This is a genomic window from Bacillus sp. LNXM65, assembly GCF_002998575.1.
Classification (GTDB): Bacteria; Bacillota; Bacilli; order Bacillales; family Bacillaceae; genus Bacillus.
Genome location: NZ_PVRB01000005.1, coordinates 227,482 through 342,824, shown reverse-complemented (window position 1 = coordinate 342,824; position 115,343 = coordinate 227,482). Strand labels below are relative to the sequence as shown.

At 42.5% G+C, this 115,343-nt stretch carries 115 protein-coding genes and 1 riboswitch (2 of these 116 only partly in view); of the genes, 81 read left to right on the top strand and 34 right to left on the bottom strand.

All coding sequences use genetic code 11. The features are described 5' to 3' along the window. Positions 1–18: the end of a class I SAM-dependent methyltransferase gene (locus C6Y03_RS12295; RefSeq protein WP_106039383.1), read on the top strand. Its footprint begins 726 nt before the window's first position; the window shows 18 of its 744 coding nt (coding positions 727–744); its start codon lies off the left edge, out of view; its stop codon occupies positions 16–18. Between the two features lie 140 nt (positions 19–158). Continuing rightward, a complete protein-coding gene (locus C6Y03_RS19190) occupies positions 159–605 on the top strand; it encodes a transposase (protein ID WP_189313031.1) in 447 nt (148 codons plus the stop codon). A 543-nt stretch (positions 606–1,148) separates the two neighbouring features. On the opposite strand, the gene C6Y03_RS12285 is transcribed toward C6Y03_RS19190, so the two are convergent. Further along, the gene (locus C6Y03_RS12285; RefSeq protein ID WP_106039382.1) at positions 1,149–1,349 is read right to left on the bottom strand and encodes a DUF255 domain-containing protein; all 201 of its coding nucleotides are present in this window, start codon (positions 1,347–1,349) and stop codon (positions 1,149–1,151) included. A gap of 453 nt (positions 1,350–1,802) precedes the next feature. Between C6Y03_RS12285 and C6Y03_RS19355 the strand changes: the two genes are divergently transcribed. Continuing rightward, positions 1,803–2,012, top strand: coding sequence for a hypothetical protein (locus C6Y03_RS19355; RefSeq protein WP_106039381.1), 210 nt, complete (start codon positions 1,803–1,805; stop codon positions 2,010–2,012). A gap of 47 nt (positions 2,013–2,059) precedes the next feature. On the opposite strand, the gene C6Y03_RS12270 is transcribed toward C6Y03_RS19355, so the two are convergent. Then, positions 2,060–2,566: a hypothetical protein gene (locus C6Y03_RS12270; protein ID WP_106039380.1), complete on the bottom strand. Its 507-nt coding sequence runs from the start codon at positions 2,564–2,566 to the stop codon at positions 2,060–2,062. Positions 2,567–2,759: 193 nt separating this feature from the next. Between C6Y03_RS12270 and C6Y03_RS12265 the strand changes: the two genes are divergently transcribed. From C6Y03_RS12265 to C6Y03_RS12235, 7 genes are all read left to right on the top strand, one after another. Then, entirely contained in the window at positions 2,760–3,020 is a 261-nt protein-coding gene (locus C6Y03_RS12265; protein WP_003217059.1) for a metal-sensitive transcriptional regulator, read from the top strand. Positions 3,021–3,143: 123 nt separating this feature from the next. Beyond that, complete coding sequence (locus C6Y03_RS12260) at positions 3,144–3,626, top strand: DsrE/DsrF/DrsH-like family protein (protein ID WP_034664372.1); 483 nt, start codon at positions 3,144–3,146, stop codon at positions 3,624–3,626. Positions 3,627–3,640: 14 nt separating this feature from the next. Beyond that, complete coding sequence (locus tag C6Y03_RS12255) at positions 3,641–3,994, top strand: rhodanese-like domain-containing protein (RefSeq protein WP_106039379.1); 354 nt, start codon at positions 3,641–3,643, stop codon at positions 3,992–3,994. 47 nt (positions 3,995–4,041) lie between these two features. Further along, positions 4,042–4,602, top strand: a complete 561-nt coding sequence (locus tag C6Y03_RS12250; RefSeq protein WP_106037035.1) for a sulfurtransferase TusA family protein — start codon at positions 4,042–4,044, stop codon at positions 4,600–4,602. A 14-nt stretch (positions 4,603–4,616) separates the two neighbouring features. Beyond that, on the top strand, positions 4,617–5,744 hold the full coding sequence (locus tag C6Y03_RS12245; protein ID WP_106039378.1) for an MBL fold metallo-hydrolase: 1,128 nt from the start codon (positions 4,617–4,619) through the stop codon (positions 5,742–5,744). Positions 5,745–5,777: 33 nt separating this feature from the next. Continuing rightward, the gene (locus C6Y03_RS12240) at positions 5,778–6,008 is read left to right on the top strand and encodes a sulfurtransferase TusA family protein (protein WP_034664361.1); all 231 of its coding nucleotides are present in this window, start codon (positions 5,778–5,780) and stop codon (positions 6,006–6,008) included. A gap of 59 nt (positions 6,009–6,067) precedes the next feature. Further along, entirely contained in the window at positions 6,068–6,844 is a 777-nt protein-coding gene (locus C6Y03_RS12235) for a sulfite exporter TauE/SafE family protein (protein ID WP_106037038.1), read from the top strand. 35 nt (positions 6,845–6,879) lie between these two features. Here C6Y03_RS12235 and C6Y03_RS19185 read toward each other — a convergent pair whose 3' ends face one another. Both C6Y03_RS19185 and proS read right to left on the bottom strand, forming a co-directional pair. Continuing rightward, on the bottom strand, positions 6,880–7,056 hold the full coding sequence (locus C6Y03_RS19185) for a hypothetical protein (RefSeq protein ID WP_003216908.1): 177 nt from the start codon (positions 7,054–7,056) through the stop codon (positions 6,880–6,882). A gap of 143 nt (positions 7,057–7,199) precedes the next feature. After that, entirely contained in the window at positions 7,200–8,633 is a 1,434-nt protein-coding gene (gene proS / locus C6Y03_RS12230; RefSeq protein WP_066031392.1) for a proline--tRNA ligase, read from the bottom strand. A 396-nt stretch (positions 8,634–9,029) separates the two neighbouring features. After that, positions 9,030–9,129, top strand: a riboswitch (purine riboswitch). Between the two features lie 77 nt (positions 9,130–9,206). Here proS and C6Y03_RS12225 point away from each other — a divergent pair. The 6 genes from C6Y03_RS12225 (at position 9,207) to C6Y03_RS12200 (ending at position 13,257) form a co-directional block, all read left to right on the top strand. Beyond that, complete coding sequence (locus tag C6Y03_RS12225; RefSeq protein ID WP_106039377.1) at positions 9,207–10,379, top strand: MFS transporter; 1,173 nt, start codon at positions 9,207–9,209, stop codon at positions 10,377–10,379. Positions 10,380–10,628: 249 nt separating this feature from the next. Further along, complete coding sequence (locus tag C6Y03_RS12220) at positions 10,629–11,087, top strand: MarR family transcriptional regulator (RefSeq protein WP_034664352.1); 459 nt, start codon at positions 10,629–10,631, stop codon at positions 11,085–11,087. A gap of 111 nt (positions 11,088–11,198) precedes the next feature. Beyond that, a complete protein-coding gene (locus C6Y03_RS12215) occupies positions 11,199–11,444 on the top strand; it encodes a hypothetical protein (RefSeq protein ID WP_106039376.1) in 246 nt (81 codons plus the stop codon). Further along, complete coding sequence (locus C6Y03_RS12210) at positions 11,441–11,902, top strand: 2-thiouracil desulfurase family protein (protein WP_034664351.1); 462 nt, start codon at positions 11,441–11,443, stop codon at positions 11,900–11,902. The genes C6Y03_RS12215 and C6Y03_RS12210 overlap by 4 nt, the downstream gene beginning before the upstream one ends. Positions 11,903–11,931: 29 nt before the next feature. Then, entirely contained in the window at positions 11,932–12,348 is a 417-nt protein-coding gene (locus C6Y03_RS12205) for a hypothetical protein (RefSeq protein ID WP_106039375.1), read from the top strand. An 81-nt stretch (positions 12,349–12,429) separates the two neighbouring features. Further along, positions 12,430–13,257: an aldo/keto reductase gene (locus tag C6Y03_RS12200; protein WP_106039374.1), complete on the top strand. Its 828-nt coding sequence runs from the start codon at positions 12,430–12,432 to the stop codon at positions 13,255–13,257. A 41-nt stretch (positions 13,258–13,298) separates the two neighbouring features. Here the strand turns inward: C6Y03_RS12200 and C6Y03_RS12195 are convergent, their stop codons facing one another. Further along, entirely contained in the window at positions 13,299–14,381 is a 1,083-nt protein-coding gene (locus C6Y03_RS12195) for an iron-containing alcohol dehydrogenase family protein (RefSeq protein ID WP_060595537.1), read from the bottom strand. A 199-nt stretch (positions 14,382–14,580) separates the two neighbouring features. On the opposite strand from C6Y03_RS12195, the gene trhO reads away from it, so the two are divergent. Together trhO and aimA are read left to right on the top strand one after the other, a co-directional pair. After that, entirely contained in the window at positions 14,581–15,549 is a 969-nt protein-coding gene (gene trhO, locus C6Y03_RS12190; RefSeq protein ID WP_060595437.1) for an oxygen-dependent tRNA uridine(34) hydroxylase TrhO, read from the top strand. Positions 15,550–15,891: 342 nt separating this feature from the next. Further along, complete coding sequence (aimA, locus tag C6Y03_RS12185) at positions 15,892–17,511, top strand: glutamate/serine transporter AimA (protein ID WP_060595438.1); 1,620 nt, start codon at positions 15,892–15,894, stop codon at positions 17,509–17,511. 34 nt (positions 17,512–17,545) lie between these two features. Here the strand turns inward: aimA and C6Y03_RS12180 are convergent, their stop codons facing one another. Further along, a complete protein-coding gene (locus tag C6Y03_RS12180; protein ID WP_060595439.1) occupies positions 17,546–17,746 on the bottom strand; it encodes a hypothetical protein in 201 nt (66 codons plus the stop codon). A gap of 185 nt (positions 17,747–17,931) precedes the next feature. On the opposite strand from C6Y03_RS12180, the gene licT reads away from it, so the two are divergent. From licT to arr, 4 genes are all read left to right on the top strand, one after another. Beyond that, positions 17,932–18,768 carry a BglG family transcription antiterminator LicT gene (gene licT / locus C6Y03_RS12175; protein ID WP_066031389.1) on the top strand — a complete coding sequence of 279 codons (837 nt, stop codon included), beginning with the start codon at positions 17,932–17,934 and terminating at the stop codon, positions 18,766–18,768. A gap of 235 nt (positions 18,769–19,003) precedes the next feature. Further along, positions 19,004–20,863, top strand: a complete 1,860-nt coding sequence (locus tag C6Y03_RS12170) for a beta-glucoside-specific PTS transporter subunit IIABC (protein WP_060595441.1) — start codon at positions 19,004–19,006, stop codon at positions 20,861–20,863. A gap of 19 nt (positions 20,864–20,882) precedes the next feature. Continuing rightward, entirely contained in the window at positions 20,883–22,304 is a 1,422-nt protein-coding gene (locus C6Y03_RS12165) for a glycoside hydrolase family 1 protein (protein WP_060595442.1), read from the top strand. 470 nt (positions 22,305–22,774) lie between these two features. Beyond that, entirely contained in the window at positions 22,775–23,191 is a 417-nt protein-coding gene (gene arr / locus C6Y03_RS12155) for an NAD(+)--rifampin ADP-ribosyltransferase (protein WP_034664337.1), read from the top strand. A gap of 63 nt (positions 23,192–23,254) precedes the next feature. Here the strand turns inward: arr and C6Y03_RS12150 are convergent, their stop codons facing one another. The 6 genes from C6Y03_RS12150 to C6Y03_RS12125 are packed head-to-tail and all read right to left on the bottom strand — an operon-like array spanning position 23,255 to position 30,807. Further along, positions 23,255–25,174, bottom strand: a complete 1,920-nt coding sequence (locus C6Y03_RS12150) for a BglG family transcription antiterminator (protein ID WP_106039373.1) — start codon at positions 25,172–25,174, stop codon at positions 23,255–23,257. Then, positions 25,171–26,055 (bottom strand): ROK family protein, encoded by an 885-nt coding sequence (locus C6Y03_RS12145; protein ID WP_060595445.1) that lies wholly within the window; start codon positions 26,053–26,055, stop codon positions 25,171–25,173. The genes C6Y03_RS12150 and C6Y03_RS12145 overlap by 4 nt, the downstream gene beginning before the upstream one ends. A gap of 57 nt (positions 26,056–26,112) precedes the next feature. Next, positions 26,113–28,776, bottom strand: a complete 2,664-nt coding sequence (gene mngB, locus C6Y03_RS12140) for a mannosylglycerate hydrolase (protein ID WP_106039372.1) — start codon at positions 28,774–28,776, stop codon at positions 26,113–26,115. 28 nt (positions 28,777–28,804) lie between these two features. Then, positions 28,805–29,923: a PTS fructose transporter subunit IIC gene (locus tag C6Y03_RS12135; protein ID WP_034664325.1), complete on the bottom strand. Its 1,119-nt coding sequence runs from the start codon at positions 29,921–29,923 to the stop codon at positions 28,805–28,807. Between the two features lie 36 nt (positions 29,924–29,959). Beyond that, entirely contained in the window at positions 29,960–30,289 is a 330-nt protein-coding gene (locus tag C6Y03_RS12130) for a PTS fructose transporter subunit IIB (RefSeq protein ID WP_007498438.1), read from the bottom strand. After that, a complete protein-coding gene (locus C6Y03_RS12125; protein WP_223250468.1) occupies positions 30,286–30,807 on the bottom strand; it encodes a PTS sugar transporter subunit IIA in 522 nt (173 codons plus the stop codon). Before C6Y03_RS12125 ends, C6Y03_RS12130 begins: the two co-directional genes overlap by 4 nt. 179 nt (positions 30,808–30,986) lie before the next feature. Here C6Y03_RS12125 and C6Y03_RS12120 point away from each other — a divergent pair, with 179 nt between their 5' ends. Together C6Y03_RS12120 and C6Y03_RS12115 are read left to right on the top strand one after the other, a co-directional pair. After that, positions 30,987–33,656 carry a S8 family peptidase gene (locus C6Y03_RS12120; RefSeq protein WP_106039371.1) on the top strand — a complete coding sequence of 890 codons (2,670 nt, stop codon included), beginning with the start codon at positions 30,987–30,989 and terminating at the stop codon, positions 33,654–33,656. Positions 33,657–33,762: 106 nt separating this feature from the next. Beyond that, positions 33,763–34,245 carry an Ig-like domain-containing protein gene (locus tag C6Y03_RS12115; protein ID WP_060595449.1) on the top strand — a complete coding sequence of 161 codons (483 nt, stop codon included), beginning with the start codon at positions 33,763–33,765 and terminating at the stop codon, positions 34,243–34,245. Between the two features lie 344 nt (positions 34,246–34,589). Here C6Y03_RS12115 and C6Y03_RS12110 read toward each other — a convergent pair whose 3' ends face one another. The 3 genes from C6Y03_RS12110 to mmuM all read right to left on the bottom strand — a co-directional run bounded on the left by C6Y03_RS12110 (position 34,590) and on the right by mmuM (position 37,721). Continuing rightward, entirely contained in the window at positions 34,590–35,210 is a 621-nt protein-coding gene (locus C6Y03_RS12110) for a hypothetical protein (RefSeq protein ID WP_034664315.1), read from the bottom strand. Positions 35,211–35,332: 122 nt separating this feature from the next. Next, positions 35,333–36,736 (bottom strand): S-methylmethionine permease, encoded by a 1,404-nt coding sequence (mmuP, locus tag C6Y03_RS12105; protein WP_106039370.1) that lies wholly within the window; start codon positions 36,734–36,736, stop codon positions 35,333–35,335. Positions 36,737–36,782: 46 nt separating this feature from the next. Then, complete coding sequence (mmuM, locus tag C6Y03_RS12100; protein WP_060595451.1) at positions 36,783–37,721, bottom strand: homocysteine S-methyltransferase; 939 nt, start codon at positions 37,719–37,721, stop codon at positions 36,783–36,785. Between the two features lie 335 nt (positions 37,722–38,056). Between mmuM and C6Y03_RS12095 the strand changes: the two genes are divergently transcribed. From C6Y03_RS12095 to C6Y03_RS19180, 4 genes are all read left to right on the top strand, one after another. After that, the gene (locus tag C6Y03_RS12095; protein ID WP_066031792.1) at positions 38,057–38,887 is read left to right on the top strand and encodes a YitT family protein; all 831 of its coding nucleotides are present in this window, start codon (positions 38,057–38,059) and stop codon (positions 38,885–38,887) included. A 97-nt stretch (positions 38,888–38,984) separates the two neighbouring features. Continuing rightward, the gene (locus C6Y03_RS12090; RefSeq protein ID WP_034664309.1) at positions 38,985–39,302 is read left to right on the top strand and encodes a PadR family transcriptional regulator; all 318 of its coding nucleotides are present in this window, start codon (positions 38,985–38,987) and stop codon (positions 39,300–39,302) included. Next, positions 39,295–39,882 (top strand): DUF1700 domain-containing protein, encoded by a 588-nt coding sequence (locus C6Y03_RS12085; RefSeq protein WP_106037051.1) that lies wholly within the window; start codon positions 39,295–39,297, stop codon positions 39,880–39,882. The genes C6Y03_RS12090 and C6Y03_RS12085 overlap by 8 nt, the downstream gene beginning before the upstream one ends. Then, complete coding sequence (locus C6Y03_RS19180) at positions 39,879–40,049, top strand: hypothetical protein (RefSeq protein ID WP_181185465.1); 171 nt, start codon at positions 39,879–39,881, stop codon at positions 40,047–40,049. The genes C6Y03_RS12085 and C6Y03_RS19180 overlap by 4 nt, the downstream gene beginning before the upstream one ends. Positions 40,050–40,062: 13 nt before the next feature. On the opposite strand, the gene C6Y03_RS12080 is transcribed toward C6Y03_RS19180, so the two are convergent. Next, the gene (locus tag C6Y03_RS12080; RefSeq protein WP_106039369.1) at positions 40,063–41,280 is read right to left on the bottom strand and encodes a multidrug effflux MFS transporter; all 1,218 of its coding nucleotides are present in this window, start codon (positions 41,278–41,280) and stop codon (positions 40,063–40,065) included. A 214-nt stretch (positions 41,281–41,494) separates the two neighbouring features. Between C6Y03_RS12080 and C6Y03_RS12075 the strand changes: the two genes are divergently transcribed. Next, positions 41,495–42,043 carry a GNAT family N-acetyltransferase gene (locus tag C6Y03_RS12075; protein ID WP_106039368.1) on the top strand — a complete coding sequence of 183 codons (549 nt, stop codon included), beginning with the start codon at positions 41,495–41,497 and terminating at the stop codon, positions 42,041–42,043. A 46-nt stretch (positions 42,044–42,089) separates the two neighbouring features. On the opposite strand, the gene C6Y03_RS12070 is transcribed toward C6Y03_RS12075, so the two are convergent. Further along, the gene (locus tag C6Y03_RS12070) at positions 42,090–42,293 is read right to left on the bottom strand and encodes a hypothetical protein (RefSeq protein WP_060595455.1); all 204 of its coding nucleotides are present in this window, start codon (positions 42,291–42,293) and stop codon (positions 42,090–42,092) included. Between the two features lie 113 nt (positions 42,294–42,406). On the opposite strand from C6Y03_RS12070, the gene C6Y03_RS12065 reads away from it, so the two are divergent. Continuing rightward, positions 42,407–42,946, top strand: a complete 540-nt coding sequence (locus C6Y03_RS12065; RefSeq protein WP_106039367.1) for a ribonuclease FAU-1 family protein — start codon at positions 42,407–42,409, stop codon at positions 42,944–42,946. A 40-nt stretch (positions 42,947–42,986) separates the two neighbouring features. On the opposite strand, the gene C6Y03_RS12060 is transcribed toward C6Y03_RS12065, so the two are convergent. After that, entirely contained in the window at positions 42,987–44,618 is a 1,632-nt protein-coding gene (locus C6Y03_RS12060) for a S8 family peptidase (RefSeq protein WP_106039366.1), read from the bottom strand. 168 nt (positions 44,619–44,786) lie between these two features. Here C6Y03_RS12060 and C6Y03_RS12055 point away from each other — a divergent pair, with 168 nt between their 5' ends. From C6Y03_RS12055 to C6Y03_RS12040, 4 genes are all read left to right on the top strand, one after another. Further along, the gene (locus C6Y03_RS12055; protein ID WP_189318323.1) at positions 44,787–46,268 is read left to right on the top strand and encodes an amidase; all 1,482 of its coding nucleotides are present in this window, start codon (positions 44,787–44,789) and stop codon (positions 46,266–46,268) included. 37 nt (positions 46,269–46,305) lie between these two features. Beyond that, positions 46,306–46,869, top strand: a complete 564-nt coding sequence (locus C6Y03_RS12050) for a TetR/AcrR family transcriptional regulator (RefSeq protein ID WP_034664477.1) — start codon at positions 46,306–46,308, stop codon at positions 46,867–46,869. Between the two features lie 88 nt (positions 46,870–46,957). Beyond that, positions 46,958–47,980, top strand: coding sequence for a quercetin 2,3-dioxygenase (locus tag C6Y03_RS12045; protein WP_060595457.1), 1,023 nt, complete (start codon positions 46,958–46,960; stop codon positions 47,978–47,980). 150 nt (positions 47,981–48,130) lie between these two features. Then, positions 48,131–49,264, top strand: a complete 1,134-nt coding sequence (locus C6Y03_RS12040; RefSeq protein WP_106039364.1) for a zinc-dependent alcohol dehydrogenase — start codon at positions 48,131–48,133, stop codon at positions 49,262–49,264. A gap of 20 nt (positions 49,265–49,284) precedes the next feature. Here C6Y03_RS12040 and C6Y03_RS12035 read toward each other — a convergent pair whose 3' ends face one another. Next, the gene (locus C6Y03_RS12035) at positions 49,285–49,722 is read right to left on the bottom strand and encodes a MarR family winged helix-turn-helix transcriptional regulator (RefSeq protein ID WP_060595459.1); all 438 of its coding nucleotides are present in this window, start codon (positions 49,720–49,722) and stop codon (positions 49,285–49,287) included. Positions 49,723–49,984: 262 nt separating this feature from the next. Between C6Y03_RS12035 and C6Y03_RS12030 the strand changes: the two genes are divergently transcribed. The 5 genes from C6Y03_RS12030 to C6Y03_RS12010 all read left to right on the top strand — a co-directional run bounded on the left by C6Y03_RS12030 (position 49,985) and on the right by C6Y03_RS12010 (position 54,950). Then, entirely contained in the window at positions 49,985–51,493 is a 1,509-nt protein-coding gene (locus C6Y03_RS12030; protein ID WP_060595460.1) for a class I adenylate-forming enzyme family protein, read from the top strand. Between the two features lie 66 nt (positions 51,494–51,559). Then, a complete protein-coding gene (locus C6Y03_RS12025) occupies positions 51,560–52,942 on the top strand; it encodes an amino acid permease (RefSeq protein ID WP_060595461.1) in 1,383 nt (460 codons plus the stop codon). A 99-nt stretch (positions 52,943–53,041) separates the two neighbouring features. Next, a complete protein-coding gene (locus C6Y03_RS12020) occupies positions 53,042–53,407 on the top strand; it encodes a VOC family protein (RefSeq protein WP_058015219.1) in 366 nt (121 codons plus the stop codon). Positions 53,408–53,537: 130 nt separating this feature from the next. Then, positions 53,538–53,876, top strand: a complete 339-nt coding sequence (locus C6Y03_RS12015; protein ID WP_034664284.1) for a DUF4288 domain-containing protein — start codon at positions 53,538–53,540, stop codon at positions 53,874–53,876. 213 nt (positions 53,877–54,089) lie between these two features. Beyond that, a complete protein-coding gene (locus C6Y03_RS12010) occupies positions 54,090–54,950 on the top strand; it encodes an alpha/beta fold hydrolase (RefSeq protein WP_106039363.1) in 861 nt (286 codons plus the stop codon). Between the two features lie 39 nt (positions 54,951–54,989). Here the strand turns inward: C6Y03_RS12010 and C6Y03_RS12005 are convergent, their stop codons facing one another. Together C6Y03_RS12005 and C6Y03_RS12000 are read right to left on the bottom strand one after the other, a co-directional pair. Then, entirely contained in the window at positions 54,990–56,417 is a 1,428-nt protein-coding gene (locus tag C6Y03_RS12005; RefSeq protein WP_034664280.1) for an alanine/glycine:cation symporter family protein, read from the bottom strand. 33 nt (positions 56,418–56,450) lie between these two features. Continuing rightward, positions 56,451–57,431, bottom strand: coding sequence for a glutaminase (locus tag C6Y03_RS12000; protein WP_008342152.1), 981 nt, complete (start codon positions 57,429–57,431; stop codon positions 56,451–56,453). A 519-nt stretch (positions 57,432–57,950) separates the two neighbouring features. Here C6Y03_RS12000 and C6Y03_RS11995 point away from each other — a divergent pair. The 3 genes from C6Y03_RS11995 to C6Y03_RS11985 all read left to right on the top strand — a co-directional run bounded on the left by C6Y03_RS11995 (position 57,951) and on the right by C6Y03_RS11985 (position 61,460). Further along, positions 57,951–59,237: an ATP-binding protein gene (locus tag C6Y03_RS11995; RefSeq protein WP_106039362.1), complete on the top strand. Its 1,287-nt coding sequence runs from the start codon at positions 57,951–57,953 to the stop codon at positions 59,235–59,237. Positions 59,238–59,241: 4 nt separating this feature from the next. After that, positions 59,242–60,183, top strand: coding sequence for a response regulator (locus C6Y03_RS11990; RefSeq protein ID WP_066031376.1), 942 nt, complete (start codon positions 59,242–59,244; stop codon positions 60,181–60,183). 191 nt (positions 60,184–60,374) lie between these two features. After that, positions 60,375–61,460, top strand: coding sequence for an SEC-C metal-binding domain-containing protein (locus tag C6Y03_RS11985; protein WP_066031375.1), 1,086 nt, complete (start codon positions 60,375–60,377; stop codon positions 61,458–61,460). A 53-nt stretch (positions 61,461–61,513) separates the two neighbouring features. Here the strand turns inward: C6Y03_RS11985 and C6Y03_RS11980 are convergent, their stop codons facing one another. After that, complete coding sequence (locus C6Y03_RS11980) at positions 61,514–62,554, bottom strand: DUF4352 domain-containing protein (RefSeq protein WP_066031374.1); 1,041 nt, start codon at positions 62,552–62,554, stop codon at positions 61,514–61,516. Positions 62,555–63,009: 455 nt separating this feature from the next. Here C6Y03_RS11980 and C6Y03_RS11975 point away from each other — a divergent pair, with 455 nt between their 5' ends. Then, complete coding sequence (locus tag C6Y03_RS11975) at positions 63,010–63,939, top strand: aldo/keto reductase (protein WP_106039361.1); 930 nt, start codon at positions 63,010–63,012, stop codon at positions 63,937–63,939. Positions 63,940–63,970: 31 nt separating this feature from the next. Here C6Y03_RS11975 and C6Y03_RS11970 read toward each other — a convergent pair whose 3' ends face one another. After that, positions 63,971–64,936, bottom strand: a complete 966-nt coding sequence (locus C6Y03_RS11970) for a sensor histidine kinase (RefSeq protein WP_106039360.1) — start codon at positions 64,934–64,936, stop codon at positions 63,971–63,973. 11 nt (positions 64,937–64,947) lie between these two features. Next, on the bottom strand, positions 64,948–65,649 hold the full coding sequence (locus tag C6Y03_RS11965; protein WP_060595470.1) for a LytR/AlgR family response regulator transcription factor: 702 nt from the start codon (positions 65,647–65,649) through the stop codon (positions 64,948–64,950). Positions 65,650–65,810: 161 nt separating this feature from the next. Here C6Y03_RS11965 and C6Y03_RS11960 point away from each other — a divergent pair, with 161 nt between their 5' ends. Both C6Y03_RS11960 and C6Y03_RS11955 read left to right on the top strand, forming a co-directional pair. Beyond that, entirely contained in the window at positions 65,811–66,551 is a 741-nt protein-coding gene (locus tag C6Y03_RS11960; RefSeq protein ID WP_024427223.1) for an ATP-binding cassette domain-containing protein, read from the top strand. After that, positions 66,551–67,726 (top strand): ABC transporter permease, encoded by a 1,176-nt coding sequence (locus C6Y03_RS11955; RefSeq protein WP_060595471.1) that lies wholly within the window; start codon positions 66,551–66,553, stop codon positions 67,724–67,726. Before C6Y03_RS11960 ends, C6Y03_RS11955 begins: the two co-directional genes overlap by 1 nt. Positions 67,727–67,782: 56 nt before the next feature. Here C6Y03_RS11955 and C6Y03_RS11950 read toward each other — a convergent pair whose 3' ends face one another. Then, complete coding sequence (locus C6Y03_RS11950; RefSeq protein ID WP_106037061.1) at positions 67,783–68,334, bottom strand: hypothetical protein; 552 nt, start codon at positions 68,332–68,334, stop codon at positions 67,783–67,785. 375 nt (positions 68,335–68,709) lie between these two features. Here C6Y03_RS11950 and C6Y03_RS11945 point away from each other — a divergent pair, with 375 nt between their 5' ends. After that, on the top strand, positions 68,710–69,045 hold the full coding sequence (locus C6Y03_RS11945; RefSeq protein WP_060595472.1) for a hypothetical protein: 336 nt from the start codon (positions 68,710–68,712) through the stop codon (positions 69,043–69,045). Positions 69,046–69,129: 84 nt separating this feature from the next. On the opposite strand, the gene C6Y03_RS11940 is transcribed toward C6Y03_RS11945, so the two are convergent. Then, entirely contained in the window at positions 69,130–70,188 is a 1,059-nt protein-coding gene (locus tag C6Y03_RS11940; protein WP_106039359.1) for a DUF4352 domain-containing protein, read from the bottom strand. A 539-nt stretch (positions 70,189–70,727) separates the two neighbouring features. Between C6Y03_RS11940 and C6Y03_RS11935 the strand changes: the two genes are divergently transcribed. Further along, positions 70,728–71,156 (top strand): cell wall hydrolase, encoded by a 429-nt coding sequence (locus C6Y03_RS11935; protein ID WP_034664257.1) that lies wholly within the window; start codon positions 70,728–70,730, stop codon positions 71,154–71,156. A 119-nt stretch (positions 71,157–71,275) separates the two neighbouring features. Then, positions 71,276–72,055: a glucose 1-dehydrogenase gene (locus tag C6Y03_RS11930; RefSeq protein WP_106031550.1), complete on the top strand. Its 780-nt coding sequence runs from the start codon at positions 71,276–71,278 to the stop codon at positions 72,053–72,055. Positions 72,056–72,075: 20 nt separating this feature from the next. On the opposite strand, the gene C6Y03_RS11925 is transcribed toward C6Y03_RS11930, so the two are convergent. Continuing rightward, positions 72,076–73,116, bottom strand: coding sequence for an acyltransferase family protein (locus C6Y03_RS11925; protein ID WP_060595475.1), 1,041 nt, complete (start codon positions 73,114–73,116; stop codon positions 72,076–72,078). 210 nt (positions 73,117–73,326) lie between these two features. Then, positions 73,327–74,319: an LLM class flavin-dependent oxidoreductase gene (locus C6Y03_RS11920; protein WP_106039358.1), complete on the bottom strand. Its 993-nt coding sequence runs from the start codon at positions 74,317–74,319 to the stop codon at positions 73,327–73,329. A gap of 435 nt (positions 74,320–74,754) precedes the next feature. On the opposite strand from C6Y03_RS11920, the gene C6Y03_RS11915 reads away from it, so the two are divergent. The 15 genes from C6Y03_RS11915 to C6Y03_RS11845 all read left to right on the top strand — a co-directional run bounded on the left by C6Y03_RS11915 (position 74,755) and on the right by C6Y03_RS11845 (position 89,924). Then, on the top strand, positions 74,755–75,357 hold the full coding sequence (locus C6Y03_RS11915) for a TerD family protein (RefSeq protein ID WP_034664249.1): 603 nt from the start codon (positions 74,755–74,757) through the stop codon (positions 75,355–75,357). 20 nt (positions 75,358–75,377) lie between these two features. Continuing rightward, complete coding sequence (locus C6Y03_RS11910; protein WP_034664247.1) at positions 75,378–75,959, top strand: TerD family protein; 582 nt, start codon at positions 75,378–75,380, stop codon at positions 75,957–75,959. A gap of 40 nt (positions 75,960–75,999) precedes the next feature. Further along, positions 76,000–76,578, top strand: a complete 579-nt coding sequence (locus tag C6Y03_RS11905; RefSeq protein WP_034664245.1) for a TerD family protein — start codon at positions 76,000–76,002, stop codon at positions 76,576–76,578. 137 nt (positions 76,579–76,715) lie between these two features. After that, on the top strand, positions 76,716–77,495 hold the full coding sequence (locus C6Y03_RS11900; protein WP_034664243.1) for a TerC family protein: 780 nt from the start codon (positions 76,716–76,718) through the stop codon (positions 77,493–77,495). Positions 77,496–77,589: 94 nt separating this feature from the next. Further along, positions 77,590–78,780, top strand: a complete 1,191-nt coding sequence (locus C6Y03_RS11895; RefSeq protein ID WP_106039357.1) for an HpcH/HpaI aldolase/citrate lyase family protein — start codon at positions 77,590–77,592, stop codon at positions 78,778–78,780. Beyond that, positions 78,770–80,101 (top strand): phosphoribosyltransferase family protein, encoded by a 1,332-nt coding sequence (locus tag C6Y03_RS11890; protein ID WP_106039356.1) that lies wholly within the window; start codon positions 78,770–78,772, stop codon positions 80,099–80,101. The genes C6Y03_RS11895 and C6Y03_RS11890 overlap by 11 nt, the downstream gene beginning before the upstream one ends. Further along, a complete protein-coding gene (locus C6Y03_RS11885) occupies positions 80,094–81,203 on the top strand; it encodes a cysteine protease StiP family protein (RefSeq protein WP_106039355.1) in 1,110 nt (369 codons plus the stop codon). Before C6Y03_RS11890 ends, C6Y03_RS11885 begins: the two co-directional genes overlap by 8 nt. After that, a complete protein-coding gene (locus C6Y03_RS11880) occupies positions 81,200–82,015 on the top strand; it encodes an HAD family hydrolase (protein WP_106039354.1) in 816 nt (271 codons plus the stop codon). Before C6Y03_RS11885 ends, C6Y03_RS11880 begins: the two co-directional genes overlap by 4 nt. Before the next feature lie 70 nt (positions 82,016–82,085). Next, positions 82,086–83,702: a YceG family protein gene (locus C6Y03_RS11875; RefSeq protein WP_106039353.1), complete on the top strand. Its 1,617-nt coding sequence runs from the start codon at positions 82,086–82,088 to the stop codon at positions 83,700–83,702. Between the two features lie 14 nt (positions 83,703–83,716). Then, complete coding sequence (locus C6Y03_RS11870; protein WP_003217200.1) at positions 83,717–84,811, top strand: toxic anion resistance protein; 1,095 nt, start codon at positions 83,717–83,719, stop codon at positions 84,809–84,811. Positions 84,812–85,210: 399 nt separating this feature from the next. After that, positions 85,211–86,479: a glycine/proline betaine ABC transporter ATP-binding protein OpuAA gene (gene opuAA, locus C6Y03_RS11865; protein WP_034664221.1), complete on the top strand. Its 1,269-nt coding sequence runs from the start codon at positions 85,211–85,213 to the stop codon at positions 86,477–86,479. A gap of 10 nt (positions 86,480–86,489) precedes the next feature. After that, complete coding sequence (gene opuAB / locus C6Y03_RS11860; protein ID WP_034664471.1) at positions 86,490–87,335, top strand: glycine/proline betaine ABC transporter permease subunit OpuAB; 846 nt, start codon at positions 86,490–86,492, stop codon at positions 87,333–87,335. Then, positions 87,335–88,216 carry a glycine betaine ABC transporter substrate-binding protein gene (locus tag C6Y03_RS11855; RefSeq protein WP_034664219.1) on the top strand — a complete coding sequence of 294 codons (882 nt, stop codon included), beginning with the start codon at positions 87,335–87,337 and terminating at the stop codon, positions 88,214–88,216. Before opuAB ends, C6Y03_RS11855 begins: the two co-directional genes overlap by 1 nt. Before the next feature lie 106 nt (positions 88,217–88,322). After that, a complete protein-coding gene (locus C6Y03_RS11850; protein WP_223256585.1) occupies positions 88,323–89,078 on the top strand; it encodes an alpha/beta fold hydrolase in 756 nt (251 codons plus the stop codon). A gap of 123 nt (positions 89,079–89,201) precedes the next feature. Beyond that, positions 89,202–89,924 (top strand): SDR family oxidoreductase, encoded by a 723-nt coding sequence (locus C6Y03_RS11845; RefSeq protein ID WP_106039352.1) that lies wholly within the window; start codon positions 89,202–89,204, stop codon positions 89,922–89,924. Between the two features lie 48 nt (positions 89,925–89,972). On the opposite strand, the gene C6Y03_RS11840 is transcribed toward C6Y03_RS11845, so the two are convergent. After that, positions 89,973–91,100: a M20 peptidase aminoacylase family protein gene (locus C6Y03_RS11840; RefSeq protein WP_106039351.1), complete on the bottom strand. Its 1,128-nt coding sequence runs from the start codon at positions 91,098–91,100 to the stop codon at positions 89,973–89,975. Positions 91,101–91,253: 153 nt separating this feature from the next. On the opposite strand from C6Y03_RS11840, the gene C6Y03_RS11835 reads away from it, so the two are divergent. From C6Y03_RS11835 to C6Y03_RS11825, 3 genes are all read left to right on the top strand, one after another. Beyond that, entirely contained in the window at positions 91,254–92,684 is a 1,431-nt protein-coding gene (locus tag C6Y03_RS11835) for a YfcC family protein (protein WP_060595483.1), read from the top strand. Between the two features lie 217 nt (positions 92,685–92,901). Continuing rightward, on the top strand, positions 92,902–93,849 hold the full coding sequence (locus tag C6Y03_RS11830; protein ID WP_060595484.1) for an L-lactate dehydrogenase: 948 nt from the start codon (positions 92,902–92,904) through the stop codon (positions 93,847–93,849). A gap of 39 nt (positions 93,850–93,888) precedes the next feature. Continuing rightward, positions 93,889–95,511, top strand: a complete 1,623-nt coding sequence (locus tag C6Y03_RS11825; protein WP_066031359.1) for an L-lactate permease — start codon at positions 93,889–93,891, stop codon at positions 95,509–95,511. A 206-nt stretch (positions 95,512–95,717) separates the two neighbouring features. Here C6Y03_RS11825 and C6Y03_RS11820 read toward each other — a convergent pair whose 3' ends face one another. Next, positions 95,718–96,707: a LacI family DNA-binding transcriptional regulator gene (locus tag C6Y03_RS11820; RefSeq protein ID WP_060595486.1), complete on the bottom strand. Its 990-nt coding sequence runs from the start codon at positions 96,705–96,707 to the stop codon at positions 95,718–95,720. Between the two features lie 109 nt (positions 96,708–96,816). Here C6Y03_RS11820 and C6Y03_RS11815 point away from each other — a divergent pair, with 109 nt between their 5' ends. The 6 genes from C6Y03_RS11815 (at position 96,817) to C6Y03_RS11785 (ending at position 103,215) form a co-directional block, all read left to right on the top strand. Then, complete coding sequence (locus tag C6Y03_RS11815; RefSeq protein ID WP_106031560.1) at positions 96,817–98,142, top strand: DegT/DnrJ/EryC1/StrS family aminotransferase; 1,326 nt, start codon at positions 96,817–96,819, stop codon at positions 98,140–98,142. Continuing rightward, positions 98,117–98,983 carry an HAD-IIB family hydrolase gene (locus C6Y03_RS11810; protein ID WP_106031561.1) on the top strand — a complete coding sequence of 289 codons (867 nt, stop codon included), beginning with the start codon at positions 98,117–98,119 and terminating at the stop codon, positions 98,981–98,983. The genes C6Y03_RS11815 and C6Y03_RS11810 overlap by 26 nt, the downstream gene beginning before the upstream one ends. After that, positions 98,980–100,026 carry a Gfo/Idh/MocA family protein gene (locus tag C6Y03_RS11805; protein ID WP_060595489.1) on the top strand — a complete coding sequence of 349 codons (1,047 nt, stop codon included), beginning with the start codon at positions 98,980–98,982 and terminating at the stop codon, positions 100,024–100,026. The genes C6Y03_RS11810 and C6Y03_RS11805 overlap by 4 nt, the downstream gene beginning before the upstream one ends. A gap of 54 nt (positions 100,027–100,080) precedes the next feature. Next, positions 100,081–101,274, top strand: a complete 1,194-nt coding sequence (locus tag C6Y03_RS11800) for an MFS transporter (protein ID WP_106039350.1) — start codon at positions 100,081–100,083, stop codon at positions 101,272–101,274. Between the two features lie 112 nt (positions 101,275–101,386). Beyond that, positions 101,387–102,016 carry a LysE family translocator gene (locus C6Y03_RS11795; protein ID WP_034664197.1) on the top strand — a complete coding sequence of 210 codons (630 nt, stop codon included), beginning with the start codon at positions 101,387–101,389 and terminating at the stop codon, positions 102,014–102,016. Between the two features lie 440 nt (positions 102,017–102,456). Then, positions 102,457–103,215 carry a YqcI/YcgG family protein gene (locus tag C6Y03_RS11785; RefSeq protein ID WP_106039349.1) on the top strand — a complete coding sequence of 253 codons (759 nt, stop codon included), beginning with the start codon at positions 102,457–102,459 and terminating at the stop codon, positions 103,213–103,215. Here C6Y03_RS11785 and C6Y03_RS11780 read toward each other — a convergent pair. After that, positions 103,210–104,562, bottom strand: coding sequence for an amino acid permease (locus C6Y03_RS11780; RefSeq protein WP_106031564.1), 1,353 nt, complete (start codon positions 104,560–104,562; stop codon positions 103,210–103,212). The two genes, C6Y03_RS11785 and C6Y03_RS11780, sit on opposite strands and share 6 nt — an antisense overlap. 79 nt (positions 104,563–104,641) lie before the next feature. Between C6Y03_RS11780 and C6Y03_RS11775 the strand changes: the two genes are divergently transcribed. The 6 genes from C6Y03_RS11775 to C6Y03_RS11750 all read left to right on the top strand — a co-directional run bounded on the left by C6Y03_RS11775 (position 104,642) and on the right by C6Y03_RS11750 (position 110,839). Beyond that, entirely contained in the window at positions 104,642–105,238 is a 597-nt protein-coding gene (locus C6Y03_RS11775; protein WP_106031565.1) for a DUF1989 domain-containing protein, read from the top strand. A 198-nt stretch (positions 105,239–105,436) separates the two neighbouring features. Next, complete coding sequence (gene nadE / locus C6Y03_RS11770; protein WP_034664190.1) at positions 105,437–106,258, top strand: ammonia-dependent NAD(+) synthetase; 822 nt, start codon at positions 105,437–105,439, stop codon at positions 106,256–106,258. A gap of 329 nt (positions 106,259–106,587) precedes the next feature. Further along, positions 106,588–107,535, top strand: coding sequence for a dihydrodipicolinate synthase family protein (locus C6Y03_RS11765; RefSeq protein WP_060595495.1), 948 nt, complete (start codon positions 106,588–106,590; stop codon positions 107,533–107,535). Between the two features lie 77 nt (positions 107,536–107,612). Beyond that, on the top strand, positions 107,613–108,620 hold the full coding sequence (locus tag C6Y03_RS11760; protein WP_066031354.1) for a LacI family DNA-binding transcriptional regulator: 1,008 nt from the start codon (positions 107,613–107,615) through the stop codon (positions 108,618–108,620). Positions 108,621–108,740: 120 nt separating this feature from the next. Continuing rightward, the gene (locus tag C6Y03_RS11755) at positions 108,741–110,117 is read left to right on the top strand and encodes an MFS transporter (protein WP_066031353.1); all 1,377 of its coding nucleotides are present in this window, start codon (positions 108,741–108,743) and stop codon (positions 110,115–110,117) included. Positions 110,118–110,281: 164 nt separating this feature from the next. After that, positions 110,282–110,839: a shikimate kinase gene (locus tag C6Y03_RS11750; RefSeq protein WP_106039348.1), complete on the top strand. Its 558-nt coding sequence runs from the start codon at positions 110,282–110,284 to the stop codon at positions 110,837–110,839. Between the two features lie 36 nt (positions 110,840–110,875). Here C6Y03_RS11750 and C6Y03_RS11745 read toward each other — a convergent pair whose 3' ends face one another. Beyond that, on the bottom strand, positions 110,876–111,649 hold the full coding sequence (locus tag C6Y03_RS11745) for a class I SAM-dependent methyltransferase (RefSeq protein WP_106039347.1): 774 nt from the start codon (positions 111,647–111,649) through the stop codon (positions 110,876–110,878). A 116-nt stretch (positions 111,650–111,765) separates the two neighbouring features. On the opposite strand from C6Y03_RS11745, the gene C6Y03_RS11740 reads away from it, so the two are divergent. Continuing rightward, entirely contained in the window at positions 111,766–112,665 is a 900-nt protein-coding gene (locus C6Y03_RS11740) for a LysR family transcriptional regulator (protein ID WP_106039346.1), read from the top strand. A 45-nt stretch (positions 112,666–112,710) separates the two neighbouring features. Here the strand turns inward: C6Y03_RS11740 and C6Y03_RS11735 are convergent, their stop codons facing one another. Next, positions 112,711–113,496, bottom strand: a complete 786-nt coding sequence (locus C6Y03_RS11735) for a carbon-nitrogen family hydrolase (protein ID WP_106039345.1) — start codon at positions 113,494–113,496, stop codon at positions 112,711–112,713. A gap of 234 nt (positions 113,497–113,730) precedes the next feature. Between C6Y03_RS11735 and C6Y03_RS11730 the strand changes: the two genes are divergently transcribed. Next, complete coding sequence (locus C6Y03_RS11730) at positions 113,731–114,687, top strand: acetylxylan esterase (protein ID WP_106031570.1); 957 nt, start codon at positions 113,731–113,733, stop codon at positions 114,685–114,687. Positions 114,688–114,720: 33 nt separating this feature from the next. Here the strand turns inward: C6Y03_RS11730 and C6Y03_RS11725 are convergent, their stop codons facing one another. Continuing rightward, positions 114,721–115,035 carry a hypothetical protein gene (locus C6Y03_RS11725; protein ID WP_012008865.1) on the bottom strand — a complete coding sequence of 105 codons (315 nt, stop codon included), beginning with the start codon at positions 115,033–115,035 and terminating at the stop codon, positions 114,721–114,723. A 90-nt stretch (positions 115,036–115,125) separates the two neighbouring features. Between C6Y03_RS11725 and C6Y03_RS11720 the strand changes: the two genes are divergently transcribed. Continuing rightward, positions 115,126–115,343, top strand: partial view of a nucleotidyltransferase domain-containing protein gene (locus C6Y03_RS11720; protein ID WP_095285952.1) — the 5' end (the start) only. The gene runs 553 nt beyond the window's last position; the window shows 218 of its 771 coding nt (coding positions 1–218); the start codon lies at positions 115,126–115,128; the stop codon falls past the right edge of the window.

The following is a 115,343-nucleotide window of genomic DNA, read 5'->3' as shown; positions in this document are numbered from 1 at the left end:
TTTGCAAGTAAAGAATAATTAGGTTATTTCTTTTTAAGAAAGCTTCGCCAAAAACTACAAATTCATTTCTCTCTTACCTGTCACTCTGTTTATCATTTTTGGATTTTTTTACAGGTACTAACTTAGAAAAGATATTTAGTGTTCCGAGGAGGAGTCGAATGATTCAATACCAAAAGATCCTACAAATGTACTTCAACGGTGACTCTCAACGAACCATCGCAGCCGCCACCGGTCATTCATGGCGGACGGTAAAAGATGTGATTTACCGAGCAGAAAATAAAAATATCATTGAGCTGAAGCCGGAGATGGATAATCTCTGGCTATTTGGCTTCCTATACCCCGAAAGGCAGACATTTGAGCGGGGTTATTACCCTGTTAATTGGGAGTATATCCATAAAGAGCTGATGAAAAAGAACGTGACGCTCCAACTTCTTCATCGTGAATACAAAGAGAAAGCTCGAAACTCAAAGAAATATCCTTATTCCTATACCAGCTTTACAAGGGGTTATCGTCTATTTGTGATAACGCAAATACATTTGTATAATTCACATTTATGTAAATTAGTGAATAAAAAAAGCATATCCTTTAAGATATGCTGTAATTAAACACGTATGTAACTCATGGCTAATCCATTTTCATTTTTTTGAATTACTTTAAACCCGTTGTTTTCATAAAAAGATGATAACTGTTCATTTTCTTCATATTCAACAGATACTATTCTAATTGCAACTAATTTATTAATTAGCTTACAATTTTGAAACAAGAATTTTGGAACTTTCCAAGATTCATTAGGAAAGCACCTAATATACAAACTTTTTGTTTGATGTCTTTACAGAAATTATAAATCAAAATAGTCGCATCCTCAAGTGTTTTGTTGCAGATATCATTATTATCCTCCCCAATTATTAGTTATTTTATGCAGTTTCAAGCATATTAAATGACAAAAAATATGCTTCATTTATAGGTGGCAACAATATGACAAAAAAAGAGCATATCTAGTTAGAAGTTTGTTCTTTTTCTCTGTGCATCTTATAAAATCCATATCATATATTATTAAATTGAGGGGTTCGAATCTTTGTAACACTCGAGGCATTTGCAAGCTAATCAAACATTACTAGTTGATCTTTTGATTTTGCGTTATTCTGTTTTTATATCAGAGTAGCTAAACAAACAGGACACCAGTGACAAGTGGCGTAGCCGATGCTGACAAGCACTGGTTTATTTTCACGCTTGGCTTTGTCGAAGGCTTCTTGCCCCCACGGGTACCAGTGAACTGGGTTGTGGGCGTGCTGAAGGAGGTACGGTGATTTTTCGTTGATGAGTTGGTTGGGTGTTTGGTTGTTTGGCATGGGTCACCTGCTTTTACATCATTAGTTTAATTTCATCTTAAATTTCTTAAGGAGTAGAGACTAAGTCATTATTTGAGTGTATCATTTTGTTAAAATATAGGTTTTTCTTGATATTTGGAAACTGAATAAACACCCTACAATTTTAAAATTCGAAGGAGTTCTAATGTCTAAAAAAATAATGAGACGGTTATCACTGCTATGCTTTGTAATAGGTGTTCTACTATGGAGCCCTAATTTGATATTTGGATATGGAAGCGGATTATGGTTATTGAATTATCTATTAGGTCCAGTTGGTATTATATTAAGTATTTATAGTAGAAATTATCTTTATACGTTTTTAAACTTACTCACCACATTTAGCTTTTTTATCTTCATGTTTCTTGGGTATCACTGATTTACAACGTGACGTCAATTCACCTATCTAATACTAAATAATAAGAATGGAGAGATAAAATGGACTATGTTTATCAGAAAAATGAAAAGAAAAACGGTAATTGTGTCATATCCGTTCGAGATAGATGGGAGAATTCAATTATTGAATTTGAAAAAAAGCTACATCACATTGATATAGTGGTTAATTACCGTAATGATAAAACAACGAAGTATTCAATGCCAATAGAGATTTTTGAAAAAGTTTACGATGATCTACACAGAGATAATTGAGGCCTAAACTTTTCAACGCCTCATTGATGTTCCATTTCAATTCTCCTCTACTTCTTCACCAGCACATATTGTAAGTGTTCTAATTCAAACATATCAATCAGTTCACCGATCTCTTTAAAATCGATATGTTTCCCAAATCGTTTTTTGCTTAAGTCAATTTCTACATCTAATTGATCGTCTTTTTCTTTCGTTTCCAGGCCGTCTACACAAGAGTAGATTTCAATGGTTTCTCCTTTGGGCAGCTCTGTTTCAATGAAAAGGAAAAGAGGACGGAGAGAATGAATGATGCCTAAATCATAAACAAAAGGATGCGTGAATTTGTCTCTTACGGCTTCATAGACCGGATCTACATAAGCAATGTGAATGCCAGCAAAGTCCTCTTCTGTTTCGTATACTTCTATCAAGGGCTCTTCTTTTTGATAGGTTTTGGGCTTTTTTCGTTTTCTATCAACCGTTTTGATATTGAGTTCAGAGAGTGGTTTATAGATAGGCTTTTGACCAAAGGTACCAAGCGGCAGCTCTTTATTAGCACCAATATAGTGATGTAAAGTCATATGTGTGTCCTCTTTTCGCCAACTAATTTCTCGTGCATTGATTAACTTCTTTTTATCAATAAATGGTGGAATGTGCAATTCTTTTCACATACGATCTATCCTTTCTCTATAAAAAGGAGGGCAAGTCGTTTGACTAAATACCTCTTAGGGTATACTATCTGTTCATAGAAAGAATAGAAAGGAGTGCTGGTACATGGAATATAATCAGCAGATGAAGAACCGTCTTCGCCGGATTGAAGGGCAGATTAAAGGGGTTCTTGCGATGATGGAGCAAGGCAAGGATTGCCGCGAGGTGGTGACGCAGCTGTCTGCATCACGTAATGCCATTGATCGGGCAATGGGTGTGATTGTGAGTACAAATCTTGAGCAATGTGTTCGTGAAAGTCTTGAACAAGGCAAGGATACGGAAGGTCTTGTGAAAGAGGCAGTTGAGCTATTGGTGAAAAGCCGGTAAGAAATTCCTCAGCCTTTGGTGGTTGACGGATTTTTTTACTTGATGTAATATACCCTTACCGGTATATGTATATATTTTTATTTTCTATATACCCCTATAGGTAATTATTGAAGGAGGAGCAGAATGGAAGAACAGAAAAAACGTACGACGATTGTGTTATTCAGTGGAGATTATGATAAAGCGATGGCAGCTTACATTATTGCCAATGGTGCAGCAACCTATGATCATGAGGTAACCATTTTCCATACGTTTTGGGGGCTGAATGCCTTGCGTAAGGATGAGATGGTGCCAATGAAAAAAGGATTTTTAGAAAAAATGTTTGGGAAGATGATGCCGCGCGGGGCTGATCGAATGGGGCTGTCAAAGATGAATTTTACAGGGATGGGGCCGAAAATGATCAAGCATGTGATCAAAAAGCACAATGCCATGACCTTGCCGCAGCTCATTGATATGGCAAAGGAACAGGATATCAATCTCGTGGCATGTACAATGACGATGGATCTTTTAGGATTACAGGAGAAAGAATTATTAGATGATATTCAATATGCTGGTGTAGCGGCATATTTAGCAGAAGCTGAAATCGGATGTGTGAATTTATTTATCTAGTGAGGTGATACAGGATGGTGCAGACGATTTTACTCATCATCGTGATTGGATTACTCGTGAGCCGCTTTCTGCCGGTACGAGGTGTGAAGCAAATGGATGCAGCTCATATGAAAAAGAAGCTGAAAAGCAAAGGTCAACAGCTCATTGATGTGCGATCTCCTAGTGAATTTCAAACAAATCATATCAAAGGCTTTCAAAACATCCCGTTGTCTCATTTGAAGAAACGAGCTTCTCAGCTTGAGAAAAATAAAGAGGTCTATGTGATATGTCAAAGCGGAATGAGAAGTATGCAAGCGGCGAAAATATTGAAGAAGCAGGGATTTACTCAGATTACAAACATCAAGGGTGGCATGAATGCTTGGCATTAAATGCGCAATAAAATATACCCCCACCCCTATATAAAGGAGGATAAGACATGCAGCAACCAACTGTCATTTTAGATGCAAAAGGATTGGCATGCCCGATGCCGATTGTGAAAACAAAAAAACAAATGAATGAGCTTTTGCCCGGAGATGTACTTGAAGTGCAAGCCACCGATAAAGGGTCAGCAGCGGATCTAGCGGCTTGGTCAAAAAGTGCCGGCCACGAATTTTTAGGAACAAAAGTAGAAGGTCAGGTGCTTCATCATTTGATTCGTAAGGGCGGAGAACAAGAGAAAGAAGGGAAGTCCATGATTTCGGAAATGTCTTTGGAGACTTTTCAACAGAAAGTAAAAGAAGATCCATCTTTGTTTATTTTAGATGTGCGAGAGCTGGATGAATACGAGGCGGGGCATATTCCGGGAGCTGTTCATATTCCCCTTGGTGAGGTTGAACAACGTGCGGAGGAATTGAGCCGAGAGACGGACATTTACCTTATCTGTCATTCAGGCAGAAGAAGTGAATTAGCTGCGCAAAAGTTAAAAGAAAAAGGATTTCATCAATTGGTGAACATCGTGCCAGGCATGAATAGCTGGACAGGAGCGATTGAAAAATAGGAGCTGAATGAAACATGACGGTAAAAGCGATGACTGCAGAACAGTTAACAAAAAAGATCGTGAACAAGGAACCGATTTTTTTGCTAGATGTGCGAAATCAAGCGGATGTTCAGGATTGGAAGATCGAAGGGGAAGCAATCGTTCATATGAATGTGCCTTATTTTGATCTCCTTGAAGGAGTAGAGGGCATTTTATCTCACATTCCTTATGACCGTGAAGTGTTGGTGGTTTGTGCCAAGGAAGGCTCCTCTATCATGGTGGCGGAGATGCTGTCAGAGGCGGGCAGAACGGTCCATTATTTAGAAGGCGGTATGAAGGCGTGGAGCGAGCATCTAGAGCCAGTGAAGATCGGGGATTTAACCGGCGGTGGAGAGTTGTATCAATTTGTGCGGATGGGCAAGGGATGCCTGTCTTATATGATCATGTCGAATGGAGAAGCCGCAATTGTAGATGCAGCTAGAATGACGGATATCTATACCCGTTTTGCTAAAAAACATCATGTCTCTATCACGCAAGTGTTGGATACTCATCTTCATGCGGATCATATTTCTGGTGGGAAAAGACTGGCTGAACAGACTGGTGCCAGCTACTGGCTGCCGCCAAAAGATGCAGAAGAGGTGATCTTTGAATATCACCGTCTTGAAGAAGGACAGCGGATGACGATTGGAGCGGCTTCCATTGATATTCACCCCCTTTACTCGCCGGGGCATACGATTGGTTCAACATCTTTTATCGTGGATCATCAATATCTTCTTTCAGGTGATATTTTGTTCGTTGATTCGATTGGAAGACCTGATCTCGCTGGAATGGCGGAGGACTGGGTAGGTGATTTGAGAGAAACGCTTTATGACCGATATAGAGCACTTTCGAAAGAATTCATTGTATTGCCAGCGCATTTCATGATCATGGATGAAGTCAATGAAGACGGAAGCGTTTGGAAGGAGCTAGGCGTTCTATTTGAAGAAAATCATGGACTGAATATTGAAGATGAAGACGTATTTAGACAAATGGTCACGAAGAATCTGCCTGCACAGCCAAACGCCTATCAAGACATTCGTCAAGCCAATATGGGGAAGCTGAGCCCAGATGATGAAGCGCAGCGTGAAATGGAAATTGGTCCAAACCGTTGTGCGATTCGGTAATGTCCAATAAAATAAGAAGAGAGGAATAATCAAATGACATCAGATCAAATTTTAGACGTAACAGGGCTTGCATGCCCAATGCCGATTATTCGGACAAAGAAAAAAATGAATGACTTGACGGAAGGTCAAGTTTTAGAAATACATGCAACAGATAAAGGGGCTAAAGCTGACTTGGCAGCATGGGCGAAGTCAAGCGGACATGAATTGATCACGCAGACGGATGAAGGACATGTGCTGAAGTTCTGGGTGAGAAAAGGGTCCTAAAGGATGTTAGGGGTATCTGCTGAAGATCCCCTTTTCCTTTTGCAAAGGAGGAGACCAGCGTGGATTTTGCGTTTTTGATTACACTTTTTATCATCGGATGTATTGGTTCCTTCTTATCAGGAATGGTGGGGATCGGGGGATCTGTGATCAACTATCCTATGCTGCTTTATATCCCGCCACTGGTCGGTGTGATGGCACTATCGGCTCACGAGGTATCAGGAATTGGCGCTATTCAAGTGCTTTTTTCGACGCTCGGTGGGGTATTGGCCTACCGAAAAAGCGGGTATTTACATCGGTCGTTGATTTTATATATGGGGAGCAGTATATTGGCGGGCAGCTTATTAGGCAGTTATGTATCTCACTTTATGCCAGAGAATGGGATGAATCTCGTCTATGGATTGCTCGCGGTAGTGGCTGTGATCCTCATGCTGATTCCAAAAAAGGGACAGCGTGCAGACTCAGAGGGAGAAGTCACTTTTCATAAAGGGCTTGCGGCAGGTATTGCCTTTGTGATTGGCAGTGTTTCCGGGGTGCTAGGCGCGGGTGGAGCATTTATATTGGTACCGGTGATGCTGTCTATTTTAAAAATTCCTGTCCGGATGACGATTGCGTCCTCACTTGCGATTACGTTTCTATCTGCGATCGGTGCATCGACTGGAAAGGTATTGACGGGTCAAGTCATGCTTCTTCCTGCGGTTGTGCTGATGCTGGCAAGTTTAATAGCCGCTCCGATTGGTGCTAAGGTCGGTCAGAAAATCAATGCCGTCTACTTACAATGGGCACTAGCTGTGATGATTACGGCGACAGCGGTCAAAATTTGGCTTGATTTATTATAAAGAAAAGACCAACAAAGCAAACGTGTTGGTCTTTTTTATTTGACGTCATCGTGCTCGATATATGTTTCAAGGGCTGGGTGAAACTCTTTTTGATAATGAAGGTTGGGGCACGTTTTCACGACTTTGCCTTGCAGGGCATTGGACTTAGAGACTTCTAATGCTGTTTTACATTTAGGGCAGCGTTCGGCAAACAGTGAGGGCCAGCGCTTCATATATCACCACTCCAGTTAAAGTCTTAAAAACCGATTATATTAATATGAATTATAGGGGATCGTGCAGGTGAGGTCAATGGGTGTTTGGGTCTTTTTAACAAAAAAAAAGCATCGTAAAGGATGCTTCTCTTTCGTTTCGATTCTCAATAAGCTTTTGCCCAAAAGACCATATCAGATGCAGGCTTTCCGCAGCAGACACATGTGTCTGAAACAGATTCCTGTTCAAATGGGATACAGCGTGAGGTCGCCCCTGTTCTCTCTTTGATGTCGTTTTCGCAATCTTCATCACCGCACCACATTGCTTTGATCAATCTGTTTTCTTCGGCAAGAAGCTGCTCGATGTCTTCGATTGTGTGGGCGTTTGATGTTTTTTCATGTAATCGTTCTTTTGCTTTTTCGTACATCGTCTGCTGAATGTCTTCAAGCGTGGAAGTGATGGTTTGTTCAAGTGCATCTAACTTGACGGCTTGCTTTTCACCTGTGTCTCGTCTTGCGAGCATCACTTGTCCTTTTTCGATGTCCTTTGGTCCTACTTCGACACGTAGAGGGATGCCCTGCATTTCACATTCGTTGAACTTCCAGCCTGGCTGTTTATCACTTGCATCGATGTCAGTACGTGCGATGCGGGTGAGTCGATCTTTCAACTCGTAGGCATGATCGAGCACACCTTCTTTATGAGAGGCGATTGGCACGATTCGCACTTGGGTTGGCGCAATGTTTGGCGGAAGGACCAGTCCTCTGTCATCACCGTGCACCATGATCATGGCACCGATGATTCTTGTCGTAAAGCCCCAAGAGGTTTGCTGGACATGCTCTAGTTTTCCTTCGCGGTTTAAGAATTCGATGCCAAATGCTTTGGCAAATCCGTTTCCGAAGAAGTGAGAAGTGGCCGTTTGCAGGGCTTTTCCGTCATGCATCAGACTTTCGACTGTATAGGTGAAGCGGGCGCCAGCGAATTTTTCTTTCTCTGTTTTCCTGCCTTTAATGACAGGGATCGCTAGAAGCTCTTCACAAATAGACGCATAGATATGGAGCATTCTTTCTGTTTCTTCAATCGCTTCTTGTTCAGTCTCGTGACAAGTGTGCCCTTCCTGCCAGAGGAATTCAAGGGTTCTAAGGAATGGACGTGTTGTCTTTTCCCAGCGGACGACATTGGCCCATTGGTTATATAGCTTCGGTAAATCACGATAGGAGTGAATGATGTTTTTATAATGCTCGGCGAACAGCACTTCAGAGGTTGGTCTGACGCAGAGTCTTTCTTGTAATTCCGAATCACCGCCATGTGTCACCCACGCCACTTCAGGAGCAAAGCCTTCGATATGATCCTTTTCTTGCTGGAGCAGACTTTCTGGGATAAAGAGCGGCATATACACATTCTCATGCCCTGTTTCTTTGATTTGGCGGTCAAGTTCGTCGCGAATATTCTCCCAAATTTTGAAGCCGTATGGCTGAATGATCATACTGCCTCTGACGCTTGAATAATCGACGAGTCGTGCCTTTGTGACAACATCTGTATACCACTGGGCAAAGTCGTCTTCCATGCTTGTGATTTTTTCAACAAATTGTTTCTTTGACATTGCATGTTCCTCCTTTTAAAAAACAAAAAAGCTGTGCTTTAAGTTAGGGACCATTCCTGGTGGTACCACCCTAATTTAAAGCACAGCTTTACACTCGATCATGATAACGGTATGAACCGCTGTATGAAACAGAACTAAATCGGCAGGTTCACTTGAAGATGTCAGTAGGAACTTCTCAGCACCGTTCCCTCTCTGTTAAAGGTCAATTCAAGCTACTATTCCAGATCTACGTTGATCAATGTTCATTGATTTTTCATCAGTTTACCTGTAAATGCAGGAGAAAGCAAGTTGTACTGGGGTTTCTTTTCATGCTGTTCTGAGTGCTTTGTTTGATCGTGAATTTGCAGTCATTTCCTATTTTTACAGCTTGCCAGTTATGTAAGCATATGCTACTATATTTGAAGAAAAAAATAGACTTGTATAACCTCAATAATATGGTTTGAGGGTTTCTACCAGGATCCGATAAATCCTGATTACAAAAGCGTGCTTTCCTTTTTTGTAATCAGGGTTTTTTTGTTTGTCTGCGCCCTGTATCAAAAGTGAAAGCGATGATATATAGAAGGGATGTTAGACATGAACTGGAGAGTATATTTATTAGCCGTTTCTACTTTTGCGGTTGGATTAGTTGAGCTTGTGGTCGGGGGCATTTTGCCAAGCCTTGCAGAGGATTTGAATGTATCTCTTGCAACAGCTGGGCAGCTTATCACCGTATTTGCCATTGTGTATGCCATTTCAGCACCCGTGCTGCTGACCGCCACAGCCAAAATCGAACGAAAGCGTCTTTATTTAATAGCGTTATTGGTGTTTACATTAGGAAATGTGTTCACTTATTTTAGTTCGACCTTTGCCCTTGTCATGATCTCTAGGGTATTGATCGCAATGAGTACAGCGCTTGTGGTGGTGTTGTCACTGACGATCACTGCTAAATTGGTGGAACCAGCGCATCGTGCGAAGGCATTAGGGCTGATTTTTATTGGGATTAGTTCTTCACTTGTTCTCGGTGTACCGATCGGTATTTTTATTACAGAGAGCTTTGGCTGGAGAGTGATGTTTTTAGGAATCAGTATTTTATCAGCGATATCGATGGTGCTGATCTATTTTCTATTGGAGAAAATGCCTGTTGAAAAAGTGACACCTCTTAGAGAGCAAATACGTTCTTTAGGGCATCCGAAAATTTTTAGTGCACACTTGATTAGTTTGTTTATGCTGGCAGGTCATTATATGCTTTATTCTTATTTCACTCCGTTTTTAATGGAAGTTCTGCATATGACCCCGTTCTGGATTAGTATTTGTTATTTGGTCTTTGGGCTTGCATCTATTGGCGGGAATGGGTTTGGCGGCTGGCTTAGTGACAAGCTGGGTTCAGGGAAAGCCATTTTGCTGGTGACAATCGCGTTTGCAGTTGTGATGTTTATCATTCCTTATACAGCGGGTGTGTTTGTCCTCTTTATGATCATGGTTGTCCTATGGGGAGCGCTTAGCTGGGCATTAACGCCTGCCTTGCAGAGTTATTTGATTCAAACAGATCCTGTGACGTCTGATATTCAGCAAAGCTTAAATACATCGGCCTTGCAAATTGGTATCTCAATTGGATCAGCGGTTGGCGGTTTCCTGTTTACGATGACCGGTTCATCTGTTGATCTGGCGAAGTTCGGTGCAGTTTTTGTGCTGATTGCCTTTAGCTGTGCGGTGATTTCGTTGAAGAGACCACCACTTTATATGGATCGTCAGCATCGTGCTGAATAGCTGCCTCATGATAGGTAGCTTTTTTTCTGTTCTATATTATTTCAACATCTCACGAAAAGAGCCTTTCTTTCCATGAATTATAGCAAATAAAAGAAAGAGGAGCTGTGACATGATGGGTCAACTAGTAGAAAAGTGCATACACCATTTTCAGGTCTGATGGCCTGTTCTTTTTCTCACACTGACATTTCTTTTGACTCCTCTTTTAATTATTAGTACCATTTTATTAACCAGTTAAGAGTGGAGGTTCAGATGGAAACTAAAGAGCAGATTGTATTAAAAGCGATTCAAGATCTGATTATGCATAGGGAAAAGAGACGGAATGATCCAACAGATCCACTGATTACCACGACTGATACACTCAAGCAAGATTGGACACTCACACAGCTTCACATTTTATCGATGATTCAAGCCAATCCAAACGAATCAAATAATACATTTCTTTCTCAACAACTAAAACTATCAAAGCCTGCCATTACAAAGGCTGTGAAAAAACTAATTGATAAAGGCATGGTGGACTATTGCCACCGGCAAGGGGATAAGAAATCTGTCTACTATTCATTGACAGAGAAAGGCACGCAATTGGCAGCGCTGCATGATGAACTACATGAAAAAGCCGTCGCGTCCTACTTAGAATTTCTCCAGCAGTTTCATGAAGATGAATTACAAGTAATTGAGCGCTTTTTGAAGGCATGGAAAGAAAAAATATAGATTAAAAAAACCGAAACCATCGTAGAAAATGAGATGATTTCGGTTTTTTATATGGTAAAATTAACATATATTGACGTTATTCCTGATCATGTTAAAAGGGAGGGAGCTTCTTTGGGGAAAGAAATGATGGAAAATTTTAAAAAGTCAGCAACCATCATGCCGTTCGTAGGACTGTTTGTCAGCTTGCTATTATTTGTTTACTATTTTGGCATTACAGGAGTTGAAGAACCTGTTTGGGCGGCCGCTTTGTATTGTGCCCTGCCCTTTTTAGGGTACACGATCTTCTATCTGCCTGTATGTATTTATTTTAAATTCAGTAAAAAACGCTCAATCCATAAAAATGAGGAACAGACGTGATTGTGGTCAGCGCTTGTCTTGCTGGGTTGAAGGTCCGGTATAATGGCAGCCATCGATTAGATCAGCGAATTGAAGAGCTTGTGCAGGAAGGAAAGGCTGTGACAGTTTGTCCTGAACTGCTTGGCGGCTTCTCTACGCCTAGACCACCGGCAGAAATCATTGGCGGAGATGGATATGATGTTTTACGGGGGCAGGCTGCTGTTGTCGATGTTCATGGAACTGACGTCACAGAGATGTATGTAAAAGGTGCAAAAGCCACGCTGGAACAGGTTCAGTCTCTGAAAGCAACAGCGGTTGTGTTAAAAGAGTACAGCCCTTCTTGCGGGAGCCGGCTGATTTACCAGGGAGAGTTTAACGGTAAGACAAAAGCTGGTGATGGTGTGACGTCCGCCTTGCTGAAACAGCACGGGATTCAAGTGTTCTCTGAGGAGGATGATTGGACTTCGTTGTTTCAATAGGTGTGGCGTGGATAGAAGGAGGAGCTAGGTTGAAAAAGTGGATCATTGGTGTAGGTGTAGTGGTTTTAATAGGAATAGGTATTTATTTTATGATCAATACCAAAACATACTCTTTTGATGATGTGACCTCACTGGATAAGAACAAGGTGACTTCGATTCAAATTGAGCATGATAATGAGCAAGTTGTGGTAGATAAGAAAGAAGATATTCAAAAGCTGCTGAATGAATTTTCAGGTATGAAATTAAAGAAGGCGAATGGCGCTAAAAAAGAAACAAAAGAGTCTTATTGGATTAGGGTGTTAGAGGAAGGCAATGTTACATACGGAATCGTCTTTTATGATCAAGCTTATTTAGAGACATATGATGGTTCTAAAACGAAAAATAAGATCAGCGAATACCAAATCGTTGACGCCAATCAAGTCGATATAGGACAATATATCAAATAACACCAGCGAAATTTCTTGCATGATCAATAGAAAATTCGGGAATAGTGCATGGTAAGTAAAAATGAAGCGGAGGTTTGTTTGATGAGTGGATTAACAGATACAGTCACATTAGCAAACGGAGTAAAAATGCCGAAGCTAGGCTTTGGTGTATGGCAGGTAAAAGATGGGGAAGAGGCTGTAAATGCAGTCAAAGACGCTCTTGAAGCGGGCTATCGCAGCATCGATACAGCAGCGGCCTATCAAAATGAAGAAGGGGTAGGCAAAGCCATTCAGCAATCAGGCATCTCTCGCGATGATCTGTTTATTACGACAAAGGTCTGGAATCGTGATCAAGGCTATGAAGCAACACTTGAAGCCTTTGAAACAAGTATGAACAAGCTTGGGCTAGATGTATTAGACCTTTATTTAATTCATTGGCCAGTTGAAGGTAAATATAAAGATACTTGGAAAGCACTAGAGAAGCTGTATAAGGATGGACGCGTTCGAGCCATCGGTGTGTGTAACTTCCATCAGCACCACCTAGATGATTTATTAGAAGAGGCAGAAGTTGTGCCAATGGTCAACCAAATCGAGCTACATCCAAAGCTGACGCAGGAGCCTTTACGAGACTACTGCAAGGAGAAAGGGGTTCATGTAGAAGCGTGGTCACCATTAGGCAGTGGGAAGCTTCTGAACCATCCTGTTCTTCAGGATATTGCGAAAAAACATGACAAATCCGTGGCACAAGTCATTCTTCGCTGGGACTTGCAGCATGGCATTATCACCATTCCAAAATCTGTGACGAAGAGCCGAATCATCGAAAACACACAAGTCTTCGATTTCGAGCTGTCCGCACATGAGATGGGTGTCATCGATCAGCTCAATGAAGATGAGCGCACAGGTCCAGATCCAGATAACTTTGATTTTTAATCGAAAGAAAAGCACAGGTGGATGCCTGTGCTTTTTTTTATTTAACGGTTTTTCGAGGCTGATACGTTTTCAATGACTTGAATGGCGTCGGCAATTTGCTCTTTGGAATAGTCTCCAATCAAGCAAAAGGTTTCGTCTGCACGTGCAGCATGGCTTGCCACTGTTTTTGCGGCTTCTTCCAGCTGAGCTGTGATGCCAAGCTCTCGCATATTTCTAGGTAATCCGAGTGTTTCATAAAGCTCAAGTAATTCTTCTACTTCGCTCATTCGATTTTCTGCGGCAAGCTGAACAAGAATGCCATAGGCCACTTTTTGACCATGTAATACGTGATGCGTTTCTTCAATAAATGTCAATCCGTTATGGATGGCGTGAGCTCCTGCCATTCTGCCGTAGCGTCCCCCGTACCCGCCGACCGTGCCGGCTAATGTAATAATGGTATCCGTTACATCCGCAAATGCTTGCGAGTGCTGCCCTGTTGTCAAGCTGTGGACGGCTTCTTCGCTATGGGAAAGAAGAATGTCTCTGACGTATACCGCCTGCTTTAGTGCAGCATGCACCATGAGCGGTAAGGAGTCTTTTGCATTTCGAATAATGGCTTCTGCTTCATACCATTTGGCCAGCGTATCTCCAATCCCACTTTGAAGGTAGGAAAGAGGAGAAGAAAGCAAAAATGTATGATCAATGAGCGTGAGGTAGCTGGACCGTTTATGATAATCGACTCTCATGAAATTCCCCTTGTCATCATAAATGACGCTAAGCGGTGTAGATGCAGCACATGTCCCTGGGATGGTTGGAACCATGATCACTTCAATTTGAAGAGCTTCTGCTACTGACTTGGCGGTGTCTAAAATCGTGCCGCCTCCAATCCCAATCATCACATCTGCCCCTTTCAGTTCTTCAGCAATTCGTGTGATCGCATTTGGTGAACTGTATCCTTTGTGCTGAACAACAGGCCAATGAGGTGGAAGCTTTGTGTACGCTGAAAAAGCATGAAATGAATCGTGTCCCGTCAGTACAGCGGGCGACTGGAAGGATGGAGAAACAAGTGAATCGAGTTCATGATAAATCCCTTTTTGAGAAATAAATTGGTTTGGGCCGCTTCTGACGATATCTTCTGGCTGGATCATTGAGTTCTGCTCCTTTACAACATCATATTTCATAAATCATCTCATTTTACAGAAAGTTCTGTCAAATAATCGATAATATGAGGAGAAAGACCCTTCCGTTTTATGGAATTGAGCCGCTGACATTGCCTTTAGGTATGTATTTCCTGTATGATAAAGAACGGTATGTTTTGATTAAATTTAAGAGGTGTTTATATATATGGAAAAACAATATCGTGTCTTACTTTACTATCAATATGTCCCCATTGAGGACCCAGAGACGTTTACAGCAGAGCATCTAGCATTTTGTAAGGAGCTTGGTTTGTTAGGCCGTATCCTTGTGTCAGCAGAAGGCTTGAACGGAACTGTTTCTGGTACCATTGAGCAAACGGACAAGTACATGCAAGCGTTAAAAGAAGATCCGCGCTTTGCGTCTATGCCGATCAAAATTGACGAAGCAGACGGTCATGCGTTTAAAAAAATGCACGTCCGCCATCGAAATGAACTAGTGAATCTGAGCCTTGAAGATGACGTGAACCCGTTAGAATTAACAGGTAAACATCTCAGCCCGGTTGAATTTTACGAGCAAATGCAATCACCTGATACCGTTGTGATTGATGCACGTAATGATTACGAGTTTGATGTCGGCCACTTTAGAGGGGCAGTACGTCCTGATATCGAGACATTCCGCGAATTACCTGAGTGGATTCGTGACAATAAAGAGATTCTTGAAGGGAAAAAAATCCTGACGTATTGCACAGGCGGCGTACGCTGTGAGAAATTCTCAGGCTGGTTAAAGCGTGAAGGCTTTGAAGATGTCTCTCAGCTTGACGGCGGAATTGTCACGTACGGAAAAGACCCAGAAGTTCAAGGAAAGCTATGGGATGGTCAATGCTATGTGTTTGATACCCGCTTAACAGTGCCAGTGAATCAAACAGAGCATGTAGTTGTCGGAAAAGATTTCTTCACTGGTGAGCCTTGCGAGCGTTATGTGAACTGTGCAAACCCTGCATGCAACCGCAAAATGATTGCAACAGAAGAGAGCGAGCATAAGTATATGCGCAGCTGCAGCCATGAATGCCGTACAAGTGAACGTAACCTTTATGTGAAACAGCACAATCTGTCTGAAGAAGAAGTGCAAGAAAGACTAGCTGTGATTGAAAAAGAACAAGCAATCTCACAAGGATAGAGGGACCCCCTTTATCCTTTTTTTCTATACACGAGAGGGTTCAGAAGAAAGAGGGATTCATTTCCTCTTTCTTTTTTTGTTTTGTTTTTTTCAAAATAAGGGTAAAGGTAGTTATTCAGTCTAATAGATTGAATCGTTGAAAAAGCGCTTTCTTTAGAAATAAGCATGTTCGACTATTTCAGAAAATAGAGAATTGAGAGATAATAAAACAGGCGAAAAAATGAACAAGGGTAAAGATTTAGTTGAAGAAATATTTGTCAATTGATTGAAAAGTGAGCTGCAAGTAAGAAAGACGCTTACTTGGGCACATGCTTTGTAATTTAATCGAAAGGTGTTATGAACATGAATCATTTGCATCGTAGAATGGGAACTTTCGCTTTAATGATGGTAGGTCTTGGCTCAATCATTGGTTCAGGATGGCTTTTCGGTGCTTGGCGTGCCGCTCAAATTGCCGGCCCTGCTGCTATTTTGTCCTGGTTGATTGGGATGGTCGTGATTTTATTTATCGCTTTGTCTTATAGTGAACTCGGATCGATGTTTCCAGAGGCAGGCGGAATGGTGAAATATACGCAATATTCACACGGCTCTTTTATCGGGTTTATTGCTGCTTGGGCAAACTGGATCGCTATTGTCTCCGTCATTCCTGTTGAGGCGGTGGCTTCTGTCCAGTATATGAGCTCATGGCCTTGGGAGTGGGCAAAGTGGACAAGCCATTTGGTCACAAAAGGGGTTTTGACGACAGAAGGGCTCATGGTCGCCAGTGTACTTCTTGTGATTTACTTTCTGCTCAATTATTGGACAGTTGGGTTATTTTCAAAAGCGAATACATTCATTACTGTGTTTAAAATTGTCATTCCAGGATTAACAATTGGTGCGCTCTTATTCGTAGGTTTTCATAGTGAGAATTTTACTTCTGGAACAAGTATTGCCCCTAACGGCTGGGCGAGTGTGCTGACAGCTGTTGCGACATCAGGGATTGTGTTTGCCTTCAATGGCTTCCAAAGCCCGATTAATATGGCAGGTGAGGCGAAAAATCCAGGCCGATCGATTCCGATCGCCATTGTTGGATCCATTTTGATTGCGACTGTAATTTATGTGCTTTTACAAATCGCCTTTATCGGTGCTGTCAATCCGTCCATGATTGTGAATGGATGGGGCCATTTGAATTTTAACTCGCCATTTGCTGACCTTGCCATTGCGCTTGGGATTAACTGGCTGGTTCTGATTTTATATGCAGATGCTTTTGTATCACCTTCTGGTACAGGGATTACGTATACGGCGACGACATCTCGTATGATTTATGGAATGGAAAAAAACAAATACATGCCAAGCGTGCTTGGCCGTCTGCACCCTATTTACGGTGTGCCTCGTCCAGCGATGTTTTTTAACTTAGCCGTATCGTTTATCTTTCTGTTTTTATTTAGAGGCTGGGGTGTACTTGCAGAAATCATTTCAGTTGCGACGCTCATTTCTTATTTGACAGGTCCAGTGACCGTTATGACACTGAGAAAGACAGGGACAGATTTATATCGTCCGCTTCGAATAAAAGGACTCAGCATCATTGCTCCTCTCGGCTTTGTCTTTGCCTCATTGACGCTGTATTGGGCGAGGTGGCCGTTAACAGGTCAGGTGCTGTTCATTATCCTCATCGGTCTTCCGATCTATTTTTACTATCAAGCAAAAGCGAAGTGGAAAGGCTTCGGCCGCAACTTGAAGGCGGGTGCTTGGATGGTCGTGTACTTGCTTGTGATGATGACGATTTCCTGCCTTGGCAGTGACAAATTCGGCGGCTATAACGTCATTCATTATGGCTGGGACATGGCACTTATTACAGTGGTTGCCTTGCTATTTTATATGTGGGCACTCAAAAGTGGATTTGAAACAGAATTTCTAAAGGATGCGAAAAAAATTAATGATGAGCTGCGTACTTCTCAGCAAGAAGCCGCATCATCCAAAGAATAAAGGAACGGCTGCCTGAATATCGCGGGCAGCCGTTTTATTTTGATAAATGATGCATCACGTGCTGCCTCAGCCAAGTGGTGACGCCACGCAAAACGGCTGCTGTGACAAATGAGATGAGCACATATCTCCAAAGCTGATCCATGCCTTGTCCACTAAGCCAAAACACGATTCCTAGAAAAACGAGTGTGAATAGAAGCATGAATAAAAATGATGCAGACCAGAAAAAAGCCTTCACTGAAGGTCACCTCCTCGGAGTATTGTATGCAGGCAATTGAATGATCAGACCAGCTATGAAGGGGTAGAATCATGATGAAATCTATTTCAAAAGTCAGATAAAATCACCAAGTGATTTGACAGTTGTGTTAAGATGAGAGCATATTTTGAGTGAAGATTGTGGGTCATAGACGGAGGTGTTTGGGGATGCAGATACAAAAAGTTCTAAACAATAATGTCATTAGTGTGATAGATGAACAAGGAAAAGAAATCGTCGTCATGGGCAGAGGTATCGCGTTTCAACGACGGCCTGGAGACCCGGTAGACGAATCGTTAATCGATAAAGTCTTCCGCCTGGAGGATCACTCCGTTCATGAGCGGATGAAAATGCTGCTTCTGGAAGTTCCGTATGATGTGGTCAAGGTAACCGAAGAAATGATTCAATATGCACATACAAAGCTGAACCGAAGATTAAATGAAAGTCTGCATGTATCACTCGCAGACCATATTCATTACGCCATCGAACGATTGAAGAAAAATCACCTCATTGAGAATTCGCTTATTTGGGAGATTAAACGCTTATACAAAGATGAATTTCTTGTGGCAAAGGACTGTCTTGAGATGATTGAAGAGCGTCTTCATATTGAACTGCCTGAGGATGAAGCAGGCTTTATTGCGATGCATATCATTAATGCAGAGCTCAATGAGGACATGAATACAACGGTCAATATCACAAAAGAAGTAAACGCCATTCTCACCATTGTGAAATATCATCTCAACATGGATTTTGATGAAGACTCACTCAACTATTACCGTTTTCTCACGCATTTGCGCTTTTTCGTCCAGCGTCTGATCAACGAAACACTGCTTGTCAGCGAAGATCAGGACTTGTATCAGCTGATCAAGGTGAAATATCCGAAGGCTTACGAATGTGCAAAGAAAATCGCAGAATATGTCTATCAAACCTATCACCGAGATCTCACATCAGAGGAGATGCTGTATCTATCCATTCATTTGAATCGATTGATCAAACGAGAAAAATAAAGGTAGATTTTAAAAGAAAGCGTTGACATGAGAAAAGCTGAGTGGTACTATTTGCTCATAAACATAAAAGAATACGGTTTCACAATGATCGTCTTAGAGGATTGTGACTGTTCGGCAGGCAAAACCTAAACGTTCACTGAAAAAGCGCAATGGCAAGTTGCGACTATTTTTGGTGCCCGTTTAGGTTTTTATTTTGCCCAAAAACGTATTTTTTTGAAAAAAAGGGGGTTTTTGTATGAGTTATCGTCAATTAGCAGAAGACATTATCAAACACATTGGCACAGAGAAAAACGTTCATTCACTGGTCCATTGTGCCACAAGACTTCGCTTCACATTACATGACCGATCAAAAGCAGACAAAGCAGCCATTGAAAAATTAAATGGTGTTGTAACCGTCATGGAAAGCGGCGGCCAATTTCAAGTAGTCATTGGCAATACCGTACCAGAGGTTTATCGAGAAATTGGGGAGTTTACGAATCTATTAGAGGATTCCACTTCTTCATCTGCAAAATCAGGTGGAGAGAGCACAAGCCTTTTCGGAAAATTCGTCGACATTGTCTCTGGTATTTTCACACCACTTCTCGGTGTCATGGCGGGTGCTGGTATTTTAAAAGGTCTATTAGGCATCTGTATCAATGCGAAATGGTTATCACCTGAAGATACGTCGTACCAAATTTTATTTGCTGCGTCTGACAGCTTGTTCTACTTCCTGCCATTACTGCTCGCATTCACTTCGGCGAGGAAGTTTAGAGCGAATCCATTTGTCGCTGTGACGATTGCTGGTGCACTCATTTACCCAACCATTCAAGAGTTGTCAAAAGGCGGCGGAGATGTGACCTTCTTCGGTATTCCGGTCGTCTTAATGTCGTATACATCAACGGTTATTCCAATCATTTTGGCAGTGTTTGTCATGGGATATATCGAACGTTTCTTTAACAAAGTCATTCATGAAAGTGTCAAAAACTTTATTACACCACTGATTTTACTTGTCACGGTTGTTCCGCTGACACTCATTGTATTCGGCCCATTTGGTGTGTATGCAGGGAACGGCATTGCAGCTGTCTTGCTGAAAATATTCTCCTTTAGTCCTACACTTGCAGGTGCTTTAATTGCGATGGCATGGCAGGTTCTCGTGATCTTCGGTATCCACTGGGGTCTAGTGCCAGTGATTTTAAATAATATCGCCGTCCATGGAAAAGATCATATCAAGCCGGCTACTGCGCCAGCTGTATTCTCACAAGCCGGTGCCTCAATCGGTGTTATGCTGAAAACAAAGAATAAAAAACTGAAATCATTGGCTGGATCGACAGCGGTTTCTGCCGTGTTTGGGATTACAGAGCCAGCTGTATACGGGGTCACGCTTCGTTTGAAAAAACCATTTATTGCAGCCGTTCTCTCTGCCGGTGTCGGCGGTGCGATCATCGGTTATTCACAAAGTATTGCGATTGCGTCAGGGCTTCCAAGTTTACTGACACTTCCGATTTTCTATGGACAAGGGTTTACAGGGTTCATCATCGGAATCTCGGTCTCGTTTGTTCTATCCATCGTCTTGACTTATTTGATTGGATTTAAGGATCCAGTAGATGAAGATGACACGCCAGCACCGATTTCCGCACCAACAATGGAAAACGAACATGGGGTCAAAGCAGCTCATGTGAAGAGTCCTTTAAAAGGCGAGGTGATCAAGCTGGAGGAAGTACAGGATAAGGCATTCTCATCTGGTGCACTAGGAAAGGGTGCAGCCATCATTCCATCAGAAGGCAAGTTGTTTGCACCAGTATCAGGAGTTGTGACAACGGTGTTCCCAACAGGCCATGCGTACGGTCTCACTTCTGAAAGCGGAGCAGAAGTGCTCATTCACATTGGACTGGATACCGTACAATTAGGCGGTCAGCATTTTACCCCGAAGGTCGTACAGGGGCAAACCATCACAGAAGGTGAACTGCTTGCAGAATTTGATATTGAAGCCATCCAAGCTTCCGGCCTTTCCGTCACAACACCAGTGATTATTACCAATTCCGGTGAGTTTAGCGATATTATTGAAACAGAAGTAAAACAAATTACACCAGGACAATCATTTTTACATCTCGTTTAATCAAGAGGAGGAAGAAATTATGAGATATTCAACACTAGCACCATTTCCAAAGGACTTTTTCTGGGGCGGATCTACTTCCGCCTATCAAGTAGAAGGTGCGTGGAACGAGGATGGCAAGGGGCCTTCTGTCATTGATATGAGAGCAAGTTACCCTGAAGGGACAACGGATTTTAAAGTCGCAAGCGATCACTATCACCGCTATAAAGAGGATGTGAAGATGTTTGCAGAAATGGGTTTAAAGGCTTATCGCTTCTCTATTGCATGGACACGGATCATTCCAGATGGAGATGGGGAGATCAATCAAAAGGGGATTGAATTCTATCATTCTCTCATCGATGAATTGCGCCGCTATGACATTGAACCAATCGTGACAATGTATCATTTTGATCTGCCTCATGCGCTTCAAGTAAAAGGCGGTTGGTCAAATCGTGCGACAGTAGATGCGTTTGAACGTTATGCAGAGGTTCTCTTTAAGGAATATGGCCAGAAGGTAAACTATTGGCTGACCATTAATGAACAAAACATGATGATCTTACATGGATCGGCGCTCGGTACACTTGATCCAAATTTAGAAAATCCAAAAAAAGAACTGTATCAGCAGAACCACCATATGCTCGTAGCTCAGGCGAAAGCCATGACGCTTTGTCATCGTTTGCTGCCTGAAGCGAAAATTGGACCAGCACCAAATATTGCGCTCATTTATCCGGCATCTCCAAAGCCTGAGGATGTGCTTGCTGCGGCGAATTACAATGCGATCCGCAACTGGCTGTATCTTGATATGGCAGTCTTCGGCCGTTATAACAACCTTGCTTGGGCATACATGAAAGAAAAAGACATTCTTCCTGTTATTGAAGAGGGAGATATGGATATTTTGAAAAGTGCGAAGCCAGACTTCATTGCCTTTAACTACTACACATCTCAAACGGTTGAAGCGAGTAAAGGAGATGGCAACGATGAATTTGCACGCGGCGGAGATCAGCATTTAAAATCTGGTGAAGATGGCGTATACAAAGGCGGCAACAACCCGTTCTTAAGTAAAAATGCGTTTGGCTGGGAGATTGATCCTGTCGGCTTCCGTTCAACGATGCGCGAGATTTATGACCGTTATCAGCTGCCCCTTATTATCACGGAAAACGGATTGGGTGCTTTCGACAAATTAGAAGAAGATGGATCGATTCAAGATGATTATCGAATTGACTATTTAGAAAAGCATATCGAACAAATCAAATGGGCGATCACAGACGGAGTCGATGTCTTCGGATACTGCCCGTGGTCTGCAATCGATCTAATCAGCACACACCAAGGATGCTCCAAGCGCTACGGATTCATCTACGTCAACCGCGACGAATTTGACCTAAAAGACCTCAAACGAATTCGTAAAAAGAGCTCTTATTGGTACGAAACCTTGATTCAGCAAAATGGAGAGAACATCGGGGAGTAACAGATAAAAAAGCCAATCACCTTATGCGGGTGGCTGGCTTTTTTTCTTCATTCACTCTATTAGCAAGATCATATTGTTCGAGTTGTTCTAAAATGATAGTCTAATTATATATTGTAAAATTTGGTTTAATATCCATTATAAGAGAGGGTCTGTTTATATGATGACGATTCTTTTTCTGTTTTTCTTATTGTTTTTCATTTTTTATGCTTTGAATTATATAGGTCAGAAATTAATTGCGAAGGAATACCCAATGAACCATGGTGTGATTGTGACTCTATCAGCTGTGGAAGGTATTCTTGTTTTTGTACTTGTTGGTGTTAATGAGAAGTTTCCATTTTTTTAGATCCAATCACATCTTGCTCTCTACTATTATTATACCGCGAATACAATCTCATTTACAGACTGTTTTCCGCCCAGATCAGGCCGTATACTGTTATACGCAAGTCAAAAACGATAAGGGGTGCGGCTGTATGAATGACAATGAGCAGGTTTTAGATCCTGGCCCATTTTTTCATGGGACGAAAGCAGAATTGAAGATTGGAGATCTGCTTGAACCGCTGTATTTATCCAATTTTCAGGATAAAAAATCAAACCATATCTATTTCACTGGAACATTAAATGCGGCCAAATGGGGTGCTGAGTTAGCAAGGTCTGATGCGAAAGAGAGAATATATCTTGTAGAACCGTTAGGCGAGTTTGAAAATGATCCGAATTTGACTGACAAAAAATTTCCCGGCAATCCAACACGTTCTTATCGATCGAAATCCCCTTTGAAAATTGTCGCAGAATTAGGTTCATGGGAAAGACATTCTGATGAAGAAATTGAACATATGCTGAGCTCTTTGAAGAAATTAAGCGAAGAAGGGAAAAATGTCATATACGATTGATGATCCATATTCTAAATAACACGAAGGCCGCCTCATCAACAACTGGGCGGCCTTTGTTCTATTTTATTGAAACAATGCATCCATCAACTCATCAAATGTTTTTGCTTGCTTCAGGAAGTGAATGCGGTCTGGATTGTCCAGTAAATCGACGGCCTGTTCAAAGAATTGATTCATACAGACTGCGTCATCCTTATGAATGGCTAATAAAAAGACAAGTGATACTTGGTCTCCCTGCCAGTCAATTGGCTGTTTTAAGTGTGCGATGGCTACGCAGGATGTGCCTTCATTTGTGATGAGCGGGTGAGGCATAGCCATTCCTCTGCCAAGATAGGTAGACGACATTTGCTCCCGCTCAAGCACCGAGGACCGAAAAGAAGGCGATACTAGCTGATGCTTCTCTAAACGGCTGCATAGTGTCTCTAATACCTCCTCCTTGCTGGATAGGTCAGCATTCAATAAGGTCAATCGTTCTTGAAAAAATGCCATCAGCTCTTTAGAGGGAGTCCCATGTCCATTTAATAAATGAATGATCTCATTTACCCGCTGTACATCATGATGTTCAAAAAAAGCGCTGACCTGAATCACGGGTTTTCCCTTTGATGCGAGTGGGACGGTTGTAATGATGACATCACAGGGCAGGGTGGTGCTCATTAGATAATCCTGATAGGAATACAGCTCGACGATTTCCAGTTCGTGCTGAAAGGCTGCCTTCAATTTAATTTCAAGCAGTCTTGCCGTCCCTAGTCCAGACCCGCACACGATAATGGCTTTCTTTTTTTGCGAGGTATCGAGCTGACTTCTTTCAAATGAAGCAGCGATATGCAGAGCAACATATGCCGCCTCGTCTTCATTTGGCGTCCGTACCAGCTGTAAGGCATTCAGTCCGCTGACAGCCAAATCAAACGGGTAAGGATAGGACGCTTTGATCTCATGCAAAAGCGGATTTTGTAAGGATACGCCATATTGGATTCGATTTAATAATGGCTTCATATGAAGCATCAAGTCTTGCTGCAGGATGTTGTCATCTGCAAAGCGGTGGCCGCTTGTTTTCTCAATGTGCTGTAGAAAGACCGCAACCGCCTGCTGAACTTCCACTGTCGTCTGATGCTGGGCGGCTTCTTTCCACGTTTGATTCGCCAATAGATGCATCACTAAGTAATCTGTTTCATCCTCTGATAAGATGACGTGAAAGGTGTCACTTACCTGCTGTATGATCTTTTGGGCAATTCTCATTAAGACTTGCGATCTTTGTGTACGAGTGGTACTGGCGGATATCCGCTGGTTTTTTCGTGTCTGCTGAATCGCAATCGCTAAGTGAATGACTAAGTTTTTTAAGGCAATGTCTTTAATGAGCAATGACTCTTGATGCAGGTTCGTCAGGACAATAGATCGAATGGTTTCAAGAGAAATATCAGGAAAATGGAGCTGCTCCCGCTCGGTGATATGAGAAAGTGCAGGCTCTTCCTCAAGGAGTAAGTCTGCATAGCATGTTCTTTTTTGCAACTCGTCTCCCTCAATCTTTAAGCCAAAACCAGGCTTTGACACAAGGGTCATGCCGTAACGGGCTAACAGCTCTCGTCCTTTTTTTAAATCACTGCTGACCGTCATGCGGCTGATAAACAGTTCTTCAGCCAGCTGGTCAATTTTTAAGTAATCCGGTTGAAGCAATAGCTTTCTCATCATAAATCGTACACGCTCTTCTGGCATGACGGGGACGAGAGAGCGGGCAGGAAGCTTCTGTTGATGAAGCCAAAGCAGGAAGGCGTCTTGGTCACTTGTTAATAGGGTGTATCCCTTTCCGCGGATCGTTTTAATCTTGGCTCCAGCTTCCTTTAATTGCTCATTTGCTTCTTTGATTAAATTGCGGATGGAGCGGTCAGATAACCGAAAAGAGGCAGTGAGCTCCTCCAGCTTCACGAACCCCTTCGTTTCAAATAGCCGCTGAATCAGCTGATAGGTTCGAGGATCTGCCGTCATCATCATTGCGCGGCTCCTTGCGCCTGTAAGGCATCAGTACCAAGAGCGATTGCGCCCATTAAACCCGATAATCCATCAAAGGATGGCTTGGTGATAATTTCATTTAAAGGCTTTGGCAGCTGCAAATACCCGTGAAGCCGCTTTTCTGTTTCATCAAGAATGAGCGGCAGCATAGCGGGCTGTTTCATCACACCTCCGCCGAGAATGATGCGCTCTGGTGAAAGAGTGAGTAATAAATTGGCGGTCATCTGCCCGAGATAGTAGGCATGAAGTGACCAGGCAGGATGCTCCTCTGGCAGCATTTGCGCCAGTGTATGATAGCGTCCTTCTATGGCAGGTCCAGATGCCAGTCCCTCTAAACAGTCGTGATGTATTGGGCAGCAGCCTCCGTAGGAATCATGAGGATGCCGCTGAACGGTGATATGACCCATTTCTGGATGCAACAATCCGTGAATGAGGCGGTGTTCAATATAGGCACCGCCGCCTATTCCTGTTCCAACTGTGATGTAAACCAAAGAAGCAGGCTTTTGTGCTTCGACCGAAAAGCGGGCTTCTCCGAGTGCAGCACAGTTCACATCGGTATCAAGCTTCATCGGGAGCCCAAGGGCTTGTTTTAAGGTTAAGAGGAAAGGGAATTGGCGCCAGGCTGTTTTTGGTGTATCTAAAATCGTCCCATAGCTTGGGCTTTGTTCTTTTACATCGACAGGCCCGAATGCCCCAATGCCAATGGCATCGACAGGATGCTTTGTAAAGTAATCGATCACTTGCCGGCATGTTTCAATTGGGTTTCCTGTTGCAAAGGAAGTCATGTGTTCAATCGTTCCGTCTGTTGTTCCGTAGCCGCAGACAAATTTTGTTCCGCCTGCTTCAATGCCTCCAATTCGCATGATCAATGCCCTCCATTAAAGAGGGGCGGAATCCAAATGGACCCCGCCCCTACATGTTCATTTTTTCTTTACAATGTAGGTTTGTACCTGACAAGGTGTGAGCGGTTCAATGTGTAATGATCCATGTTGTGCTTTGAGTATATGTCCTTCAGGTGTTTCGCCTAAATTCGCTGTTTCTCCGTGTTGTAGAGATGAACTATTGATTGAAGCGGCTGTTTGACGCGTTAAATATGGATTGAAGAGACGGATGACAATGCCTGTTCCATGCTCTTCTTTTTTTAGAGCGCTTAGAATGGCTCCGTCTGTCTCAATGTCAAGCAGGCTATAAGTAGATTGTAAGTCTTCTTTTTCATCTCGGAAAGAGAAAATTAAACGACCGTTTAAAAAGTCTGCCCGTTCGTAGCATTGAACTGGGGTGGTATACCGCTTAGCAAGCTGCGCTAAGTGCCCCTCGCTGACAGCGTCCTTGCTATAGTGCATGCCAAATGAGAACGACAGTGCACCTTGCAGCTGAGCGTCAGGTGTCTCAACAATTTTTTCCCCAGATGCGCGGCCTGGACGGTAAAGAAGATTTTCTTTCCCCATTTTTCCGAAACAGCGGAAGAGCGTATACGCAATCGTTGTGTAGCCTTCTCCTGTGATCTGGTATTCTCTCACACAGTCGGTCAATAGAGCGACACCATATGCTTCATCACGAAGTGCAGTAAAGGATTGCATCGGTTCAATGGTGATCGGTTTTTCTTCCCAATGCTCATTGCTCCACCATTCAAGCTCTTGCGTGAGCTCTGTTGGGCGTTCGATGGTTCCAAACTGCTGATCGCTCAGTGATACCTTTGATGCGATGCCTGTATCAAAGAGGACACGCAGACGATGGTCTAACGCATGATTGTCGACATCGACATGAAAACGGATGACAGGCTCATCTTTGTTTAATGCCACCTTCGCTGTGATCGGGAGTGAAGTCGTGACCGATTGCTGAGAGCGCTCTTCTAAGTCATATGGGACAGTGAGAGTAAGCTGGATGGTGAGCTCTTCCTGCAGTCCGCTTTTAGACACTGTGAGGTCTGCTGAAGAAAGATCCTTGGATGACACATACAGATCTTCGCGCGGCGGGGAATAGTTGTAAGAATCTCCATCGTCTCCATTGTCTTCAAAGGTCATTTGCTCAGAGAATGTCCGGCCTGTTTGTTTATCTGTGATATCCAGCGATCCGTTGTCATTTGCCGCTATGCGGTAATACGTATTTTCAATCGCGCGTCCTTCTGTTTGTTCCCATGCAGATTCGCTTGATTCATCGAAAACCATGCTGACTTGTGTATAACCAACGGACGGTAAGCTGGCGGCTTCAATCAGCAGAATGGCTTTCCATACTTGTTTTGGCATGTACACATCTTTACTTGGGTTAAGAGAAATTTGCTGTGCCAGCACATAATCTGTGACATCGGTTTTGCTTTTCACTGTGTAGTGAAGCGTTCTTCCGTTTGCATCCTTTAGTGTAAATGGACGTTCCGTGATAAAGGTTTCGACCTCAATGACTTCAGAACGCTTTGAAGGCAGTGTATTAAATAACGTGAATGTGATTTCTTGCTCAGTTTGCAGTCGAATAGCAATGAGACGCATGTGTAAGTCCACAAGATTCTCGGCGATTTCCTTTGCCTGCTTGTAGCGGAATAAGACATCTTGATTCGTCGTGTCGCTATTGCAGCCGCCAATGCTGTCATGCGCTGCATTTTCAAACATGAGGTACCAAATATCACGAACCGTATCATGCGGATAGTCGTGTCCGAGTGAATAGCTGATCGTTAGGATAGGCTCCATCACATTGACGAGATAGTTTTCAATTTGATTGTTTAAGATTTTTAAATCAGCTCGTGTTGAAAAAATAGATTTGTGAATCCGCATATGCTTCGCATGAATGAGCTCTCCTTCTAATGTTTCAAAAGACGTCCGCTCTTTTTTCACTGCTGCAATGTAATCTTCTAAACTGCTGATTTGATAGTGGTGCTCGTTAAGTTCATTGGCTTTTTCCAATAAGTCAGGCAGGTTTTTGCGGATCGGTGCCTGGTCAAAGCCATTTGGGAAATAGACATTCTTTGTGGTTGCTTTTGCTTGCAGCGCACCAATTTTTTCAGATAAAAAGGCTTGTAAGTCCTCATCCTTTTCAGGAATATTTCCACCGTAGTAGTAGCCAAATGGCAGGTTCACAGCAAAGACTTCACTGCCGTCAGCACCTTGCCAATTGAATTCAGTGTGATTCGTCATATGGTCTGAAACACCGCGCCAAAAAGCTGTATCCACAATGCCGAATCCACGGTAAATTTGAGGCATTTGCGCGGATTGACCGAAGGAATCAGGGACATAGCCGACTTTCATCACATGACCGAACTGCTGACAGCGTTCAATCCCATATTGCAGGTTCCGTACAATCGATTCACCTGAAATGACGAGCTGGTCGGTTTGGGTATACCATGGGCCGATGATGAGACGTTTGGCTGTGACGAGCTTTTTGATTCTATTCTCATCCTCAGGGCGCCATTTCAAGTAATCATCCAATAAGGATGCCTGTGCATCGAGCATGAAGTAATGGAACCTTTCATCTGTTTCAAGGGTGTCTAAAATGTCCATTACGCTTTTCATTAAGTAGATACGGGATCGGGAGGTGGTGAAATACCATTCCCGGTCCCAGTGAGTATGTGGAATCACATGTACATTGACAGTCATTGATCAACGACACCTTTCTATGTTCAAATTATCCTTCTAGCACAAGGTCAAAATCGTCTTCTTCTTTCTGCTTCTGGTCATGTTCTGGCGTTTTTGGCTCTTTTTTCTCAGAGAAATTCACAAGCAGGTTGGCGCCAATACCGATGACGAGTGCGCCAGTGAGGGCTCCGATTAAATAGGCCCACCAGTTTCCGACTGAGAAGAAGCCGTATAGCCCGCCAATTGGCGGCATGATGTCATGAACACCTAATAATGCAGCGACCCCGCTTCCAGCAGCACACGCGACAACATTGAGCGGAATTAATTTCAAAGGATTGACAAGGGTAAAAGGAATCGCCCCTTCCGTAATACCGATAATGCCCATCACAAGCCCGCCTCGTCCGGCTTCTCTAAAGGTTGGAGAGAAGTTGCGTTTTCGAATCAATGTCGCAAGCCCGTATCCAAGCGGCGGAATGACAATCGCAATATTGACGAGGATGGCAGGGAGGTAGACGCCTGATAGGAAGAGTGCATTACCTGCCATCCAAGCGGATTTATTCACCGGTCCGCCAAGGTCGAAGCCAATCATCGCACCTAGAATCAGAGCGAGTGCAAGTGTGCTTGTGCCGTCAGCGACCATACCTTTGATCCATTCAATTAATGCCGTGTTCAAAGCGCCTAATGGTCCGCCCAGCAGAACGGACATGAGAAGCCCGGTTAAGCCAACGGTTATAAGCGGTAAGATGAGCAGAGGAACGAGTCCGGCTGCGGAGCCTTGAATTTGAATTTTTCGTTTCACAAAAAGAGCAACATATCCTGCGAAGAAGCCTGCAATGACGGCACCGATAAATCCAGCATTCGTTGAGCTGGCAAGGGCACCACCGATGAAGCCGGCCGCAAGACCTGATTTATCCGCAATCGAATAGGCGATAAATCCAGCGAGCAGGACGTTCATTAAGCCAATGCCTGTCCAGCCAACCTGCTCCATTAAATAGGCGCCGTGTAAAATGCCGCCAGCATCCTTATAGGCGTTTAAATCTGAAACACCAAATCCTAATCCGACTAGTTTTGCTAAACCAACGATAAGGGAGGCGCCGATGATCACAGGAAGAATATAAGAAATACCGGTCATGAGATGGCCTTCAATGACTTTTAATTTTGCTTTCATTTTGCTTTGCTCCTTTCTATATGGCATTGCTCACGTTTATTGAGATTCAGATTTTTTCTTTTCAACAAGTGCTACGGCTTTTGTGATGATTTGCTCGGCATTTTTTAAGGCGCGTCCGATCTCGACACGTACTGTGGGAATGCCTGAGAAACGTTCCGCATCGTTGATATGCTGATTTGAGGCAATGATACAAAGGTCTGCCTGTTTTGCTTCCTCTGCTGTAATGCCATTTACCTGTCCCATAATCCCTTGCTGCTCGATTTTGATCTCGTGACCGAGCTGTTTACCCGCATTTTCTAACGCCTTTGCTGCCATTGGTGTATGAGCTAACCCTGCTGGACATGAAGTGACACCGACAATTTTCATTGTGTAATCCCCTCTTTCAATTGTTGTTCAATGACTTCGTAATAATAGTCAGCGGTTTGACCTGGTTGTATCTTTTCGATGAAAGCCGGTTCCATGAGGCTTGTCGCAATCCCTGACAGTAATTTCAAGTGTGTGACATTTGCTTCTTCTAATGGAACGAGCAGTGTAAATAAATAGCTTGTGGGCAAATCGTCGAAGCTTCCCCATTCAATCGGTTGTTCTAACTCTAAAAATAGAAGTGAAGCCGTTTGTACAGCGGAGCTTTTTGTATGAGGAATGGCGAAGCCTTGCTGAAGTCCTGTTGAGACTTCGTCTTCGCGTGTCAACAAATCGGATAATAACCCCGCCTGATCGTTTGTAATCTGAAGGTCTTCAGCTTTCTCGGCAATGTATTGTAAAATCTCATTCTTTGATCGTCCGTTTACTTGTGTGAAAACATGATCTTTTTGGAACAAGCTGATCCCTTCTCTCTTGTTTGTTAAGCGCTTACAAGTTGATTGTAATGTACTTTTCGGCATGGTTAAATAGCATCATTTTCCGTTTGAAATGGCAAAAAGTTTATGAAGCTATCTGTCATACTTTCTGGATATCTCAAATCCTAGCTTAAAACGAGTTTAATTATGTAAAAAACAGATTCTACTAAATGCATTTCTGTGATATTCTTCCAAGGTATTACAAAAGATAAGGGGGTCTTTTCATGTTCAAAAAGCAGGTCAAATCCTGTGTGATCGTACTCATGGCCATCATTCTCTGTATGGCGGCATTACCTGGATATGAGGCAGCAGCTGCCAGTAAAGGAACAACTGTCAATGAAGCCATTGGGTTAAAAAATGGTGAAGTGATTTCAGGTACATTACAGAATGAAAAGGAAGAGTCATGGTACCAAATCACGCCATCTGCACAAGAGGTGGCAAAACATACGCATATGAAAATTTCTGTAAAAAGTAAACAAGTGTTGTCCGTATCGGTCTATCCAAGCAAGGACAGAGCGATGAAGGATGACACTTATTCCAGATATCGTGTGGACACTGCAAGTGGAGAGACAGAGATCGACTTCCCGCATGCATGGTCAGGTCCTTATTTTGTCAAAGTGCTCTATTTAGGGTCGGAGGAAGACAGCCGTGATGAGGAAGAGGATGCGGCCTATACAATTGGGTATAAAGGAGCTAACCTTCCGCCTTCTGAACCCGTTTTCCCTGAAGACGATGAGCCTGACATCATTATTATTGAGAAAAAGTACGGGCGCGAAATTCTCCAATCGATGCGTACAATTGAAGATAAACGTTTTAATGAAACACCAAATGGTCAGAAGCTGAGTCGCCTGCTCCAAAAGACAAAGCCATTTCTCAAATTGAAGCTCATCAAACAAAAAAATGAGCAGCAAAAGGTATACAATCATCTGCTGACATTAAAGTCACTGCTAAATGACGTAGAGAAAAATGGTGCATTTAGCGGTCATATCGTGACAGAGAAAGAACAACAGGCGATCCGTTCCCTTTTTGATATGCTCAAAGGAGCAAGTCCTGCCTATTTAAAGAAGGAATTAGAAGCAGTGAGTCAAAATATTGGAATCGATCAGCTTGAAGGAAAATCGATCGGTTATGTATTAGAGAAGCAAAAGCTTGTAAAAGAAGAGAAAGTGAAGACGAATAAGATCATTTTTAAATTAAAGGATGGCCAAACGCTTCAATCTGCGAAAAAGAAGATGAAAAGCTATGGAATCCAAGAAAACCGCGTGACATCGCAGTCAGTAAGTCCTTTGTTTAAAGGAATGTATGTCTATGATGTACCAGCAGGGCAAGAATCAGCTGGGAAGACACTAAAAGCAGGCAAAGCTGTGATCAAAAGCACTGCAAGAAAGCTGTCCAGTATGCCGAATGTTGAATTTGCGGAGCCTGTTCAAACTTATCGTGCACTGAGCAATGACGTGCAGTATGGTTACCAGTGGCCACTGAAAAACAGTGCGCAAAACAGCGGGAAAAAAGGCGCTGATGTGAAGTTTGAACAAATGAATACACTGATTGGCACAAGCAAGATGAAGCAAACATTGATTGCAGTTGTGGATACAGGTGTAGACAGTCGTTTGTCTGATCTAAGCGGGACTGTTCGTACGGACTTAGGTGCGAATCTCATTGGACGAAACAAAGATGCGATTGATGACAATGGACACGGTACGCATGTGGCCGGCATCATTGCCGCAAAAGCCGATAATCATTACTCGATGGCAGGTCTCAACCAACATACGGGCATCATTCCAGTGAAGGTGCTGGATGCCTATGGTTTTGGAGATACAGAGCATATTGCACTTGGAATCAAGCATGCAGTGGATAAAGGCGCAAAGGTCATCAACATGAGCCTTGGCGGCTACTACAGCCGGGTGATTGAATATGCAATGAACTACGCGGCTCAAAGAAATGTACTAGTGGTCGTGGCGAGTGGAAATGATGGCGTTCCAGAAATGGGCTATCCTGCGACATCAAAGTACGCAATGGCCATTGGCGCAAGCAACCGTATGGATATTGCCGCTGAATTCTCAAGCTACGGTAAAGGACTGAGCATGTCTGCACCAGGATCTGATATTCCAAGCTTAATGCCAGATGGGAATGTCTCATATCTGAGCGGGACATCAATGGCGACACCATATGTGGCAGCGGCAGCAGGATTACTGCTTTCTAAAAATCCATCCTTGAAGCCAAATCAAGTAAGGAATATCTTGCAAAGCACAGCAGATAAGATCTCCTTTACATCTGTTGATGGAAAAGATGACGTTTTCTATGATGAAAACGATGAGCCAATTGTCGATCCGAAAATTCCAGGTATTGATTGGATGACAGGTCATGGCAGACTGAATGCATTTGCTGCTTTAAGTGCTGTCGAACTGAATGCATCTGTGAGCAAAGTGGAGGATCAGCATCAAAAGGTGACAGGTAAAGCAAAGGCCGGCGCTGCTATTTCTGTGTATAGAGGCAAAACCCTGCTTGGAAAAGGCACAGCAGGCAAAAATGGAACTTTTAGTGTGAAGATCAAGCATCAGAACAAAAACAAAGTCCTTCACATTAAGATTTCAAAAGGAAAGGCCGCTACAACGCTCAAAACAGTCGTCAAAAAAGGCAAAGCACCAGCTAAGCCGAAAGTGGGCAAAGTAACGGTCAAAAGTAAAACGGTCAAAGGGACTGCGGGTGCAGGATTGACCATTAAAGTGAAAAACAAATCAAAGAAAGTCATCAAAACGGTGAAAACGAATAACAAGGGCGCATTTACTGCCCAAATAAAACCGCAAAAAGCCAAAACAGTCTTGTATGTGACCGCTTCTGATGTGAGAAAAAGAGAAAGCAAAGCGGTGAAGGTTGTTGTTGTGAAAAAGTAAGAGAAGAACTTCCCTTTCTAAAAAAGGGAAGTTCTTTTGTTTGTTACTGGAAAAATACCAATTAATGTCGATAGTAATATAGTAGGAAAAAAAGGAGGATTTATCGATGAAAAAAATGATGTTTGCTTTCTTTCTATCATTGCTTCTCGTATTCCCAACCTTTGCACATGCAGAGGAAACAGGAGCAGTACCAGCATCTGTACAAGTAACAAGTGTTACAGCAGCCGATAGTGGATTGGTGAATTACGGCTATGGCAGTAAATATCGCGTGGGTTCTTATTATCCAGCTACGTTTAAAGGAACACTAAAAGATGCAAGTGGAAATCTCATGCCCAATCAGCCGATCCAGCTTTATTTTGAAGCAGCAATCAAATCATATGCTCAAACAGCGACAGGCACAACAGACGTAAATGGACAATTTTCACTGACGTTTCAAGTTCCTGCAGGTGCAGGCTACCAAACATACAATAATGCAGGCTGGTCTACACATTACTACGATATCGTTCCAGTGACGTTCACTTCAAACGACATCAAGCTATCTTCAAATGTCACAAGTGTATACCATTTGGCATATACATCACGTTACTAATCTGCTGGAAGAGGCGACTTGGCGAAAGCCCTGTCGTTTTTTTCATAGAAAAAAGGATGTCATCATTTGACATCCTTTTCTTTTTGTTAGCAAACCTGCTGGGCGGCAACCGAAAGAGTCGATAAACAAACACTCATGAGCCGTGACTCCCAGATTTGATCGAGCGTTTACCTTTTAATTCTGAGCTTTGATGGATAAGAACTTTCACACTTGAACGTTGATCCTTGAACCTTCAGCTTTGAGCTTTTATCAAGGATCATCCAGAGATGATCAGATGAGGAGGGAATGACCTTTCCCTCGGAGGTGTTTAGTTCTATCGATTTTCGGCTCACTAACAAAATCAATTAATCGATCTGTATTTTCGTCAGTGTATTGCTTTCAGACAAGGAAAAATCAACTTCCATTTGAAAATCCTCAATTTCGTTCGAAAGCTTTTCAATCTTCACTCGAAGACGAAGCGGATCGATGATCGTTGCCTCATTTTCAGCTAGGAACGACTTGACGATCTCTTGGTTGGCAGCCGCTTGTGTTTTTCCGTCTTTTCCAAACAAGGTTTCTAAATGCTGGTCGAGTCTCTTTTTCACATCTTCATTGGTTTGTTCTGCTTTGTCTACTAGTTCTGTGTACACCTTTTTTAATTTCCGTAAATAACGAATATCGTATTCAATGGACGTCTTCCGTTCAATCGCTTCTGCCACCGTCATGCTGACACCCGCTACATCAATTGTTGTGGTCGCATTCGACACAACAATGGCTGATTTGATGGCATTCCGGCGTTTGATTAATGCTTGAATCGATTGGTCATCAGCCTTCGCCTTTTTTTCGATTTCTTCTTGATTTTGAAACCCGTGCTGTATATGTTTCCCGATCATCAATCCACCAAGTACGGCTTCATCAACGGTTCGGTTGATTCTCTTATCTAACATTTTCAGTTCACTTAATGCTCTTGTAATGGTCATTTCCATATTAGTGACAACTCCCTTGGTTCATCCTGAAAATCATAGATTCCTATCATATACCAATGTGTGTTTCTTTTGCTAGCGATATCCTTTTTTGTCAAGTTGTTTATACTTTAAAAAACCTGGTGCTATACACCAGGTTCTTCTCGTTTTTTCTGAATCCAAGCTGTCACATAATAGGCAGCATAGCAGAGCGCGATGAAAGGAATGCCGCAGATGAGGGCAATCCGCTGATTTGGATCAAAGGCAATACCGATGACAGATGCAAAACACAGGAGGAAGGCAGCAATTGGAACCACTGGATAGAGCGGGGTTCGAAAGGAAAGATCATGGAGCTGTCCGCCTTCCTGTAAAAAACGTTTCCGAAACATCAACTGTGAGGCAGCAATCCCCATCCACACGATTACAACGGCCAGTCCAGAGATCGAAACAAGGACAAGGTATACCGTTTCGGGTGCGATGACACTTGATAACAAAGAAAGAATACCGCCGATCATACTTAAAATCAGTGCATTCAAAGGAATTCCTTTTGATGTCAGCTTTGCAAGTTTCTTAGGCAGTGTCCGTTCCTCAGAAAGTGACCAGAGCATACGGGATGACGCGTATAGTCCAGAGTTTGCAGCAGATAAGATCGCTGTCAAAATGACAAAATTCATGAAATCTGCGGCATACGGAATCCCGATTCGATCAAACACCACAACAAATGGACTTTTGATCACCCCGGCTTCTTCCACTGGGATCAAGCCGGCTAAGACCACGATCGTTCCAACGAAAAACAGGACAAGACGCAGTACGGTTGTGCGAATCGCTCTTGGAATGGTCTCGTCAGGATTGACGCTTTCACCCGCAGCAATTCCAATTAACTCCGTACCTGAAAAAGCGAAATTGACGGCCAGCATCGTCATTAAAATTGGTAAAAAGCCGTTTGGGAAAAGTCCGCCATCTCCAGTGAAGTTAGAAAAGAATGGAGCGGCCTCACCGCCCTTTAATGGAATCAAGCCAAACATCGCAGCTCCGCCAAGGATAATAAAGAGAATAATAGCCATTACTTTAATGCTGGAAAACCAAAATTCCGATTCTGCAAAGAACTTAACTGTAAAAGCATTGAGTAAAAAGATGAGAAGAGCAAAAACGCCACTCCACATCCAAACCGATGTGTCTGGGAACCAGCGCTGCATTAAAAGGCCTGCCGCTGTAAATTCCGAACCGAGTGCCACTGTCCATGTCAGCCAGTAGAGCCAAGCGACTGTATAGCCTGTGCCGGGTCCAATGTATTTTGTTGCATACGTATGAAAGGCCCCTGTAACCGGCATTGCGACAGATAGCTCGCCTAAACAGAGCATCACGAGGTACACAATTAATGCCCCGACAAGATAGGCAAGAATCGTTCCTGCGGGTCCTGCCTGATTGATGGTATACCCAGAGCTTAAAAAGAGCCCTGTTCCAATAACGCCGCCTAGAGAAAGCATGAACAGGTGGCGGCTCGTCATTTTTCGTTGATATTGTTGTGACTGATCTTTTGCTTGTTCCATGTCTTCCCGCCCTTTTGCTTAGAAGTATGTGTGATGATTCGTGGTGCTATGATGTGGTTTGTTTTAAGATGTCCGTGATATCTTCTGGGGTCGTCCGGCAGCAGCCGCCGATGATATGCGCGCCGTCTTTGTACCATTGATGCGCACATTCACCAAATGTATGCTGAGATGTATCCCCGCTCCATACCTTTTCTTCAGGATCATATAATTCTCCTGAGTTTGGATACACGACAATCGGCTTGCTCGTCCCCTTTTTCATCTCTTGAATGAGAGAAGAGATAAATTGCGGCGGCGTACAGTTTACACCAACAGCAGCGATCTGTTCATATGGTTCCAGTGCTTGTACACATTCTCTGAGCAAATCACCTTCACTAATATGAAGGTCATCCTTCGCGCTGAAAGTAATCCAAGCACATACACCACTGAATTCATCTTGCAGCAGCTTTGCGATAGCCGTTGCTTCAATCAGACAAGGGATCGTTTCACATGCAAGAATGTCTGCACCAGCTTCTACTAATGCCTGAATTCTTGGTCTGTGAAAATCAATGAGTGCCTGCTCCGTGAGTCCGTAATTTCCCTTATATTCTGAACCATCAGACAAATAAGCGCCGAATGGCCCCACAGATCCTGCGACAAATGGTTTTGTCCGCCCTTTACGACGCGCTTCATCCTGCCAAAAAAGATCGCGTGCCTCTTTTGCTAAAGTGACAGATCGTTTCATTAGTTCAATGGCTTCTTCTTTTGTATAGCCTTTTTCAGCGAAGCCATCAATCGTTGTTTGGTAGCTCGCTGTTGTGGCACAGTCAGCTCCGGCTTGGAAGTAATCCAAGTGTACTTGCTGAATCAATTCTGGCTGTTCAATGAGTATTTTGGCTGACCATAAACGATCGTTTAAATCGCAGCCCTTTCGTTCAAGCTCCGTTGCAAGTGCACCGTCTAAAACCAAAGGTGCGTGAGGCTGTAAACGGCTTTGAATAGGATTCATCGGAAACGAACACCCTCCTTTTTAGTTGGAAATGATGGATATGATATGAGGCAGTAGTTTAAATGACTAAAGTGTTTTTGTCAAGGAGAGGAAAAAGCATGATATCGCGGAAAAACCTTGAAAACATGCGGGTTTCGGTGCATAAACATGCAGTCAAAATAATAGAAAACCAAGTCATTGACAGCCTCTAAAAAGAGATATATATTATGGAAAGGTTCATTTCAGAAAGCTTCATCAAAAGGCGCTGTCTTTTGATTTTTATTTTGTCCAACGACTGTCTTCTTTCGTGCAGAAAGAGGGTTTTTTATATGCTTAGAAAAGGAGGAAAGAAGAAATTGAAAAAATGTGTAAAAGATTTGGCTATGATTCTGATTGGTTCTTTTTTATTTGCTGCAGCAGTGAACATGTTTGTCATTCCACTTGAATTTGGTGAAGGCGGTGTAACGGGGCTGTCCATCATTTTCTATTATTTGTTTGAAATTGCACCATGGCTGACGAACCTGGTGTTTAATTCCATCCTGCTGCTTGTGGGGTATAAATATTTGGACAAGAAGACGACGATTTATACTGTGGTTGCCGTCGCAAGTAACTCCCTATTTTTACACCTGACCACAACATGGGTCGTGAATGTACATGAATTGATCATTGGAGCGATTTTCGCAGGAATTATCATCGGTATTGGAATTGGTCTTGTGCTAAGAGCAGGCGGTACAACGGCGGGTTCTGCCATACTCGGAAGAATTGCCAACAAGTATTTAGACTGGAACGTGAGCTATGCCATCTTGTTCTTTGATCTGATCGTCGTATTTGCTTCCTACTTTATTATTGGTGCGGAAAAATTAATGTTCACCATTGTGATGCTGTACGTGGCAACAAAGGTGATGGACTTCGTGATAGAAGGGCTTAACACGAAAAAGGCAGTAACGATTATTTCTTCATGCAAAGATGATATTGCTGAAGAAATCAATCACACTTTGGATCGAGGCGTGACGATTTTAAACGGACGCGGTCATTATTCAAAGGAATCGAAGGAGATTCTCTACGCAGTCATTCAAAAGCAAGAGCTCATGCGCCTAAAGAAAATCATCAAGAAAATTGATCGAGACGCATTCGTTGTTGTCCATGACGTGCGTGATGTGTTCGGAGAAGGATTTGTGAATATATAAACCTGAAAAGACCTTAACCGGGTCTTTTTTTATGCTCTATACCTCTTGTCACATTATACTATGTATTGTATAGTATAAATGGTTAGGAGTTGTAATCATGAATGCACAATTAAAAAAAGGTTTGCTGGAATTCTGTGTACTGGCGGTATTAAAGAAAGGCGATTCCTATGGTTATCAAATTATTAAAGATATGTCCCATTGTATTGAGATTTCAGAATCGACATTATATCCGATATTAAAGCGGTTAGAGCAAAACAACTATGTGGAGACCTATTCCCAGGAACATAACAGTCGATTAAGAAAGTACTACCGAATGACAAATAGCGGCCGTGAGCATATGGCGCAGTTTTTAGCGGAATGGGATCAAGTAATGGCGATTTACGACTTTATTTCTGGAGGACAGGGCAATGAATAAAAAAGAATTTTTAGCCAGCTTAGAGAAGCACCTGCATCGTCTAGGCGAAAAAGAAAGTGATCGGTTCATCGAATATTACGATGAAATGATCGAGGATTATCAGGAAGATGGCTACAGCGAACAGGAAGCTGTTCATCAAGTGGGTCAGCCTTCAATCATCGCTGAGGGGATTATGAAGGAACAAGGAATCAAAACTGCTCAGGTGCCGACGTTCGGAGAAAAAGCTACAAGGCTTTCCATTCTCATTTTGGGCTTTCCGTTATGGGGAAGTATTTTAGCAACGGTCTTTCTGCTGATTCTTTCTGTCTATATGGTGGTTTGGTGCGTTCCGCTCGTCACAGGTGCATTGACGCTCACTGGTCTGCTCGGAGGTTTTTGGAGCATCATTGGTTCTCCATTTATTTTTCAGGACGGTTTGCATGTGGTGGTGACGCAGGTTGGAGTGGGTATTCTTCTATTAGGTGTCGGATTATTATGCGGCATAGCCACGGTGTATTTGACAAAGCTATTTGTTCAAATGACTGTTCAAACCACTAAGGCATTCATGGGAATGTTTAAAAAGAAGGTCGTGAGAATATGAATGTGAATGATTTAAAAAAGCAATGCATCAAATGGGGGATCATCTTCACCGTTGTCGGAGGAATGATCATGGCAATTGGTTTTGGACTATCAGGCTTTGACCTAGATGCATATCACAACAATGACCAGAACAATGTGTTCCGCACTATCAATTGGAACAAGCCATAAATGAAAGACCCGCTTATGCGGGTCTTTTTTTCGCTCGAACCACAAAGAAGAAATAACAGCAAAGTGCACCTAGTTCACAAAGCATAATGATCAGGCCCATTGGAAAGGCTGTTTGGCTTCCCGCTAGTCCGACAAGAGGTGTCATGCATGCGCCTAGCAGCATTTGTGCCACCCCGATGAGGGCAGCTGCACTTCCTGCATGCGCTCCATGATGCTGCATCGCAAGAGACGGCGCGGACGTACCGACAATTCCGACGCTTGAGACAACAAAAAACAATGGAATGAGAATGCCATACAATCCTGCATCAATGGAGATCATCAAAAATAAGGTGACGCCGCCTAAGGCAGCTGTCAGCAATCCAATGCGAAGAACTTTCTCTTCGCCGATTTTTACAGCGACACGGGCAAATACTTGTCCAGCCATGATGATGCCAAGACTGTTCACTGCAAAGGCAGCACTAAATCCTTGTGGAGAAAGGTGGAAAAGATCCTGGAGCACAAACGGTGAGCCAGAAATATAGGCAAACATCGCTGCGAATACAAGACCCTGCGAGAGGGCATACCCAACAAAGAGACGATCACTCGCTAAAATTTTCATGGCACCAACAATCTGTTGAAAGCCCCCAGTCTGTCTGCGCTCCACAGGTAAACTTTCTTGTAGTGAAAAAATGGATCTCAGCAGCATCAAGGCCCCGAGAATTCCTAGTAGAACAAATACACCCTGCCATGTTGTAAAGCGTAAAATCTGTCCGCCCACAATAGGTGCCGCTGCCGGAGCAACCCCGTTGACCAACATCAGCAGTGCAAAGAATTTCGTCATTTCTGATCCTTCATAATGATCTCGCACAATGGCTCGTGCAATGACAATGCCAGCTGAACCAGCGAGCCCTTGAATCAATCTTAAGAGGATGAACATCCAAATCGATGTGACTACCGTACATAAAAGTGATGAGGCTATAAAAATGATTAAGCCGATCATCAGCGGTTTTCTTCTGCCGATCGTATCACTAATAGGACCTGCAATCAGCTGTCCAAGCGCCAGTCCAATAAGACAAGCCATAAGACTTAATTGGGACAAAGCCGTGCTTGCTTCAAAATCACGCGCAATATTAGGCAAAGCAGGTAAATACATATCCATTGCAAGCGGTGCAAGGGCTGTTAAAGACCCAAGCAATGCAGCAAGGAGAAATCGATTTTTTTCCGATTCTTGGGGATAAGATAAAGAACTCATATGATCACTACACTCCTCGTATACTTCCTCAAAACAGCATAATGAATCAAGCGTTCCTTTTCAATAGAAATTTTCAAAGATGGATTCCGTGCAAAATGATTGATCTTTCGAATGAGACTCTTTACATTGAATGAGTAGAGAAAAGAACAAGGTCATCGACATGCAGTATTTGCATGATACGTATATCTAGCAATAAACAACAGGAGGTGCTGACATGAAGCAGCAAGAGCTGATCATTCGTCAAGCAGTCAAAGAAGATCATGAAGCGATCAGGCATGTACTAATCAAATCCTATTCACAGTATGAGCCTCAATTTACAGAGGAAGGCTGGCAAAATTATTCTGCTGCGCTTGCAGCAGCTGTAGATAATCCGAACATGGAGCTGATGCTTGTGGCGGAGCTTGAAGGCAAGGTCGTGGGGACGCTTCAAATGTTTCGGTCATCAGAGCAAGCGTATGACAAACCCGAAATGGGCATTACATCAGCCATCGTCCGGTTTTTAGGAGTAGATCCCGATGTTAGGGGAAAAGGAATTGCAGAGTCATTGTTACGTAAAAGTATTGAACTTACGCAATCATGGGGCGAAAATGTCCTGTATCTTCATACATCTGATAAAATGCAGGCTGCCATTCGTCTATATGAAAGAATGGGCTTTGAGCGTGCACTAGATAAAGAATTTGTGAATCAAAATGGGACGCATGTCAAGAGCTATCAATATGTTATCCAAAAAGAACAGCCGGCTGGTTCATCACATCACGCGTAATAAAAGGAAGAGCACGTCCTCAATGGACAGCTCTTCCTTTTTCAATTTATGCCCACAATACAAGCGCCCAATATGATACCAACCACGAGATTAAACCGAACATAACAAAGAATTTTAACATGCGCTCATAAGGAGAAAGCTTTCGTTCTCTCTTCGTTTTCACCAGCCGCCAATAAAGGGCATAGCCGCAAAAAATGAGGATGATTTGTCCAAGCTGTGTAAGGTTTTCAAGAATCGTGATTCCGTTCATTTATTTCACCTCATCATAGGTCTTCCATATGTGAATGCAGCAACCCTTTATTTTTTCATAAAAAAACGGTGTATACTGGAAAGAGAGAAACTAGAAGCAGAGGGAGTTGTGACATGTTGTTTTCGCTACATGCGGATCGTTGGGATGAAGTAATCGAGAGGAAAATCAAATACGATCAGAAGGTCGTGGAATATACTTGTCAGCTGTTAGACGCACAGGAGCAGCAGGCTGTGCTGTTTCACAAGATCGAAGACACGTTTATGATGAGGGCAGGTGATGGTGCTCTGACCATTCCAAAAGGGAGCTATACGACCGCTTATTATTGGAAGGATCGACCTTACAATATTTACTTCTGGAGGGATGATCAAGGGAAGGAACTTGGGTCTTATTTTAATATTGTGGGGAATACATGGTTCAACGGCCAGCTGGTCATATTTGAAGACCTCATTATTGATCTTCTCGTTCTGCCGAATGGTCATTTCTTTGTGTTGGATGAAGATGAATTGCCGGAGAGTTTAGCGGCTTTTGAACAAGGTTCAGTGCGCCAGGCATTAGAGGGTGTGATGGCTTCGTTAGAAAGCATACTCGATCAAGTGAGGGCAGATGCCGAAGGAAAATATCATCACAGCTTGTTTGAGCCGATGTTGAAATAGAAAAAACGATTCCTTTCAGGCGAGGAATCGTTTTTTTCTGTCAAACCTTGATACGGTTTAATCGTTTCTGTAAGTTGGTTTTCGTTTTGGAAGCTTTTAGCTGTTTGACAGCGGTTTGAGCCGCTGCTTTTGTTTTCTTTGTTCGTTTGGCTTCTGCTTTTTTGACCTTTTGTTTGGCGTCTGTCACTTTCTTTTGATAGGCGACCTGTTTTTTGACTTTGTCGAGCCGGTTTTGGAGGCTTGTTTTTTCTTTACCTTTGTTTAGCTTTTTGATAGCCGTTTGGGCGCTTTTAATGGCCCCTTGTGTTTTGCTTTTTTCGGCTGTTTGAACCTTTGCACGTGCGGAACGGATATCAATGGTTCCTTGTACCTTTTTCACCCGTTCGGTGAGTGCTGTTTTTTGTTTACTTGCAGTGAGTCGGCCAATTCTCGTTTTGGCTTGATTGACATCTGCCTGCTTTTTAGATGTTTCGGCTGTTTTGACAGCGCTGGTCGCAGCCTTCAAAAAGCTTGATTGTGGTATATATTGCATGCGGCCATAGCCGAATTGTGGATCCCTTCCTTTTGCGCCAAGATCCACTGTATAGCTGCGCAATAAGGTGCGAAGCTGTACATTTGTTTTTTTCGGATGAAGCTGTTTCAACAGTGCCAGCATGCCTGTGACATGCGGTGCAGCTTGTGATGTACCTGTTGCATACCAATATTCATTCTTTAAATAAGTGCTAATGACGTTCTGGCCAGGGGCAGAAAATTCAATGCCTTTCCCTGTATTTGAGAGAGACGCGAGTTTGTCTTTGTCCGTCGTTGCAGAAACGGCAATGACGCTATTGTACGCGGCAGGGTAGCTAATATAATTCTTCTTCCCATCATTCCCGCTTGCAGCGACCACAAGCAGTCCTTTTTTGTATGCCGCATCCACTGCTGAATGCAAGATGGGGATATTGTCTTCAAAACTTAGGCTTAAATTCATAATATCCATCTTGTTGTTAATGGCCCAATCGATTCCTCGAAGCAGGCTGTACAAGTCGCCTTCTCCCTTTTTATCTAACACTTTTACAGCATACAGCTTCGCACCAGAAGCGACGCCGACTGTGCCATAATCGTTATTGAGCGCACCAATCGTGCCTGCGACATGTGTGCCATGCCCTTGATCATCTTTATAGGAAGTTGTGTACTTCACAAATGATTTCCCGCCGGATATCTTTAAATCCTCATGTGGAGAAATACCAGTATCTAAAACAGCTACCTTCACATTTTTCCCCGTGACGCCTTCTTTTATCGCTTGCTTTACATTCAGCTTTTGCAAGTTGTAAGATTGTTGAACCAAAAAATTCTGACCCGTAGCGGCAGCGGTTTTTTTCATAGTAGAAGAAGCGAGTTTAACCTTTATGTTTTTTGAGACATAAGCGATGTTTGGATCTTTTTTGAGTGAGGTGACCGCTTGTTCATCTGCTGTCACAGCGACAGCGGGAAGATGTATGTACTGAGCGTTCACTTTTTCACTTTCTTCAATAGCCGTTTGCTTTCCTTTTTGGTTTTTATAGACGATGATGACATCTGTTTCTTTTGGCGGTGCAGCTGCCTGCGAATGGTAAGGCAAGGCAGTTGTCAACGCAAGAAGAAACGCGATGACTACGACGATTTTCTTTTTCAAGGCGATAGCCCCTTGCATACGATGACCTCCGTCTTTTTTTCTCTATTATATCGGAGAAATGAGAAGGATGGTTAGAAGAATCATATTGTTTGTCAGAAAGTTTTTTTACAAGTAACCTGAAATTGAAATTCATACAAATCTAGTAGACAATAGAGAGATCATAATAAGAGAAAGTAGGACATGCTGATGAACGTAAAAGAGTATATGACGTATGATGCGACTGGCTTGGCAGCACTTGTACGGAATAAGCAGGTAACGCCAGACGAGCTTGTACAGGCTGCATTTGCTAGATTGAATGAGGTCAATCCTGAACTAAATGCGGTGATTCAGACAAGAGAAGATCAAGTATTAAAAGAAATCAAGACATTACATACGAATCAGCCGTTTGCGGGCGTTCCATTTGTACTGAAAAATATATCGCAAGGGATGGAAAATGAACCGCTGACAGCAGGTGCTGCATTGTTAAAGGATGTAAAGGCAAAAACGGATTCCCACTTTGTCCATCGATTGAAGCAGGCTGGATTTCTCATGATGGGGCATACAAACACACCAGAATTCGGTTTAAGGAATGTAACAGAACCTTCTTTACATGGTCCAACGAGGAACCCTTGGCATCCTGACTATTCCCCTGGCGGTTCAAGCGGCGGGACGGCAGCAGCTGTTGCAAGCGGCATCGTACCGGCTGGTGGAGCAAGTGATGGCGGTGGGTCCATTCGGATTCCAGCATCCTTTACAGGTTTGTTCGGTCTCAAGCCAACGAGAGGAAGAACGCCGGTAGGACCAGGCGCAGGAAGGCAGTGGCAAGGGGCTTCCATTGATTTTACACTCACAAAAACAGTGCGGGACAGTGCAGCCCTTCTTGATCTGCTTCAAGTCATTCAGCCTGAAGCGGCTTTCCAAACGCCGTTATACGACGGCAGCTATCAAGAAGATCTAGTGAAACGTACATCTTCTATGCGAATTGCTTACAGTATAGAATCTCCAGTAGGTACGAAGGTTAGTGAGGAAGCGAAGCAGGCGGTTCAGCAAACAGTGAAATGGCTGAGTGACCAAGGGCACCAAGTAGAAGAAGCGAAGCCGGCAATTGACGGGATCCATCTGATGCAGCAATACTACGTCATGAATAGCGGAGAAATGTCTGCATTATTCACGTCCTTGGCTCGTTCATTAGGACGTCCAGTCAATCCGGAGGAAACGGACATCGTCGCATGGGTGCTGGCGGAGGCTGGCAAGAATGTGACCGCTGCTGCTTATACAGAAAGTCTTGATGCGTGGGATATGGCGGCTGCACAAATGGCATCATTTCATCAAACGTACGATCTTTTTGTGACACCAGCTACTGCCTATTCAGCTCCAAAGATTGGTGAGCTGATGCATTCGAAAGAGGAAATCACTGAACTTTTACGTGTGTCATCCCTCTCAATGCAAGCGCAGCAGGATCTCATTTATGACATGTTCTTAAAGAGTCTGACCTACACACCATTTACACAGCTTGCCAACTTAACGGGTCAGCCTTCTATGAGTGTTCCTGTTCATCTCACTGAAGCGGGCATGCCTTTAGGGGTACAGGTGACAGCACCAAAGGGAAAAGAGGACTGGCTGCTTCGGCTTGCAGCAGAAATGGAGACATCCTCGATTTGGAAAGGAACAAATCAAATCATACGTTGAAACGACATTTGTCTATGGAGGGAAAGGAGTGTCACACGTGAGTACGAAGGACAGAATCATTCAAACGGCTGCACTTCTTTTACGAAAACAGGGGTATCATGCGACAGGATTGAATCAAATTATTAGAGAGAGCGGCACGCCTAAAGGATCTCTTTATTATTACTTTCCAAACGGAAAAGAAGAGCTAGCCATAGCAGCCGTTGAATATATTAGTCAAAAGGTCATCGATCGAATTGAAGAAAGTTTTGCCTATTCGGATGACCCTTATATCGCCATCGACCGTTTTATGACAAACATCATTCGGGGATTTATGGAGCAAGAAAGTGAAAGAGGGATTCCGATTGTCTTGCTGGCGGCAGAATCCAAGCCAGAACATACGCAGCTTCATGCTGCATGCAAACAAGAAATGATCCGCTGGCAAGAGCTTGTGAAAGAAAAGCTAATGAACAGCGGATATGAAGAAAACAAAGCTGATGAGCTGGCTTCTCTCCTTCATTCAATGGTGATTGGGGGTCTATCGATGACCACAGCACTCAAACAAACGACCCCGTTAGAACACGTAAAGTGTTACCTTAGACACTTATTTATGCGAGAAGAGTAAAATCTCTCGCATATTGTCTATCTATTATATCAATTGGTCTATATAATAAAGATAGTCAATTAGTCAATTAGTCATGAGGAGTGATGGGATGTCGGAGCAACCGCAATCGATTAAGCAATCCGAGGATACCTATTTTTATACCGTGTCTGGATCAGGGAAGCTGTATGGGCTGGAAAATCAGCTTGTTCATGTACTGGCAGAAGCAAATCAAACGAATCAGCTGTTTGAGCTTGTCTTAATCACAGGTGGGAAAGGAGCTTATTTTCCACTTCATTGTCATGAGCACTTATTTGAAACCATTTTCATGCTGGAAGGAAAGCTTGAAGTGATACTGGACGGTAAAAAATATATGGTCACAGCCTTCGATTATATTCATATCCCGCCTAAAACGATTCATGGCTACAGAATGCATAGTCACAAAACAAGGTTTATTTCATATACGTTGGGCGGACAAATGACAGATGTCTATCAGCAAATTGGGAAGAGGCTTCAGCAGAACGAATGGCTGATGACTGATCATGCTTTCGATGCAGCCAGCTTTGAACAAGCTGAAAAAGAAAGCGATCTCATATTGATGCATGGTATCCGGCAGCTATCAAATACAACCAAGCCCTCCGTTTTATTTCATAGTCAGCTCCCTCAGGCGGTGCAGCCCTATGTTTTAGAGGCTGGTGAAGGGAAGCAATATATCGTGGATGGTCAGCTTCATGAGCTGATCGCAACAACAGAAACAACTGGAGGCGGGTTCAGTCATTTTGTGATTGAAGGCGCGAAGGGAAAGTATTTTCCTCCGCATTATCATCAAGTACATACAGAAGCACTCTATTGCGTTGAAGGAAAAATGAACCTTCAATTGAACGGAGAGGATATTTGCCTGATGCCGGGTGATTTTGCCTATATACCGCCGGATACGATTCATTCTTATGAATTCGTTTCCCATTCTAATAAATTTTTGCTTTTACTGCTCCCTGGAAAGATTGAGCAGTTGTATGAGCAGTTTGAAGAATCACAAAGCCCGAGTATATGTCCTTATTTTATTCAAGAAGGGAACTTGATGATCGATCGAGAGACTTCCTCTCAATATGATTTGGTTTTTGTCGAAAAAGGATAAATATGTAACGCGTTACACATGATTGAATAAGCGCCTGTCGAACCCATCGACGGGCTTTTTTGTTTTTCAAATATTCCTGATCTGATGCATGAACCATCCATTCCAGGTGAAGCTATGTACAGATGATTTTCGCTAAAGGAGGAAATGCATGTGAGAGCTGTTACTTATCAAGGAAAAAATAGCATTGCAGTGAAGAAAGTAGATGCGCCATCTATTCAAGATCGGGAAGATGTGATCATACGAATTACATCAACAGCAATTTGTGGATCTGATTTACATTTGTATCAGGGGAACTTCCCGCTTCCAATCGGCTATGTGATTGGGCATGAGCCAATGGGGATTGTGGAGGAAGTTGGACCGGATGTCACGGTAGTAAAAAAGGGAGATCGTGTCGTTATTCCATTTACCGTTGCATGTGGTCAATGCCAATATTGTCATCATCATTTAGAAAGTCAATGCGACAACTCAAACCCGCACTACGATTCGGGTGGACTTTTTGGATATAGTGAGAAATATGGGAACTATCCTGGAGGACAGGCAGAATATTTACGCGTGCCTTTTGGAAATTACACCCCGTTTAAGATCCCAGATGATTGTGAGCTGGAGGATGAACAATTGCTGTTCTTATCGGCTGTTCTTCCAACTGCCTATTGGAGCGTGGAGCACGCAGGTGTGAAAAAAGGTGATACGGTCATTGTGTTAGGCTGTGGACCTGTTGGGTTAATGGCGCAGCAATTTGCATGGCAAAAAGGGGCAGAACGTGTGATTGCGGTCGATTATATTGATTACCGTCTGCGTCATGCAAAACGGATGAGCGGCGTAGAAGTATTTGATTTTACAGAAGATCCCGACATGGGAGAAACGTTAAAGGAGCTCACCAAGGGTGGAGCCGATGTTGTGATCGATTGTGTGGGAATGGACGGGAAGAAGTCACCGCTTGAAAAAATTGAGCAGAAACTCAAGCTGCAAGGTGGAACGATCGGACCGATTCAAATTGCTACAAAAGCCGTCCGTAAATGTGGAACGGTGCAGATGACGGGTGTGTACGGCGGCCTATACAATATGTTCCCATTAGGTGCCTTTTTCGCAAGAAACGTCACCCTGAAAATGGGACAGGCTCCGGCGAGAGGCTACATGTCAAAGCTCTATCAAAAAGTGACAACCGGTGAAATTGATCCTAGAGCGATCATCACACATCAATTGCCATTAGATGATGCCGCTCATGCGTATCACATATTTAACGAAAAAAAGGATGATTGTATAAAGGTCATCTTAAAGCCATAAAAAAAGGCTTAGGAGGTTTCCTAAGCCTTTAATGTGTGCTCGTCCATCATTTTTTCGATTAATTCAAAAAATGTTTTTTTATCTTCTTCTGAAAGATGGTTGAACAGCTGATTGACAAGCAGCTGGCGGTTGTCGATCATTTGTTTTGCGATTTGTTCACCTGATTCAGAGAGTGTAATCCATACAGTACGGCGGTCATTATTATTTCGAGAGCGGATAATCAGCCCTTCATCTTCTAAGTGATTGAGAGCGGTTGTTGTTGCAGAGGGAGATAATGAAACTTCCTGCAGAATATTTTTCACAGTACATGATTGATGGCGATAAATGATGCGTAAAATAAACCCTTTCACATTCGTGACGTTTTTCGGGATGTTCTCTTCATCTATTTGCTTCGTCGCCTTTAAATACTTTGTCAGCGCATGGTCTAATAAACTTGCCTCTAGCTCGAAATGTTGCATTCTCCATACCTCTTTTCCTATTGCGTTCGCATTTTCCGATCAATTACTAGGTCTATCTTATCATAATAGTTATCATCATTTAAACCAAAATGGAAGACGGCTATAAAATTACCTATATTATCAATTAATATAAAGAACAATTCCAAAATGAAATGATTTTACTTTCAGCTGGTTTTATTTTAGAATGTGAATGAGATAAAATCTGCCAACCCCATTCACTGGAAATTGGCTATTGTAAATCAAACGTTTGGAGATGAAGATATTGAATACTTTACAGGCATTACTTAACGACAGAATGGAACGCTCTTCACAAATTGAAGCGGTAACTGGCGGGGGTGTGTCTTATACATTTGAAGAATATGCAAAACGCATTGACCAGCTCGCTCATTACTTATATCAAAAGGGGATTCGAAAAGGAGACCGCGTTTGCTTTATTTGTCAAAACCATCATCACTTTTCAACGATTATGCTGGCAGCCATCAAAGCAGGTGCAGTCGCAGTTCCGCTTAGCTGGCAGCTTACTTCTTTTGAGCTGGAAGGTATTTTGAAAAAAGCAGAGCCAAAGGCTTTATTTTTTGACCGTGAATTCCGTGACATCATTGCGGCAGTGAATGTGTCTTTAGAAGATTGTCTGATGGTGGAATCCGGTGCCAATGCGAAAACAACCCAGCTGTTTGAAGACATTTTGGCTTCAAATGATGGAAGTCATCTTGCTGATGAGGTATCAGAAGAGGATTTAGCGATGATTTTATTCACTTCTGGAACAACGGGCAATCCAAAGGGCTGTATGGTCGGGCATGGACGAATTTATCAATTTTTAACAAGACATGGGAATCGAGGATTTGATCTGAAAGGAAAACGGTACTTGGCGAGTCATCCGCTGTATCATATGAGTTCAATTAATCATCTGATCGCAGCTGCGATTGAAGGGTATACGCTTGTCTTCTTACATGATGCAACACCGAAACGCATTTTAGAAACGATTGAGAAAGAAAGAATTACGTTCATGATGGCTTTCCCATCAGCTTACACGTACATGCTAGAAGAAATGAAACGCGGTTCGTACGATCTCTCATCTTTTGAAATTGCGATTTCTGGCGGTACGAAGGTGCCGGTACGCTTAATTAAAGATTACAAAGAAGCAGGCATTCAGATGATGCATGGCTATGGAAGTACGGAAGCATGGATTGTCAGTGCGTGGCATCCAGCGATGGGTGAGGATAAAATGGGCTCTGCCGGTAAAGTGGATGCGGATGTAGATGTGAAAATCGTGCATCCTGAGACAGAGGAGACATTGCCAGCAGGAGAAATTGGCGAAGTCGTCATGAGAAGTCCATTTTATTTCCTAGGCTACTATCATCAGCCTGACGCTACTGAGAAGGTGCTGAAAGATGGCTGGTTCCATATGGGGGATGCAGGCTATCTAGATAAAGACGGTTTTCTTTTCATCACAGGCAGATACAAAGATGTGATTCTGTACGGCGGGGATAATATCTATCCTGACCAAGTAGAAGAGATTATTGAACAAATTCCAGGTGTGATTGAGTCAGCTGTCATCGGGGTACCGGACGAATTATATGGGGAAGTGCCAAGTGCGTATATCGTAAAAGACGAATCCTCCGATTTCTCCGAAGAAGATGTGGTGAACTATTGCCAGGAACGTTTGGCAGATTACAAAGTGCCCTCCATTCATTTCACACAGGAGCTGCCAAAAAACAAGCTTGGTAAAATCATGAAGAAAGATTTACGTGAATTGGTTGTGAATGCGTAGTACCTATTCTGCTATAATGAAATTTGAATGATTTTTTGTTTTTCTAACGTTTTGGAGGGAAAGGGTTTGCGACATATTCTTCGTAAGAAACACATTCACGATTTGTTAGAACAGAGCAGGCAGCAAAAGGTAAAGAGAACGCTGGGCGGGCTCGATCTCACGCTCCTCGGTATAGGGGCAGTGATCGGCACGGGGGTCATGGTGTTAACCGGAATTACAGCGGCTAAGGATGCAGGACCGGCTGTCATTTTCTCCTTTGCCATTGCAGCGATTGTGTGCAGTTTGGCAGCACTTTGCTATGCAGAAATGGCTTCAGCGCTGCCTGTATTCGGCAGTGCATACATTTATTCATATACAACGATGGGTGAGCTTGTCGGGCATCTAATGGGATGGACTTTATTGTCCGTTTATATGCTGACTGCTTCAGCTGTCGCCAGTGGCTGGTCGAGTTATTTCAACAGCTTGCTTGAGGGGTTTGGCATTTCGATTCCCCATCAATTTTTAGCGGGGCCAGAACAAGGCGGATATATGAATCTGCCAGCCATTATCATTGCCTTACTGATTGCGTGGATCTTATCTAGAGGAACGAAGGAAAGTAAAAAATTCAATAATATCATGGTGTTTGTGAAACTCGGTATTATTGTTCTTTTCATTGTAGTAGGCGGGTTTTATGTACAGCCATCCAATTGGCAGCCGTTCATGCCATTTGGTGCAGAAGGCGTCATTGCCGGTGCTGCTGCTGTATTTTTTGCCTTTTTAGGATTTGATGCGATTTCTGCTTCTGCGGAAGAGGTGAAAAATCCGCAGCGGAATCTGCCAATTGGCATTATTGGCTCATTACTCATTTGCACGATCATTTACATTGTCGTTTGTTTGATCATGACAGGTATGGTGCACTATACAAAACTGAATGTCACAGAGGCTATGTCCTATGTGTTGCAAAGTGTACATCAAAATAGCGTAGCCGGTATTATTTCTGTCGGTGCGGTCATTGGATTGATGGCTGTGATTTTCGCCAATAATTATGCAGCAACTCGAATTGCTTATGCGATGGGACGAGATGGACTTTTGCCTAAAGTGTTTTCGAAAACAAACAAAAGCGATACGCCTGTTGCAAGCATATGGATGATTGGCGGCATGACAGCTGTTATTTCAGGGTTTATTGATTTAAAGGACTTGTCCAATTTAGCGAATATCGGTGCTTTATTGACGTTTGCGATGGTGAGTTTATCTGTGCTCATTTTGAGAAAGACACATCAGCAGCTTGAGAGGGGATTCCGGGTTCCATTTGTGCCGGTCTTGCCGATTATCTCAATGGGCTGCTGCTTGTTCCTTATGCTCAACTTACCAGGCCGGACGTGGCTTTACTTTGGTGTTTGGCTGTTAATCGGTGTCGTCATGTACGCAGCGTATTCAAACAAACATAGTGAATTAGCGAAAGCTTCATGAGAAAAAGGTGCAAATCCGTTGACGATTTGTGCCTTTTTTCATACGATTTGGGATAAGCTATAAAAGAGAAGATGGACGGACAAGAGGAGGATGAAGGGTATGATTAGCGTTAGTCCTTATATTGTGGTAGACGATGTGAAGGAATCTCTTCAATATTATCAAGGAATTTTTGGCGGAGATATTCATATTTTAAATGAACATCAAGACCGTGTGCTGCATGCGGAACTTCACCTTGGAGAATCATTGCTTCACTTTTCAGATACGTTTGGCCGCACACCAAAGCCCGAACATCTCAGATTGATTATGCAGTTTGACAATGAAGAAGAACTAAAGGCTGTATATGAAGCGCTAGAAGCTGACGGAGATGTACTGGTCGAATTACAGGATACGTTCTTTGGTGCACTTCACGGACAAGTACAGGACCGCAAAAATGGGTTGATCTGGGTGCTGAATTATATGAAATAGATGAAGACAAAGAGCTAAATAAAGATCATGCAATGATATAAAAATAAAAAATGATTGTGGACACAGCAACCTCAAAAAACAATTCCCTTATATTTACCTTAAATCTATTGAATATCCAGGTGATAAATCTATGTATGATCTCTTTTCAGCAAAATTATTGTTTGAATCCATACCGTCTCCCAAAGTTAGACCTGATAAGATATTTGAAGAAAGAATCGTATTAATCAAAGCAAAAGATCAAGATGAAGTTAAAAAAATTATAGAAAAAAGTTTTCCAGAAGAAACATTTGGAAATGGGGATTACGGACAAACAACAAAAAAATTAGTAGCAATCCTAGATATATTTGAACTTGTAGACAATTTAGAAGAAGAACCACTTCACTTAAGTGAAGTGTATTGTCGTTATCTTTCATTTGATGAAGAAATATCTCCAAAAGAAGCAATAGAAAAATATTCTCTAGATAAATAAAAATCGTAAAAAAAGCAGACTGATTAGAGTCTGCTTTTTTAGTTATTTAGTCATTTAGCACAAATACATATCTTCTCTGTTCAAGGATCCTTGGTCAAAATTCTAAGACCTTCACTATTGTGAAGGTTTTTTTGGGAGTGTTTTTATTTTCTGAAAAATGGAAAATATGCTATGTTGGAAGAATAAAAGAACAAGGAGAAGGGTGGCAAAGGGATGGAGCAAATTGAATTTCAATCGATCCAAACAAATGGTGTAACACTTCACACAGCAATGGCTGGACCTGAGAATGGCCCGCTGCTTGTACTGCTGCACGGGTTTCCTGAGTTCTGGTACGGCTGGAAGAACCAAATCATGCCCCTCGCTGAGGCAGGCTATCGTGTCGTCGTTCCTGATCAAAGGGGCTACCATCTAAGTGATAAGCCAGAAGGAATCGAATCCTACGTATTAGATCAACTGAGAGATGATATCGTAGGGCTGATTAAGACGCTTAGTCCGAATCAAAAGGCGATTGTGGGTGGTCATGATTGGGGCGGAGCAGTTGCTTGGCATTTGGCATCCACACGTTCTCAATATGTAGAGAAATTAATCATTGTCAACATGCCGCATCCGCGGGTCATGATGAAGGTTCTTCCGTTTTATCCCCCGCAGTGGAAGAAGAGCTCCTATATCGCTTTCTTTCAGCTTCCGAATGTGCCAGAGGCAGCACTTCAGGAAAATCACTTTCAAAAGCTGGATGAAGCCATTGGATTGACTGCAAGACCACATTTGTTCACGAAGGAAGATGTATTAAGCTACAAGCTGGCTTGGACGCAGCCAGGTGCCATGACCTCAATGCTGAATTGGTACCGCGCCATCAAAAAGGGCGGCTTTGAAAAGCCGATATCAAAACGCATTTTAGTACCTGTTCGCATGATCTGGGGGATGGAGGACAAGTTTTTAAGCAGAAAGCTGGCGAAGGAAACGATGAAGATTTGCCCAAATGGTCAGCTGATTTTTGTCGATGATGCTTCTCATTGGATCAATCATGAAAAGCCAGAAGTGGTGAACAAACTCATACTCGAATTTTTGAACTAAAGAAAAAAGCTCTGATCAGAGGACCAGAGCTTTTTTTATTTATCCGATTTGATTCTTTTTCAACGAAGCAGGTTCGTCGTCCCAGCATTCAATTTTCTCATTGTTTGGAACGGCATTTTTATAGAAGACAGGGTCCTTGCCTTCTTTTTTCTGTCTCGTATAATCCTTCAATGCTGCAAAGGCGACCTTAGACAGCATGGTAATGGCGATGAGGTTGACGATGACCATGAGTCCCATGAAGAGATCGGCTAGACCCCAAACGAGAGGAACAGTTGCAACTGCACCGAAAAGAACCATTCCAATAACGGCAATTCGATAGATGTTAAGCCAAATTTTGTTGGCACCAAGGAATTCAATGTTCGTTTCACCATAGTAATAGTTACCGATCAATGTACTAAAGGCGAATAGGAAAATCATGATAGCAAGGAATCCAGAGGCCCATGGCCCAATGTGCTGACTGAGTGAAGCCTGTGTTAATTCAATTCCTTGCAGGTTCGTTGTTTTGTACGCATCAGAGAATAGGACAAGGAAGGCTGTGCTCGTACAAATAATTAACGTATCTGTTAATACGCCAAATGCCTGGATTAACCCTTGTTTTACAGGGTGACTTGTCACGGCTGTTGCTGCTGCGTTAGGTGCACTACCCATACCAGCCTCATTCGAGAAGAGACCGCGTTTAATCCCTTGTAATAATGCCCCGCCTAGTGTTCCGCCAGCAAACTGTTCAAACCCGAAGGCATGTTTCACAATCGTACTGATGACACCAGGAAGTTCAGTGATATTTGTCACAATAACAAAGAATGCAATTCCGATATAAGCTAGAGCCAGTACAACGACAATGTATTCAGAAGCTTTTGCAATGGCTTGGATTCCCTTGAAAATGATTGCTGCAAAAATAACAGCCATTACAATACCGACTGTTAAACGGTCTAATCCAAAGGAGTTTTCAAAAGCGACGGTGATCGTATTTGATTGAACCGCATTAAAGACGATTCCAAAAGAAATTGTAATTAGGATCGCAAATAAAATTCCCATCCAGCGCTTGTTTAACCCTTTTTCCATGTAATAAGCAGGTCCACCGCGGAATCCTGTTTTATCTTTCACTTTATACACTTGGGCTAATGTACTTTCAACAAAGCTTGAGGCAGAACCGATAATGGCTACGATCCACATCCAAAAAATTGCCCCAGGTCCACCAATTGCAATGGCGATAGCAATCCCTGTGATATTCCCTGTTCCTACACGTGCCGCCATACTGATGGCAAATGCTTGGAACGGTGATATCCCCTCTTTTTCTTTTCTTCCTTCTTTCAGGACACGCACCATTTCTTTAATCATTCTCACTTGCAGGAAGCGTGTTCTATATGTGAAGTAGACCCCTACTCCAAGTAACAGAGCAATCACAATATAAGTCCAAATAAAATCATTTGTATTTGTTAAATAAGATAGCAAAGCTTTTTCGTTCATAACATCACCTCTTCGAATTCATGACTGTTCATTTTAAAAAATACTGAGATCCCACTCTTTGGCGAGCTTTTTCAGCATCATGACACCGGTAATACTATTTCCGCAATCGTCAATGGCGGGACCATAAATACCGATTCCACAGCCTGTCTGAAATGGGAATTCTCTTCTTGCGCTTGGCGGAACGCAAGCCATAATTCCTCCAGATACACCACTTTTGGCTGGAACGCCTACGAAAGCAGCAAAATTACCAGACGCATTATACATGCCGCATGTCAGCATCAATGCCTTTGTAAGTCTTGCGATATCTTTCGGGATGACTTGGACTTGTTTAAAGGGATGGTAGCCATCACTTGATATAATCAGTCCAATCAAGGCGATGTCCTCTGTTGTGACCTCGATGGAACATTGCTTTAAGTACACTTCTAACGTGTCCTCGACATCTGATTCTAAATAATTGGTTTCTTTTAAATAATAAGCAAGTGCCCGGTTGCGATGCGCAGTTGCCCATTCTGATTGATAAACCTCTTCATTAACAGAAGGACGCTTACCTATTAAGTTTTCGATTAAATCAAAAATATATGCTAGCTTTTCTGTAGAAGTCTTTCCGGGAAGGATGGAGGATACGGTAATAGCTCCAGCATTAATCATTGGATTAAAGGGCTTCCCCGGTTTATGCATCTCAAGGCGGTAGATGGAATTAAATGCATCACCAGTTGGCTCTACATCTACCCGATCCAAGACGTATGGTACGCCTCTTCCTAAACAGGCAGCTATAAAGCTGATGACTTTTGAGATACTTTGTAGGGTAAAGGGAACGTCCCAATCACCGTAACGTACAGATGATCCATCTGGGCCTATCACGCTGATACCAAGTTGAGAGGAATTCACTTTTCCGAGTGCTGGAATGTAGCCAGCATTCTGCCCGTTTTTGTAATACGGACGTATTTCTTCTGCCCATTGATCAACAGAAGACTGACATGCGTGTTGTGTATTATTAGAAATTGCTGTTTTCATACGATTCCTCCAATCAAAAATCAAAAAGTACCCTATTGAATTGGCGGATGACAAAAAATGCGATCAAATAGGCACGAAAACATGTTACACATCTTCAAAGAACTTGTCATGCGCTGCTTGTACCACTCCTTTACACCTAAATATATGTTCAATTGAAGGCTTTGGCGGCGAAAAAACAAAAAGGGTTTTTAGTGAAAATTCAGAAAACGCTTACATATAGTTTCACTAAAATTGTTCATTCAATTTATCTTGGAAACTACACAATCTGACGAAAATCTACAGAAAAACTTACAAATAAAAATCGGTTTGTCGATGATTGTCTAAACAATTCCCATTATTGTAGACAATCACCAAAAAACTGAATAGCTGAAAGGTCACCATGCCGCCTCGGAGAATAGTCATAAAAAAAGATTTTTTGGGGAAAGAAGGAGCTGTGAAAATTATTTTTTTGCACATTGTGAAGAAAAGAGTCTCCTTGTATACTGTGGCTATGCAAAAAGGGGAAGGGATGTCAGTCATTTGAGTTTAAACCAGCTTGTCAAAAAAGACGCATACATTTTAATTTTTATGGTGGTTATTGTGCCGCTTGCAGGAGAACTGAAGTTTTATCCTGTGAATGAGACGTTCCGGATCAGCTTTGGCGCACCTGCGTTTTTCTTTTGTTTATTACTCTTAAGGAAATCTAGACCGTTTTTGCCTGGGTTTTTAACAGGCGCAGCCATTGTGCTTTTTCGAGTAGGCTTAGATCTGATTCAGCATAATGCTGGACTGGCTGCATCATTTTATCAGCAATTCCCAAGTTTCTTCTTCTATTTTACATATGCTTTCCTGTTTTTTGCCGTCCGTACGGGACGTTTTAAACAGCGCTCTATTTTTATTGGGATCATTGGTCTCATGATCGAATTAGTAGCTGATTTTGTTGAGCTGTTTGTCCAATTTTTAGTGTTTGATACGACGATGACATTATCAAAGCTGAGTGATATGTTTCTCATTGCGTTTGCTCACAGCTTTGTGGTGATCAGCTTTTTTAATATGATGAAGCTGTACGAGGCGCAATCAAGAGAGAAGCAGATCATGAAACAAAATGAGCATATGATGATGGTCATTTCAAATTTATATGAAGAAACGGTTCATTTAAAGAAAACGTTAAAACATACAGAGCATATTACGCAAGAATCATACAGACTTTATCGTCTGCTGCATGAACACGAAGCAGGCAAGAAAGTGAGTCAGGAGCTGTTGAAGCTCGCAGGAGAAATCCATGAAGTGAAAAAGGACAATCAGCGTATTTATGCTGGTCTTTCGAAGTTAATTTCTAAGGAAAATATGCAAGACTATATGAAGGCTGAAGAGCTGGTTCAGATTGTCATCCGCATTCAAGAGAAATATGCGTTATCTCTAGGAAAAAACATCTCTTTTACATCTGATATAAGGGGCATTCATTTGCATGATTACCATGTGTTCATTTTCTTATCGCTGATTAATAATTTAATGGCAAATGCGGTTGAAGCCATAAAGGATACTGGAATGATCTCACTCGTATTAAAAGGAAGTCATGATAAAATAGAGATTCGGATTGAAGATGATGGCCCGGGGATTCCTGAAAAGATGAGAGAAATTGTATTTGATCCAGGCTATACTTCTAAATTTGATGCATATGGAACACCATCAACTGGGATTGGATTATCCTATGTGAAAGAGCTGGTTAAAGAGCTTGGCGGTCAAATTAAAATCGAACAAAGAGAAACAAAGGGAACAGCTTTTCAGCTAATCCTTCCTATACAAAATTTAATACAGAGAGGGTGAGTATATGCGATTTTTCATTGCAGATGATGATCGTGCAATACGCTCGATTTTAGGTCAAATCATTGAGGATGAAGATTTGGGAGAAGTCGTAGATGAAGCCGATGACGGAGTTGGATTAGAAGCCCATTCATTGAACCTAAAAAAAGTAGACATCCTTCTGATTGACCTTTTAATGCCTGCTAGAGACGGCATTCAAACGATTCGTCATATTCACCCTGAATTCAAAGGTAAAATCATGATGATTTCCCAAGTAGAGGCGAAAGAGATGATGGCAGAAGCCTATGAATTAGGGATCGAATATTATATTCATAAACCTGTCAATCGAATTGAGATCGTCAGTGTGATTCGAAAAGTCATGGAGCGTATTAAGCTGGAGAAATCGATATATGATATTCAAGCTTCCCTTCGCCATGTGCTGCCGTTAGAGCCTGTAATTTCTCATGATACGACGGGTGCTGGGGCGAAAAAAAGGACGATGAAAGAGGCAGGGGAATTTCTCTTATCCGAACTAGGAATTGTCGGAGAGAGCGGTTCTAAGGATTTACTAGAGATCCTGATCTACTTACATGAAACACAGTCAGCCAATTCTCATGAGGTTAATTTCCCGCCGCTAAAGCAGCTCTTTATCAAAACAGCGGAGAGGAAGCTGGATCATGGAGCAACCGATGTAGAAGTGATGAGGGAAGTGAAAGCGGCAGAGCAGCGGATTAGACGAGCTATTCACCATTCCTTGAATCATTTTGCTTCACTAGGATTAACAGATTTTTCGAATCCTAAATTTGAGCACTATGCGTCGAAGTTTTTTGACTTTACCGATGTCAGCCAAAGAATGAAAGAAATGCAGAAGACCTCTTCATCCGCAGGATCGACGGGCAGAGTCAATACGAAGAAGTTTGTTCAAATCTTTTATTTTGAAGCAAAGCAGTTATTTGAGGGAATGAGCTGAAGAAAATCTGTTGGAATGATTGGAGAAAATAAACAGAAAAAGACCGCTATTCCTATGATCTGTCGTGATCTTTATGTATCTTTGTTATTTAACTGATCATTCTGATTTTTCTTTTTTCTTGAAAATAAAACTCTCCTGTGCAATCGTTTGTTAAAATAGTGAGGTTAGACTAGAATGTCGGAGGTTTTATTTTGGGAAAAATTAAACGAAATGCGCTCTGCCCATGCGGAAGCGGAAAAAAATATAAACATTGCTGTGGTCAAAAGTCAGGCGGAGAACAAACGTCTGAGCTTGTGTTTAAGGAAGCTGTACAAGTTCAAAAGGATTTAATGAATTATGCTTTCTCTAAGCATCAGAGAGCCATCAATCAATTCATTAATGAGTTTTCTTTCCTTGCAGATATGGATAAAGAAACGCAACAAATTTCAGTTTTCCATTTGAGTGTATGGGGCATTTTCTTCCGTCCATTAACGGATCAGAAAGAAACCATCTTCCAAGAATTTCTGACAAAGAAAGCAGAGGATATTACCCGTCCGAAAACAAAACAAGTGGTTCAATCATGGACAAACATGGAACCATCTTTGCTTTTATTAAATGAAAAAACGGACGAGTCTCTTTACTTTGAGAATATGGTGACAGCTGAGAAGGTTGAAGTAGATGTAAAACCGGATCAAACAGTCTTGCCTGAAAAAGGAAGTCTCGTGCTTGGATTCCCTGTTCAATTTGAAGAAAAAGCAGAGTTTTTCATTCAATATACGATGTTTGCGAAAGAGTTTACAGATACGCTTCTTCTTCAGGTTCGTCAGCTTGTTGAAGCATATGAGGCAAATGGAGGGGCACGCAGTACATTTATGAGAGAATCATTCCCTGACGTGCTGAAGTGCATGTTTGCGAAGCAAGAAGTAGAAGAATCAGAAACATCTGCTCAAACAGAAGGCGATACTGGTCTATCAGCAGATCGTATGGACTGGGCAAGTGACGTTCAGCTGGAAACAGCTAAGCTGATTGAAGACGGAATGAAGGAACACGGTGATCAAAGCCTGACAGATGGCGCTTTAACTGTGTGGAAAGCCTATTGTGATCAGAAATCACCTGTGATCCGTAAAGCAGCATCATTTGCTGCGGGAATCGAATATTACATTCATTCACTTGCAAGCGATGCCCCGCTTTCTCAAGCGCAAATAGCGAAAAAGTATGGCATTAGTGCGTCTACTGTATCGAGCCGTTTTAAAGATATTGAAAAAGCGGTGAAAGAAGAGCAAGAGGCGACTGTATAGCATAATAGAAAAGACGCGGCACCTTCATGGGCCAGCGTCTTTTTTGTTGATGCTTATCTTGTTTTAATAAAACCGCTCATGTACTGCGATGTATTATAATCGTTGAGGTCAATTTTCCACTGACCATCCCCATTACGTTTCATTTTCACTTCGTATTCAGCTGGGCTGGAGACTGGGGGAAGCTTCTCGAATTCAGACGCGTACATGTCTAAGCTTTTCTTATACAATTCTTCTTTAGAGCGGATCTTGCCGTTGTAAAACTCGTCTCTTTGCTTGTCTAGCTTGTCTTTTAAGTTAGAAGCATCAATGCCTGTTACTTGAGCGACAACCTTCGCCTCGTCATCAGAGATGGTTTTCACACTTGTTTCTACTTTGGCTTTATCCTTCATGGTGTTTTGAATGCGTTTATACATAGACAGAATATCACGATCACTTACTTCATTTCCGTACATTCCGGCACTTCTTTTGAAGTCTTTGACAAACATTTCGTGGTATTTATTGACGACATCCGATTGGTTGTCACCTGTTAAATCGGCAAATTGATCGTTCTTTTTGTCAAAGACAATCATATCGGTATAAGCGGATAGCGCCTTTGCAGGGTTATCCAGCTTTTTCGCTGTATCCAGTATTTTGTTTCCATCTAGGTTGATTTCGATCGAATCACTGTTTTTCTTGATGCTGTCTTGGTACACGAACTGATATTTTTTCCCTTTGTCTACTAGGAAATAAAGAGCACCTGATTGTGATTTGCCTTTGTTCAATGAACCGAGGTCAAGGCGGTCTTTACTGCCGTAAAATTTTAAATCAGATACTTTGGCATCGTCCTGATAAAGGGAGAAGTCAGAGTTATATAATGAAAGGGCTTTGTCACCTTTGTTTGTGATCGTCAAGTTGACTTTTAAAACCAATTCATTGTCTCTTAGCGTAGTTGTTGAGTCTTCTGGTAACGTATATTCGTAGCTATTGACTTTTACCTCTGCTGTTTTTGTTGATTTTTGATCAGCGTTGCTTGATTTGGCTGAGCTCTGGCAGGCTGCAGAGATGATCATCACGAATGAAATCATGAGGAGTGCACTTATTTTTTTTAGATTCACAGTTGATGCTCCTTTGCTTTTCTTTCGTCATTTCATTCCCGCTATCTGACTATGAAAAAAGAAACAGATAGAATGGTATATTCGGGTGTTAAAGGGGAAAATCTCCTTATGACGATTTGCACTATTCATTCTATCGAAATTCAATCATGATGAGGAATAGGTTTTAATCCCTATCTTTGAAAGAAATTTACACAAACATCTTTAATAAAAGGAATTTTGTAAGTCTAATATACTAGTTAATAAGAATTAATTTATAGATTTATCATGGGTTTTAAATGTTTTTTAGGTAAAAATCTTGAAGTGAAGGTGTTAATGCTTTTAGAGAGATGACTATACGTCCCTTCATTTTTTCAGCATCTACCTGCTATGTTAATTTTCAGAGAGCAGGATACTTGAATGTTGAAAAGGATTCATGGGAAAATAAGGATGATTAAGCAGATAAGGGAGATGAGCTTTTGAAAAAGGTAACGCTTGGACGAACTGATTTACAGGTGAATCCGATAGGGCTTGGTACGAATGCGGTAGGTGGACATAATTTGTTCCCGAACCTGAGTGAAGATGCCGGACGAGAGCTTGTGGAGACGGCTCTTGATCAAGGTGTCAATTTCTTAGATTCTGCTTTTATTTATGGGCTGGGCCGTTCAGAGGAATTGATCGGTGAGATCATTGCCAAAAGAGGCGGCAGAGAAAACCTTGTCCTTGCGACAAAGGGGGCTCATAAAGAAGTAAACGGACAAATTGAACTGGATAACAGCCGGGACTTTTTAAGAGAGCAGGTCGAAAATAGCCTGAAACGACTGCAAACAGATTATATTGATTTATACTATATGCATTTCCCGGACGGCCGGACGCCGCTGGAAGAAGTAGCAGGCACATTAAAGGAATTGAAGGATGAAGGAAAAATCAGGGCAATTGGTGCATCAAACCTTGATTTTGAACAGCTTCAAGCCTTTAATCGAGATGGCTACTTAGACGTGCTTCAGTCGGAGTATTCTCTGCTGAAACGTGAGGCAGAGCAGGATCTTCTCCCATACTGTGTCGAGCATCGTATTTCCTTTATTCCTTATTTCCCGTTGGCGTCAGGCCTGTTGACTGGGAAATTTACGAAGGATGCGACATTTGATGATATTCGAGCAAAAGACCCGCTTTTCCAAGGCGAGGTGTTCCTGCAAAACCTCGAAAAAGTAGACAAGCTGAAGGCAATTGCACAATCAAAGAACGCTGAAACGGCACACGTCGCACTGGCTTGGCTTTTAGCGCAGGACGGCATCGACGCCATCATTCCAGGTGCAAAACGAGCTGAGCAAGTTCTGCAAAACCTAAAAACAAACGATGTTCAATTAACAAAAGAGGAAATCAATCAAATTGACCACATTTTCTCTTAACATAAAAAAGGTGCTCAGCTGCACCTTTTTTTTATGACATCGTAAGGGGAATTTTGATGACGAGCCGCAAATTTGGAGAACGGTAAGTGAAATCAAGTTTACCGTCTGCCTTTTCAACAAGCTGATGAATGATATACGTCCCCATTCCTTGATGATCGCCGCCTTTTGTCGAGCGCCCATAGGTTTTGAACAAATGGTCTAACACGTGTTTTTCCATTCCTTTTGTGCTGTTCTCACAATGGATTAAAAAGAGCCCGCTCCGAATAGAGGTCGTGATTGAGATGCTTCCCTCGTTCCCGGCTTGCTTCGCTTCAATCGCCGCATCTAGGGCATTATCAAGCAGGTTGCCAGTAAAACTAACCTGATCCGCCTTAGAAAACGGAAGCGATGAAAAAGGTGCTTGAAGGTCTAGTGAAAGGGCAATGTCCTCTTTTTCAGCCCGCTCAAAAAAGGAGTGCAGGGTTGAGGCCAAATAAGCATTTTCTCCTTTAATCCATGGGAAATGTTTCACGTATTGCTGAATCAAATCCTTGATCTCATGTTCGTCGTTCGACGCGGAAAAGGCATTTAAATGTCTAGCTGTTTCATGATGTTTACTGCGCAGCTCAAGCAGCAATTCATTGGTTCTTGATTCTGCGTTGATCAGCTCTTGAAGCCGTCCATTTAACCGTCTCTCCGTCTGCATCATCTTCAATGAAAGGATATCTGCTGTCATGATGATTATAAAAGCCAAAAGAGAGCTCATCCCATTTCCTTGCGTCAGAAAAAGGGAAAGACCTGCACAGGTGAAGAGCACAAAAGCGCCCAGCATCACATAACCACTCACATGAGGCAAAAACCTTTTGTACATGAAGAATGTATAAAGACAAATCACACAAAAGGTGAGGAGCCACAGCACCCCAGATGATAGCGGCAGAAAAGCTTCAACAGCTGCATGAAATGCAAGACCTAGCCATATGAGAGCATACATGCGGAATCCAAGATAGAAAGCGTTCACGTTCGTTCTCCTTAAAAATAGTATTTCTTAAAGTATTCTAATTGCTGCTTGGTCATCATGGCTTTTTTATCCGTACCTTCAAAAGACACGATAAACGAATTTTTGGCATACGCCGAGAAGTTCTTAATGTAATGAATATTGATGATAAACGATCGGTGGGAGCGGATAAAATCTCTTTCAGCCAGATCGCCTTTTAACTCGTTTAATGTCTGATATGTCTGGATATCTCCTGTTGTTGTGACAATGGTGGTTGACCGTCCTGTTCGCTCAACAAAAATGACATCCTTCTTTTGCAGCACATGAATATCTGACTGCTGCTTAATGAGAAGCCGTCCATGAATGCTTTTCTCCTGCTTGGTGGACAGATAGCGATCTAAGGATTTGGCAATTCGATCGGCTTGATAGGGCTTCATAATATAATCATGAACATTTAAATCAAACGCATGGACCGCATATCCGCTGTTTCCTGTCACAAATACAACATCGACATTCAGTGCGTGAGAGTGAATGAGATCCGCTAATTCATAACCGGACATTCCGGGCATTTCAATGTCTGCGAACAACAGGTCAATGTCTCCCTGTTTGACCTTCTCGTATGCATCCTCTGCTGACTGCGTGACAAAGACAATGTCCACAGCCTCCATTCTGCCCACAATGGCATGCAGTTTTTCTAAATCTACTCGGTAATCATCAACGAGACCTACTTTTATCATAAAAATCACCTGTGACTCTTCTTATTATTTGTCTATTTTACCATTTGTTTTTTTAAAATAGATCATTTCAAGACAGAAAAAGGACGTTTCGCGACATTTTTATGTCAGGGAAGCGTTATTTTTTCTATCATAGACTTAGAAAGTTGAAAGGGGCGAACCAAATGATTACTCTCAGCGATTGCAGCTGCTGGTTTAAAGATAAGAAAAAAGTCGTGAAAGCAATGAAACACATGACGTTCTCTGTGAAGGAAGGGGAAGTCGTTGGCATCTTAGGAGAAAATGGTGCAGGAAAAACCACATTATTGCGCGCCGTAGCCACATTATTAGAGCCTACGCACGGAACAGTCACTGTCGCAGGCTTTGATACGGTGAAAGAAGCAACTGAAGTGAAAAAGCGAATTGGTGTTTTGTTTGGCGGTGAGACGGGGCTTTACGATCGTTTGACGGCACGAGAAAATCTTGAATACTTTGGCAAATTATATGGCTTAGACCAGCATGAAATCAAAGCAAGAATAGAGGATCTGGCAAAGCGTTTTGGGATGAGACAATATATGGATCGCAAGGTGAAAGGATTCTCAAGAGGAATGAAACAAAAGGTGGCAATTGCCAGAACCTTGATTCATGATCCTGACATTATCTTATTTGATGAGCCGACAACAGGCTTGGATATCACATCAAGTAATATTTTCAGAGACTTTATTCATCAGCTCAAGCAGCAAAATAAAACCATCCTTTTTTCAAGCCACATCATGGAAGAAGTCAGCCAGCTTTGTGACAGTGTCATGATGATTCATCAAGGAGAGCTTGTGTACAAAGGAACACTTCCAGAATTATATACACAGGAACAAAGTGATGACTTGAACTATATCTTTATGTCGAAGCTCGCTAGGGGGATTTCATAATGTGGAAAACCGTATTTTTAAAAGAAATGACAGATGCGCTAAGGGACCGAAAAACCTTACTCTTAACAGTGCTGATTCCTCTTTTGACGATGCTTGGACTGGTGTTCTTTTATGAAAGCATGATTGCAGATCCAGGGGATGAAACCTATACGGTCGCAATCAATGAAAAGCTTCCAACTGAAATGAATCAAATGATCAAAGAGGTCAAAAACCTCACGCTTGAAACATTTGATGACCCGCAGCAAGCTGTCAAAGAAGGGAAGGCGAATGCTTACCTGGAAATGCCGAAAGAGGCTGACGACATGCTTCAGCATCAAAAATCATTTGCGATTAAAATTCATGGGTACACAACAGATGATGATTCGGTCATCGCGGTTCAAATGCTGCAATCCTTACTGGAGCAGTATCAAAACCAAATCGTAGAAAAGCGTTTAGCCGCTGATCAAATCAATACATCTGTTATTCATCCATTTCAGGTGCAGGCCGTTGATGTAGAAGAAGGCGATGAAGGGGAAAATGGAATGACCGCTATGCTTTTGTCGATTCTCCTTCCGATGATTTTGGTGACCTCCGTTATCTCAGGAGCTTTGCCAGCTGCGCTTGATATTGTAGCGGGTGAAAAAGACCGGAAATCCATTGAAGCGTTGTTCCTGACACCTGCCAGCAGACTTCATATTCTCATAGGAAAATGGCTTGCTGTCTCCATGTTCGGGATTTTAAGTGGAATTGTGGCGATCGGCATGCTGCTTTTATCCACGCTGCTCTTTACAGAAAAGCTAAAACAAGCACTGAACTTTGGTGATCAAATGTGGAGCATTATCGCCGTCATGTTTGCGGCGCTTATCATCTTCTCATTCATGGTATCGATGATTGAACTGCTGCTCAGTGTCGTTTCAAGCTCAGTGAAAGAAGCGCAATCGTACATGTCCATGATCATTACATTAGGTGTGATCCCAATGTTCTTTACCATGAGAGCAGGTGCTACGCAGCTAGATACGTACTACTTTGCTGTCCCATTCCTTAATATTCATGCATTGTGTAAGCAATTGATGTTTGGCATCATCGATCCGATGTCCATCACTCTGACACTCGGCTCCTCAGCCCTCGCAGTCGTCATCTTGTTTGTCATCGTGAGAAGCTTGTTTATGAAAGAAAAGTGGATGCTTGCAAAATAAAGAAACGCCCTCTATGATAGAGGGCGTTTTCAAGTGAATGCCGATCACCGTATGTTTTAGTTTAAGAAACCGAATTGATCCAAGTTCTCTAAATAAAATTGAAAATACTCGTTATGAATATCAACTGGATATTCTTCTAACTCATTTTCAATAATTGCACCTACAATTAAAGCATTTAAATACCTATCAAGCTTTTCGCAGCTAGCTCTTACTTGAGATTCTGAAATATATAATCCATCTTTACTTTCTAAAATGATATCAATTCTTCTACCTTCTTGTTCATCAAGCAATAAGTGATTATACTCCCATTCTTTGACTCTCTTGGGGTTTAAGGGATGTTCACGATTATCAAGTATTTCTTCACGATGATTCTTTTTTTCCTCATTTGAAAACAATTGAATCAATATACTTGGATCATCTATGACAAAACATTTATATATCTTATTATACTCAAAGTGATCATCATTTACTAAATCTAAAATTTTTGTTTTTGAAAATTCTCTAGCTTTAAATTTAGACGTTATCATCTCAGCGACTCGTTCTTTAGTAAAAATCAATTGATCTTTTTTATATAAATACTGTTTATATAGCTTTTCGTAATTATACATGATTCACCTCTATTAATTATTTAACAGGACCTCCGTAGAATGAATGAGCTTTTGGAGTTCTTTTATAGGGATGCCAGTGATAATAATACCATGAGAGCAGGAGCTACGCAGCTAGATACGTATTACTTTGCTATCCCATTCTTAATATTCACGTACTATGTAAGTAATTGATGTTTGGCAGCGTGAGAAGTTTGTTTATGAAAGAAAAGTGAATGCTTGCGAAATAAAAAAGCTAAAAACTTGTAGATTTTTTCTGCAAGTTTTTTTATATCCAGAGATTCATATAAAAGAGGTTCACGATCGGACAAAAGAAATGGCATAATAGAAGGAGAAATGACATTATTATCCTAATTTAATTAAAGAGGTGATTGGTGTATGTCTTATCAAACAGATGATGATGATGTGCTAGAGTTATGTAATATATATGCTCAACAAACACACCATTTTGAAGCGTTTATTTTGGGAAACAGGAAAGGGTTATTGGAATTAAGAAAAGCGATAGATGAGGCATTAGAAACGGGTAGTTCCGTTGCACATTTATATCCATCTGATTTTGAAGGATATGAAACGTATGTTGCTTTAGTAGATGATGAGCAAAAGTTTGAGAAATTAATGGACCCTTATGTAGAGGAATACGCACAAGAGGAGGATGCGGTTGATCCGGTTGAGGTGATAAAAGAGTATGAAGCTGTAAAAGAAAATCCTTCATAATAGACCGTATCTTACTTTCTTGGCTGCAATTCGGAACTAAATATAGGGATCAAACAAAAAACCCCCGGCATCGGGGGTTTTTCATTAGTTCTTGATGAACTTTTCAACTAATGAGCTTGTTTTGTAATCGTTCAAATCAAGTTTCCATTGGTCGATGTCATTTTTCTTCATGTTGACTTCTACTGTTTCTTCAGAAGATGAAGGTCCTAATTTTTTGAACTCTTCTGGGTAGATGGAGAGTAAATATTTTTGTGCTTCATCATAAGATGCTGTACGGTTTTTGCTGTAGAACTCAGTCGCTTTTTCTTTTAAACGATCGACAAGCGGGCTTGCATCAATTGGTGTAAGAGTTACAGTCACGACAGCTTTATCACCACTGATGGCTTTTGTTTTTGTTGATACTTTTGATTTTTCAGCTAATGTTTCTTTTACAGCTTTTAGAAGCTTATCAAGGTTTTCGTCCTTCGCTGAGCTAGAAGAAATACCTGATGACGTGATGTAGCCTTGTTTGAATGATTTATCAAATTCGTTGATAACGGTTGATTTGTTATCACCTGTTAGTTTTTCGAACTCGTCGTTATTCTTACCAAAAATCATCACATCAATATAAGAAGAAAGGGCTTTTGCAGATGCTTGAAGTGTATCTGCTTTTTTCATTAAGTCTTTCCCTTTAATATCAAACTCTAGTGTTTTGTCATCTTTTTTAGAACCAGTGCCTGGCTCTGTGTATACAAGCTGATAGTCTTTGTCTTTATCAACAACAAAGAAAAGACCGCCTTTTGATACTTTGTCTGCATTTAGAGAGCTTGAAGATAATACTTCGTTGTAGTCATCTGGAGAGATCGTAGACACCTGTGCGTCATCTTGGTAAAGCGTGAAGTTGCTTTTATCAACATTTAGAGGCTCTTTGCTGATATTTTTTACAGATACGTTCACTTTTAGTACATACTGATCATCCTGTACAGATGTATCGTATTGAGGTGGTAATGTGTACTCAGCACTTTCTACCTTTACTTCTGCTGCATCAAGGGATTTTGTATCTTTTTCCTTTGCAGCTGACTTTTCTTTTCCACCACTACAAGCAGCAGCGACAACAGTGACACACAAGATTAGAAGAAACAGGGATAATTTCTTTTTAAACATGAGATGTTTTCCTCCTCGGGTTTTATGGTGAATTTCATTGGAAAGCTTTAGTTCATATCATTCTTTTTGCACAAAAAGAAAAATACTGTATGTTTTTTACTGTAGAATGAAGCGAAAGTACTGTCAATACTTCAGTGCGTTTCTAAGTTTGCACAGCTTCAAATAGTAAAAATGACACTAAGTTGAGAGGAGAAACTTGTAAATTATGATTTGATGTCTCCTGTAAAAACTCAACATTTTATATTTTAAGGTTTTGAGTCGGATTGTTGAATAGGTTCAAATGACTGTTTTTGATAATGGTGTAGCAATTAGAAGGATTTTTATGACTTGTAAATGAGTCTATAGTAATGAATATTTTTTCCTGTTATGCGCATGATTACTTGGTTTGTGTGTTGTTGCCAGAGAGACACATGTCCAGCAAAATATTGAGGTATTTAGACAGGCTCCCGACATGGAAAGTGTCTTTTCCCGTCAAAATGGCAGTCATCTAGACAGAAAGACCACATAAAATAAAAGAGAAACGAAATGGAGGTGGATGTATGGCAGTGGTAAGAGCGACAAGCTCTGATATTGATCTAATGGCCAGACTGCTGAGAGCGGAGGCAGAAGGTGAAGGGAAGCAAGGGATGCTGCTCGTAGGAAATGTAGGCATCAACCGGTTGCGTGCCAACTGCTCTGACTTTAAAGGGCTGCGTACGATTCCACAAATGATTTATCAGGAGCATGCATTTGAAGCGGTCACGCATGGTTATTTTTATCAACGAGCACGAGAAACGGAAAAAGCACTAGCGCGTAGGAATATTAACGGAGAACGATTTTGGCCGGCAAAATTCAGCCTTTGGTATTTTAAACCGCCTGGAAATTGTCCACCGACTTGGTACAATCAGCCGTTTGTGGCAAGGTATAAGTCGCATTGCTTTTATCAGCCAACCGGTGAAACATGTGAAAATGTCTATAACACCTTTTAGCTTGATGAACAGCACAATCCTCTTAGTCAACGATTGCAGAGGGTTGTGTTTTTCTTTTTTTCAAAATGGGTAACCATTGTGTATCAACAAGATGAAGCACGTGATTGGGGGAAATGAAGATGTATCAAGATTTAAAAGGGAAAACAGCCATTGTCACAGGTTCTTCAAAAGGAATCGGACAAGCCATCGCATTACGATTTGGACAAGAGCAAATGAATGTGGTTGTGAACTATAAAGGCGATGAAGAGGGTGCTGAAGAAACGGTACAAGCCATTCAGCAGCGCGGAGGTCAAGCGGTGAAAGTACACGCAGATGTCTCCGAAGAGGAAGGAATTCAAGCCATCATGGATACAGCACTGGAGCATTTCGGTACAGTAGATGTGTTCGTTAATAATTCAGGCTTTAATGGCGAAGAAGCGATGCCGCATGAGATGACGCTTGAACAATGGCAAAAAGTCATTGATGTCAATATCACAGGCGCCTTTTTAGGAGCAAAGGCTGCGATCGCCTATATGATGGAGCATGACATCAAAGGGTCCATTTTAAATATATCCAGTGTCCATCAGGAAATACCGCGCCCGTTCAATGTTCACTATTCCACTTCCAAAGGTGGAATGAATATGATGACGAAGACGCTGGCTCTTGATTATGCGGAAGCAGGGATTCGGATCAATGCGATTGCACCAGGTACAATGGGAACCGAATCGAATGATGATTTGCAGGATGAACAGAAAAAACAAAAACAGCTTGAAAAGATTCCGATGAGAGCCTTTGGCGAACCGAAGGAGATTGGGTCCGCCGCTGCATTCCTCGTATCTAAGGAAGCTTCGTATATCACAGGCACCACCTTATTTGTGGATGGAGGAATGACGCTTTATCCTTCTCAAATCAATGATTAATACAAAAAGCATCCGCCCGATCAGCCGGCGGATGTTTTTTGTTCGTAGCGGTGTGCTGTTTTGGCTGGTTTGCCGAGCAGCATCGGATACTTGCTCAGGAAGGAGATACACGGCACCATAAGCAGCAAAGTCCCGATTGTATAAAAGAGTGTCCAAGAGAGCTGCGCTGTATCCGCAATATTGATACCAAGTCCATAATAAACAAATGCTTTCATGATATCGATGCCGGCAAACTGCAAGACAAGAATAACAATAGAATTTCGTCCGAGATACGTCAAAATTGGGGACGTTTTGAATTTAAAGCTTAAATAAATCACGGCAGCTGAACCGAGCAGTGCACATGCATAGAAAAGAAAGAGATCGCCATAGTCGTTAACGCGCATATCGATCCGTGAATTCAAGCTTTGCATGTAAGCCGTCAGTACAAGCAGACCTGTACATAGAAGAAGGGTTGGATCTGTTTTTAATTCCACAAACCATTGCTTTGCCAAAAATCCAATTGAATAAAACACAACAGCCGTCAAGGCGACATTGGCATTCCAAGGAAGACTTTGGTCTAAAAGCAATGTAGAGACATATCCAGCACCTCCGCAAAAAACGGTCAGTAAGATCAGGACAGCAGGTTTCCCTTTTGTCAGACGGTGCATAAAGAAAAATATAATTTCCACTAAAAAGAGCGTCGTTAAAAACCAGATGGCTGGGTTATGCGTGAGTCTAGCTTCATCTGCATTGGATATAAAAATACCTGTAAACGGAACGAAAGGGTCAATATCCGTTTGTCCCTTAAAGGCAAAAAAACGAGTAACGGAGAACCAGAAAACATACGTAATGATGGAGAAATAGAGATAGGGTAAGAGTAAGCTCTTGGCTTTCTTCTGAATAAATGACAGAGCAGGGTGTGAGGATGATCGAAACATCATGCCTGATAGTAAAAAGAAAAGCGGCATATGAAAAGAGTAAATGAATTGCTTTAAAGAATCTGGAATGGGCACATGCGCCATGACCACGAGCAGAATGCCGATTCCTTTAGCCGCATCGACCCAATCGAGTCTCTTTTTCATGGCCTGTCATCTCCTTCCTTCTAGCGTCGTAAACGATTCTTTGAATATGTACCTCTACTATATAAAAGGTACACCCCTTATGCGTTTACAGTTCGCTAACGATTAGAAGACACATTTGCGATCAGATGACAGACGGAAGGATTTTGACATCTTGATGTTACATTTCCCATTTTCTATGACAATGAAAAAAAGAAGCCAAGGGGATTGGCTTCAAAATAATTCTGCGATTCGTTTGAAGGAGCGCTGTTTTTCGATCGGATCAAAGGAATTGTTTAGAATCATGATGTCATCCGTTTGATAGCGGTCCATCAAGCTAAGTAATTGCTCTTTCACCGTTGCCTTTGAGCCAACAATCATCCGCTGGCGGTTTTGTAACACTTTTTTCTTTTCCTGCGTGGTGTAGTGATAGGAACTGGCTTCTTCTATAGAAGGTACGCGGCTGTCCAGTCCTTTTTCAACACGCAGCAGCCATAAATCTGTACTGCTGGCGATCTGGTCGGCCTCTTCATCTGTTTCACCACAGATGACAAAAACAGCAAACATAGCGTGCGGCTGCCCGGAAAAGACAGATGGAGAAAAGTGAGACCGGTACGTCTCAAATGCTTGCTTGCCGCGTGCAGGGTGGATAAAATGACCAAAAATATAGTTGATCCCAAACTCCGCCGCCTGCATGGCACTATTTTCTCCTAGCCCAAGCAGCCAAACCGGCGGATGAGCATCAACAAGCGGAGAAGCTTTGACTCCTGCATGTGGGTGCCCAGAAGGCAGGCTGTCTGATAAGTAAAATAGAAGATCCTTCAGCTGGCGGTCAAACTGAGACAGGTCTTTATGCACGCCGTCCGTCAAAGCCAGTCTCGTCCTTTCAATCCCGCCCGGAGATTTGCCGACACCGATTTCAATTCGTCCAGGATAAAGGGCCTCAAGCTGCCGCGTGACCTCTGCTACTTTAAAAGGGCTGTACTGCGGAAGTAAAATGCCGCCAGACCCGGTACGTAAGGTTGATGTATGAGCGGCAATATGAGCCATTAATATTTCAGGTGCTGTACTAGCGAGCCCTCTTGTGCTGTGGTGTTCAGCAAACCAATAACGCTCATACCCAAGAGTTTCCGCAAGCTGAGCCAGCTGCGTTGTGTGAATCAATGTCTCTTGGGCTGTCTGACCTTTAGGAATAGCGACTTGATCTAATATGTGAAGTGATGGCATTATCAACATCCTTTCATCGAAACGGTCCATGTTCTTCATCTCAAGTATAAAGAAATCCATGAATAGAAGGAAACGAAAGGGTTTATCTCTCGATCGCAAGCTTTTATATTTTCTATATCAACATATAAAACCAAGTGAAATGATGCCTACACTTCGTTCATTCAGCTAGAGCTGCTTACCGGGAACATTCGACAATGTTTCACATGAAACACTTCATTTACGACATGAACCATTTTCAACATGGATCTTTCGTTAAAAAAATATCATCTGTTTGAAACCTATCTTGAACATAGATCGTATATACTAGTAAATAGAAAAAAGAGTAAGAGGCTCCAATGTCATATCATGAATTTTGTCGAATTTTCATGTATGATAATTTTAATAGGGTCCATCGCTTAATAAATAGATTTTTATTATGCTGGAGGAGTGATTGATTTGGCGATTACATTAGAAAAAGGTCAACGTATTGATTTAACAAAAGGCAAAGCAGGGCTAACGAATATTCTTGTTGGACTTGGCTGGGACCCTGTATCACAAGGCGGCGGATTTTTAGGAAAGCTGTTTGGCGGCGGAGGCGGCGCTGATGTTGATTGTGATGCTTCAGTGCTCATGCTGAAAAATGATAAGTTTACGGAAAATAAAGATTTGATTTATTTTGGCAACTTGAAAAGCAAATGCGGCAGTGTCGAGCATACAGGTGACAACCTGACTGGTGAAGGAGACGGAGATGATGAACAAGTCCTCGTCAACTTGAGCAAGGTGCCAGGCAATGTGAATAAATTGGTGTTTGTTGTGAACATCTATGATGCACTAAGAAGAAATCAACATTTTGGTATGATTCAAAATGCGTACATTCGCATCGTGGATCGTTCAAACAATCAAGAATTAGTGAAATATAATTTAAAAGATGAGTATGCAGGGAAAACATCGTTAATCGTTGGAGAGCTTTATCGTCATGAGAATGATTGGAAGTTTGCGGCTGTTGGAAACGGTACAAATGATGCGAAGCTTGCCGATATTACGAGAAACTATATTTAATCAGAAGGGAGAGATTCCTAGTGGGAATTTCTTTAGCGAAAGGTCAAAAAATTGATTTAACAAAAACGAATCCAGGTTTAACAAAAGTGGTCGTCGGTCTTGGCTGGGACGTCAATAAGTATGACGGCGGACATGACTTTGATCTAGACGCAAGTGTATTTCTTTTAGATGCAGCAGGTAAGGCAAGCTCTCCATCGGATTTTGTCTTTTACAATCAAACAACTGGCGGTGGCGGCAGTGTCGTACATACAGGCGATAACCGCACTGGTGAAGGAGACGGAGATGACGAGCAAGTCAATATCGACTTATCAGCTGTACCAGCGAGTATTGAGAAGATTTCATTTGTCATTACGATTCATGATGCGGAAGCGCGCAGTCAAAATTTCGGACAAGTAACGAACGCATATGTGCGTATTTTAAATGCGGCATCAAATGAAGAACTCATTCGCTACGATTTGGCAGAGGACTTCTCCATCGAGACAGCGATTATTGTAGGTGAATTATACCGTCATGGCGGGGAATGGAAATTCTCAGCTGTCGGATCGGGCTATCAAGGCGGACTTGCCCGCATTGCAACGGACTTCGGTTTAGATATCGGGTAACGGCTAGTTTCATATTTTCAAAGATAGGAGAGGTACGAATATGGCGATTCAGCTTTCAAAAGGACAACGTGTCGATTTAACAAAAACCAACCCAGGGCTGACGAAAGTGATGATCGGTCTTGGCTGGGATACGAATAAATATTCTGGTGGAGCCGAATTTGATTTGGACGCTTCGGCTTTCTTAGTCGATGCAAACAATCGTTGTCAGCAAGACACAGATTTTGTCTTCTATAATAACCTTCAGCACCCAAGCGGCAGTGTCACTCATACAGGTGATAACCGGACGGGCGAAGGAGATGGAGATGATGAGCAAATTCTCGTTGATTTCTCAAAAATTCCTGCTAACATTGATCGTATCGGAATTACAGTTACGATTCATGATGCAGAGACGCGCAGTCAGAATTTTGGACAAGTCTCTAATGCGTTTGTTCGTGTTGTAAATGAAGAGGGCGGGGAAGAATTGATTCGCTTTGATTTAGGGGAAGACTTCTCAATTGAAACAGCTGTTGTGGTATGTGAGTTGTACCGCCACGGAAGCGATTGGAAGTTTAACGCCATCGGAAGCGGATTCTCTGGCGGACTTGCAGCTCTTTGTCAAAATTATGGGTTAGAAGTGTAAACGATAGAAACAAATCGATTCAAGTGGCGCTGCCAATGACTCAGAGGGTCTTTTCCAAAGTGAGAAAGAAACAGCGGTCAAGAATAACAGCAGGCGAAAGCCTGCTGATACTTCTACACTTATAGGAGGAAAACCAGTTGGATATTTTGAAACATATGTTGGACACGTATGCCTCGTTTTTTGATTGGCATATGTGGGCAGAGGTATTAACAAACCCTGTCTCTTGGGGGCTCATTGGGACCCTTGTTGTGCTTGAAGGGTTGTTATCAGCAGATAACGCGCTTGTATTAGCTGTCATGGTGAAACATTTACCAGAAAAGCAGCGTAAAAAGGCATTAACCTACGGATTAATTGGCGCTTATTTCTTCCGTTTTCTATTCATTGGCGTAGGGATGCTGCTTATTAAGTTCTGGTGGATTAAGGTCCTCGGAGCTGCATATTTAGCATGGCTTGTCATTAAGCACTTCTGGTTAGGTGACGGCGATGACGAAGCGAAGGAATTGAAAAAAGAAGGCTGGATGGTTCGTGTATTTGGCGTGTTCTGGGCAACCGTTATTTCTGTGGAAATTATGGACCTTGCCTTCTCGGTGGACAGTATTCTTGCGGCATTCGCTGTATCTGAGGAAGTATGGATTCTGCTATTAGGCGGAATGCTTGGAATTCTCATGATGCGTACAGTGGCACAGTTATTCCTTGTCCTCATTGACCGTATTCCAGAGCTTGAGAATACAGCGTTTATTCTCATTGGAATTATTGCCATCAAAATGGGCTTAAGTGCTGCTCATATTGAAATTCCGCATGTCGCATTCTTTGCAATTATTATCCTAGCATTTATCGGGACGTTTATTGTTCATAAAATCAATAAGAAGAAACATCAAGATGTGACAAACGAAGCTGCGGCTTCAAAAGAAGAATAGGACGATCAAAAAGGAATGGAGTTGACTAGCGGCTCCATCCTTTTTTGAATCATCAGGTCATTTATTTTCTCTAAACAACAGGAGGTGGCACAGCATGCGGTATTTTCGATTTTTATCAGAGGCGAGGCAGCACGATCTTTTTTTCAAGCGGCCAGGGGCGATGCATTCACTCACAACGAGGCATGTACTTGCGCATGCATTAGGTGCTACTTTGTATATGCCTGCGACAAGACAAGATATAGCAGATATGCTGCTGTCGCAGAAATATGAAGCGCTTTGCTCTGTTGTATTTTGCTTGGAGGATGCCATCGGTGATCAAGAAGTGGACATGGCCGAACAGAATCTAGTGACACAATTGGCCAGTCTCAAAGAGAAAGTAACGCATGCTCCTGAAACGGCTGAACAATTGCCTCTTTTATTTATTCGAGTTCGTTCGCCGAAACAGCTGCTTAAAATGGCAGACTTGCTCGGTTCCTCTCTTCAATTACTTACCGGTTTTGTGTTCCCGAAGTGTTCAGTTCATAATGCGAAGGATTATTTGGACAGTCTGAAACAGGCATCGTCCCAAACGCGGACAACACTTTATGGGATGCCCATTTTGGAAACACCCGATTTATTAGAAAAAGAAACAAGATATACGGTGTTGTCTGAGTTAAAGCAGATCTTGCTGAATGATGAAGAATATATTTTGAATATTCGCATTGGGGCAACGGATCTTTGCGGTTTGTACGGTATTCGCCGTGATCGTGACACGACCATCTATGAGATCAAATTGATTGCAGATTTAATCACAGATATCATCAATTATTTTGGGCGTTCCTTTGTAATTTCTGGGGCTGTGTGGGAGCATTTTGGCCCTGCTCGAAAGGAACAAAAGCCATTCATCCGTGCGCTTTCTCATAGGAGCGGTGAACCGTCTTTATCTGAATTTGATGACGTACAAGGTTTACTCAAGGAGACAAAACTCGATGTCGCTAACGGCATTCATGGAAAGACGGTCATTCATCCAACACATCTTAAGCCGGTGCAAAGCATGTATGTTGTGACGAAGGAAGAGTATATGGATGCATTAAGCATTCTTGAACATGCAGACGGCACAGTTGGCGTAATGAAGAGTACCTTCTCTAATAAAATGAATGAAACGAAGCCGCATTACCGGTGGGCAGAGCACATTTTAATTAAGTCAGATATTTACGGGGTGTTTCATGAAAATAGAAGCTATATCGACATACTCAAAGAAGCAGAAGCCGCATACGCTGAGCATCTTGGAACATATGGAAGTTGAGCTTGATCTCAAAGAAGGTGCGCTTCAGCTGGAAAAAGAGCATCTTTTTGACATGGCAGCAAGAGTGAACAAAAAAAGAGCCTTTTTATTCGTTAGTAAGGTGCTCGGTAAGCACATTCCTGTTCATCCAGTAAAACCGCTTCTTGTCTCGGGTCTTTTAGCCATGGCATATGCCCAAGAGCAAACAGGCAAGACATCTCCGCATCAAGACCTTTTAGTAGAAGCACTCAAGACGGATGACCACACGGCATTAACTAAAGCCTACGAAGCACTCAAAAAAGAGAAGCTTTCATCAGGAAAACAGCCGATCGTGATCGGCTTTGCAGAAACAGCAACAGCACTGGGGCATGGTGTGTATGACGTAATAGAAGGAGCATCTTACATCCATACGACACGTGAACAGCTGCTGGATCTTGATCCTTCATTGGTATTTGAAGAAGAGCATTCGCATGCGACGGATCAGCTTTGTTATGCAGACGAAGCATTACTTCGCACAGACCGTCCCATCGTGCTAGTAGATGATGAAGTCACGACAGGCCGTACGAATATCAATATCATTCGGGACCTTCATGCAAAGCATCCGCGGCATTCTTACACGATTCTTTCTATTTTGGACTGGCGGACTGAGGAGCACGAGAAAGCCATGTGTGAGCTTGAAGAGGAGCTTGGTATTCACATCACATCATTGTCTTTATTAAAAGGGCAAATGGTCTTTCGGGGCAAAACGCTGGATGAGCCAGCTTATTCGTATGAGATTGCTGAGCAAAAGGATCTGCCAAGTCTCTCTGTTCACTCTCTTCAATCTTTCTTTAAGCACGAGCCGTATGCACTTTCTTATGCAGCAAATTCGGCAGGTCATTCGCCATATATACATGAAACGGGCCGTTTTGGTTTAAACGCAGCAGATACGGCAGCCATCGACCAAGCAGCTGCAGAGGCTGGGCTGAAACTGAAGAAGGAACGTAAAGGAAAGCAGACACTTTGTTTAGGAACAGGTGAGCTGATGTATGTGCCGATGAGACTGGCTGCACATATGGGAGAAGGCGTTCTCTTTCATTCAACGACGAGAAGCCCAATTCACCCTGTTGAAAAGGATGGATACGCTGTTCAAAATGGGTTTACCTTTGTGAGTCCAGAGGATGCCCGAATTCAGCACTACGTGTACAACATACCAAAAGATCAATACGATGATGTATTTCTCTTTTTTGAGAAAAAGGTCTCTCAGGAGGCATTGCGTCCGCTTGTTCACTTATTTGCCGAGCGGCATGTGAAGCATGTGCATATTGTGACTTTATCAGACGAGGTGAAGGTGAATGGCTAATGTGTATACAAAGATGGGAAGCTATCCAGAGCAGGATGTAACCTTCTTACTCAAAGATTTATCATCCATTGAGATGGAGAAAAGTACAGAAGAGCGGGAGCGTTCGATTCAGAGCGGTGCGCATTATTCAGAAATGCTGCCGATTGAGTATAAACCAACGGAATCTTATATGGATTTATTCTATCAATCTCTGAAAGAAAGTAAGGAAAAGGTAGCAGAAGCAGTAGCTGTGGTAGCAGAACAGATTGTGAAAAAGCGAGGCTTCCAAACGGTTCTTTGCAGTTTGGCTAGGGCGGGAACGCCGATCGGGGTGCTCATCAAACGATATATTCGAAAGACATATGGTCTTGAACTGCCTCATTACAGCATCTCTATTATTCGTGACCGAGGAATAGATGAGAATGCGCTGCATTATATGCTCAAGGAACATCCGGGCTTTGAGATTGCCTTTATTGATGGATGGACCGGAAAAGGTGCGATTTCGAGAGAGCTCCAAAAAGCTGTGATTGATTTTGAAAGAAAGTATGATATTCGTCTTTCTAGTGAACTGGCTGTACTAGCTGATCCAGGCTATTGTACAAATGTCTACGGAACGAGAGAGGACTTTCTCATTCCAAGTGCCTGCCTGAATTCGACGGTATCAGGACTTGTCAGTCGAACGGTACTAAACAACCGCTGGATCAATGCCGATGATTTCCATGGGGCGAAGTATTATGAAGAGTTGCTTGATGAGGATGTGTCCAACCTGTATGTGGATACAATTGAAGAAGCATTTTCTAGCCTCGAACCAAATGTACGAGAGAAAGCAGAGACCATCCTCACACAGGGAATGCCTGCGGACTGGCGGGGGATGGCGTCCATTGAAGCGATCGGTCAGGAGTTTCACATTGAAAATACCCATTTGATTAAGCCGGGTGTTGGTGAGACGACCCGTGTGCTGCTTAGAAGAATCCCTTGGAAAATCTTGATTCAGCCGGGGTCTCAGAAGAAGCTGAAGCATATTTTGCTTCTGGCAGAGGACAGAGGCGTTCCTGTCATTGAATATGCCAATATGTCCTATACGTGCTGTGGACTTATTCGTCCGATGGAGCAGACGTCATGAAGACATGTGCGTTTGCCAGTGATTTAGACCGGACGCTGATTTACTCACATCGAGTGCTGGACCAGTATGAGTATGAAGGAGATTATGATTTAGTTGAGGTGCTGGACGAACGACCGCTTTCCTATATGTCGGTTGAAACGAAAAAATCCTTGCAGACAATTCATCAATTAGGCTGGTTCATTCCAGTGACGACAAGAACGACTGCTCAGTATGAACGGATCACCTTCTTTCAGCAAGAGCTTAAACCGGAGTATGCCGTCACGACAAATGGGGGCTGTATCCTTCATCACGGCAAGCCGCTTGAGGATTGGCAGGCTATCGTTGATGAGAGGCTCAAAGCGTGTATGTCAGTCAGAGAGATGCTGAAAGCCATCTCCGACCTTCCAGTTGCGGCATGGGTGAAGCGTACCCGGACAGCAGAGGGGAAATTTCTTTATTTGATTATGAAAGATGAGTATTTGTCTCACATTCCACTTGCTGAATTGAAGCTGTGGGGCGAGGAGAGAGGCTGGCAGGTTTCTCTTCAAGGACGGAAGCTTTATTTTATTCCGGAGCCGCTCAATAAATGGGATGCTGTTGCTTTTTTAAAGGAACGGCTGGAGCTTGAATATGTATATGGTGCAGGCGATTCCCTTTTAGATGCAGGTCTTATTCGTCAGGCGGATATGGGCTTTGCCCCGAGGCATGGGGAAGTGCTTGACTTTGACCCATTACTTGAGCCGACAGCAGCATCTGGCATGGCAGCAGCAGATGAAATCACCGCTTGTGTCATGAAGCAGATGACGACCGTAAAAAAGCCTTCGATTCGATAGCAGAAGTAGAAGGGTGAATGATATGATAGTAGTAGCTTTCGAGAAAATATAGGAGAAAGGAAGGAGCGGCGTGAGTTATAAAGAAATCGATGTCAACCATACACGGGCGGAGCAGGAAGCCTGGAAAAACGTGCTGAAAAAGCCGCTCCCTGAAAGAGACGGTTATGTAAAGGACGAGCATACATTGTCCTTGCCGCGTCTCGCCGCCCGGGTCCTTGGAACTCCGCATGATGCAACCGATTATTTTATTTATTTACATGAATTATATGAAACAGATGGCGTTCATATTTTAAGTGAAACGCTCAATCGTCATATTGAGCCGGAGCATTTTCAAGCGCTTCAACGCATTCATTTGATTAACCAAGAAGAAAAGGGATTGTCCGTGAATCGCTTTGTGGCTTTTTTAGATGGTGAACAGCTGATTGTACGCCATCCAAACCCTGTGATGAACCGGCATATCCGCCTTTCATTGATCAAGGTGTTTGAGCATTTCAAACAGATGCATGAGGATGGATTTCAGCATCCCGATTTCCGCCGGGTTCTGCTGGATGTAGTGAAGTTTTCAAATAATCATCTAGATCCATGGCTGAAGGAAGTCAATATAGAAGAAAAAATGCCGGCTGTCATTTGGTATGGAGAGGCGAATAAAAGTCAGCTTTATTTTCTTTACTATGTCATGCTGATTGGCTGTGATGTTGTGCTATTTCATCCAGAGGGCGAGGATTCGTTCCGCGAATTAGATCCAGAAGAAAAGCTGACTTTTATTGATCAGTATCCGGGAAATTCAAAGCTTGAACCGTTCCCTACTGAAAAGCCTGAGAGGAAATCAACGGTGGCGTACCGCTCGACAAGAGAGCTTGAAGAGGTGCTCCACACGGAAGATTCAATGCTGTATAAGCCGTGGCAATTCAGGGATCATACCCCTCATTCCATTACGCTGAAGACAACGTATGATGAGCTGTTTTTAATTGCAAAGGAACGTTCCTTTATTCGCCCTAATTTTCAAGCAGACCGGGACACGATACAGATTCCGAATCTCTTTGCGAAAATGATGGGGATCACACGAGACAAGCGTGAATACTGGGATCGTATCCATACGTTAATGGAAGGGAAAGAGACGAAGACCATTCGCCATTTTCCTTTTACGAAAGAAGTGTCTTCGAATTATCAATTTCATTATCAGCATGCCCTTTCTTCTGCTGGAGAGATTGATCCTGAATTATTAATGAAAAGCAATGTATGGCAGTTTTCTCATCTATATGAGGGCGCGCAGCGTGCGATAGCAGAGGCGATATCTCGAATCTGTCACCATCCAAAGCTATTAAAAGAAGGCAATGAGACCGAATTAGATGTCCGTATTTATTTATTCAAACAGATACTGCATATCGGCCAGGAGCTCATTGAACTCATTCAAACCTTTGATTATGCACAAACCGTACCGAAAGTGATTTTATACCATACGGAATATAATGGTGAGCTGACTCGTTCTGATGCGGCTGCCCTCATTTTCCTAAACGAAATGGGGGTGGATCTCTTCGTGTATCATCCGGCGGGATACCAGTGTATCGAGCGGTATATAGATGACCAATTATTTGATACCCATTGGCTTGATGAGATGGTCATGAATCAGGAGTTTAAAGAGCCATCCATCGTCAGAAAGTTATTTCAATCCATTAAAAATCGATAAGGAGATCAAAGCTTATGACAAATACAAACGGAAATGACATCATTTCAATTGATAAAGAGGAAATCTCCATTGAGAAGGCAGACGATATCCGCGTTCAGCTTCGAAATGAACCAGAAGTGCAAAATATTGCGAGACAGATCGATGCGAAAAATCAGCTGGAGCTGCTTGAATACGGAAAGCAGCCGGCCGTTGAAATCTCTAAGTTCTCTGATCGTATTCTTTCGATGATGCGTTCAACAAGTGTCACTGACTCAGGAACGATGCTGACGCAGCTTGGAAAAATTATGGATCGTTTTGATAAAAATGATTTTGACGAGCCAAAGGGTGGTTTGTTGTCAAAAATCTTTAAGCGCGGCGGCAGCATGATTGAAAAGATTTTCAGTAAATATCAAACGCTCGGTGCAGAGATTGAAAAAATTAATGTAGAAATCAGTAAATATAAAGACGAAATGACCAAATCGACTGTGACGCTTGAAGAAATGTATGAGCATAACATTCAATACTATATGGAGCTTGAAAAGTATGTTGTTGCAGGTCAAATGAAAATCGAAGAATTAAAGCAATTGGTTCCTTCTTATGAAGAAAAAGCGGCTAGTGGAAACCAGCTGGCACAAATGGAGCTTGATACACTTCGTAACGGCATTCAAGCATTGGAAGAGCGTGTATATGACCTTGATATGGCACGGATGGTGGCTCTTCAAACGGCACCGCAAATTCGTTTGCTGCAGCGTGGGAATACGAAATTAATCGGTAAAATCAACTCAGCGTTCATCATCACCATTCCAATTTTTAAAAATGGGATCATTCAAGCTGTTACAGCGAAAAGACAAAAGCTTGTGGCTGATTCAATGAGTGAGCTGGATAGAAGAACAAATGAAATGCTGAAACGAAATGCTGAAAACATCTCAAGTCAAAGTGTGGAGATTGCCAAATTGTCTGGACGTCCAAGTATCGACATTGAAACGATCGAATCTTCCTTTAATACGATTGTACAAGGGATGAAAGAGACGAAACAGATCGAAGAAGAAAACAAACGATTACGCGAAGATGGAACAAAACGTATGCTTGAATTGCAAGATAATATTAAGCGGGCTGCCCTAGAGTCCTAAAAAATAAGCTGTCTGTAACTAAAGTTGCAGGCAGTTACTCATGAATTTTATTGAAATTTGAAGAAAAAAGGTTTTTATGTGACCATTTTCGGGTAAATCCTGTTCAGGGGAATGGTTCGCCCATGTTTGAAAAAGTCCGCTATGGTGAGGATTCGAGTTATTTTTTAGCACAATTAGGAATTTCCAGTAAAATATTGTCTGATGAGAGGAAATACCCCGTAAAATATGTAGTTTATGAAGCATTCTATAGGATTTACGAGTAATACGGCGTATAAACTCTAATCACCAGACCTCTATATGGAATTCATACATATTGTGCGGAAATAAGCGAATTCTAAAGATTGTTCGCATCATAACGCTTATGTTACGGTTATAAAGATGCTAATTTGGAGGGAAAATATGAATTCTGAAGAGAGAACTATCAAAATCAAGATAAATAATGTATCTAAAATTTTCGGTAAAAATGCTAAAAAAGCATCTCAAATGCTTGGAAAAGGGAAAACAAAAAGAGAGATCCTAAAAGAGACCGGCGCAACAGTTGGTGTCAATCGAGCAAATTTTGATGTGTATGACGGCGAGATATTTGTCATCATGGGGCTATCAGGGAGCGGAAAGTCCACACTTGTGCGGCTGCTAAATAGGTTAATCGAACCAACCTCCGGAGAAATATTTATTGATGGGGATATGATAACAAATATGTCAAAGGATCAATTGCGTGAAGTCAGACGGAAAAAGATCAGCATGGTCTTCCAAAACTTCGCATTGTTCCCCCACCGTACGATTCTTGAGAACACAGAGTACGGTCTTGAATTACAAGGTGTAGACAAAGAAGAACGCCGCTCAAAAGCGCTTGAATCCTTAAAGCTTGTTGGACTTGAAGGCTTTGAAGAACAGTACCCAAACCAATTAAGTGGCGGGATGCAGCAGCGTGTTGGATTGGCACGTGCATTAGCAAATGACCCTGACATTTTATTAATGGATGAAGCTTTCAGCGCACTCGATCCATTAATTCGTAAAGATATGCAGGATGAATTGCTTGAGCTTCATACATCTGTAGGAAAAACGATCATTTTCATTACCCATGATTTAGATGAGGCGCTTCGGATTGGCGACCGCATTGTGCTCATGAAGGACGGAAATATCGTTCAAATCGGAACACCAGAAGAAATCCTGATGAACCCATCGAATGAATATGTTGAACGTTTCGTTGAAGATGTCGACCTTTCTAAAGTATTAACCGCTGGTCATATTATGAAACGTGCAGAAACAATTCAGATCGACAAAGGGGCACGTGTTGCGCTCACGCTCATGAAAAACCTTGGGATTTCGTCTATCTATGCAGTAGATAAGAAAAAGCATTTATTAGGTGTTATTTCTGCACAAGCAGCGAAAAAGGCGGCAGAAATGGGAGCGTCGCTTGAAACAGTTCTCGATAAAGAATTCACGACAGTATTGGAATCTACGTATTTGACAGAAATCTTTGACGCAGTATCTGATGCAGCAAACATTCCGATTGCCGTTGTCGATGAGAAAAACAGAATGAAGGGTATTGTGGTCAGAGGTGCATTAATTGGTGCGTTATCAGGTAATGATGAGTATATCAACATGTCTTCTAACAAACTTGAGGAAATTAAAACACAAGAGCCTTCTGCACAGGAGGTAGAATAAGATGTTTAGTATGAGTGATTTACCTAGAATTCAGTTCGCGGATTACATTGATCGATTTGTTGACTGGTTAACATTAACGTTTGGTGGTTTCTTTGATGGCATCACAAATGGATTAGCAGGCACAGTAAATGGAATTGTGGCAGCACTTGGTGTGATTCCATCTATTATTTTAACCCTTATTTTTGCCGGCATTGCCTGGTGGATCAGTACAAGAGGAGTTGCTCTTTTCACACTTATTGGATTTTTGCTGATCGACTATTTAGGCTACTGGCATCCAATGCTACAAACACTTGCGCTCGTTTTGACAGCTGTGGTCATTTCCATCGTGATCGGGGTTCCGATCGGTATTTGGGCATCACAGAAGGAAACTGTGCGTAAGATTGTAACACCTATTTTAGATTTAATGCAGACAATGCCTGCATTCGTTTATCTTTTACCAGCAATCTTCTTCTTTAACATTGGCGTTGTGCCTGGGGTTGTGGCATCAGTTATTTTCTCCATGCCACCAACGATTCGTATGACGATTCTCGGTATTAAACAAGTACCAGCTGATTTAATTGAAGCAACAGAAGCATTTGGTTCAACGACATTCCAGCGTTTATTCAAAGTTCAGCTTCCACTTGCAACAAAAACCATCCTAGCTGGTATTAACCAAAGTATCATGCTTGCTCTATCAATGGTCGTCATTGCGGCAATGGTAGGTGCTCCAGGACTTGGTTCGGAAGTATATAGTGCGGTAACGCAGCTGAAAACAGGAATTGGTTTTGAAGCAGGTATTGCCATTGTGATTGTGGCGATTACACTCGACCGTATTACACAAAACATTAAAACGAAAAAAACCAGGGGGAATGCTTAATGTGGAAAAAGTCTCTCTACATTGGGATGACCGCCCTGCTTGTCTTTTTACTAGCCGCTTGTGGCGTGAAGTCAGATTCAAATGCGAGTGCAGCACAGCAGGTGAATAAAACCATTATCGGCATTGATCCGGGTTCAGGGATTATGGCGCTAACGGATCAAGCGAAAAAGGATTACGGCTTAGAGGATTGGACGGTTGTGTCTGCATCAAGTGCAGCTATGACCGCAACGCTCAAGAAATCTTACGACCGTAAAAAGCCAATTATTATCACTGGCTGGAATCCACACTGGATGTTTACTCGCTATGATTTAAAATATTTAGAGGATCCAAAGAAATCTTACGGTGAAGCGGAAGAGATTCATACGATTTCACGTAAAGGTTTTGCAAAAGATCAGCCGGAAGCAGCCAAAATGCTTAGTCAATTTAAATGGTCTCAAGATGACATGGGCGAAGTCATGATGGATATCCAAGATGGTATCAATCCAAAGGATGCCGCCGTTAAATATGTGAAAAAACATAAAGACCAAGTAGCGAAATGGACAAAAGGCGTGAAAAAGTCGAATGGTGACAAAGTCAATCTTGCCTACGTTGCGTGGGATAGTGAGATTGCAAGTACCAATGTCGCTGCAGAAGTACTGCGTGAGCTCGGATTTGAAGTGACCTTGACTCAGGTGGAAGCAGGTCCGATGTGGACAGCAATTGCAACTGGAAGTGCAGATGCCTCATTATCTGCTTGGCTGCCAAATACGCATAAAACGTATGCAGCGAAGTTTAAAGGGAAATATGATGATCTAGGCACAAGTATGAAAGGTCTTCGCATGGGGCTAGTTGTTCCGACATATATGAAGAACGTCAACTCGATTGAGGATTTGAAAAAATAGCCTATAGTGATGAGGTTCCCTTATAATAGAAGGGAGCATATGAAAAAGCAGTCTGCTCAAAAAGCGGCTGCTTTTTTCTTATATAAGGATGGTGGACGAGTTGTCGATGATGGATAAGCCAATCATGATTTTCCTGCATGGCGGAGGAGTCAGCAGCTGGATGTGGCAGGAGCAGATGGAAACATTCAAGGAAGCGTATGAATGCTATACGCCTGATCTGATTGGTCACGGGACAAGAGCAAATGAACAGTCATTTTCCATGCGAGAAAGCGCTCTTGAAGTCATCTCGTGGTTCAAGCAGCATGCGCACGGCCGTAAAGTGATACTCATTGGATTCTCTCTAGGTGCACAGGTTGCCGTTGAAGTGTTATCGAATGAGCCTGATATCGTAGACATAGCCGTCATCAACAGCGCTCTTGTGATGCCGCTGCCATGGCTTTACTTGATGGTGAGACCCCTTTTACCTCTTACGTATCCATTATTAAAGAAAGATTGGTTTATCCAGCTCCAAGCTGAAAAGATGGGGCTTCCAAACGATGTACTGAATGACTATGCGGCGGATTCGAAGAGTTTGCAGAAGAAAACCCTTCTGACGATGTTTCAAGAAAATCTCCATTACAAGCTCCCAGACACGTTTCAACAAGCGAAGGCACGGATTCTTGTCACAGTGGGAGAAAAGGAAAAAGGTATCATGAAACGGTCAGCAAAGAAAATAACGACATCACATCCGAAGGCAACAGGTGTCGTCGTTCCTGATATTGGACATACATTTACGTTTGAAAAGAAAGAACTGTTTATTGATATGATTCAATCCTTTATAGAAGAGCGTGCGTTACCAGTGGAATTAAAGGAAATCAAGTAGCCGAAAGTGAAGACAGGCATAAAAGAGGCAGTTAGATCTTAGAACCTATATGATATAGGCATAAAACGCTTACAGATGAGCTGCAGTCTGACTGAAAGCTCATGAGCCGTAGAAGGAGGAGCTATGAGTAAAAACTATATCATATTCGGTGCGAGTCAAGGCTTAGGGGATGCTTTTGTAAAAGGTCTTCCTTCAAGTGGAGATACAGTTTGGATTGTGTCGCGAAGTGAACCGAGCAGTTTGAACATAGATGACGGTGTACATAGAATTTGGCTGAAAATTGATTTATCAAGCCAAACCCACATCCCTTTTATGCTCGAAGCATTGGAGAATAAAACCATTGATGTTCTCATCTATAACATTGGTTTATGGGAAAAACGAGGCTTTGAAGATGATTATTCATTCGATCACGATCAGCCAGAGGATATCGCTCATTTAATCAATGTGAATGTCACCTCTACGATTACTTACATCCAAGCACTGCTTCCGCACGTAAGGAAATCGGAGAATGGAAAAATCATCGTGATTGGCTCAACGGCGGGACTAGATCATACAAACCTGCCGCAGGTTTCTTTTGTCGCTTCTAAATTTGGCCTGCGCGGAATTGTGAATGCACTGAGAGAACATGTGAGAAAAGATAAAATATCCGTCACCTGTATCAATCCAGGAGAGCTGGCGGCAGAGGTTCCATATGAAGATGGAGCCGAAAAAGCCATCACTCTATATGGTGAAACGAGAATCCCTGTACAGGATATTGTAGAGCTTGCGAGATGTGTGATTCATTTATCAAGGGTATCCTGTGTAAAAGAAATCAACGTCCCAGCCATGACAGATTTGAATGCATAATATAAAGCATACCACCCGTTTAAAGAAAAAACGGGTGATTTTTTGATTTTATGATGAATGCTGCTGAAGGGTTTGATAGACAGCTTCCGTCAAGATCTCAATGCCGGTAAAGATAGCAGAGCGGTCGAATGTCATATATGGATGATGTAGACCGGGCTCTAGATCACAGCCTAAACCAAGCATCGTGGATTTGATATGCGGAACCTTTGCTGCATAAAAGTGAAAATCCTCTCCGCCTGTCGTGACGATCGGGGGATCGAGCTGCTCTTTGCCTAAAATCTGTTCAATGGCATGAGACATGATCTGGACAGCTTCCTCATTTAAGGTTGCGGCAGGCAGACGGTGATCGGTTGAAAGTGTAATGGAAGCGCCAAAGGCATCCGCTACAGCATGTACGGCTCTTTCAATTTCTTTTTCTAGTTCATCCATCACATCATTTGTTTGTGCCCTGACATCTAATGTAAAAGAAGCTTTGCCAGGGATGATGTTTGAACTGCCCCCGCCAGCATGTAGGTTGGTCATTTTTACAGAATGTGCAACTCTTGGGTCGACATGGATATGCGCGAGTCTCTGCACGAGGGTAGAAGCCACTTCAATGACGTTGACCCCAAGATGCGGGCGTGCACCGTGGGCTTCCTCTCCAATAATTGTGCCGATGTAATGATTACTCGATCCATGCAAAATTGCAGGTGCACAGCGTCCGTTTAATGTTTCTTGAATTGGGCGCACATGCACTCCGTATAAGTAATCAACGTCTGCTAACATACCTTTTTCAATCATTTTCAGCGCGCCGCCGCCTTTTTCCTCAGCAGGCTGAAAAATGAAGCGGATGGTGCCGTTCGGGAGCTCCTTTTCCTTTAATGCCATGAAGGTGCCGAGAGCCATTGTCATGTGTGCATCGTGACCACATGAATGATTGGGTTGAAACTCACCATCTACTTCCTGCCAAAGTGCATCAATATCGGCTCTCACAGCGACCACTGGTGCGCCTTCTCCAATTTCACCAATCACTCCTGTACAGTCGTCAAATGTTCGAGTCTTGCAGCCCATTTTTTTTAATATGCCTTCAAGATAAGCCGTCGTATTCGTTTCTTCCCAGCTTATTTCTGGGTGGGCGTGCAGGTGTTCAAAGATGTCTGTCACGGTCTGTTGCATTTCGTTTGTCAAAGTTGTCATGAGTAGCCTCCTTGCTGACAGAAAATCTGCCAAAACATTCTTTTAGTGAAATAATATTGATCTTAAATATCATCAGTGTTTATAATATAACACATCATTTGATTATTCTGAAAATTAAGTGAAATTCCGATCGGGACAAAGGGGTTTTGACACATGAAAACAGCGGCAGTATCAGCACCAGAGAAACAAAAACGAAAACTTCAAATGCCGGATGCGTATGTTCTCTTATTTATCATTGCGCTCATTTGTACCATTGCAACGTATTTTGTACCAGCGGGTGAGTTTGACCGAAAGACATCAGGGGAAATCACAACAGCTGTTCCTGGTAGCTATCACCGCATTGATCAATCACCCGTAAGTCCCGTTGGCTTTTTTACAGCCATTCAGGAAGGGATGGTAGGGTCCTCTTCTATTATTTTTCTCATTCTATTTACTGGCGGAACCATTGCCATTTTGGAGAAAACAGGTGCCATTAACGGAATGATTCACCATGTCATCAGCAGGTTTCAAACGAAGCAATTATTGTTTATTTGTATTGTTGGAGGATTATTTTCGGTGCTTGGAACGACCGGCATTGTCGTGAATTCTGTTATAGGATTTATTCCAATCGGGATTATTGTGGCAAGGTCCTTGAAATGGGACGCTGTGGCAGGAGCAGCGGTCATTTACATCGGCTGTTATGCTGGATTTAACGCAACCATTTTGTCTCCATCTCCACTAGGTTTATCTCAAACGATTGCAGAGCTGCCGATCTTTTCTGGCATTGGCCTGCGTGTCATTATTTATCTTTGCTTTCTTATATCTAGTATTGTGTACATCTATTTATATACAAGACGCCTGAAGAATAAAGAAAAGGGAAGCCTTCTTGGTGATCAATGGTTTCCTGCGAAGGGGCTTGGCGGATCTGATGCAGAATCTGTGGACAAGCCTGCATTTACCGGCAGACATAAGCTGATTTTAGCGGTGTGCGGATTGTCTCTTGGGGGCTTCTTATATGGCGCGCTTCAGCTTGGCTGGACCGATAAGGAAATGGCAGGTGTGTTCATTTTTATGGCCATTGCTGCTGGATTGCTTGGCGGATTAGCAGCCAATGATATTGCGAAAACATTTATTGTCGGCTGTCAAAGCCTTGTGTACGGCGCACTCATTGTCGGAATGGCACGCTGCATTTCTGTCATTTTAGAAAACGGTAAGCTGCTTGATACAGTGGTCAATGGCTTGGCGAGTATGCTGACAGGATTTAGTCCAATTGCTGGTGCGATTGGGATGTATATTGCGAGTGCACTTCTTCACTTTTTGATTTCATCAGGATCAGGAGAAGCGGTTGTCTTTATTCCAATTCTTGCGCCACTGGCTGATTTAATGGGCATCACAAGACAGGTAGCTGTTGAAGCGGTTATGCTTGGCGAAGGGGTGGTCAACTGTATCAATCCGACGTCAGGTGTGTTGATGGCTGTGCTTGCTGCAAGTGGTATTCCTTATGTGAAGTGGCTGCGTTTTATGGTGCCGCTTGCGCTCATTTGGTTTGTCATTGGTCTTGTCTTTATTTGTATCGGCGTTATGATCAACTGGGGACCTTATTAAACATGTATAAAGCTGCTGACAATTGTTTGGCAGCTTTTTTCTTGTGGAAATATGCATGGAGACAGCGCATTGAAAGCACAATAAGTGTGTTCACAAATTCGCTACATATTTTTTTTGAGCAACCCCCTTGCAAAAGTTTGTGAAGTGTTGCACAATAAGAATGTGAAATACTTCACATACGAAAAACAACCTAGTTTTACTCAGGAGGATGAGATAAATGACAAACGAAAAAGTAAACAAAGTAGCACTTATTGGAGCAGGTTTTGTAGGCAGCAGTTATGCCTTTACATTAATAAATCAAGCGATCACAGATGAATTGGTTGTCATCGATTTAAATCAAGATAAAGCAATGGGTGACGTCATGGATTTGAACCACGGGAAAGCATTTGCTCCGCATCCTGTGAATACATGGTATGGAGATTATGAGGATTGTAAGGATGCAGACATTGTATGTATCTGTGCTGGTGCGAACCAAAAGCCAGGTGAAACGAGACTTGACCTTGTTGAGAAAAATTTAAATATATTTAAAGGCATTGTAGACAATGTGATGAAAAGTGGATTCGATGGTATTTTCTTAGTCGCCACGAACCCTGTTGATATTTTGACATATGCCACTTGGAAATTCAGTGGCCTGCCAAAAGAGCGAGTGATTGGCAGTGGAACCACACTTGATACTGCAAGATTTAGATACATGCTCAGTGAGTACTTTGAAGCAGCGGCACACAATGTGCATGCGTACATCATTGGAGAGCATGGGGATACAGAGCTTGCTGTGTGGAGTCATGCGAATATCGGAAGTGTACCCATTACAGAATTAATGAAGAGAAATGATCAATACAAACAAGAAGATTTAGATGAGATGATGGAAAATGTCCGCCATGCCGCTTACCAAATCATTGAGAAAAAAGGCGCCACTTACTACGGCGTAGCGATGAGTTTGGCCCGCATTACAAGAGCGATCCTGCACAATGAAAACAGTATTTTGACCGTCAGCACTTACTTAGATGGAGAGTATGGAGCAGAAGATGTCTACATTGGTGTACCTGCCCTTGTGAATCGAAATGGCGCAACAGAAGTGATGGAGCTTGCACTTAATGATACAGAAAAAGAACAATTCGCACACAGTGTGAATGTGTTAAAAGAGATTTTGGCTCCTCATTTTTAATCAAAAGCAACCTATCTGAGCAGAAAAGGATGAATCACTATGTGGCAGCAAATATATAATCCGTTTGGTAATGAGTTCGTGAGTGCATTGGTAGCAATGCTCCCAATTTTGTTTTTCCTGCTTGCATTAACTGTATTTAAGTTAAAAGGTGTTTTAGCCGCTTGTTTTACCTTAATCGTCAGCTTTGTAACAGCTGTTTTCTTCTTTCATATGCCAATTGAAAAGGCATTATCTGCTGTGCTGCTCGGTATATCTAATGGGCTGTGGCCGATTGGATATATCGTCATCATGGCGGTATGGCTCTATAAAATTGCTGTGAAATCTGGTAAATTCGATGTCATTCGTTCTAGTATTGCAGGAATCTCTCAAGATCAACGTCTTCAGCTCTTATTAATTGGTTTTAGTTTTAACGCATTTTTAGAGGGAGCCGCTGGGTTTGGTGTACCGATTGCGATCAGTGCCGCTCTCTTAACAGAGCTTGGGTTTAAACCGCTGAAAGCTGCGATGCTCTGCTTAATTGCCAATGCTGCGTCTGGCGCATTTGGTGCTGTGGGTATCCCAGTCATTACAGGGGCGCAAATGGGCAATATGACGCCGCTTGCGTTATCTCAAACCCTTGTGTATACGATTCCGTTTATTTCATTCTGTATTCCGTTCCTGCTCATTCTCATTGTGGACGGATTCAAAGGGATTAAAGAAACGCTCCCTGCCTTGCTTGTTGTAAGTGGAAGTTATGCCATTTTACAAGCTGTCACAATGGTGACAATGGGTCCTGAGCTTGCCAATATTATTTCAGCCTTAGCAAGCATGGGCATTTTGGCTTTATTTCTTCGAAAATGGCAGCCGAAACACATTTATCGTGAAGAAGGAGCACCAGCCATTGAACAGAAACAAACGTATCGCGGCATTGAAGTGCTGAAAGCATGGTCTCCGTTCTATATTTTAACCGCCGTTATTACGGTATGGAGTCTGCCAGCATTTAAAGCATTGTTTGCTGCAGGAGGCCCGCTCAACTGGACGACGATTTTAGTGAAGATGCCGTTTTTGCATCAGCAAATTGTGAAATTACCACCAATTGCACAAACAGAAACACCCATTGATGCAATCTTTAAAATTGATGTCATCAGTGCAACGGGTACTGCCATTCTGATTGCGGTGATGCTGACAGGGTTGTTTAGCAGACATATTACATTAACAGAAGGCGCTGCCTGCTTAAAAGCATCAGTGAAAGAGCTTTGGGTACCTGTTCTTACCATTTGTTTTGTCATGGGCTTTGCCAACTTGGCGAACTTCGCTGGACTAAGTTCAGCCATTGGGCTTGCACTTGCCAAAACAGGCGATTTGTTCCCGCTTGTCAGCCCGGTGCTTGGCTGGATCGGGGTGTTTATTACAGGATCTGTCGTGAGTAACAACGCCTTATTCGGCAACCTTCAAGCGGTCACTGCTTCTCAAATCGGCTCACAGGCAGGTTTGTTAATCGGGGCAAATACAACTGGCGGGGTCATGGCAAAATTAATTTCTCCACAATCCATCGCCATAGCTACAGCAGCTGTTGGAGAAACAGGTAAAGAATCTGAGCTCTTCCAAAAGACCGTGAAGTACAGCTTTATCCTGCTCGGCATTGTGTGTATATGGACATTCATTCTTGCTCAATTTGTATAGGTTTAAAAAAAGACTGAGACAGCTCTCAGTCACAGCGTGTAGATAAACCCTCGCATTCTTTGTCAGGTCTGTGCTCCGGTGCTCGTCCTTCCTAGACTGCAAAGGTTTTCTATCACGCTGAAAGAAGGAAGACAAAGGGCTAAAACAAAGATCATTTTAGCCCTTTGTCAACAAAAAAGACTGAGACAGCTCTCAGTCTTTTTTGTTTATGTCGATTCCCTTGTCACAAGCCGGGTAGGCAGATGGATATGTTCACGCTGTAATGGTTTTTGGTCTTGCAGGATCTCGATTATTTGCTGCACAGACCGCTGGCCAAGCTCTACGATCGGGATGTCAATTGTGGTGATTGTTGGAGCTGTCACCTCGCAAATGTCTTGATTGTCATAGCCGATCACCGCTAGATCCTTAGGGATTTGATAACCGTATGAAATGGCCTGTTTAATGAGCCCTGCTGCGACTTGATCATTACCCGTGAAAATGGCATCAGGTGCATTCTTCATGTCATGGATGACATCCATTAAGCGAAAACCGTCTTCAATGGTGAAGGCCTCCCCAAAAAGCCAATCGTCATGCAGCGGCAAGCCGTGTGCAGAAAGCGCATCAAGATAGCCCTGTTTCCTTTGTTTTTGTGCTTCACTGCTTTCAGTATCAAAGCAAAACCCAATCGATCTTCGCCCTGACTGAATCAAGTAGTCAACCGCTTTATAGGCGGCTTCCCGCTCATCGTATCCAATAATCGGGATGTCTGCTGTTTGATGATATTCGTTCGCCATGACAATAGGGCCGTTCGTTAAAAATGGCTCGATCTTTTCCCACGGATTTTCTAATGCCCCTAATATGACCCCATCTACTTCTCTTTTTTTTAATAATTGAAGCCCTTCAAGCTCTAACGATTCCTGATAAAACGTCTGAAGCACGATGGCTTTATAACCTTGATCCAGTACTTCCTTTGATATGCCTTTAATCAATTGTGCAAAAAAAGGATGGTCCACAGCCGGGACAGACACAGCAATGGTTTTTGTCTGATGTGAACGAAGAGTGCGAGCCGCTGAACTTGGTGTATATTCCATTTCTTTCATCACCTGTAAAATAAGCTGACGCTTTTCCTCTGACACATATGGATGATGATTCAGCACTCTGGAAACGGTGGTGGTTGAAACCCCGCAGCGTTTGGCAATTTCATAAATTGTACACATATTAACAAATCCTTTACACAAAGTTATTGTTCTGAAATCGATAACATCATTTACAATGTGAAACAAGTTAAATATTAACAAATGGAATTGATTAATTGGAGGGAATGGAATGCAAATATTGACGAAGATATCAGGTAAAAGCAAGGATTATCTTCCTTTGCTGGATATGATCAATCAAGGTGTTCAAGTAAAGTCTGATTCAGTTGAGAAGCACCTAGCAAATGAAAAGCTGGTGACGTTCCTTGAGCAAGATATAGGGCGCACAGGCTTGGAAAAAATTCTCTTCCATTATAAACAAAATAAGGAAAAAAAGATACCATTTCTGCCAGTTGATAAACTGATTTCAGAGGATGAGATCGATGATATCATGCAGGTGTTGAAAGAAGTATTGAGTTCTGGCCGTTTTACTTCAGGGCCATATATTCCGGCGTTTGAAAAGCAGCTCGCTGAGTACTTAGGGAAGAAATATGTCATTGCCACGTCAAGTGGAACAGATGCCCTAATGATCAGCCTCATATCAGCAGGCGTCCATCCGGGAGACGAGGTCATTTTGCCAGCGAATAGCTTTGCTGCAACAGAAAATGCAGTGCTTGCGATTGGGGCTGTTCCGGTCTATGCCGATATTGATCCAGATACTTACTGCTTGGCACCGAGTGAAATTGAGAAGCATATCACAGATCAAACGGCATGCATTCTTCCGGTTCATTTATATGGAAAGCAAGCGGATATGAAGGCCATTTCGGCGATTGCGAAACAGCATGGGTTGAAAATCATTGAAGATGGCTGTCAGGCGATCGGCAGCAGCAGCCTTGGTGCATATGGAGATGGACTTGTTCTCAGCTTTAATCCATACAAAAACCTTGGCGTCTGCGGTAAGGCAGGGGCTATCGCCACAAATGATGAAGCCTTAGCGGAAAAATGCATGGAGATCAGCTATCACGGCTTTGAAGTAGGAAAGAAAAATGTCAAACGCAGTGACTATGGATTTAATTCTAAAATTGATAATTTGCAGGCAGCGATCGGACTCGAACGCATGAAGTATTTAGGGTTACAAAACTTTAAACGCTTTTACTTAGCAAAGCGATACATTGACCAGCTGCAAACGCTTGAGGAAGAAGGATACTTGAAGCTTCCGAAGCTGACGGATGATCATGTCTGGCATCTGTTCCCGATCAGAGTGCTAAAGGGCGAACGAGATGAGCTTGCAGCGAAATTGCTGGAAATGGGCATAGAAACAGATGTTTATTACCCGATTCTATCGCATCAGCATCAAACAAATCTTGTTTCTCAAAAGTATAAACGTACGACACTTCCACACACGGAAAAAGCAGCACAGCAATTACTTCACTTGCCGCTGTATCCAGGCATGCCGCTGCAAGATCAGGAGAAGGTCATCGAGGGGGTTCATCATGTTATCAAGTCTTCCATTCAATAAAAAGCTGCTGAATCAGCCGGAAAATCCGAAGTGGATCGTCTTCTGTGACTTTGATGAAACCTATTATTCTCACGGAATGACCGATGAGCAGAGAGAGGATGTAAAGCGGCTGGAAGCCTTTGTGGCAGAAAAGAGCGAAGCAGGACAGCTCATGCTTGGCTGGGTCACGGGAAGCAGCCTCGATTCTGTCACAAGTAAAATGGAAAAAGGAGGTTTTCATCAATTCCCGCATTTCATTGCGTCGAACTTAGGAACTGAAATTGTGTATACATCGGAAGCCCGTTTTGGACAGCCAGATGCGGAATGGATGAAGCGGCTGGATGCGCAGGGCTTTTCAGATGAAAAAATTGAAGACATCCTGGAAACCGTACGTGAAAAGGGAATTCATCTCAGACCGCAAACGCAGCTGGGCAGCTCAGGGTATAAGAAGAATTTCTATTATCAGGAGCAGGATGAACGGACAGATCTTCATCATCTATCATTCATCCAAACACTTGCCAAAGAGCGCGGGGTGGCGGTCAACATTAACAAATGCAATCCGCTCGCAGGAGACCCTGCGGATTGCTATGATGTCGATTTTTTACCAGTCGGAACAGGGAAGGATGAAATTGTCCGCTTTATGCTGAACCAATATGATCTATCAAAAGATCAAGGCTTTGCCTTTGGAGATAGTGGGAACGATTTGCGGATGCTTCAATCCGTCACGCATGGTTTCCTCGTCCAAAATGCGACGGCCGAAGCCAAGCGGCACCATCATCAGATTTGTCATCATGGGTATGCAAAAGGAATCTATGAAACACTGAAAACAGTGATGTATAAACATGAGGAGGCACATTCATGAAGAAAATTGGAATTGTTGGAGCAGGGAATATTGCAAAAGCTCATGCAAGAGCATTATCAACAATCAAAGGTGCAGAGTTATCCGGTGTCTATGATTTGCACGAGTCAGTTGCACAGGGATTCATTAAACAGTACGGTGGACGTGTGTATTCAAGTATTGAAACACTAGCAGATGCATCTGATGGGTTGATCATTGCCTCCCCTAATTTTTGTCACAAAGACCATGCCCTTCAGGCACTAAGAGCAGGACAGCCCATTTTATGTGAAAAGCCGATGGCTGTGTCGCTGAAGGAAGCGAAGGAAATGGTGGAGACAGCCAAACAGTTCCAGGTTCAAGCCAGTATGGGCTTTAACTATCGTTACTTATCCTTTGTGAATATTTTGAAGAACTTGATTGCCAATGGTGAATTAGGCCGCATTTTGACCGTCAGGACTCATTTTAAGAAAAACAGTGCCCTCAGAAGAAAGACATTTTCATGGAGAGACGGCGGTGAGAGTCTGCGCACGAGCGGTGCATTAGGGGATCTTGGTATTCATTTAATTGATATGCTGTGGTACTTATTTGGCAGTGACATGAAGAAAGAATCACTTAATACCAAGATGCTGACACATGTAAAGGAAAAAGAAGAGAAAAAGGTGCAGGTGGATGATCATACCGAAATTTTCGGACAGATGGAGAATCAAGTGTTCTTTCACTTGGTCACATCCAAAAGCACGCAGCCTGAGGAATGCGGATTTAGTGTAGAAGTCGTTGGTCATGACAAGGTATTCAAATACCATACGAACATGAAAAACGAATATGAGATCAGTGATGGATTGTGTGTGGAGCGTCATCAAATGCCGCAAACCCTGCTGACAGATCCGCCAAATGAATTTTACGGATGGTCTGATACGTTCCGTGATCAGCTGATGCACTGGGTGAATACTGATCCATATCCATGTCATATGAAAGTGGCTGATTTTGTAGATGGGTATCGCGCACAGGCTGCGCTCAATACATGCTTCGAGAGGGAAGAGGCTGTCAAGTCTGCCCGGGCATATTAAAGAGGTGGAGCGGAGGATGTCATGACTCCGCTCCTTTTTAGAGGAAGTGAAAAGATGAAAAAAGTATTTTATTTTGGCTGTGTCTTTTATTTTTTTATTGGGACCATTCATGTGTTTTTTGGCAGCTTAACTCCTTATTTACTGTCAAGTTACGATAAGGGTCCCGGGGAATTATCTTCTTTAATCTTTTTTCAGTTTATTGGTTTTTTGACAGGTGTTCTGTTATCCCCCATTCTTGTGAGGAAAAAAGGCTATGGCGCTGTTCTGACTATGGGTCTTTTGCTGATGATCGGGTCACTTCTCCTTGGGCTTTTGGTGCCGGGCTGGACAACACTTGTACTGGCAGGTTTTTTTCTTGGGAGCGGTGCAGGCAGTCTTGAGACCACAGCCGGAGCGTATGTGATTTCGATGGCAAACAGTGCGAAGCGAATCAGCATCATGGAGGTCTTTTTTGGGTTAGGAGCGCTGTTATTTCCACTTGTGATTCTGCTCACTGTCACTGAACAGACGTGGCACTATGTGTTTTTATTTCAAGTCGGTGCACTGACTTTCTTTCTTATGCTCTGGCTTGCCTTTATGAACAAATTGCCTCGTGGACAGATGGATTCTTCTTCCAATTCCAATGGGATGAGAAAACCGTCCTTACTTGTTGATCGAAACAATCGAATGATTGTGGTGCTCATGATCTGTTTTGCTTTTTTCTACGCAGGGATTGAAACGAACTTTGCGAACTTTTTGCCGTCGATCATGCTGGAAAAAGGGGGAGACAACTGGAGTCTTTTTGCGGTTTCTACCTTTTGGACAGCGATCGTCATTGGCAGAACTGTCATTGCGAGAAAAGCTGATCAGCTGCATCCGCTGCGTTTTTTAAAGCTAAGCGCAGCACTCATGATTCTGCTGCTCGTTGTATTTGCCCTGACAACCCACATCGCCGCGCAGCTGCTTCTCATCTTTTTCATCGGCCTGTGCGCAGCTGGCATGTTCCCAATCGCACTGACTGCATCTGCATTAATGATTGAAAATGCCATCGACGAGGCAACGAGTTACTTTATTGCAGCCGCAAGTTTAGGCGGAGCCTGCTTGTCCTTCTTGATTGGCTTTAGTCTTGAATGGGCAGGAGCAGCAAGTGCCGTCTTTGTTTTCGCCTTCTTAGCTGTTCTTCTGTTTGCAGCTGCGATTCAAATGAATCGTGCTAAGAAAAAGGATACGGTTCTGTCGCAGCAATCGGCGCTGAAAGCCGATCGGTAAGCAATATCCAATGTCTCCTTGAGTCCACCTGAAAAGATGACAAAGGACTTGTACTAAAACACAGAACGTTTGAATAATATGTACAAGTCAGCATCAAAAGGAGGACGTCTATGTGGCGGTGTTTTTTGGTTATATCTTTTTAGGGTTGTCACTTTCAGCGCCTGTTGGGCCAGTCAATGCAGCCCAAATCGACAGAGGGATTAAAAGTGGATTTTGGCACGCGTGGATTTTTGGTGTGGGGGCGATGGCCGCGGATATTGTCTATATGCTCCTCATCTATTTTGGTGTCGCCCAGCTTTTGACTGCACCTCTAGTGAAAACCTTTTTGTGGCTGTTCGGCTTTTTCGTTCTGACCTATACGGGCATTGAAAGTCTGCGTAAAATCAATTTGCAGGAGAGCCCGAAAAAGGATGGTGGAAACACTTCGGTTGGTCAGTCGTTCATGACGGGGTTTTTCATTTCTCTTTCCAATCCGCTTAGTATTTTATTTTGGCTTGGCATCTACGGCAGTATTTTGGCTAATACGATTGAAAAGTATGGGGCATCTCAAATGCTGATGTACAGCATGGCTATTTTTATCGGCATGCTGATCTGGGATTTCAGTATGGCGCTGCTTGCTAGTTCGTTTAGGCGCTATTTAAGTGAACGTGTCTTACATGGCTTATCCGTTCTTGCAGGTTTATCTTTACTTGGTTTCGGCGCCTATTTTGGGTATCAAGGGATCATGGCGTTGATTGGGTAGAAAAACAGACTGATACATTCAGTCTGTTTTTTTGTAAGGATTGACAGACATAACACATTCTTGAATAATGGTGGGATATTGCCATCCGTATTTTTCTTCCAGTATTCAACTATGTGTGCATGCTGATCTTATCAGTTATCACAGCAACATTGTCTATCTATTTAGCTTTTGCTCAGCCCTCATTTATTGGGTGCTTAATTCTGTCTTTTTGATGAAGAACAGATCATAGGAATGATACAAAAGCGCTCTATTAAAAGAAGCAGCTTGACGGCTGCATACACTTGTCTGTTCATGCATCATGGAGTGAAAGACACCATACATGCTCAATTTGAACGAGAACGTCCACCTCTTGAATGCGCAAGGAAAGTCGTTGAAGGACAGTCACCACAGCCTTTTTTTCTCATAGGCTATGGAGAAGACGCTAAAACGAGGTGGAAGAAATGGCAAAGTTGTATGCAAAAAGTTGCCTTGATCAAAATCTACGATCACTAGAAGAATGGAAGCAGGATGCTTTTACTCAATTTGGAGAGATGGTAGGAGATGAGGCAGATACATTCCCTTGTGTACCGGGAAGACAGGGGTTTTTTCTCGATCATTTACGCTATGGGTTTGTTGGTGATCCGAGGGAAGAGGAAGCGGTTGATGAATTAGCCCAGCTGCTGAGAGAATATCAAAGCTGTGCGAAAGAAACGGGTCAATATGCTTCATTTATTTGTTTTTTTGAAACACCGCAGGATTTAAAAGAAAGTTCGCTTGAAGAGTTTGAGCAGCAGTTTTGGTCACTGCTTCAACGACTGCACCAGAAAGATGAAGTGCCATGGCCTGAGGATATTCCACTAGATACTCATCATCATGAGTGGGAGTATTGCTTTCACGGGGAAGCGTATTTTATTTTGTGTTCCACACCGGCTCATAAGCTCAGAAAAAGCCGCCACTTCCCTTATCTCTTGATGGCATTTCAGCCTAGATGGGTGTTTGAGAAATTGAATGGATCGACCAAGTTTGGTCAAAAAATGAGCCAGCTCGTTCGCAAGCGGCTCAAAGCGTATGATGAGGTCAGCGTTCACCCATCATTAAAATGGTACGGTGATCCGACCAATCATGAATGGAAGCAATACTTTCTCCCAGATGAAGAGGCGGAGAAACCAGCCTCCGCCAAATGTCCTTTTACTGCATTAAAAAACATGATGAAATTATGATGCGGTCTGATCCTGCTGCTTCCACTTTTTTCTCATAAATAGCACCATGATGGCAATCACTGCAATGATCCCAAGGCTGATAAAAAAGCCAGGTCGTCCGCTTGCCTCTGTTAAAGTGCCTGAAATGGCGGCTCCAATCAAGAGAAGCGCAAGAATCATTTCGCACGTTTGGCGAGTGGATGGCTTTGATAGCTTTTTACTTGAGAACAGAATGAATACCCATGTGTACAGAAGGGTAAGGCCGGCTGCTGTTGTGAGATGCTCGTAGATGTGTTTGGACAAAAAGAGTGCAAGCAAAATCGAGACAATTAATCCAGCAGCAGTTAAAATAATCGAAGGCCATCCGACATGAGATGGGTCTTTTTGTTTAAAACAAGCAGGTGCATCTTGATGCTCCGACATCGTGCCAAGCAGCGTCGTGACTGCATAGAGTGAGGCAACCAATGTCGAAAAGCCGGCAATAATGAAAATGCCATTAAAGATATGAAGAAAGATTGATAAATGAAATGGATCTAATGATGTAATAAATGGACTGCTGTTCTCGTTAAAGGCTGTTACTGGGACAAGCAAGAGAGCAAGTCCGATCGAGACGATATAGATGACCGCTAGAATGATCAGCATGACGCGTCCAGCCTTTGCCGCATCTTTCGGATCTTTTAAATGAACCGCCATCAGCCCCATGACTTCAATTCCCCCAAATGCATAAAACGCGTAAATCAATCCATTCCAAAGACCAAGTGCACCGAGCGGCATCCATTCGTGATCTTTGTTTGGCAGATGCAGGGTCGGTTTATGATCTGTCAGAATGCCGAATAACACAAGCACCGCAAGGATCATAAACAGAAAAATCGCCGCTGTCTTCAGTACCGCAAGGACATTTTCTGTCTTTTGAAAAGAAGAAAGCCCTATGATAATCACGAGCAGGGCAAGAGCGGAGTAAATCGCAGAAAACACCCAGAGCGGAACAGATGGAAACCAGTGGCGGGTAAAAAGAGAAATCGCTGTTAACTGACTTCCCGTAATCAACATTTCTGCAAACCAATACACCCAGCCATTGCTAAACCCTGCCCAGCGTCCATATGCTTTACGAGCATAGGAACAAAATGACCCTTTATCAGGGTTATCGGCTGTCATCGCAGCCAAATGCTTAAAGACGAGATAGGTTCCGACCGCAGCAAGCAAAAAAGAAATGCAGACGGAAAAACCGGACTTTGTAATGGCAATGCTGGAACCAAGGAAGAAACCAGTGCCAATTGTACAGCCGACTCCGATGAGAGAAAGCTGCCACCAAGATAAAGTTTGTTCTTCTTTCAATGCATGTGCAACACCTTTCGATTTCAATGACATTAGCTTGTGACCGCCTTCTTTTTTTATACATGATCAAGGGGACATTTTGGGCATACTGACATGGAAAGGAGTGCATGTGATGAACGGAGAATATGTCATTTTACCAAAGGATGGACACGGCTTTCGCTTAGGAAAAGGCCAATGTATGCGGGTCGTTGATATTGAAGGTCAGCAAGTAGCAGATGTCATGGCCTATCATGAAAAGGATTTTTATGAAAAATTTGACCAAGGCGCGACAATGGACAGCCTATTTTCGTCAAAAGTGAAAAAAGGGGATAAGCTCTATTCTAATTTATATAAACCGATGTTTACGGTCATTGAAGACACAGTCGAATGCCATGATTTATACATGCCCGCCTGCCGGCAAGAAATGTATCAGCTTTTATACGGACGGACGCATTTAGAGGTCATGCATACATGCTACGATAATTTGCGGACTGCCTTTGAGCCATTTGGGATTCCTAAGGAGGATATGTACTATCCTTTTAATGCCTTTATGAATACAGTCATTGATGAAAAAGGAAAACTGTCTGTGGAGCTCCCAAAATCTCTTCCCGGTGATTACATTCGTCTGCGAGCCGAAATGGATCTCATTGTGGCCGTATCCGCATGTCCTTCTGATATTGGGAAGTGTAATGGCGCAGCCTGTACATCTATACGGGTAGAAATTGATTGAAAAAGAAAAGGGCCAGTCCTTATAGACATGGTCTTTTTCTTTTGTGAATGTTTGATCATTAATGAAATAGGGGAACGTCTAACAAAATGTTCTTCTTGAAAACATGGTATAATGAAGACTCATAAAACGTTGTCAAACCAATGAATTCAGAGTAAAACCTGTTCTCTTCATGTAGAGGATGCTTAGGAGGAAAAGTGTATGAGTTTGCAGAAAAAGATCAGCCAAGAGTTGCATGTGCAGCCCTCAATTGACCCAAAGCAGGAGATCGAAAAGCGGGTTGGATTTCTAAAGGAATACTTGAAAAAAACTGGCGCAAAAGGATTCGTCCTCGGCATTAGCGGCGGACAGGATTCAACGCTCGCTGGCCGTCTTGCACAGCTGGCTGCATCTGAGCTGCGTCAAGAAGGAAAAGAAGAGGCAGTCTTTATTGCGGTGCGCCTCCCGCACGGTGTGCAGCAGGATGAAGATGATGCACAGCTCGCTTTATCATTTATTCAGCCGGACAAGTCGTGGAAATATGATATTGCGCCTGCCGTGACGGCATTCAGTGAACAATATCAAAAGGACACAGGCGGCCCGTTGTCTGACTTTAATAAAGGAAATGTCAAAGCACGCATGAGAATGATCGCGCAGTATGCTGTCGGAGGAGAAGAAGGATTACTTGTCATCGGTACAGATCATGCAGCTGAAGCAGTAACCGGCTTCTTCACGAAGTATGGTGATGGCGGTGCAGATGTTCTTCCGCTCACAGGTCTGACGAAACGCCAAGGCCGGATGCTGCTAGAAGCGCTGCAAGCACCTGAGCGCCTATACTTAAAGAAACCGACAGCGGATCTGCTTGATGACAAACCTCAGCAAACGGATGAAACAGAACTTGGCATTACGTACAATGAAATTGATGATTACTTAGAAGGTAAGCCAGTGTCAGATCAAGCAGCAGAAGCGATTGAAAAGCGCTATGTTCAATCAGAGCATAAACGCCAAGTACCAGCTTCCATGTTTGATGACTGGTGGAAATAAGGAATGCCTGAGACCTCTCCTGTGATGGAGAGGTTTTTTATAGTAAAAATACTGTTTGGAAAATATAAAATTATTTATAATGGTCTCTTATTGAATATGTATTTAGGATGATAATCAGCAACTTTAACCAGCAGATATTGCTTAATCATTTAAGAAATAAAACAAACCTATATTATTTACTAGAAAAATGAAATTGATTGTATTGTTATTTGAATAATAAAAATTTTCTAAAAATTTAAGTTGACAATCTCCGTTATGTCATTTTATGATTGTTTACGTAAACGCTTACCGTAAACGTTTACTATAATCGAATGGGGAGGAATTTGTTGATGAAAAATAAAGAAAAATGGAGCGGTGTATTCCCGGCTGTCTTAATTCCTTTTAAAGATGACTATTCAATTGATGAACCTGCTTTTCGTAAGCTTGTCCGTTGGGTGGCGGAGCACAAAGGGATTAACGGTATCGTTGTCAATGGACATACTGGCGAGATTATGACTTTACTGCCACATGAACGAGCTGAGGCTGTGCGCATTGCAGCCGACGAATTAAAAGGGGAAGTACCTGTCATTTCTGGGGTTTCTGCTGAAGGGACAATTGAAGCGATCCAACATGCAAAAGCCGTTGAAGAAGCTGGCGGAGAAGGTATACTTCTCATGCCGCCACATTCATGGCTAAGATTCGGTATGCAGCCTGAGTCACCTGTCCAATTCTTTAAAGAAGTTGCAGAAGCGATTGACATTTCAATCATCGTACATCAATATCCAACTTGGACAAAAACCTCATATACAACCAATCAATTACTAGAAATGTCAGAAATTGAGAATGTTGTCTCGTTTAAAATTGGTCAAAGAGACATGGCACAATACGAGGTCGATGTGCGGGCATTGAAAAAACATGCACCAGATGTATCGTTACTCACATGTCACGATGAATATTTATTGCCAACATTAATTCAAGGGATTGATGGAGCACTTGTAGGTTTCGGCTGTTTTGTGCCAGATTTGATCGCTGAACTTGTGAAATGTGTGGAAGAAAAAGATCTTGTAGCGGCCAATAAAGTTTACGATAGAATCTTCGAATTAAAGCATGCTGTGTATAAAATGGATGAACCTTCATCTACCTCTCATCTGCGAATGAAGGAAGCGATGTACCAGCGAGGTCTAATCAGTAGTTCGCTTGCTAGGAAGCCGGTCTTACCTTTAACTCATAAGGAGAAAGAAGAGATTCGCCAGGGCCTTCAAAGTGTTGGTTTGCTTAAGGAAAACGTCAGTAGATAACAGACCATTAATTTCATGATGAAGGTGAGTCAGGTTATAATAGAGGACAAAACAACAGACTCCCGGAGGTATGAAATGTGTCAGTAAGTATTAAAGATGTAGCATTGAAAGCTGGAGTGTCTATAGCATCTGTTTCCCGAGTATTAAGTGGTAAACCAGGAGTAGGTGCTCAAACGGCTGAAAGAATCAAACAAGTAATTGATGAATTAGGCTATCGTCCTAATTTAGGAGCTAGAGGGCTCGTCAAAAGGAAGACTGGGAATATAGCTGTAGTGGTTCCGCGTGGTTCATATATTTTGAATAATCCATTTTTTTCAACGATTCTAGATGGAATAGCGAAGGAATTAGATGAGACGGAATTCAATATGTTGATGTCGTTTACATCTGTACAACAGCAGCGATTACTTGAAACGCAGGCAGTAGATGGAGCCATTCTATTTTCACCAAGAAATGAAGAACTAAGCATGGATTGGTTAAAAAGTTTAGCCATTCCCATTATAGTTGTCGGAAGTTATCTAGATGATTCTCCATTTCCATGTGTCAGGCCAGATGATGAAGAAGGTGTGTGTCAATCAATAACGGCCTTATTTGATAAAGGTCATCGAACCATTGGGCTGGTCAATGGTCCAATGAGTTCGATGCATAGTGTGAGGTATTACAAGGGATATGAGCGCACACTTAAAAGTTTAGGGTTAACAATAAACAAAGAACTTGTGTTTGAGTTAGATGAATTTGATGGGGGAAAAGTAGTAGAAGTGGTTTCTCAATTTCTCCAAGGAAACCAGCACATGACTGGAGTTGTTTGCTCTTCAGATTTTTTGGCGATGGGGGTCATGAAAGCGGCAAATAACGCAAATGTGTCAATACCTCATGATTTGTCTGTCGTTGGTGCCGATGATGTGCCCATTGCAAGTTTTCTAACCCCTTCTTTATCTTCAGTTCATGTTGATTTAGTTGGAATGGGAAGAAAAGCTGTTTCTTTACTAACACAGTTATTGGAAGGGGAACAGTTAGATGCGATGGAACATATCTTCCCTATGTACTATATAGACCGGGGCACCACGGGAACGCCAAAAAAGAAATGATAGATGCTGAAAACTCGTATGAACGCTTTAGAATGTCTATTGGTTTAAAATGTAAGCGATTTCTTTAGCACTCTTCGGCATGTACTTTTGCATCATTTCCTCTAATAAGGAGGAGATACCATGACGTTAGAACTCAGCGGAAATCCAAATTCTCATGATGGGCAAGTTGTTGATAGAGCTTCACAACTATTGACTAGAATGGAAAGTGTACCTTTTTCTAGATGGCATTTAAAACCTCGTATCATTATGGGATCTGCTACTTTTTTTGATGCTTTTGATGCTCTATCTTTAGCGTTTGTTCTCCCAGTTCTCATCGGAATGTGGAGTTTATCACCTGCTCAAATTGGTCTTCTTATTGGGTCTGGTTATATAGGACAAGCGATTGGTGCTATTTTCTTTGGCTGGTTAGCAGAAAGGCGCGGCCGTGTATTTAGTGCAAAGTGGACTGTACTCCTCATGTCCGTCATGAGTATTGCATGCGTGTTTTCAGGTAATTTTATGGCCCTGTTTATTTTTCGTTTTATACAAGGGATTGGGGTAGGAGGAGAGGTGCCGGTAGCAGCCTCATATATCAATGAGCTGTCCCGGGCTCAAGGGAGAGGCAGATTTTTTATGCTTTATGAGATGATTTTTCCTTTAGGATTAATGATCTCAGCTCAAATAGGCGCATTTGTTGTACCTAGCTTTGGGTGGAAGTGGATGTTTTTGATTGGGGGCATTGGAGGTTTAATCGTCTTTGTATTCTTTTTCATGTTGCGCGAATCTCCAAGGTGGCTTATTTCGAAAGGCAGGTTAGATGAAGCCGAAAGAATTATTGAAGAAATTGAAGCTAGTACTGACAAACGAATGCCTGTAGCAAAGCAAGTATCTAGCAGTACTGAAAAAGGCGACTGGAAAGAGCTTTTTTCAACTTTTTATCGTAAAAGAACATTGATCGTATGGGGACTATGGTTTTCTGCCTACTTTGTTTCGAATGGTTTAAATAACTGGTTACCGAGTCTTTATAATACTGTTTACAATTTGCCAGTTGGAGATTCATTAAGGGCAGCATCTCTAACAAATATTTTACAGACCATAGGGGTATTCGCTTGTGCATTTTTAATTGATAAAGTAGGACGAAAGCGCTGGGCAACCATTGCATTTATTGTAACAGGTGCTTTATTAACGGCTTTATGGATCAGCGGAGCTAATTCTCCAGAAAGTGTTATATATTTAGGGTCCGCTGCTTACGGAATGATGGGGACAATTACAGTTCTTCTCTATCTATATACACCTGAAATTTATCCAACACGTATGAGGGTGATTGGAACGGCATTTGCTACAGCGTGGCTTAGGCTGGCCTCAGCGATCGCTCCTATTATGATAGGCTTTATTTTAGAGGTAAGCGGTGTTTCAACTATTTTTATTCTTTTCGCAAGTGTGACTGTAGTGGGAGCAATTCTTGCTTTTAAAATGATCGAAACGCGCGAGAAAGTATTAGAGGATATTGCACCGTGAGTTACGCACGCAGTGAAGAACTTATTCCAAAGAGGGTAGGTTCTTTTTTCTATGCAGATGATCTACGTACAATTTTTCAAATTGCCTATCTTTTCGCGCGCCATTTATCATATAATAGATACATTATGTAGCATTCCTTGTCGTAAGGAGGACGTGTCACGAATATGAAAAACAATAGAGAAATCCCTGTGAGACAGCGAAATATTGTCCTCATTGGCTTTATGGGTGTTGGGAAAACAACCATTGGGCAGCTGGTTGCCAAAAAGCTATATAGAGATTTTATTGATGTGGATCAGGAGATTGAGAAAAAGTATAACATGACGATTCCAGATATCTTTCAGCAAAAAGGAGAAGCATTCTTCAGGCAGGCTGAAAAAGATTATATCGTCGATTTATGTGAACATACGCAGCTAAAGATCGTTTCTCTTGGAGGCGGTGCATTCAAACAGGAAGAAATCAAACGCGCCTGCTTGAGGCATTGTACGGTTCTTTTCCTTGATTTATCTTGGGAGAATTGGAAACAGCGGCTTGATATTTTGATTGAAAACCGCCCTGTTCTTCACAACCGGACGATTGACGAGATGAAAGAGCTGTTTGAAGAGCGCCGGGAAATATATGCCCTTCATAACTCAAGAGTGGAGACAGATCATTTAGAAGCTGAGGAAGTCGCCAATTATATTGTGGACACACTCAAGCTTGGCTGGGATTTATATTCGAAATAAAAAGTCTACCAACGAGGGTAGACTTTTTCTATAAGTTCAATTCTTCATTCCTTGAATGAGTGCAGCTTTTAAACAGAAGGAAATAGGCTGCTGCTGTGCATCGAATTGAAGTTGAAACAGCTGCTTTGTATCAGGGTCTGCGGATTGAAGATGGGAAACGATCTCTTTTTGAACATTCTCTGGTGTGCGTCCACGCATCATCCAGTCCTGATAATCAATTTGCAGATCCCAGTAACGCTTTTCTTTTTGAGTCAGTTGGTTGGCAGCGAAGAGCTCTTTCCATTCTGATAACGAGCTTTCTCGCACATGAGAAGGATCTCTGAGTCTATTTAAGTGATTAATGAATGAATCCTGTGCAGTGTTTTCGGGTGCGTAATGATCGACGAGCAGGAATGTGCCGCCTTTTTTTAAGACACGGCTGATTTCAGACATGGCTGCCGGCAGGTTTGTAAAGTGGTGAGCGGCAAATCGGCACGTCACGATGTCAAATGATTCATCAGCGAAGGGCAGTGCTTCTGCGGCTGCCCGCTCAAAAGTAATATGTTTCAGTTGGCGTTCTTCCGCAAGTGCTGCTGCAACCTCGATCATTTTTTGCGTGACATCAATGCCGATTCCTTTAGAAATGATATCTGAAAAGGAAAAAACGGTATGTCCTGCCCCGCAGCCGATATCAAGTAAATGCTCGTGACCCTTCGTATTGGCTGTTGCTTTCATCCATTCCAGCTCTTCTCCGGCTGCAAATATAGGTGAATCTCGATAGTTCTCGGCATTTTGTGAGAATTGGTTTTCGGCTTTAGCATATGGATTCATTTCTTCTCCCCCTTTGTTGTCTCTTTATCGTAAAATTCATTTTGTTATTTGTCTAAGACATAAAAGATATGACATGAATAGTTAAAACCTATGAGGTGATGAAAGTGGATATACGAATGATGGAATATGTCATGGAAGTGTACCGGCAGAAAAGTTTTACAAAAGCAGCGGATCAACTTCACATTGCACAGCCTTCTTTAAGCCAACAAATGAAGAAGCTGGAAGAGGAATTAGACACACCCCTCTTTATTCGAAAGTATGGACAAGTCACGCCCACACCTCAAGGGAGTCGATTCATTAAAAGGGCTGAGAACATTTTGAAGGAAAGAGATGATTTGCTGCGTGAAATGGGAGAAGCAGCTTATGAGGTGGGGAAAGAGCTGAACATTGGAGCGCCAGCAGTCACAGGGGGCTATGTCTTGCCCGGTTTATTAAAAACCTTTTGTCGAACGTATCCTCATGTTCACGTTCAACTAATAGAAGAATCACCTCGTGAGCTAGAAAAACTTCTATTGGCTGGAAAGCTGGATTTGGCTATTTTATCTATGCCTGTCGAGCATGAATCATTGAAAACGAAACACATGCTGACAGAGCCGCTTCTTCTCGCAGTTCCGCAAACTGCCCAGCCCTGGTCAACAGATGAATGGAACGAAATCATCAATCAAGCAGATCAGAAAGGGTCTGTTCCGTTTCGCCTTCTGGAAGACGCCGCATTTATTATGCTGAAAGAGGGATATGGCTTTCGGCAAGTGGTCATGGAACTATGTCTTCATCATGGTTTTCAGCCGAAGATTACCTTTGAAACAAGTCATATTCAAACAGCGCAGGCATTGGTCAAAAATGGACTAGGTGTGACAGTTGTGCCGAAAATGGTGGCACAAGAGGAAAGGAACGAAGTCACTTATTTGAAAATTGATTCATGCCCAACCCGCACTCTTGTGTTTGCATATGTGGAAGAAAGGTATTTAACGAAAGCCGCTCAAGCCCTAATGGACCTTTACCAGAATCAAGCTTAAACAAACGTTTAATTAAATGCAAAAAGCAGGGGAGCACCCTGCTTTCTAATAGATATCCAGACGCTGATCCGTCATCACAGGAATTTGCTGTCTCACTTCATCCACTAGCTGAAGATCAATTTCCGCATAATAAATGTCTTCCTCATGGCTTGTTTCAAGCAGAATACGGCCAAGTGGATCAATCACCATGGAGTGGCCAGGGAATTCAGTGTCTCTGCTTGTGCCTGTTCTGTTAACAGCAATCATAAATGACTGGTTCTCAATCGCTCTTGCGATGAGCAGGCAACGCCAATGATCCACTCTTGCTGACGGCCATTGCGCCGTATTGATGAGCACTTTCGCCCCTTTGTTTACAAGTGTTCTGGAAAGCTGCGGAAAGCGAAGGTCGTAGCAGATCATCGCACCGATCTTCACATCCTCATCATAGTCAAATAAACCAAGCTGATCACCAGCTGTTAAATAGTTGTGCTCATCCATTAAGCGGAATAAGTGAATTTTATCATAATCCACTAAGAGCTCACCTTGGCGGTTAAAGACATACATCGTGTTGGTGATGTTGTCATCTTCTGTGCGCTTGTTCAATACACTTCCAGCGATGAGAACCACTTGGTGCTTACGGGCAAAGGAAGAGAAGAGCTGTTTTGTGCGTTCACCGTTTACATCCGCAAGCTGCTCGGCTTGTTCAAGTGCATAGCCGGTATTCCACATTTCGGGTAAAATGATCAGATCAGGCTGCTGATGGATGGCTTCTTGTAAAAACGCTTCTGCTTTTTGAAAGTTCACATCAGGTTCTCCAATTTGAACGTCCATTTGGACAAGGGCGATTTTCATACAGGTTCCTCCTTTATTCGATGGTGTAAATGTGAAAATCCATGAATGTCTATCGATTTGTTTTGCCTGAGAACATCTAGTCTTCAAGCCAGTTTCTTTATCATAAAGGTTTCAATCTTCTTTGCCAATAGAAATGTCAGAAGGTTTTGTCTTTTGTAGTGAAAATGACTTTCTAAGTCAAGAAAACAGTGATATGATACTCATAACTAATAAAACAAAGGGGAATAGTATGGTATGCAATTGTTCGATTTACCACTAGAAGAGCTAAAAGTATATAAACCGAAGAAAACAGCACGACCTGATTTCTCAGACTTTTGGAAGGCGTCGCTCGAAGAACTGCGCCAAGTGGAGGCAGAGTCAGCACTTGAACCTTATGATTATCCAGTGAAAGGCGTCAAGGTGTACCGCCTGACGTATCAAAGCTTTGGTCATTCTCGAATTGAAGGCTGGTATGCGGTACCAGATCAAACAGGTCCGCATCCAGCGCTCGTTCGTTTTCATGGCTATAATGCCAGCTATGACGGCGGCATTCACGACATCGTCAACTGGGCACTGCATGGCTATGCGACATTTGGTATGCTCGTCCGCGGTCAAGGCGGCAGTGAAGATAAGACAGTGACACCAGGCGGGCAGGCTTTGGGATGGATGACAAAAGGCATTTTATCGAAGGAGAACTACTATTATCGAGGTGTTTATTTAGATGCGGTTCGTGCACTCGACGTTATTCAGTCCTTTCCGGAAGTGGATGAACACCGTATCGGCGTGGTGGGTGGAAGCCAGGGAGGTGCACTGGCGGTTGCAGCTGCGGCACTTTCAGACATTCCAAAGGTCGTCGTGGCAGATTATCCTTACTTATCAAATTTCGAGCGTGCAGTGGATGTGGCATTGGAGCAGCCTTATTTAGAAATCAATTCATACTTTCGAAGAAACAGTGATCCAGAAGCGGAAGAAAAGGTATTTGAGACATTGAGCTACTTTGATTTGATCAATTTAGCCGAATGGGTGAAACAGCCCACATTGATGGCCATCGGTCTGATCGACCAAATCACCCCGCCATCTACTGTGTTTGCGGTATACAACCATTTAGAAACAGATAAAGATTTAAAGGTGTATCGCTACTTTGGACACGAGTACATCCCGGCTTTTCAAACAGAGAAGCTTGCCTTCTTACAAAAGCATTTAAGGATCTAAAAGAACAGAGGCCGCTCTAGGAGGGCCTCTTTTTTAATAGCTCGTATTCTGTCTCGTTTTTTCATCAGGCACTAACGCAGTGATAATCAGGGCAAGGGCAGTGATGATATGAAGAATGAATCCGAGAATCGGAATCCAAGCAAGGCAGGATGTGACAATTCCGATGATGCTTCCAATCATTGGTCCCTGGTCTCGCTTCGATAAGACGAGTGTGATAATATGCAGAATAAGCATGACCATGAGCGGTGAATAGCCATTGCTGATAACGAATAGACCTCCGATCACAGGGATGGCAAGGCAGGCTTCAAAAATCCCGGTGATCCATTTCATAATGCGAGATATAGACATCAGATCCAACTCCTTTTTTATATGTCTTATTCGTATTTTCCCAAAACGTGAAGAAGTCATGCAGAATTCTATAGAAAGAGTTGATGGATGTTGAGAGAGAGAATCAAGGAAGAGCTGAAAATCATCGAAGAAACGTATGACGTAAAGATTTGCCTCGCCGTTGAATCAGGCAGCAGGGCATGGGGATTTCCCTCGACTGATAGTGATTATGATGTTCGTTTTTTATATGTTCCCCGGAAAGAATGGTATTGGGCGATGGAAGAGCATCGTGATGTCATTGAACGGCCGATTGATGACGTGCTTGATAT

Excerpts from the sequence above, each read along its gene's own strand:
- C6Y03_RS12120 (WP_106039371.1), top strand. The coding sequence starts at position 30,987 with ATGTTCAAAAAGCAGGTCAAATCCTGTGTGATCGTACTCATGGCCATC.
- C6Y03_RS11800 (WP_106039350.1), top strand. The coding sequence starts at position 100,081 with ATGAAAAAAGTATTTTATTTTGGCTGTGTCTTTTATTTTTTTATTGGG.
- C6Y03_RS12065 (WP_106039367.1), top strand. The coding sequence starts at position 42,407 with ATGTTGTTTTCGCTACATGCGGATCGTTGGGATGAAGTAATCGAGAGG.
- C6Y03_RS11810 (WP_106031561.1), top strand. The coding sequence starts at position 98,117 with ATGTTATCAAGTCTTCCATTCAATAAAAAGCTGCTGAATCAGCCGGAA.
- C6Y03_RS12010 (WP_106039363.1), top strand. The coding sequence starts at position 54,090 with ATGGAGCAAATTGAATTTCAATCGATCCAAACAAATGGTGTAACACTT.
- opuAB (WP_034664471.1), top strand. The coding sequence starts at position 86,490 with ATGAGTGATTTACCTAGAATTCAGTTCGCGGATTACATTGATCGATTT.
- C6Y03_RS12260 (WP_034664372.1), top strand. The coding sequence starts at position 3,144 with ATGGAAGAACAGAAAAAACGTACGACGATTGTGTTATTCAGTGGAGAT.
- C6Y03_RS11935 (WP_034664257.1), top strand. The coding sequence starts at position 70,728 with ATGGCAGTGGTAAGAGCGACAAGCTCTGATATTGATCTAATGGCCAGA.
- C6Y03_RS12170 (WP_060595441.1), top strand. The coding sequence starts at position 19,004 with ATGAGTTATCGTCAATTAGCAGAAGACATTATCAAACACATTGGCACA.
- proS (WP_066031392.1), bottom strand. The coding sequence starts at position 8,633 with ATGTCAAAGAAACAATTTGTTGAAAAAATCACAAGCATGGAAGACGAC.
- C6Y03_RS11820 (WP_060595486.1), bottom strand. The coding sequence starts at position 96,707 with ATGTGTACAATTTATGAAATTGCCAAACGCTGCGGGGTTTCAACCACC.
- mmuP (WP_106039370.1), bottom strand. The coding sequence starts at position 36,736 with ATGGAACAAGCAAAAGATCAGTCACAACAATATCAACGAAAAATGACG.
- C6Y03_RS11930 (WP_106031550.1), top strand. The coding sequence starts at position 71,276 with ATGTATCAAGATTTAAAAGGGAAAACAGCCATTGTCACAGGTTCTTCA.
- C6Y03_RS12080 (WP_106039369.1), bottom strand. The coding sequence starts at position 41,280 with ATGAGTTCTTTATCTTATCCCCAAGAATCGGAAAAAAATCGATTTCTC.
- C6Y03_RS12165 (WP_060595442.1), top strand. The coding sequence starts at position 20,883 with ATGAGATATTCAACACTAGCACCATTTCCAAAGGACTTTTTCTGGGGC.
- C6Y03_RS11725 (WP_012008865.1), bottom strand. The coding sequence starts at position 115,035 with ATGTCTATATCTCGCATTATGAAATGGATCACCGGGATTTTTGAAGCC.
- C6Y03_RS12070 (WP_060595455.1), bottom strand. The coding sequence starts at position 42,293 with ATGAACGGAATCACGATTCTTGAAAACCTTACACAGCTTGGACAAATC.
- C6Y03_RS11950 (WP_106037061.1), bottom strand. The coding sequence starts at position 68,334 with ATGTATAATTACGAAAAGCTATATAAACAGTATTTATATAAAAAAGAT.
- aimA (WP_060595438.1), top strand. The coding sequence starts at position 15,892 with ATGAATCATTTGCATCGTAGAATGGGAACTTTCGCTTTAATGATGGTA.
- C6Y03_RS11785 (WP_106039349.1), top strand. The coding sequence starts at position 102,457 with ATGGCAAAGTTGTATGCAAAAAGTTGCCTTGATCAAAATCTACGATCA.
- C6Y03_RS12125 (WP_223250468.1), bottom strand. The coding sequence starts at position 30,807 with ATGCCGAAAAGTACATTACAATCAACTTGTAAGCGCTTAACAAACAAG.
- C6Y03_RS11755 (WP_066031353.1), top strand. The coding sequence starts at position 108,741 with ATGACGTTAGAACTCAGCGGAAATCCAAATTCTCATGATGGGCAAGTT.
- C6Y03_RS11780 (WP_106031564.1), bottom strand. The coding sequence starts at position 104,562 with ATGTCATTGAAATCGAAAGGTGTTGCACATGCATTGAAAGAAGAACAA.
- C6Y03_RS19190 (WP_189313031.1), top strand. The coding sequence starts at position 159 with ATGATTCAATACCAAAAGATCCTACAAATGTACTTCAACGGTGACTCT.
- arr (WP_034664337.1), top strand. The coding sequence starts at position 22,775 with ATGAATGACAATGAGCAGGTTTTAGATCCTGGCCCATTTTTTCATGGG.
- C6Y03_RS11830 (WP_060595484.1), top strand. The coding sequence starts at position 92,902 with ATGACAAACGAAAAAGTAAACAAAGTAGCACTTATTGGAGCAGGTTTT.
- nadE (WP_034664190.1), top strand. The coding sequence starts at position 105,437 with ATGAGTTTGCAGAAAAAGATCAGCCAAGAGTTGCATGTGCAGCCCTCA.
- C6Y03_RS11805 (WP_060595489.1), top strand. The coding sequence starts at position 98,980 with ATGAAGAAAATTGGAATTGTTGGAGCAGGGAATATTGCAAAAGCTCAT.
- licT (WP_066031389.1), top strand. The coding sequence starts at position 17,932 with ATGCAGATACAAAAAGTTCTAAACAATAATGTCATTAGTGTGATAGAT.
- mmuM (WP_060595451.1), bottom strand. The coding sequence starts at position 37,721 with ATGAATCCTATTCAAAGCCGTTTACAGCCTCACGCACCTTTGGTTTTA.
- C6Y03_RS12220 (WP_034664352.1), top strand. The coding sequence starts at position 10,629 with ATGGAAACTAAAGAGCAGATTGTATTAAAAGCGATTCAAGATCTGATT.
- C6Y03_RS11835 (WP_060595483.1), top strand. The coding sequence starts at position 91,254 with ATGAAAACAGCGGCAGTATCAGCACCAGAGAAACAAAAACGAAAACTT.
- C6Y03_RS12135 (WP_034664325.1), bottom strand. The coding sequence starts at position 29,923 with ATGAAAGCAAAATTAAAAGTCATTGAAGGCCATCTCATGACCGGTATT.
- C6Y03_RS12270 (WP_106039380.1), bottom strand. The coding sequence starts at position 2,566 with ATGACTTTACATCACTATATTGGTGCTAATAAAGAGCTGCCGCTTGGT.
- C6Y03_RS12255 (WP_106039379.1), top strand. The coding sequence starts at position 3,641 with ATGGTGCAGACGATTTTACTCATCATCGTGATTGGATTACTCGTGAGC.
- C6Y03_RS11845 (WP_106039352.1), top strand. The coding sequence starts at position 89,202 with ATGAGTAAAAACTATATCATATTCGGTGCGAGTCAAGGCTTAGGGGAT.
- C6Y03_RS19185 (WP_003216908.1), bottom strand. The coding sequence starts at position 7,056 with ATGAAGCGCTGGCCCTCACTGTTTGCCGAACGCTGCCCTAAATGTAAA.
- C6Y03_RS12060 (WP_106039366.1), bottom strand. The coding sequence starts at position 44,618 with ATGCAAGGGGCTATCGCCTTGAAAAAGAAAATCGTCGTAGTCATCGCG.
- C6Y03_RS12005 (WP_034664280.1), bottom strand. The coding sequence starts at position 56,417 with ATGAACGAAAAAGCTTTGCTATCTTATTTAACAAATACAAATGATTTT.
- C6Y03_RS12090 (WP_034664309.1), top strand. The coding sequence starts at position 38,985 with ATGAATGCACAATTAAAAAAAGGTTTGCTGGAATTCTGTGTACTGGCG.
- C6Y03_RS12250 (WP_106037035.1), top strand. The coding sequence starts at position 4,042 with ATGCAGCAACCAACTGTCATTTTAGATGCAAAAGGATTGGCATGCCCG.
- C6Y03_RS12000 (WP_008342152.1), bottom strand. The coding sequence starts at position 57,431 with ATGAAAACAGCAATTTCTAATAATACACAACACGCATGTCAGTCTTCT.
- C6Y03_RS12015 (WP_034664284.1), top strand. The coding sequence starts at position 53,538 with ATGTATGATCTCTTTTCAGCAAAATTATTGTTTGAATCCATACCGTCT.
- C6Y03_RS11905 (WP_034664245.1), top strand. The coding sequence starts at position 76,000 with ATGGCGATTCAGCTTTCAAAAGGACAACGTGTCGATTTAACAAAAACC.
- C6Y03_RS12145 (WP_060595445.1), bottom strand. The coding sequence starts at position 26,055 with ATGCGAATTGGAGGCATTGAAGCAGGCGGAACAAAATTTGTCTGCGGC.
- C6Y03_RS12285 (WP_106039382.1), bottom strand. The coding sequence starts at position 1,349 with ATGCCAAACAACCAAACACCCAACCAACTCATCAACGAAAAATCACCG.
- C6Y03_RS12020 (WP_058015219.1), top strand. The coding sequence starts at position 53,042 with ATGATTAGCGTTAGTCCTTATATTGTGGTAGACGATGTGAAGGAATCT.
- C6Y03_RS12225 (WP_106039377.1), top strand. The coding sequence starts at position 9,207 with ATGAACTGGAGAGTATATTTATTAGCCGTTTCTACTTTTGCGGTTGGA.
- C6Y03_RS11880 (WP_106039354.1), top strand. The coding sequence starts at position 81,200 with ATGAAGACATGTGCGTTTGCCAGTGATTTAGACCGGACGCTGATTTAC.
- C6Y03_RS12110 (WP_034664315.1), bottom strand. The coding sequence starts at position 35,210 with ATGGAAATGACCATTACAAGAGCATTAAGTGAACTGAAAATGTTAGAT.
- C6Y03_RS11955 (WP_060595471.1), top strand. The coding sequence starts at position 66,551 with ATGTGGAAAACCGTATTTTTAAAAGAAATGACAGATGCGCTAAGGGAC.
- C6Y03_RS12200 (WP_106039374.1), top strand. The coding sequence starts at position 12,430 with ATGAGTGGATTAACAGATACAGTCACATTAGCAAACGGAGTAAAAATG.
- C6Y03_RS11855 (WP_034664219.1), top strand. The coding sequence starts at position 87,335 with ATGTGGAAAAAGTCTCTCTACATTGGGATGACCGCCCTGCTTGTCTTT.
- C6Y03_RS12130 (WP_007498438.1), bottom strand. The coding sequence starts at position 30,289 with ATGAAAATTGTCGGTGTCACTTCATGTCCAGCAGGGTTAGCTCATACA.
- C6Y03_RS11990 (WP_066031376.1), top strand. The coding sequence starts at position 59,242 with ATGCGATTTTTCATTGCAGATGATGATCGTGCAATACGCTCGATTTTA.
- C6Y03_RS11870 (WP_003217200.1), top strand. The coding sequence starts at position 83,717 with ATGACAAATACAAACGGAAATGACATCATTTCAATTGATAAAGAGGAA.
- C6Y03_RS11745 (WP_106039347.1), bottom strand. The coding sequence starts at position 111,649 with ATGAATCCATATGCTAAAGCCGAAAACCAATTCTCACAAAATGCCGAG.
- C6Y03_RS11740 (WP_106039346.1), top strand. The coding sequence starts at position 111,766 with ATGATGGAATATGTCATGGAAGTGTACCGGCAGAAAAGTTTTACAAAA.
- C6Y03_RS12035 (WP_060595459.1), bottom strand. The coding sequence starts at position 49,722 with ATGCAACATTTCGAGCTAGAGGCAAGTTTATTAGACCATGCGCTGACA.
- C6Y03_RS12115 (WP_060595449.1), top strand. The coding sequence starts at position 33,763 with ATGAAAAAAATGATGTTTGCTTTCTTTCTATCATTGCTTCTCGTATTC.
- C6Y03_RS11945 (WP_060595472.1), top strand. The coding sequence starts at position 68,710 with ATGTCTTATCAAACAGATGATGATGATGTGCTAGAGTTATGTAATATA.
- opuAA (WP_034664221.1), top strand. The coding sequence starts at position 85,211 with ATGAATTCTGAAGAGAGAACTATCAAAATCAAGATAAATAATGTATCT.
- C6Y03_RS11960 (WP_024427223.1), top strand. The coding sequence starts at position 65,811 with ATGATTACTCTCAGCGATTGCAGCTGCTGGTTTAAAGATAAGAAAAAA.
- C6Y03_RS12245 (WP_106039378.1), top strand. The coding sequence starts at position 4,617 with ATGACGGTAAAAGCGATGACTGCAGAACAGTTAACAAAAAAGATCGTG.
- C6Y03_RS12075 (WP_106039368.1), top strand. The coding sequence starts at position 41,495 with ATGAAGCAGCAAGAGCTGATCATTCGTCAAGCAGTCAAAGAAGATCAT.
- C6Y03_RS11730 (WP_106031570.1), top strand. The coding sequence starts at position 113,731 with ATGCAATTGTTCGATTTACCACTAGAAGAGCTAAAAGTATATAAACCG.
- C6Y03_RS11735 (WP_106039345.1), bottom strand. The coding sequence starts at position 113,496 with ATGAAAATCGCCCTTGTCCAAATGGACGTTCAAATTGGAGAACCTGAT.
- C6Y03_RS11815 (WP_106031560.1), top strand. The coding sequence starts at position 96,817 with ATGCAAATATTGACGAAGATATCAGGTAAAAGCAAGGATTATCTTCCT.
- C6Y03_RS12055 (WP_189318323.1), top strand. The coding sequence starts at position 44,787 with ATGAACGTAAAAGAGTATATGACGTATGATGCGACTGGCTTGGCAGCA.
- C6Y03_RS11765 (WP_060595495.1), top strand. The coding sequence starts at position 106,588 with ATGAAAAATAAAGAAAAATGGAGCGGTGTATTCCCGGCTGTCTTAATT.
- C6Y03_RS12085 (WP_106037051.1), top strand. The coding sequence starts at position 39,295 with ATGAATAAAAAAGAATTTTTAGCCAGCTTAGAGAAGCACCTGCATCGT.
- trhO (WP_060595437.1), top strand. The coding sequence starts at position 14,581 with ATGGAAAAACAATATCGTGTCTTACTTTACTATCAATATGTCCCCATT.
- C6Y03_RS12265 (WP_003217059.1), top strand. The coding sequence starts at position 2,760 with ATGGAATATAATCAGCAGATGAAGAACCGTCTTCGCCGGATTGAAGGG.
- C6Y03_RS11965 (WP_060595470.1), bottom strand. The coding sequence starts at position 65,649 with ATGATAAAAGTAGGTCTCGTTGATGATTACCGAGTAGATTTAGAAAAA.
- C6Y03_RS11925 (WP_060595475.1), bottom strand. The coding sequence starts at position 73,116 with ATGAAAAAGAGACTCGATTGGGTCGATGCGGCTAAAGGAATCGGCATT.
- mngB (WP_106039372.1), bottom strand. The coding sequence starts at position 28,776 with ATGACTGTCAATGTACATGTGATTCCACATACTCACTGGGACCGGGAA.
- C6Y03_RS11825 (WP_066031359.1), top strand. The coding sequence starts at position 93,889 with ATGTGGCAGCAAATATATAATCCGTTTGGTAATGAGTTCGTGAGTGCA.
- C6Y03_RS11775 (WP_106031565.1), top strand. The coding sequence starts at position 104,642 with ATGAACGGAGAATATGTCATTTTACCAAAGGATGGACACGGCTTTCGC.
- C6Y03_RS12150 (WP_106039373.1), bottom strand. The coding sequence starts at position 25,174 with ATGATGATGACGGCAGATCCTCGAACCTATCAGCTGATTCAGCGGCTA.
- C6Y03_RS11895 (WP_106039357.1), top strand. The coding sequence starts at position 77,590 with ATGCGGTATTTTCGATTTTTATCAGAGGCGAGGCAGCACGATCTTTTT.
- C6Y03_RS11850 (WP_223256585.1), top strand. The coding sequence starts at position 88,323 with ATGATGGATAAGCCAATCATGATTTTCCTGCATGGCGGAGGAGTCAGC.
- C6Y03_RS12045 (WP_060595457.1), top strand. The coding sequence starts at position 46,958 with ATGTCGGAGCAACCGCAATCGATTAAGCAATCCGAGGATACCTATTTT.
- C6Y03_RS19180 (WP_181185465.1), top strand. The coding sequence starts at position 39,879 with ATGAATGTGAATGATTTAAAAAAGCAATGCATCAAATGGGGGATCATC.
- C6Y03_RS11940 (WP_106039359.1), bottom strand. The coding sequence starts at position 70,188 with ATGTTTAAAAAGAAATTATCCCTGTTTCTTCTAATCTTGTGTGTCACT.
- C6Y03_RS11750 (WP_106039348.1), top strand. The coding sequence starts at position 110,282 with ATGAAAAACAATAGAGAAATCCCTGTGAGACAGCGAAATATTGTCCTC.
- C6Y03_RS11840 (WP_106039351.1), bottom strand. The coding sequence starts at position 91,100 with ATGACAACTTTGACAAACGAAATGCAACAGACCGTGACAGACATCTTT.
- C6Y03_RS19355 (WP_106039381.1), top strand. The coding sequence starts at position 1,803 with ATGGACTATGTTTATCAGAAAAATGAAAAGAAAAACGGTAATTGTGTC.
- C6Y03_RS11890 (WP_106039356.1), top strand. The coding sequence starts at position 78,770 with ATGGAAGTTGAGCTTGATCTCAAAGAAGGTGCGCTTCAGCTGGAAAAA.
- C6Y03_RS11885 (WP_106039355.1), top strand. The coding sequence starts at position 80,094 with ATGGCTAATGTGTATACAAAGATGGGAAGCTATCCAGAGCAGGATGTA.
- C6Y03_RS11920 (WP_106039358.1), bottom strand. The coding sequence starts at position 74,319 with ATGCCATCACTTCACATATTAGATCAAGTCGCTATTCCTAAAGGTCAG.
- C6Y03_RS12240 (WP_034664361.1), top strand. The coding sequence starts at position 5,778 with ATGACATCAGATCAAATTTTAGACGTAACAGGGCTTGCATGCCCAATG.